The 105330-nt window shown below is 34.1% G+C and carries 91 protein-coding genes and 1 other RNA gene; 42 read left to right on the forward strand and 50 right to left on the reverse strand.

Going from position 1 to position 105330, the window contains the following annotated elements; translation table 11 throughout:
* The first annotated feature begins 131 nt into the window (after positions 1 to 131).
* Positions 132 to 647 (forward strand): peroxiredoxin family protein, encoded by a 516-nt coding sequence (locus M0D21_RS21040; RefSeq protein WP_248333188.1) that lies wholly within the window; start codon positions 132 to 134, stop codon positions 645 to 647.
* A gap of 6 nt (positions 648 to 653) precedes the next feature.
* Positions 654 to 1280 carry a PAQR family membrane homeostasis protein TrhA gene (trhA, locus tag M0D21_RS21045; protein ID WP_248333190.1) on the forward strand — a complete coding sequence of 209 codons (627 nt, stop codon included), beginning with the start codon at positions 654 to 656 and terminating at the stop codon, positions 1278 to 1280.
* Positions 1281 to 1288: 8 nt separating this feature from the next.
* Here trhA and M0D21_RS21050 read toward each other — a convergent pair whose 3' ends face one another.
* From M0D21_RS21050 to M0D21_RS21065, 4 genes are all read right to left on the reverse strand, one after another.
* Positions 1289 to 3502 (reverse strand): tetratricopeptide repeat-containing hybrid sensor histidine kinase/response regulator, encoded by a 2214-nt coding sequence (locus M0D21_RS21050; RefSeq protein ID WP_248333192.1) that lies wholly within the window; start codon positions 3500 to 3502, stop codon positions 1289 to 1291.
* Between the two features lie 224 nt (positions 3503 to 3726).
* Entirely contained in the window at positions 3727 to 4155 is a 429-nt protein-coding gene (locus M0D21_RS21055; protein WP_248333194.1) for a DUF4268 domain-containing protein, read from the reverse strand.
* A gap of 3 nt (positions 4156 to 4158) precedes the next feature.
* Positions 4159 to 4752 (reverse strand): ZIP family metal transporter, encoded by a 594-nt coding sequence (locus M0D21_RS21060; protein WP_317250816.1) that lies wholly within the window; start codon positions 4750 to 4752, stop codon positions 4159 to 4161.
* An 85-nt stretch (positions 4753 to 4837) separates the two neighbouring features.
* Positions 4838 to 5569: a class I SAM-dependent methyltransferase gene (locus tag M0D21_RS21065; RefSeq protein WP_248333197.1), complete on the reverse strand. Its 732-nt coding sequence runs from the start codon at positions 5567 to 5569 to the stop codon at positions 4838 to 4840.
* 125 nt (positions 5570 to 5694) lie between these two features.
* Here M0D21_RS21065 and M0D21_RS21070 point away from each other — a divergent pair, with 125 nt between their 5' ends.
* The 3 genes from M0D21_RS21070 (at position 5695) to M0D21_RS21080 (ending at position 11107) form a co-directional block, all read left to right on the forward strand.
* Positions 5695 to 6834, forward strand: coding sequence for a THUMP domain-containing class I SAM-dependent RNA methyltransferase (locus M0D21_RS21070; protein ID WP_248333358.1), 1140 nt, complete (start codon positions 5695 to 5697; stop codon positions 6832 to 6834).
* A 114-nt stretch (positions 6835 to 6948) separates the two neighbouring features.
* Entirely contained in the window at positions 6949 to 10221 is a 3273-nt protein-coding gene (locus tag M0D21_RS21075; RefSeq protein ID WP_248333199.1) for a VPS10 domain-containing protein, read from the forward strand.
* A 43-nt stretch (positions 10222 to 10264) separates the two neighbouring features.
* Positions 10265 to 11107, forward strand: a complete 843-nt coding sequence (locus tag M0D21_RS21080; RefSeq protein WP_248333201.1) for a dienelactone hydrolase family protein — start codon at positions 10265 to 10267, stop codon at positions 11105 to 11107.
* Between the two features lie 51 nt (positions 11108 to 11158).
* On the opposite strand, the gene M0D21_RS21085 is transcribed toward M0D21_RS21080, so the two are convergent.
* Genes M0D21_RS21085 through rlmD form a run of 3 tightly spaced genes read right to left on the reverse strand, consistent with a single transcriptional unit; the run spans position 11159 to position 13771 of the window.
* Positions 11159 to 11875: a DUF6048 family protein gene (locus M0D21_RS21085; protein ID WP_248333203.1), complete on the reverse strand. Its 717-nt coding sequence runs from the start codon at positions 11873 to 11875 to the stop codon at positions 11159 to 11161.
* The gene (locus tag M0D21_RS21090; RefSeq protein ID WP_248333205.1) at positions 11841 to 12356 is read right to left on the reverse strand and encodes a DUF6452 family protein; all 516 of its coding nucleotides are present in this window, start codon (positions 12354 to 12356) and stop codon (positions 11841 to 11843) included. The genes M0D21_RS21085 and M0D21_RS21090 overlap by 35 nt, the downstream gene beginning before the upstream one ends.
* A gap of 5 nt (positions 12357 to 12361) precedes the next feature.
* On the reverse strand, positions 12362 to 13771 hold the full coding sequence (gene rlmD / locus M0D21_RS21095; protein WP_248333207.1) for a 23S rRNA (uracil(1939)-C(5))-methyltransferase RlmD: 1410 nt from the start codon (positions 13769 to 13771) through the stop codon (positions 12362 to 12364).
* 115 nt (positions 13772 to 13886) lie between these two features.
* On the opposite strand from rlmD, the gene M0D21_RS21100 reads away from it, so the two are divergent.
* From M0D21_RS21100 to rocD, 3 genes are all read left to right on the forward strand, one after another.
* Entirely contained in the window at positions 13887 to 14447 is a 561-nt protein-coding gene (locus tag M0D21_RS21100) for an RNA polymerase sigma factor (RefSeq protein ID WP_248333208.1), read from the forward strand.
* Entirely contained in the window at positions 14437 to 14826 is a 390-nt protein-coding gene (locus tag M0D21_RS21105; RefSeq protein ID WP_248333210.1) for a DUF6768 family protein, read from the forward strand. Before M0D21_RS21100 ends, M0D21_RS21105 begins: the two co-directional genes overlap by 11 nt.
* 231 nt (positions 14827 to 15057) lie before the next feature.
* Complete coding sequence (gene rocD / locus M0D21_RS21110) at positions 15058 to 16338, forward strand: ornithine--oxo-acid transaminase (protein ID WP_248333212.1); 1281 nt, start codon at positions 15058 to 15060, stop codon at positions 16336 to 16338.
* Positions 16339 to 16348: 10 nt separating this feature from the next.
* On the opposite strand, the gene M0D21_RS21115 is transcribed toward rocD, so the two are convergent.
* A complete protein-coding gene (locus M0D21_RS21115; RefSeq protein ID WP_248333214.1) occupies positions 16349 to 17245 on the reverse strand; it encodes a Brp/Blh family beta-carotene 15,15'-dioxygenase in 897 nt (298 codons plus the stop codon).
* An 81-nt stretch (positions 17246 to 17326) separates the two neighbouring features.
* Between M0D21_RS21115 and M0D21_RS21120 the strand changes: the two genes are divergently transcribed.
* A complete protein-coding gene (locus M0D21_RS21120; protein ID WP_248333216.1) occupies positions 17327 to 18064 on the forward strand; it encodes a bacteriorhodopsin-like in 738 nt (245 codons plus the stop codon).
* 275 nt (positions 18065 to 18339) lie between these two features.
* Here the strand turns inward: M0D21_RS21120 and M0D21_RS21125 are convergent, their stop codons facing one another.
* From M0D21_RS21125 to M0D21_RS21140, 4 genes are all read right to left on the reverse strand, one after another.
* On the reverse strand, positions 18340 to 18732 hold the full coding sequence (locus M0D21_RS21125) for a DUF2752 domain-containing protein (protein ID WP_248333217.1): 393 nt from the start codon (positions 18730 to 18732) through the stop codon (positions 18340 to 18342).
* Positions 18732 to 19010 carry a CD225/dispanin family protein gene (locus M0D21_RS21130; RefSeq protein WP_248333219.1) on the reverse strand — a complete coding sequence of 93 codons (279 nt, stop codon included), beginning with the start codon at positions 19008 to 19010 and terminating at the stop codon, positions 18732 to 18734. The genes M0D21_RS21125 and M0D21_RS21130 overlap by 1 nt, the downstream gene beginning before the upstream one ends.
* A gap of 63 nt (positions 19011 to 19073) precedes the next feature.
* Positions 19074 to 19397 carry a CCC motif membrane protein gene (locus M0D21_RS21135; protein ID WP_248333221.1) on the reverse strand — a complete coding sequence of 108 codons (324 nt, stop codon included), beginning with the start codon at positions 19395 to 19397 and terminating at the stop codon, positions 19074 to 19076.
* Between the two features lie 10 nt (positions 19398 to 19407).
* Positions 19408 to 19725 (reverse strand): DUF2752 domain-containing protein, encoded by a 318-nt coding sequence (locus M0D21_RS21140; protein ID WP_317250820.1) that lies wholly within the window; start codon positions 19723 to 19725, stop codon positions 19408 to 19410.
* Positions 19726 to 19783: 58 nt separating this feature from the next.
* Between M0D21_RS21140 and M0D21_RS21145 the strand changes: the two genes are divergently transcribed.
* Both M0D21_RS21145 and M0D21_RS21150 read left to right on the forward strand, forming a co-directional pair.
* Positions 19784 to 19999: a hypothetical protein gene (locus M0D21_RS21145; RefSeq protein WP_248333223.1), complete on the forward strand. Its 216-nt coding sequence runs from the start codon at positions 19784 to 19786 to the stop codon at positions 19997 to 19999.
* Complete coding sequence (locus tag M0D21_RS21150; protein ID WP_248333226.1) at positions 19983 to 20552, forward strand: DNA mismatch repair protein MutS; 570 nt, start codon at positions 19983 to 19985, stop codon at positions 20550 to 20552. The genes M0D21_RS21145 and M0D21_RS21150 overlap by 17 nt, the downstream gene beginning before the upstream one ends.
* A gap of 3 nt (positions 20553 to 20555) precedes the next feature.
* Here M0D21_RS21150 and M0D21_RS21155 read toward each other — a convergent pair whose 3' ends face one another.
* Both M0D21_RS21155 and M0D21_RS21160 read right to left on the reverse strand, forming a co-directional pair.
* Positions 20556 to 21080: a hypothetical protein gene (locus M0D21_RS21155; RefSeq protein ID WP_248333228.1), complete on the reverse strand. Its 525-nt coding sequence runs from the start codon at positions 21078 to 21080 to the stop codon at positions 20556 to 20558.
* Positions 21081 to 21088: 8 nt separating this feature from the next.
* Positions 21089 to 22012 carry a hypothetical protein gene (locus M0D21_RS21160; protein ID WP_248333230.1) on the reverse strand — a complete coding sequence of 308 codons (924 nt, stop codon included), beginning with the start codon at positions 22010 to 22012 and terminating at the stop codon, positions 21089 to 21091.
* Positions 22013 to 22255: 243 nt separating this feature from the next.
* Here M0D21_RS21160 and M0D21_RS21165 point away from each other — a divergent pair, with 243 nt between their 5' ends.
* Positions 22256 to 23404 carry a cysteine desulfurase family protein gene (locus M0D21_RS21165; RefSeq protein WP_248333232.1) on the forward strand — a complete coding sequence of 383 codons (1149 nt, stop codon included), beginning with the start codon at positions 22256 to 22258 and terminating at the stop codon, positions 23402 to 23404.
* Here M0D21_RS21165 and M0D21_RS21170 read toward each other — a convergent pair.
* Genes M0D21_RS21170 through M0D21_RS21180 form a run of 3 tightly spaced genes read right to left on the reverse strand, consistent with a single transcriptional unit; the run spans position 23401 to position 28678 of the window.
* Positions 23401 to 25875, reverse strand: coding sequence for a TonB-dependent receptor (locus tag M0D21_RS21170; RefSeq protein WP_248333234.1), 2475 nt, complete (start codon positions 25873 to 25875; stop codon positions 23401 to 23403). The two genes, M0D21_RS21165 and M0D21_RS21170, sit on opposite strands and share 4 nt — an antisense overlap.
* An 11-nt stretch (positions 25876 to 25886) precedes the next feature.
* Positions 25887 to 27575: a M23 family metallopeptidase gene (locus tag M0D21_RS21175; protein ID WP_248333236.1), complete on the reverse strand. Its 1689-nt coding sequence runs from the start codon at positions 27573 to 27575 to the stop codon at positions 25887 to 25889.
* Between the two features lie 41 nt (positions 27576 to 27616).
* Positions 27617 to 28678, reverse strand: coding sequence for a beta-1,6-galactofuranosyltransferase (locus M0D21_RS21180; protein WP_248333238.1), 1062 nt, complete (start codon positions 28676 to 28678; stop codon positions 27617 to 27619).
* A 183-nt stretch (positions 28679 to 28861) separates the two neighbouring features.
* On the opposite strand from M0D21_RS21180, the gene glf reads away from it, so the two are divergent.
* From glf to rny, 5 genes are all read left to right on the forward strand, one after another.
* Positions 28862 to 29983 (forward strand): UDP-galactopyranose mutase, encoded by a 1122-nt coding sequence (gene glf / locus M0D21_RS21185; protein ID WP_317250837.1) that lies wholly within the window; start codon positions 28862 to 28864, stop codon positions 29981 to 29983.
* An 87-nt stretch (positions 29984 to 30070) separates the two neighbouring features.
* The gene (locus M0D21_RS21190) at positions 30071 to 30361 is read left to right on the forward strand and encodes a hypothetical protein (RefSeq protein WP_248333239.1); all 291 of its coding nucleotides are present in this window, start codon (positions 30071 to 30073) and stop codon (positions 30359 to 30361) included.
* A gap of 7 nt (positions 30362 to 30368) precedes the next feature.
* Complete coding sequence (locus M0D21_RS21195) at positions 30369 to 30659, forward strand: cell division protein ZapA (RefSeq protein ID WP_248333241.1); 291 nt, start codon at positions 30369 to 30371, stop codon at positions 30657 to 30659.
* Positions 30660 to 30712: 53 nt separating this feature from the next.
* A non-coding RNA gene (ssrS, locus tag M0D21_RS21200) (6S RNA) lies at positions 30713 to 30820 on the forward strand.
* Positions 30821 to 30875: 55 nt separating this feature from the next.
* On the forward strand, positions 30876 to 32441 hold the full coding sequence (gene rny / locus M0D21_RS21205) for a ribonuclease Y (protein WP_248333243.1): 1566 nt from the start codon (positions 30876 to 30878) through the stop codon (positions 32439 to 32441).
* Positions 32442 to 32507: 66 nt separating this feature from the next.
* Here the strand turns inward: rny and M0D21_RS21210 are convergent, their stop codons facing one another.
* The 5 genes from M0D21_RS21210 to M0D21_RS21230 all read right to left on the reverse strand — a co-directional run bounded on the left by M0D21_RS21210 (position 32508) and on the right by M0D21_RS21230 (position 36983).
* Complete coding sequence (locus tag M0D21_RS21210) at positions 32508 to 32885, reverse strand: hypothetical protein (protein ID WP_248333246.1); 378 nt, start codon at positions 32883 to 32885, stop codon at positions 32508 to 32510.
* Between the two features lie 96 nt (positions 32886 to 32981).
* Complete coding sequence (locus M0D21_RS21215; protein ID WP_248333248.1) at positions 32982 to 33359, reverse strand: hypothetical protein; 378 nt, start codon at positions 33357 to 33359, stop codon at positions 32982 to 32984.
* A 96-nt stretch (positions 33360 to 33455) separates the two neighbouring features.
* On the reverse strand, positions 33456 to 33830 hold the full coding sequence (locus tag M0D21_RS21220; protein ID WP_248333250.1) for a hypothetical protein: 375 nt from the start codon (positions 33828 to 33830) through the stop codon (positions 33456 to 33458).
* 41 nt (positions 33831 to 33871) lie between these two features.
* On the reverse strand, positions 33872 to 34264 hold the full coding sequence (locus tag M0D21_RS21225) for a hypothetical protein (RefSeq protein WP_248333252.1): 393 nt from the start codon (positions 34262 to 34264) through the stop codon (positions 33872 to 33874).
* Positions 34265 to 34424: 160 nt separating this feature from the next.
* Positions 34425 to 36983: an ATP-dependent Clp protease ATP-binding subunit gene (locus tag M0D21_RS21230; protein ID WP_248333254.1), complete on the reverse strand. Its 2559-nt coding sequence runs from the start codon at positions 36981 to 36983 to the stop codon at positions 34425 to 34427.
* A 350-nt stretch (positions 36984 to 37333) separates the two neighbouring features.
* Here M0D21_RS21230 and gyrA point away from each other — a divergent pair, with 350 nt between their 5' ends.
* Both gyrA and M0D21_RS21240 read left to right on the forward strand, forming a co-directional pair.
* Positions 37334 to 39877 (forward strand): DNA gyrase subunit A, encoded by a 2544-nt coding sequence (gene gyrA, locus M0D21_RS21235; protein ID WP_248333256.1) that lies wholly within the window; start codon positions 37334 to 37336, stop codon positions 39875 to 39877.
* A gap of 30 nt (positions 39878 to 39907) precedes the next feature.
* Positions 39908 to 41188, forward strand: a complete 1281-nt coding sequence (locus M0D21_RS21240; RefSeq protein WP_248333258.1) for a tetratricopeptide repeat protein — start codon at positions 39908 to 39910, stop codon at positions 41186 to 41188.
* Between the two features lie 208 nt (positions 41189 to 41396).
* On the opposite strand, the gene pheT is transcribed toward M0D21_RS21240, so the two are convergent.
* Entirely contained in the window at positions 41397 to 43826 is a 2430-nt protein-coding gene (gene pheT / locus M0D21_RS21245; RefSeq protein ID WP_248333260.1) for a phenylalanine--tRNA ligase subunit beta, read from the reverse strand.
* A 210-nt stretch (positions 43827 to 44036) separates the two neighbouring features.
* Here pheT and M0D21_RS21250 point away from each other — a divergent pair, with 210 nt between their 5' ends.
* From M0D21_RS21250 to M0D21_RS21285, 8 genes are all read left to right on the forward strand, one after another.
* Positions 44037 to 44336 carry a hypothetical protein gene (locus M0D21_RS21250; protein WP_248333262.1) on the forward strand — a complete coding sequence of 100 codons (300 nt, stop codon included), beginning with the start codon at positions 44037 to 44039 and terminating at the stop codon, positions 44334 to 44336.
* Positions 44337 to 44491: 155 nt separating this feature from the next.
* The gene (locus tag M0D21_RS21255) at positions 44492 to 45721 is read left to right on the forward strand and encodes a peroxiredoxin family protein (protein WP_248333264.1); all 1230 of its coding nucleotides are present in this window, start codon (positions 44492 to 44494) and stop codon (positions 45719 to 45721) included.
* A gap of 144 nt (positions 45722 to 45865) precedes the next feature.
* The gene (locus M0D21_RS21260) at positions 45866 to 46966 is read left to right on the forward strand and encodes a DUF2911 domain-containing protein (protein WP_248333265.1); all 1101 of its coding nucleotides are present in this window, start codon (positions 45866 to 45868) and stop codon (positions 46964 to 46966) included.
* A gap of 177 nt (positions 46967 to 47143) precedes the next feature.
* Complete coding sequence (gene pta, locus M0D21_RS21265; RefSeq protein ID WP_248333267.1) at positions 47144 to 49237, forward strand: phosphate acetyltransferase; 2094 nt, start codon at positions 47144 to 47146, stop codon at positions 49235 to 49237.
* Positions 49238 to 49255: 18 nt separating this feature from the next.
* Complete coding sequence (locus M0D21_RS21270) at positions 49256 to 50437, forward strand: acetate/propionate family kinase (RefSeq protein WP_248333269.1); 1182 nt, start codon at positions 49256 to 49258, stop codon at positions 50435 to 50437.
* 881 nt (positions 50438 to 51318) lie between these two features.
* The gene (locus M0D21_RS21275) at positions 51319 to 53901 is read left to right on the forward strand and encodes an endonuclease (protein WP_248333271.1); all 2583 of its coding nucleotides are present in this window, start codon (positions 51319 to 51321) and stop codon (positions 53899 to 53901) included.
* 693 nt (positions 53902 to 54594) lie between these two features.
* The gene (locus M0D21_RS21280; protein WP_248333273.1) at positions 54595 to 56064 is read left to right on the forward strand and encodes an SMODS domain-containing nucleotidyltransferase; all 1470 of its coding nucleotides are present in this window, start codon (positions 54595 to 54597) and stop codon (positions 56062 to 56064) included.
* A 110-nt stretch (positions 56065 to 56174) separates the two neighbouring features.
* A complete protein-coding gene (locus M0D21_RS21285; protein ID WP_248333275.1) occupies positions 56175 to 58136 on the forward strand; it encodes an AIM24 family protein in 1962 nt (653 codons plus the stop codon).
* Positions 58137 to 58151: 15 nt separating this feature from the next.
* Here the strand turns inward: M0D21_RS21285 and M0D21_RS21290 are convergent, their stop codons facing one another.
* The 7 genes from M0D21_RS21290 to recG all read right to left on the reverse strand — a co-directional run bounded on the left by M0D21_RS21290 (position 58152) and on the right by recG (position 65157).
* Positions 58152 to 58574, reverse strand: a complete 423-nt coding sequence (locus M0D21_RS21290; RefSeq protein WP_248333276.1) for an SRPBCC family protein — start codon at positions 58572 to 58574, stop codon at positions 58152 to 58154.
* A gap of 39 nt (positions 58575 to 58613) precedes the next feature.
* On the reverse strand, positions 58614 to 58937 hold the full coding sequence (locus tag M0D21_RS21295) for an ArsR/SmtB family transcription factor (protein WP_248333278.1): 324 nt from the start codon (positions 58935 to 58937) through the stop codon (positions 58614 to 58616).
* A 137-nt stretch (positions 58938 to 59074) separates the two neighbouring features.
* Positions 59075 to 59977 (reverse strand): AraC family transcriptional regulator, encoded by a 903-nt coding sequence (locus M0D21_RS21300; RefSeq protein WP_248333280.1) that lies wholly within the window; start codon positions 59975 to 59977, stop codon positions 59075 to 59077.
* Between the two features lie 119 nt (positions 59978 to 60096).
* A complete protein-coding gene (locus M0D21_RS21305; RefSeq protein WP_248333282.1) occupies positions 60097 to 61260 on the reverse strand; it encodes an NAD-dependent epimerase/dehydratase family protein in 1164 nt (387 codons plus the stop codon).
* 61 nt (positions 61261 to 61321) lie between these two features.
* The gene (locus M0D21_RS21310) at positions 61322 to 62389 is read right to left on the reverse strand and encodes a helix-turn-helix domain-containing protein (protein WP_248333284.1); all 1068 of its coding nucleotides are present in this window, start codon (positions 62387 to 62389) and stop codon (positions 61322 to 61324) included.
* Between the two features lie 155 nt (positions 62390 to 62544).
* On the reverse strand, positions 62545 to 63003 hold the full coding sequence (locus tag M0D21_RS21315; RefSeq protein WP_248333286.1) for a hypothetical protein: 459 nt from the start codon (positions 63001 to 63003) through the stop codon (positions 62545 to 62547).
* A 51-nt stretch (positions 63004 to 63054) separates the two neighbouring features.
* Positions 63055 to 65157, reverse strand: a complete 2103-nt coding sequence (gene recG, locus M0D21_RS21320; protein WP_248333289.1) for an ATP-dependent DNA helicase RecG — start codon at positions 65155 to 65157, stop codon at positions 63055 to 63057.
* Between the two features lie 99 nt (positions 65158 to 65256).
* Here recG and M0D21_RS21325 point away from each other — a divergent pair, with 99 nt between their 5' ends.
* The 3 genes from M0D21_RS21325 to M0D21_RS21335 are packed head-to-tail and all read left to right on the forward strand — an operon-like array spanning position 65257 to position 69177.
* On the forward strand, positions 65257 to 67344 hold the full coding sequence (locus tag M0D21_RS21325; RefSeq protein ID WP_248333291.1) for a M1 family metallopeptidase: 2088 nt from the start codon (positions 65257 to 65259) through the stop codon (positions 67342 to 67344).
* A gap of 13 nt (positions 67345 to 67357) precedes the next feature.
* Positions 67358 to 68251 carry a patatin-like phospholipase family protein gene (locus M0D21_RS21330; protein ID WP_248333293.1) on the forward strand — a complete coding sequence of 298 codons (894 nt, stop codon included), beginning with the start codon at positions 67358 to 67360 and terminating at the stop codon, positions 68249 to 68251.
* Positions 68252 to 68253: 2 nt separating this feature from the next.
* Positions 68254 to 69177 carry a patatin-like phospholipase family protein gene (locus M0D21_RS21335; protein WP_248333295.1) on the forward strand — a complete coding sequence of 308 codons (924 nt, stop codon included), beginning with the start codon at positions 68254 to 68256 and terminating at the stop codon, positions 69175 to 69177.
* A 62-nt stretch (positions 69178 to 69239) separates the two neighbouring features.
* Here the strand turns inward: M0D21_RS21335 and M0D21_RS21340 are convergent, their stop codons facing one another.
* From M0D21_RS21340 to M0D21_RS21375, 8 genes are all read right to left on the reverse strand, one after another.
* Positions 69240 to 70319, reverse strand: coding sequence for a family 16 glycoside hydrolase (locus M0D21_RS21340; RefSeq protein ID WP_248333296.1), 1080 nt, complete (start codon positions 70317 to 70319; stop codon positions 69240 to 69242).
* Positions 70320 to 70367: 48 nt separating this feature from the next.
* On the reverse strand, positions 70368 to 71243 hold the full coding sequence (locus tag M0D21_RS21345) for a helix-turn-helix domain-containing protein (protein WP_248333298.1): 876 nt from the start codon (positions 71241 to 71243) through the stop codon (positions 70368 to 70370).
* A gap of 41 nt (positions 71244 to 71284) precedes the next feature.
* Complete coding sequence (locus M0D21_RS21350) at positions 71285 to 71803, reverse strand: DUF7935 family protein (RefSeq protein WP_248333300.1); 519 nt, start codon at positions 71801 to 71803, stop codon at positions 71285 to 71287.
* 18 nt (positions 71804 to 71821) lie between these two features.
* On the reverse strand, positions 71822 to 73384 hold the full coding sequence (locus M0D21_RS21355; RefSeq protein ID WP_248333302.1) for an FMN-binding glutamate synthase family protein: 1563 nt from the start codon (positions 73382 to 73384) through the stop codon (positions 71822 to 71824).
* Positions 73385 to 73403: 19 nt separating this feature from the next.
* Positions 73404 to 74693: an amidohydrolase gene (locus tag M0D21_RS21360; RefSeq protein WP_248333304.1), complete on the reverse strand. Its 1290-nt coding sequence runs from the start codon at positions 74691 to 74693 to the stop codon at positions 73404 to 73406.
* 5 nt (positions 74694 to 74698) lie between these two features.
* Positions 74699 to 75229 (reverse strand): DsrE family protein, encoded by a 531-nt coding sequence (locus tag M0D21_RS21365; RefSeq protein WP_248333306.1) that lies wholly within the window; start codon positions 75227 to 75229, stop codon positions 74699 to 74701.
* Between the two features lie 136 nt (positions 75230 to 75365).
* Entirely contained in the window at positions 75366 to 77750 is a 2385-nt protein-coding gene (locus M0D21_RS21370; protein ID WP_248333308.1) for an Ig-like domain-containing protein, read from the reverse strand.
* A 215-nt stretch (positions 77751 to 77965) separates the two neighbouring features.
* Positions 77966 to 78253, reverse strand: coding sequence for a hypothetical protein (locus M0D21_RS21375; protein ID WP_248333310.1), 288 nt, complete (start codon positions 78251 to 78253; stop codon positions 77966 to 77968).
* A gap of 252 nt (positions 78254 to 78505) precedes the next feature.
* Between M0D21_RS21375 and M0D21_RS21380 the strand changes: the two genes are divergently transcribed.
* Positions 78506 to 80833: an ATP-dependent helicase gene (locus tag M0D21_RS21380; RefSeq protein WP_248333312.1), complete on the forward strand. Its 2328-nt coding sequence runs from the start codon at positions 78506 to 78508 to the stop codon at positions 80831 to 80833.
* 38 nt (positions 80834 to 80871) lie between these two features.
* Positions 80872 to 81492: an L-threonylcarbamoyladenylate synthase gene (locus M0D21_RS21385; RefSeq protein WP_248333313.1), complete on the forward strand. Its 621-nt coding sequence runs from the start codon at positions 80872 to 80874 to the stop codon at positions 81490 to 81492.
* Here M0D21_RS21385 and M0D21_RS21390 read toward each other — a convergent pair.
* Positions 81489 to 82361 carry an AraC family transcriptional regulator gene (locus M0D21_RS21390; RefSeq protein WP_248333315.1) on the reverse strand — a complete coding sequence of 291 codons (873 nt, stop codon included), beginning with the start codon at positions 82359 to 82361 and terminating at the stop codon, positions 81489 to 81491. The genes M0D21_RS21385 and M0D21_RS21390 overlap by 4 nt on opposite strands.
* A gap of 242 nt (positions 82362 to 82603) precedes the next feature.
* Here M0D21_RS21390 and M0D21_RS21395 point away from each other — a divergent pair, with 242 nt between their 5' ends.
* Positions 82604 to 83191 (forward strand): hypothetical protein, encoded by a 588-nt coding sequence (locus tag M0D21_RS21395; RefSeq protein ID WP_248333317.1) that lies wholly within the window; start codon positions 82604 to 82606, stop codon positions 83189 to 83191.
* 347 nt (positions 83192 to 83538) lie between these two features.
* Here the strand turns inward: M0D21_RS21395 and M0D21_RS21400 are convergent, their stop codons facing one another.
* The 4 genes from M0D21_RS21400 to M0D21_RS21415 all read right to left on the reverse strand — a co-directional run bounded on the left by M0D21_RS21400 (position 83539) and on the right by M0D21_RS21415 (position 87429).
* Positions 83539 to 84405 carry an OmpA/MotB family protein gene (locus tag M0D21_RS21400; RefSeq protein ID WP_248333319.1) on the reverse strand — a complete coding sequence of 289 codons (867 nt, stop codon included), beginning with the start codon at positions 84403 to 84405 and terminating at the stop codon, positions 83539 to 83541.
* Positions 84406 to 84503: 98 nt separating this feature from the next.
* Positions 84504 to 85496, reverse strand: a complete 993-nt coding sequence (locus M0D21_RS21405; RefSeq protein ID WP_248333321.1) for a glycosyltransferase family 2 protein — start codon at positions 85494 to 85496, stop codon at positions 84504 to 84506.
* A gap of 115 nt (positions 85497 to 85611) precedes the next feature.
* The gene (locus M0D21_RS21410) at positions 85612 to 86838 is read right to left on the reverse strand and encodes a M57 family metalloprotease (RefSeq protein WP_248333323.1); all 1227 of its coding nucleotides are present in this window, start codon (positions 86836 to 86838) and stop codon (positions 85612 to 85614) included.
* A gap of 144 nt (positions 86839 to 86982) precedes the next feature.
* Entirely contained in the window at positions 86983 to 87429 is a 447-nt protein-coding gene (locus tag M0D21_RS21415) for a type I restriction enzyme HsdR N-terminal domain-containing protein (RefSeq protein ID WP_248333325.1), read from the reverse strand.
* A gap of 26 nt (positions 87430 to 87455) precedes the next feature.
* Between M0D21_RS21415 and holA the strand changes: the two genes are divergently transcribed.
* Both holA and M0D21_RS21425 read left to right on the forward strand, forming a co-directional pair.
* Complete coding sequence (gene holA, locus M0D21_RS21420) at positions 87456 to 88460, forward strand: DNA polymerase III subunit delta (protein WP_248333326.1); 1005 nt, start codon at positions 87456 to 87458, stop codon at positions 88458 to 88460.
* A gap of 112 nt (positions 88461 to 88572) precedes the next feature.
* Entirely contained in the window at positions 88573 to 89871 is a 1299-nt protein-coding gene (locus M0D21_RS21425) for an MFS transporter (protein ID WP_248333328.1), read from the forward strand.
* A 43-nt stretch (positions 89872 to 89914) separates the two neighbouring features.
* Here M0D21_RS21425 and M0D21_RS21430 read toward each other — a convergent pair whose 3' ends face one another.
* Both M0D21_RS21430 and M0D21_RS21435 read right to left on the reverse strand, forming a co-directional pair.
* On the reverse strand, positions 89915 to 90643 hold the full coding sequence (locus M0D21_RS21430; RefSeq protein WP_248333331.1) for an SDR family oxidoreductase: 729 nt from the start codon (positions 90641 to 90643) through the stop codon (positions 89915 to 89917).
* A 76-nt stretch (positions 90644 to 90719) separates the two neighbouring features.
* A complete protein-coding gene (locus tag M0D21_RS21435; RefSeq protein WP_248333333.1) occupies positions 90720 to 91166 on the reverse strand; it encodes an Lrp/AsnC family transcriptional regulator in 447 nt (148 codons plus the stop codon).
* Positions 91167 to 91309: 143 nt separating this feature from the next.
* Here M0D21_RS21435 and M0D21_RS21440 point away from each other — a divergent pair, with 143 nt between their 5' ends.
* Entirely contained in the window at positions 91310 to 92593 is a 1284-nt protein-coding gene (locus M0D21_RS21440) for a cystathionine gamma-synthase family protein (protein WP_248333335.1), read from the forward strand.
* A gap of 656 nt (positions 92594 to 93249) precedes the next feature.
* Here the strand turns inward: M0D21_RS21440 and M0D21_RS21445 are convergent.
* From M0D21_RS21445 to prfB, 5 genes are all read right to left on the reverse strand, one after another.
* Entirely contained in the window at positions 93250 to 93675 is a 426-nt protein-coding gene (locus M0D21_RS21445; RefSeq protein ID WP_248333337.1) for a DUF2147 domain-containing protein, read from the reverse strand.
* A gap of 124 nt (positions 93676 to 93799) precedes the next feature.
* Positions 93800 to 95197: a class II fumarate hydratase gene (gene fumC / locus M0D21_RS21450; RefSeq protein ID WP_248333339.1), complete on the reverse strand. Its 1398-nt coding sequence runs from the start codon at positions 95195 to 95197 to the stop codon at positions 93800 to 93802.
* A gap of 409 nt (positions 95198 to 95606) precedes the next feature.
* Complete coding sequence (locus M0D21_RS21455) at positions 95607 to 98072, reverse strand: TonB-dependent receptor domain-containing protein (RefSeq protein ID WP_248333340.1); 2466 nt, start codon at positions 98070 to 98072, stop codon at positions 95607 to 95609.
* Positions 98073 to 98243: 171 nt separating this feature from the next.
* Entirely contained in the window at positions 98244 to 98585 is a 342-nt protein-coding gene (gene arsC, locus M0D21_RS21460; protein WP_248333341.1) for an arsenate reductase (glutaredoxin), read from the reverse strand.
* 4 nt (positions 98586 to 98589) lie between these two features.
* Positions 98590 to 99688 (reverse strand): peptide chain release factor 2 gene (prfB, locus tag M0D21_RS21465; protein ID WP_248333343.1). Its coding sequence is split into 2 segments (ribosomal slippage): positions 98590 to 99624 and positions 99626 to 99688, totalling 1098 coding nucleotides; the frame shifts between segments, so codons are not numbered across the junction.
* 112 nt (positions 99689 to 99800) lie between these two features.
* On the opposite strand from prfB, the gene M0D21_RS21470 reads away from it, so the two are divergent.
* From M0D21_RS21470 to M0D21_RS21495, 6 genes are all read left to right on the forward strand, one after another.
* Complete coding sequence (locus M0D21_RS21470; RefSeq protein ID WP_248333345.1) at positions 99801 to 102218, forward strand: zinc-dependent metalloprotease; 2418 nt, start codon at positions 99801 to 99803, stop codon at positions 102216 to 102218.
* A gap of 112 nt (positions 102219 to 102330) precedes the next feature.
* Positions 102331 to 103554 (forward strand): lanthionine synthetase C family protein, encoded by a 1224-nt coding sequence (locus M0D21_RS21475; protein WP_248333347.1) that lies wholly within the window; start codon positions 102331 to 102333, stop codon positions 103552 to 103554.
* 190 nt (positions 103555 to 103744) lie between these two features.
* Entirely contained in the window at positions 103745 to 103948 is a 204-nt protein-coding gene (locus M0D21_RS21480) for a hypothetical protein (RefSeq protein WP_248333349.1), read from the forward strand.
* A gap of 504 nt (positions 103949 to 104452) precedes the next feature.
* Positions 104453 to 104638 carry a class IIb bacteriocin, lactobin A/cerein 7B family gene (locus tag M0D21_RS21485; RefSeq protein WP_248333351.1) on the forward strand — a complete coding sequence of 62 codons (186 nt, stop codon included), beginning with the start codon at positions 104453 to 104455 and terminating at the stop codon, positions 104636 to 104638.
* 44 nt (positions 104639 to 104682) lie between these two features.
* Complete coding sequence (locus tag M0D21_RS21490) at positions 104683 to 104844, forward strand: hypothetical protein (protein WP_248333353.1); 162 nt, start codon at positions 104683 to 104685, stop codon at positions 104842 to 104844.
* A gap of 10 nt (positions 104845 to 104854) precedes the next feature.
* Entirely contained in the window at positions 104855 to 105028 is a 174-nt protein-coding gene (locus M0D21_RS21495) for a hypothetical protein (protein ID WP_248333355.1), read from the forward strand.
* The last annotated feature ends 302 nt before the right edge of the window (positions 105029 to 105330 follow it).

Here is a 105330-nt window from a genome sequence, read left to right on the forward strand (position 1 = left end):
CCGCCTTCTTTTGAAAACCCTTATCATTATGATGAGGGTTTTTTTATGCTATAGAAATGTGAAAATAACGATATAGTTATGTCATTATTGGTATCTTGCTTATCTTTTATAACAAGAAAGTGCCTTTATCTATGAATAAAGTATTCAACTACATAATTTATGCAGTGCTGGCTATGATTATAGTCACATATGTGTATATAAAATTTTCCGGAGCGGGTAGTGGAGAAGATGCGCCTGATTTTGAAACTACTTTAGTAGATGGAACACCATTTAAGCTATCTAGTCTAAAAGGAGAATATGTTTTGTTAGACTTCTGGGGATCGTGGTGTCCACCTTGTAGAAGAGAAAATCCTAAACTAGCTAAACTTCATCAAAAATATCAAGATAAGCTTACAATAGTTACAGTAGCTTTAGAGAAGGATTCGGTTTCTTGGAAAAAAGCTGCAGAAAAGGATGGTTTCATCTGGAAAAATCAAATAGTACATCAAAATAGATTTGTATTATTATCCCCCATAGCTAGAGCATATGGAGTGTCTGAAATACCAGCCAAATTTCTAATTTCACCAGAAGGAAAGCTCATAGGGAAATTACCTACGATAGAAGATGTAGATCGCTTACTTTCAGAATTGTCTTCAAAAACAAAATAGAAGGATATGAGTATGCAGTCTCCTATAGAAGAACGATGGAATTGGTTAACTCATGGGCTAGGTCTTATATTATCCGTTGTTGGTTTTTTTCTTCTTATTTTCTATAATACACATAAAACAGTATATAGTACTTTTTCGATCATATTATATTCTATTTCCTTATTAGTGCTATATTTTGCTTCTACAGCATATCACTACACCTCTAACGCCGAGTTGAAGAAAAAGTTTAGGATTATGGATCATATAGGGATCTATTTACTTATAGCCGGCACCTATGCTCCTGTAACGCTTGTTACCTTATTTGCGAGCAAAGGGAAACTGTTATTTTTTTTGGTTTGGGGTTTTGCACTATTCGGTTCAATAATGAAATTATTTTTTACCGGCAAATTTCAATTTTTGTCTGTTCTTCTTTACTTAATCATGGGATGGTTAATTATGTTGGATATAGATTATTTGACAAAAGTTGTGGGAGAAGAAGGAATGATGTATCTCATGTTGGGAGGAGCTGCCTATACATTTGGAATTGTCTTTTATGCTCTCAAAAAAGTTTCATTTAGTCATGTGATATGGCACCTTTTTGTTCTTGCAGGAAGTATTTTTCATTTCCTATTTATTTTCTATTTTATAATCTAGAAAATAGTTTATGAAGCTTTAGAAATATTGGTAACTAAATACGAATTGATTTTTTTGAAAAATTCTTCCTTTTTGAAAGGCTTACGCATATAATCACAGAAGCCGGAATCGGTATTTAGTATTTCTGTAATGGTATCTTTTGTATCAGATGCAGTTAATGCGATTATAGGGATATCTAGGTTAAATTCTCTTATTTTCTTTGTAGCTTCCATACCATTCATATTAGGCATGTTAAGATCCATCAATACAAGGTCGTAGTGATTTTGTTTTACCATTTCTACAGCGACAAGACCATCATCGGCAATATCAGAAATGAATCCTTTAGTTTTTAGAATGTTTTGTGTTACAATTTGATTGATTTTGTTATCCTCTACTATCAAAATGTTGTAGTCGGTATTATTTTCCAGAGAAACCACATTTTCTGGTATTTGTTGGGCTATTTCTTCATCTTTAGATTCATGAATTTTAAAAGGAATGCTAAAATAGAAAGTAGCACCCTCATTAGGAACACTTTTTACTTTTATATCCCCACCATGAAGATTTACTAGCTTTCTTACAATATTTAACCCTAACCCTGTTCCAGTAGTATGATCGGTAGAATTTGCCTGAGAGAATTTTTCAAAGATTAGTTCCTGTTTTTCCAATGGAATACCTCTTCCATCATCTCTAACTTCAAAAGTAATTTCAACAGTGTCATTATTTATTTTTGGATGTATAAAGTTTAGCCAAATATTTCCTTCTCTTGTAAATTTATTTGCGTTACTAATTAAATTAATAAAGATTTGTGATAATCTTACCGGATCTCCGATTAACATATTCGGAATGTTTGGATCAAGATTTAGATGTAGTGTGTTTCCATTTTTTTCAGCTTGATATTCAAAAGAGTTTTTGATATCATTTGCCAGGTTCTTAATGTTGTATACAGATTCATCTAGCTGTATTTCATAAGATTCCATTTTGGTAACTTGTAAAACATCATTGATGAGATTAAGGAGGTGATCGGCAGAAAACTTCATTAACTTAATGAAGTTATGATTTTCTTCATCTTTTATTCTTTCCATTAGAATTGATGATAAACCAATTACACCGTAAAGGGGGGTTCTTAGTTCATGACTAACCGTAGAAATAAATTTTGTTTTTACAGCAGCAAGACGATCAGACTTTTCTTTCGAGATTTTTAATTCCTTATTTTTCAAAGCTAGAGACTCTCCAAGCACTTTAGTTTTTTTGTGATTATACACAAAAAAGCAGAATAAGGTTAAGCATAGCAGGAGTAGAGTAAGTGTAAAAATAGATACGGTTTTAGACTGTTGAGCTTTTTGAGTTTCTATTGTTTTTTTAGCCTCACTTACCGTCAATTGTTTTTTATATCGGTCTGCTTCTAGTTTTTCATTTTCGAGGGCTGTTTGATGATGCTTGGTGTATTTTTTTAAGATTACATATGCTTTTTCTTTATTACCTAATTTGATAAGTAGATTTTCATATTTTTCATATATAACCATCGCTTGACGATACAACTCATTTTTCTCGGCTATAGAAGCAGCTAGTTCAAAGTTTTTTATGGCCTTACTGTAATGTCTTATATGCGCATAATACTCACCAATACTGGTATAGGTCATTACCAATTTAGGAGTGTATTCAGGATTTCTCTCAAAATAACTTAAACACTTTTTAAGGAGTTTGTTGGACTTGTGATAATGCTCGGTTTTTAAATATATGTTGGCTAGGTTAAGCTGAACAAGGTGTTTTGTGTATTCGTCTAATTCTGAAGAATTTTTATAGATGTTGTTTATTCTTTTAAGTGCTCTTCCTGGTTTATTAAATCCCTCTAAGTAAACCAGTGCCATATTGTTATTAATGTCTATTGCAAGATCGTTAAATCCGCTTAATTCTTTTGAAAACAACTCGGCAATCTTGAAATTCTCTAACGCTTCTTCGTAGTCTCTGGAGGAGAAGTATATTTTACCCAGTAAATTATAAGAACTAGCTTTTAGGTAATACTGCTGTTTGGTATTAAATTTTTCTGCTATATCTATGATTGTTTCGGTAATCATAATACCTCTAGCTCTTCCTACCGAATTTAGATGTTTTTCGGTACGAGACAAGGTATTTCTAAGTTCTGCAGCAGACATTTCTTCATATTGCTGGGCATGCGAATCTATGAAGAATAAGCAGGTACAGATAAAGCATATAAAATATCTAAATATTTTAAGGCTAATCATTATTTCGTTTTTGGGGCACGTAAATATATTCAAAAAAAGTTAAAATAAGGTTTAAATGCTTAAATAATATGCTAAAATGCGAAAAAAGGTGATTTTTTGTTATTTTATTGTAGGAATAAAGCTTCTTTTTTGAATTGAGAGCCGAAAAAAACACAGAAATTGTAAAACTTTCTGATGTAGTAAGTTACCTTTTTGATTGGTTTTAGGAAATTATGTTTTGAGAGTCAATCTTGTATGAAATCTTTATATTCTAAGAAGAAGGTTTCAAGTTGGATCATATTTACTGATAGAAATTTCATCACTTCATCCCAGTTTTTTTTATTATGTATGCTCACATCACTTAATTCAACATAAACTCTAGGGATAATCTTTCCATTTTCGAGTTGATATTCAGGATTATATATGATATCCTTGAGGTATTCTGAAGTAAGAATCTTTCTTAAACTTACAATTTTTTCATAGTAGTAAGTTCTAAAGACTTCATCATTTGGTTCAATATCAATAGATACTTGAGCTTTTTTTGTAGTGAATGTAAATTTAAGGGTTACATCTTTGATCTTAGTATTATATAACAACCACTTCTGCGGGTACAACTTTCCAAAACTGGTCCAAAATTCTTGTCGTATTTGTTTAGATTCTTCTCTGCTAAACATAGCTTATATTATAAAAGCAGTAAATGTTGCCAATAAGATTACCATTAGTTTGGTGATATTAAATTTATGGCCTTCATTACTTTCGAATAATATGGTAGTGGATACATGTAGAAAAATACCAATCACTAAGGCAGTAATCTCTCTATAGTATTTTTGAGTTAATGCTATATGTTCACTAATAAAGGTGCCTAAAGGAGTTAATAAAGCAAAAACAAATAAAGTCATTATTATGGCAAATGTCTTAATCTTTGTGTTTAATAAAAACGTAGTAAGTATCATGGCAATCGGTATTTTGTGTATTATGATACCTAAAAGAATACCTTCTGTATGATGAATAGGAAAACCTTCAAGAATGGCATGTATACCTAAACTTGTAAATAACAGTATGGGGATTTGATGAGTGTTTTTGTCTAAATGTATATGCCCGTGTTCTGCACCTTTAGAAAAATATTCAAGAACTTTTTGCAGTAAAATTCCGATCATGATCCATATACCGGTTCTTTTGGCAAATTCATTGTTTTCAAAAACTTCGGGTAAAAGATCAAAAATGGTAATGGCAAGTAAGAAAGCACCACTGAATGCCAATAATAGTTTCAAATTCTTCTGGTTAGAAGGTTTGAAAATGAATACGATCAAGCTTCCAATAAAAACTGCCGCTATAGATAAAATATAATTATACACCCTATTTAAATATTAATATGAGTCTAGGTGAAGTACTTTTCTCAAATTTATGAAGTCGATAATTTCCAAAGATATCTAATAAGTATACTCCTGCTTTATCGAAGTAACTTTTAAAATCCTCCAAAGTTAATGCTCTAACTCTTTCAGTAAATAAATGGTCTTCATCATTATGATTGAACCTGATTTCTTTAAAAATATACCCAGCTTCAACATATCTTTTGATCTGGAAAGTAATTTCGCCTACTTTTTTTGTTTCTTCTGCAATAAGATTTGTGGTAACATAATCTAGATTTAAAAAGTCTATTACTCCAAACCCCTGTTCATTTAGGTTTGACTTTATAGCTTTTATCGTAGAAAGATTATCCTCTTCCTTATCAAAATAGCCAAAGCTTGTAAACAAATTGAACACCGCAGAAAATTTATCGGGATACGGTTGGCACATATCATGCACTCTAAATCTTAACGTTTCGTTTTCAAACTGTGAGGCATATGCTATACTATTCTTAGATAAATCTACACCAGTAACATCGTAACCAAGTTTATTAAGATAAATACTATGTCTGCCTTTTCCGCAGGCAAGGTCGAGTATTTTCTCTCCTTTTTCCAGGCTCAAGTATTTACTGAGGTTGTCCATGAACTCTTTTGCCTCAGAGTGATCTCTATCCTTATATAGTATATGATAATACGGAGTGTCAAACCATGACTCGTACCACATTGTTGAATCTTTTAGCATAGGGCGCAAAATTAATGTATTTTTGCCGTTGAAATTTATAAATAAGCAGTAAAGTTTACTTCTTAGTCGAAGAAATTGCTAATTACTGAACATAGAATAAGAAAATAGTGAGTAATTCATTTAAAATGGTAGCCAAAACACTTTTCGGTTTTGAAGATATTTTGGCAAAGGAACTTAGAAATCTTGGTGCTCAAAAAGTTGAGATAGGTAATCGTATGGTGAGCTTTTATGGTGATACTGGATTTATGTATAAAGCTAACTTATGTTTACGTACTGCCATAAAAATTTTAAAACCCATTACTTCAAGAAGAATTAAAAACGAGAAAGATTTATATGATTTCGTTCAAAATATTCGCTGGGAGAATTACTTAGATGTAGACGATACTTTTGCAATTCATGCTACAGTGAACTCTACGGTATTTAATCATTCTAAATTTATTGCTTTAAAAACTAAAGATGCTATTGTAGACCGGTTTAGAAAACAAAAGGGTAGAAGGCCTAATGTTGACTTAACGTACCCAGATCTTTCTATAGATGTACATATACAAAGAGATTTGTGTACAATTTCTTTAGACAGTTCTGGAGGGTCACTACATCATCGAGGATATCGTACTGCTACCAATATAGCTCCAATTAATGAGGTTCTTGCTTCGGGATTACTGTTATTATCTGGTTGGGATGGACAATGTGACTTTTTAGATCCAATGTGTGGGAGTGGAACCATGGCTATAGAAGCAGCAATGATCGCATGCAATATTCCAGCAAATTTAAATAGAAAAGAGTTCGCCTTTGAAAAATGGCTCGATTGGGATTTGGATTTATTCGAAAAAATAGAGGAAGCATGCTTAAGTAAAACTAGAGATTTCCATCACAGTATTATAGGTATGGATAAAGCCCCTTCAGTGGTTAAAAAAGCTCTTAAAAATGTTGAAAATGCTAATCTTACAGATTTTGTAAATATAAAAGAAGGAGATTTTTTTACATCATCCAAAGAAATAGAAGGACCTCTTCATATAGCTTTTAATCCTCCTTATGATGAACGTTTAGAGGTTGATATTGAAAAGTTTTATGGTCAAATCGGAGATACTCTAAAACAAAATTATCCCGGTACTAATGCTTGGTTTATTACAGGGAATCTGACGGCACTTAAATATGTTGGACTTAGACCATCAAGAAAAATTAAGGTATTTAATGGTAAGCTGGAATCTAGATTAGTGAAATATGAAATGTATGCTGGGAGTAAAAAAGCGAAGTATCAACGCTAGTCAAATCTAAGGAATATAGAAGCTAAGTTATTCTGTAGAGTTTTATGTTTTTGTTAAGAGAAAATTATTGAAATAACAATAATTTTCTAGTGTTAACTAATCACCAAAATTCTTATGCAGAAAAAACTCACACAAGTCTTTGTATACTCTTTCTTATTGATATTCTCATTGGCCGCAATGGGACAAAGATCCAGAAGTGTTACTCCTCAAAATTCGTCGCTGACAGATTCGGTATTTACAGGTCTTAAATTTCGAAATATAGGCCCCGCATTTATGTCGGGTAGAATCGCAGATATAGCAATACACCCAAAAAATGAAAACGTATGGTATGTAGCTGTAGGTTCTGGCGGAGTATGGAAAACGGTTAATGCGGGTACAACATGGAATCCTATTTTTGACAAACAAACATCTTATTCTATTGGTTGTGTAACCATTGATCCAACAAATCATAATGTGATATGGGTAGGAACAGGAGAGAACGTTGGAGGCCGTCATGTAGGATATGGCGACGGAGTTTACAGAAGTAAAGATGGAGGTGCTACTTGGGAAAATATGGGATTGAAAAAATCTGAACATATTTCTAAAATTATAGTACACCCAGGTAATACTAATATAATTTGGGTCGCGGTACAAGGGCCATTATGGAAAAAAGGAGGAGAAAGAGGTCTGTATAAATCGGTAGATGGCGGGAAATCATGGAAAAAGACACTTGGTGATAATGCATGGGTTGGTGTTACAGATTTACACATAGATCCAAGAAATCCAGATCGGTTATATGCAGCAACTTGGCAAAGGCATCGTACCGTTGCAGCATATATGGGAGGTGGTCCCGGATCTGGAATTCACAGAAGTTCTGATGGTGGTGAAACTTGGGAACTTTTAGAAAAAGGGTTGCCTAAATCCTGGATGGGTAAGATCGGACTTGCGATCTCACCACAACAACCAGATATTCTTTATGCGGCAATTGAGCTTGATAGGAGAACAGGAGCAGTCTACCGCTCTTCAAATAGGGGAACCACTTGGGCCAAGCAATCTGATGCGGTTTCTGGGGCTACCGGCCCACACTATTATCAGGAGTTGTATGCATCTCCACATCATTTTGAGAGATTATATCTAGTTGATGTTCGGATGCAAATTTCTGATGATGGAGGAAAAACATTTAAACGAATGAAAGAAGAGCATAAGCACTCCGATAATCATGCTATTGCTTTTAAAAAGAATGATCCGAATTATTTATTAGTAGGGACTGATGGAGGTTTATACGAATCTTTTGACCTTACCAATAGCTGGAAATTTGTTGATAACCTACCGGTAACTCAGTTTTACAAATTAGCTGTCGATGATGCAAAGCCATTCTACAATATCTATGGCGGAACTCAGGATAATAGTACACAAGGAGGGCCTTCAAGAACAGACAATGTGCAAGGTATTCAAAATTCAGATTGGAAAATTGTTTTAAACTGGGATGGACATCAACCCGCTACAGAACCGGGGAATCCAGATATCATGTATGCCGAAAGGCAGGAAGGAAACCTATCTCGAATAGACCTTACTACCGGAGAAGTAATCGATATACAGCCTCAACCAGGTGAAAATGAAAATTTTGAAAGGTTCAATTGGGATGCACCTATTTTGGTAAGTGCTCACGATCCTAAAAGAATCTATTTTGCTTCGCAGCGCTTATGGAGATCAGATAATAGAGGAGATAAGTGGACCGCCATTTCTGGTGATTTAACCAAAAATCAGGAACGAATTGAATTACCTATTATGGGTAAAAAACAATCTTGGGATGCTCCTTGGGATTTTTTAGCAATGTCTAATTATAATACGATCACCTCTATTGCAGAATCTCCTAAAAAAGATGGAGTATTGTATATTGGAACTGATGATGGGATCATACAGGCTACCGAAGATGGTGGTAGTACTTGGAGACGAATTAATGTAGGATCATTACCAGGTGTTCCTTCTACTGCATTTGTTAATGATATACGAGCCGATCTTTTTGATTCTAATACCGTTTACGCTGCTTTAGATAACCATAAATATGGAGATTTTAACCCTTATCTAGTAAAAAGTACAGATAATGGACGTACCTGGAAATCTATAAAAGGGAATTTACCTGATAGAACATTGGTTTGGAGATTGGTTCAGGATCATATTAATGCCGACCTGATGTTTATAGCTACAGAGTTTGGTATCTATTTCACTATCAATGGAGGAAATAAATGGATAAAGTTAAAGGGAAATGTGCCTACAATTTCTTTTCGTGATTTAACGATTCAACGAAGAGAGAACGACTTGGTTGCTGCATCTTTTGGTCGAGGATTTTTTGTTCTTGATGATTATTCAGTATTGAGAAATATATCTGAATCTAAATTAAACGAAGAAGCTACATTGTTTTCAACTAGAGATGCATGGTGGTATGTTCCGCGACCAGATATTGATTTTGAAGATAAAAAAGGTAGTTTAGGAGCTTCGCATTATGTTGCACCTAATCCAGATTTTGGAGCTGTTTTTACCTATTATTTAAAAGAAGGGTTACAATCAGTTTCTGAAGCTCGTCAAAAACTGGAAAAAAAGAATAAGAACAATGATACTTCTTTCCCGGGTTGGGAAAAAGTGGATGCAGAACAAATAGCATCAAAGCCAGCAGTTGTAATTACAATCTCCGATAGTAAAGGAAACACTGTTCGTAGAGTTTATGGACCTGTTACTCCGGGCTTTCATAGAGTTGCCTGGGATTTGAAATACCCAGCTACAGATGCAGTGGTATTGAATAGCAGAGCTAACTCTTTTGGAGCTCCAGAAGGATTTATGGCTGCACCAGGAAAGTATACCGCTACGTTATCTAAAGTAGAAAATGGTGTGGTAACCTCATTATCTGAGCCCATGAGTTTTGAAGTAAAACAACTTAGAAATGGAGCTTTAAAAGGAGCTTCAATAGAAGATGTAACTGCGTTTTGGAGAGATTATGAAAATACGATTAAAGAGGTGTCAATACTAGATTTGAAACTCGCAAAAATGAATAAAAAAATTAATGCTATGCAAACCGCATTAAAAATGGCAAATACTCCTCCTGGAGATCTAGATGCTAGAATTTTTGCTTTAAAAAATAATTTATTGGGTATTCAAAAGAAATTTAGCGGAAGTCCGTCGAAAGGACAGGTAGGAGAGAAAAGTAGGCCTACAATTCAATCTAGAATGTTCGCTATTTTTAGAGGAGTACAACGCTCTACCTATGGACCAACAGCTACTCATGTGGAGACTATGAACATAATAAAAAATCAATTAAACACGATTTCTTCTCAGTTTAAAGGACTTACAGATGAAGTGAATTCTGTATTGAAAACTATGGAACAAGCTGGTGCTCCTTATGTAGAAGACTAAAAAAACAATATTAATTTAAACTAACTAAGTAATATAAATCACTATGAAATATCTTGTATTATTATTTTTTCCATTCTTAATTTTAAGTTGTAATCAAAATAAATCAGAGAATAAAACCACTGTAGAGGAGGAGCAAACCGAGGTTGCTGTCGAAAAGCCAGTAAAAGTTAAAGGGGAGCAAATTGATTATGTTTCCGATAGTTTAAAAATGAAAGGGTATATAGCTTATGATGAAAATTCTGAAGAAAAGAGACCAGGAGTTATTATTGTTCATGAATGGTGGGGGCATAACGATTATGTTCGTGAAAGAGCAAAAATGCTTGCTGAATTGGGTTATGTTGCTATGGCTGTTGATATGTATGGCGATGGTAAGTTAGCATCGCACCCAGATGATGCTGGTAAATTTGCTATGAGCGTTATGGGTAACATTGATAGTGCTACCAAACGATTTAATGCGGCATTAGAAATATTAAAATCTCAAAAATCTGTTGATCCAGATAAAATCGCTGCGATTGGTTATTGTTTTGGGGGTAGCGTTGCTTTAACTATGGCTAATGCGGGTCTCGATTTAGATGCTGTAGCAGCTTTTCATAGCGGGGTGCAGCTTCCGGTAATGCCAAGTGATAAGCTGAAAGCAAAAATATTGGTATGTAATGGTGCAGATGATCCATTTGTATCTGTAGAATCGGTAAATGCTTTTAAAGGAGCTCTAGATAGTTTGAAAGCTGATTATAAGTATATAGCATATGAGAATACGACACATTCTTTTACTAGTAAAGCTGCAGATTCTTTAGGGAAAAAGTTTAATTTACCTTTGGCATATAATAAAGACGCAGATGAAAAATCCTGGAATGCACTTCAAGAATTATTAAAAGAAGCTTTTTAGGCAGAATACTTAGAAATGATAAAAAAAGACCCATATTTCTTGGGTCTTTTTTTATCGTTTTCTTTTAGCAAAAGGAATAAGGTAACTTATAGAATATCCGTATCCAACACCAATACTGCTAAAGTCATTTGTTCTTCCAAATCCAGGAATGTATAGGTTGTCAAACCTCTCAGGAGTTTTTTCACTCACTAAACTTCTTAAAGACACGCTAGCACCCATATAAATATTACTGAAGAGTTCAACCTCAATACCAAATACAAGTTCTATCCAGCTGGCATTGAGTCCATCAGATTCAATACTTTCTGTTATTTCGGTTGGACCAAAATAATTGGTACCAGTAAAAATAGCATAATCATTTAGGGTTTGATCAAAGGTAGAAAAGCCATATCGTAGCCCAACATAAATACTATTTTGCATTCCATACCAGTTATCATATACATTATAATCGAGACCGGCTCTTAAATAGCTTCCTGATCCTTCAACACTAATGTTTTCTTCATCTCGTAAAAGAGATTCATTTCCAACTTCACCGGCGATATAGAAATTTTTATAAATTCTATAATCTGCAACAATTTCGAAGCCCTCATAATTATCGTCTACTGCTGTTCTAATAATACGGCTTAGATCTACACCAGCTCTCAATCCATACTTTTCGGCAGGAGGTAAGGTATCTCTAGCAGATATTTTTTTTGGTTCTTCCTCTTGTGCAAAAGTGAGTCCCGATATTAAAATACTAATGAAAAATAAATACGTGTGCAGTTGTTTCATCGGTTACGTTCTCTCTTTGTATAGTTATGTTTCTGATCCAACTACCGTCGGTACCTGCTTCTGGAGGTGAAACGGTAAGTCCTTCAAAGTTTATTTTAAATCCACAAGCGCTACTTACAAATTCTTCTACAGTAGTATATTGAAAACTTACAGTATCAGTATTTGCAGCTGTATCATCATTGCTGGTATCAGAATCTATGGTAAATTGATAATCTGTAATAGGTTCGTTGGTTCTTAATGGAATAGCGATAGAGTCTGTTACAGTACCAAAATCAAAAGGCGAATCTACGCCTACAGCTTGTACCTGTAATTCTGTAGGATTTTTAATTTCGGTTCCATTTTCAAAGTCTATAAATTTTACAATTAAAAATGGAGTGGTAGGGGTTCCATCAGCACAGATATCATCTCTTTCGCATCCCATAATTATAGGAAGTGCCAACAGACAAGCGCAAATAAGCCCAGCATATTTGTGTAATTTCATATGATCTATCTCTTTTCTAATAATACAACGTTCTCCACGTGATAGGTTTGTGGGAACATATCTACAGGTTGTACTTTACTAACTTTATATTCCTTATCTAATAACGCCAAATCTCTAGCTTGTGTTGCACTATTACAACTTACATATACGATTTTAGGAGCCGAAATATATAAAAGTTGTTCCACTACATCTTTATGCATTCCATCTCTTGGAGGGTCTGTAATAACAACATCGGGTTGACCATGTAAAGAAATGAAATCTTTGGTAAACACTTTTTTCATGTCCCCAACATAGAATTCCGTATTGTCAATTTCATTACGTTTTGCATTTTCCTTGGCATCTTTAATAGCTTCTGGAACAGCTTCTACACCAATCACTTTTTTGGCTTTTTTGGCTACAAATTGGGCAATTGTACCTGTACCCGTATAAAGATCATATACCAATTCGTTTCCGGTTAGCCCAGCAAAGTCTCTGGTTACCTTATAAAGTTCATATGCTTGTTTAGAATTGGTTTGATAAAAAGACTTTGCGTTGATTTTAAAACGCAATCCTTCCATCTCTTCTTCAATGTGATCCTTTCCTTTATAACAAATGACATCTTGATCATAAATAGTGTCATTTCCTTTAGAATTGATTACATATTGTAAAGAAGTAATCTCAGGAAACTCTTCGTTTATATAATCTAATAACAAGGTTCTTTTTTCGGTGTCTTCTTCAAAAAATTGAATTAATACCATGATCTCGCCCGTAGATGCAATTCGTATCATCAAAGTACGTAATAACCCATGTTGATTTCTTGGGTTATAATAAGAAATACCATTTTGCGTAGCAAATGCATTGATTTTATTCCTAATGGAGTTGCTAGGGTCTTCCTGTAAATGACATTTTTTAATATCTAATATCTTATCCCACATTCCTGGCATATGAAAACCTAAAGCATTTCGATTTTCAATCTCTGTTTCACTTTGTATCTCTTCTAGAGTAAGCCATCTACTATCACTGAAAGAAAATTCCATTTTGTTTCTGTAGAAAAACTGATGCTCAGATCCTAGGATTGGGCTCACTTCAGGAAGATCAATCTTGCCTAAGCGAGTAAGATTATTATATACCTCTTGTTGTTTGTAAGCTAGTTGATGCTCATAAGACATGAATTGCCATTTACACCCACCGCAGGTTCCAAAATGATCACATTTTGGCGCAACTCGTTTATCAGATTTTTTGTGAAAATAAGTCGCAGAACCTTCATAATATGCTTTTCTCTTCTTGGTGGTTTGTATATCTACTACATCACCAGGAACTGCATTGTTCAGAAATATAACTTTTCCGTCAGGAGCTTTGGCAATACTCTTTCCTTTTGCACCTGCATCAATTACTTCGATCTGTTCAAAGATTTGTCTTCTGTTTTTTCTTGCCATAGCGCAAAAATAAGAATAGAAAGCATATAGTTGTGAATAATTCAATATATCTTAATAAAAGAAATAAAAAAATGAACCTCTTTTTCAATTTCACGTCTATAGTATAAAGATGAGTATGAATTCGCCCAATAAAATATTTGATTCTTTATTGGTATTGCAATATCAAACGGGTAACAAAAAGGCTCTTGCGATTTTGGTGAAAAGATGGCATACTAAGTTTTGTAAACAAGCCTATTGGTATACTCAAGATATTGAAGCTTCTAAGGATATAGCACAAGATAGTTGGGGTAAAATTTGTATTCGAATCCATCAGTTAAATGAGCCAAACAATTTTGGTAGCTGGGCACTAACTATTGTTACTCGCCTTGCTTTGGATTGGCTACGAGTTCAAAAGAAAGAATTTGATCATTTAAAGCAATACAAGAATGACCAATCGATACTTGTTTTTAATGAAAAGACGGATGATTCAGAAAGTATTAAGGTTGAAATGGCAGAAGCCATTGGGAAGCTTCCGAAGAAACAAAGAATCGTACTTCATCTTTTTTATGTCGAAGACTATTCGGTAAAAGAAATTGGAGGTATTCTGCAAATTTCTGTAGGTACCGTAAAATCTCGTTTGTTTACCGCCCGAGAAAAATTAAAATCAATATTAAAAAACAGAAATCATGGAAAATAAAATGGAAGACATTGATGCATTAATCAAAGAAACTTTATCAAAAGAAGAAGCTAAGTTTTATGATGAACTAGGTGAGCAAAACCTTCTGGAAATGGTAGGAGGGCTTTTTAAAACCAAAAACAGATGGATTATCATTATGATGAATATCGTAAGTTTTATCGCTTTTATTATGTTGGTTTATTGTATAGTGAAGTTTTTGAATGCTAATACCACCGATGAGCTTATTATTTGGTCAGTAGCTGGTTTTACAAGTATGAGTTTTATGATCATGATAAAACTATATGCCTGGATGCAAATGGACAAGAATACATTACTAAGAGAAATGAAACGCTTGGAGTTACAGATTTCATCTTTGGCAGCAAAGAATGATAGCGTATAAAGTTAAAAATGTGATAAAGGTTGAAGAGCAGTGGTAAGGGGTGTTCTCAATTATTTTGAACCATTCAAAATTGCATGGATTGTATATTTTCAGAATCAATAATTAGGTAAAGATTTAGTATTTTGCAGCTCTTTTAGGGATGATTTCTCTCCCACGCTGAATTTTCGAGTCTTTTCGGAAGGATAAAGGTACAGAAGGAATGGTTATTTTATCAATTTAAATTATTTAAAAATGGCTGTTTTGGAAAAATTAACGTCACAACAAGCAATCGATTTAGAGAACAAGTATGGTGCTCATAATTATCATCCTTTACCGGTAGTTTTGAGTAAAGGTGAAGGAGTATATGTTTGGGATGTAGAAGGAAAGAAGTATTACGATTTTTTAAGTGCATATTCTGCGGTAAACCAAGGGCATTGCAATCCGAAGATTGTAGGAGCTATGGTAAATCAGGCACAAACCTTAACTCTTACTTCTAGAGCGTTTTATAACGATAAATTAGGAGAGTACGAAAAGTTTGCTACTGAGTATTTCGGTTTTGATAAGCTTTTACCTATGAATACGGGAGCCGAAGCTGTAGAAACCGCTTTAAAGGTATGTCGTAAATGGGCTTATGAGAAAAAGGGAATTTCTGAAAATGATGCGCAAATTATTGTTTGTGAGAATAACTTTCACGGAAGAACAACAACAATCATATCATTTTCTAATGATCCGGTAGCTAGAAAAAACTTCGGGCCCTATACTCAAGGGTTCATCAAAATTGAATATGATAACCTTGAAGCGTTGCAACATGCTCTTGAGAATAACAAAAATGTTGCTGGGTTCATGGTAGAACCTATACAAGGTGAAGCGGGAGTTTATGTCCCTTCTGAGGATTATTTGTCTAAGGCCAAGGCGTTGTGTGAAAAACATAATGTGCTTTTTATTGCAGACGAAGTACAAACAGGTATCGCTAGAACAGGTAGATTATTAGCTACTTGTGGTAACTGTTCTTGTACAGACAAAAACTGTTCTGGCACTCCAGATGTAAAACCAGATATCTTAATTCTAGGGAAAGCATTAAGTGGAGGAGCATATCCGGTTTCTGCAGTATTGGCAAATGATGATATTATGAATGTAATAACTCCTGGGAGTCACGGTAGTACATTTGGAGGTAACCCTGTTGCTGCTGCAGTGGCTATTGCTGCTTTAGAAGTAGTAAGAGATGAAAAATTGGCAGAAAATGCTTATGAGTTGGGAGAATTGTTTCGTTCTGAAATGAATAAATATATAGCTAATTCAAAAATCGTAAATCTGGTTAGAGGGAAAGGATTGTTAAATGCTATTGTAATTAATGATTCTGAAGAAAGTGAAACAGCTTGGAACATTTGCGTGGCTTTAAAAGAGAATGGATTATTAGCAAAGCCAACCCACGGGAATATAATTCGTTTTGCTCCGCCATTAGTAATGACAAAAGAGCAATTGATGGAGTGTGTAGAGATTATTACTAAAACTCTTAAGGAGTTTGAAAAGTAATCGATGCATTTTATTTCTTGAGTTTGGTCATCACCCAAACATGAGGAAATGTTATAGTTGCTAAAGAGGCAAAGAAAATAGCCGTAAATAATTTAGCTTGATTATAAAAGATTACATATATAATTAGTATTCCTATTATCGATACTAACCAATATAAAAAAGAGGATTTCAGATATTTATAGAAATCCTCTTTTTTTGTGGCTCCATATAAAAAAAATACTTGATCAACCAGAGAAGGAATGCTGTGCCAAAAAATGAAATAAATAGCAAATGCCCATAAAAGGGATGCAGTATGAAAAACAATGAAAAAAACCAACAAATAAAAGAGCTCTTGAACGAAACTTACCGATATCTTTTTATTGAGATATAACTTCACTCCAAGCATCAGTAATAAAGGCGAGAGAATGATTAGCATAACTTTGTAAACTTCATCACCTACCATGATAGTAGTTATAGTTTCTACGATTTGTGAAACTTCAACAGCGTTGGTGTAAAAGAGTATCGATAGTACAAATAGGCCATACGTTAAAAGGAACAGTTTTGTGAGTATGTCTGATTCTTGAATTTTGTGTATCCAGTGCTGTTCTGCAAAATGATAAGCACTAAACACAATAAAAGTTATTAAAATTATACTTGGGAATACATAAAAGGATATAGTTACAAAAATCATTATTACTAAGTAGGATAATAAGAAGGATAAGAAATTGTAATTATTCTTAAGAGCTTTACTCTTTTGCGCAATTTTAATATCATTTGCACCATGAAGAATGCCTAAAGAAAGAATACAGAAATAGGCTAAATAATTTTCTATTTGGTTTTCAAAATAGACAGAAAGCCAAAGTGAAAAAAAGGTAGCTATTAACATTGTATTTGTCAAATTCGTAATAATTGATTGTCTATTTTTCATTTTGTTTAATAAAATTGTCTTAAAGTTAAACATTATTTGTTTAACCTTTCTTAAATTTGATTAAACAAAATATTAAATGTTATGAAAAATATGTTATTAACTATCCTGACCCCTGAAATCGCTACAAATGATTATGTAGGATTTACGTTTTTTGTTGGATGCATGGCAATGATGGCTGCGTCTGTATTCTTCTTCTTTAGTATGAACAGTTACGATAGAAAGTGGAAGACCTCTATTTTGGTTTCCGGATTAATTACGTTCATAGCTGCTGTACATTACTGGTATATGAGAGACTATTGGTATGCAAATGGCAGTTCCCCGACATTTTTTCGCTACGTAGATTGGATACTAACCGTTCCATTGATGTGTGTGGAGTTTTACTTGATTTTAAAAGTAGCTGGAGCCAAAAAGTCTTTGATGTGGAGATTGATTGTATTGTCTGTTATAATGCTAGTAACTGGATACTTCGGAGAGGCGGTTTATAGAGATCAAGCGTGGCTCTGGGGGCTAATCTCGGGTGCAGCATATTTCGTTATTGTTTATGATATTTGGTTAGGTAAAGCAAAAAAACTAGCAGAAAGTGCGGGTGGAGCTGTTCTTTCAGCACATAAAACATTATGCTGGTTTGTACTTGTAGGATGGGCTATTTATCCTATCGGCTACATGGCGGGAACCCCGGGTTGGTATGATGGAATTTTTGGAGGATTGGCAATGGACGTTATATACAACATCGGAGATGCTATTAACAAAATAGGCTTCGGATTAGTGGTTTATAATCTAGCTGTTAATGCCTCATCTTCTCAAACTGCAGAAGCATAATTTAAAATTATTTACATAAGAGAAGGAGATCTTTTATAGGTCTCCTTTTTTATTTAGATGGTTTCAGTATTTAGTATTTCGAAGTACTTTCTCATATAATATTTTCTCTTTCTCTTGCTGTTTTGTAGTAAAATCAAAGATATCAAACAGACTGCACTCAATAATAAAATCAATATGATTGCGATTTCATTTTCTTTTGTCAATTGGTCAATAATGGCTTCTTTTTGATTGTTAACTCATGGTGATAACATATAATTATATTTCAAATAGTTGTCTTACGGAGCTAAATGACAAAACGGCTCAACAGGTATATTTCTTAAAACCCAAAACAGAACGATAATAATTCCAAAAATGATAGGAGTTTTAGGATGGTATAAATAATTATAATACTGTTTTGCAGTGAATCTATTTATACCCTCTACAATAATATTGTAGAAAATGGTAAATAAACCAAGTACGTATAAGGCATTATAATTTAACGTTTGAAGAATATTAAAGTGTAGTAATTGATGTAGCGCCCTTTGGCTACCACATCCCGGGCAATACAACCCGGTTACACTATGAAAGGGACATGCTGGGAACAGCCCTTCAATAGCAGGGTTGTTAAAATAATATAGGTATACTATTATGCATAATAGTATACCTATACCTATATATTTGATTTTCATTAATAACCGCCTCCGCTTAACATTGCCATTCCGCCCATTGCAAATATGAAAATAAGGTAAAGAACAACGAAAATTATTCCTGCAATAAAACCTATTCTTGTCCATTTCTTGGCATCTGCAGATGCTTTGTTGGCTTCATCGTAGTTTCCTTGATCAAAAGCAGAGTTTACCTTCGAGGCATTTATAATACCAACGATTCCTAAGGGTAAACAACAAAAGATTGTAACTAAGATAGATTCTACTAGGTAGTTTTTGGGTCTCTGTTGATTAGTTTCCATAAATAAAGATTTAGTTAAAAATAATTTTCTGACAATCCAGTAGTCATATATAAAAGGAATATACTATCCTCCGTAGTTTCTTAAAATTTCTTCTTGCATATTCATAATACCTTCCGAACCTAAAGTAGCAAATAAGAAAATTGTATATATCAAGTATATGATACTTAATATTAATCCAATTATAGCCAATATTTTTCCTGTTTTTACATTTTGATATCCAGTATATAGTTCAGGATTTTCAGTATAAATAGCAGTTGCTTTTTTTGCCATAACGATGGCTGCAATAGCAAAAATAATACCTAGAATACCATAACAACAGCATCCTAAAATAGATAGAATACCAAAGACTAAAATCAGGGTTGAATTAGGTAAAGTTTGTTTTTCCATAAATAAAGGTTTAATTAAAAATTGTGTTCATTTTCACCACATAGCTTATGATCATAGTAGCTATAGTGGTTATGATTAGGCCAGTTTTAACAAAACTGTCGTATTTAAACTTAACAAAAATGTTAGTCCCAAGAAATAAAACTAAAAATATAAGAGGATATATAGCTGGATACATATAAAAGGCAGCTACAAATTCACCTTTGAATAAAAGAGCGATAGATCTTTGCATACCACAACCCAAACAATCTACACCAAAAAGCTTTTTATTTAGGCATGGGAGCATGTATTTTTCCAAGGGTATAGGTTTTTTGTTCACTGCAATATACATAATTAAGTTATTTATAGTATCATGTCGGTAAAAATCTATTATTTGATACTTTTGCGATATGAATTATGATAGAATTAAAAAGATAATTAGCATACTTTTCATAGTAGGAGGTGGGTTGGCATTGATCACAGAGATTGCTGCCGCCCAAAAGAATTATTACATACAAAGTATTGGGTTGATATTGTTGATGTTTGGTTTGTTTTTGGTTAACTCTAAATTGCCTTCAAAATTTAACGAAAACCCTGCTGAAAACCAGTATGATGAGGAAGAATAAAGGAGTGTTTGAAATAGGAGATATTGTATCGGTAATTGATGATCCAATTACTGGAAGTATAGTAGCTATTGATGATGGTGAAGTGGTTTTGGAAACCGAAGACGGTTTTGAGATGACTTTTTTGGTTTCTGAAGTGGTAAGGGTACAATCGGGAGAAATGATTCTTCCTTCTTATGAAGAGGTGCACAAAAATTTACAACATAAAGAGGTGTATAAAAAGAAACCTAAGCGTCCAGTTTCTAAGCCCAAAGAAAGAAACGCTCCACCTATGGAAGTAGATTTACATATTCATAAACTGATCAAATCTACCAAAGGAATGACAAATCATGATATGGTAACTCTGCAATTGGATACCGCCAAAAGGCAATTAGACTTTGCAATATCAAAACGAATACCCAAAGTTGTCTTTATTCATGGAGTAGGACAAGGAGTATTAAAAGAAGAATTAAAATACCTTTTTGGAAGATATGATAATGTAAGAATCTCTGATGCAGATTATAAAAAGTATGGGTTAGGCGCTATGGAATTATATATTATTCAGAACCCAAAGTAGATACTACTTAGCAACTGTGAGTTCATCTGCTCCTAGTTCAATTAATTCTTTACGTACAGCGATACCATTTCCTTCTAATGTAATATTCGTCAATGTTATGGTGCGGGTATAAGTAATATCGGTAGTGGTTTCACTCAGAACTGCATAGGTAATGGTTGCTGTTCCATTGGTGCTTATTAGTTCTTGGGTTACTAATATGTTCCCGGGTGGCACACTGGAGCAAAAATAGCTATTCCCATCTATAGTAGAATCAAACTGTCTGTAGATTAAAGTGTTTGTAGAACTATTTAGGGTGACAGTAAATGTTAATTCTTCGGGAACAGTATTTAATTCAAAAGTTGTATTCGTAAAATTTAGTGATAAAGCTTGGTTGATTTCAGAATCAACCTTATAAAATACAAAATCATCTCCGGTAGAACAATTCTCCAAGGTACCTGAAAAACTAAAATTGTCTTCAATAATATCACCTTCACTGCAGCTCAAAGCACAAAGAGACATGGTTATAATAAGAAAAAGAGTTTTTTTCATTTGTTATTTTATAATTCTGTAGTTATAGAAACGGTAATATCTCTGAAACCGAAAGAGAACGAATTGTCTTCAAAATTGGCGTTGTCACCATCAAACATGAGTTGATTCACAGTAACTGTAGTTCTGAAGGTAGTTTGCACAGTATTGTTTTTGCTGGGAGCAACAATAACCTCTGCATTATCAGCATCAGGATCCAAATATAAAGGTGTTATTCTGTTGTTTTCATCTAAAAAATCATCCAATGGGTTTCCATTGGCGTCGCTATCCTCATTTCGGGTTAATTTATCATCATTATCATCGTCATCATCTAAGTAGTCAGGGATTTGATCGCCATCAGAGTCTCTTGGATCATCATTGTCGGGAATATTGTTGGGTAACTCTACACTAGTTAATATATTATCATTGTCATCATCCTGATCTTTATAGTTTGGAATTCCATCTCCATCGGTATCATCATCTTCCAAATTCCCATTACCATTGATATCTTCATCCTCTGCAGGAACACCATCATTATCATCCTCCTGGATGATTTCATTAAAAATTTCTGCGATACCAGACGCTCCTACCAATTCTTCATTAACCAATATATCTGCAGGTGGTATGTTTGAACAATAATAATCTGCAGTGATTGTAGCGCTAAACTGTCTGTAAATTAAACTATTCGTTGTATTATCGAGATTGATAGTAATTGGAGTGGGAGTTACGGTAGTTTCAGAATAAGTATCACTTATGAAATTATAGGAAATAGCTTCATTAATGCTCTCATTTATTTTAAAGAAAACGAATTCATTTTCTTTTGATCCTGTGCAAAGTTGTAAATCTACATCATCAAATTCAAAGCTTGTGATAATAATGTCACCGTCGTCACAAGATGCGATGAGTGTTAAAAAAAGAAAATAAATTAAATTTCTAATTGATGTATGTTTCGACATGTTCTTGTTTAAAGTATCAATTTCTAGTACTAAAGACGATAAAAAAAGATAAATGTTCTAATCAATTTGACTTTATTTCATGGCAAAAATAAAGTAATTGAAAGATTATATGACGACTTGCTAAAAATAATTTTATTTAAACTAGTTTTGTGGAGCTGAAAATTGGGGATTTCATAAAAAAACAAACCAGTTTTTAGAAATTCTACCTGTTAAACAGATTAGACAACTAATTATTTGAGTTTTATGCAAAAGGTTTATTTTGACAGTGCAGCTACTACAAAGCTGAGACCCGAAGTAATTACCAAAATGGTATCGGTAATGGAAGATGACTTCGGAAACCCGTCTTCTACACATGGTTTTGGGCGTTCTGCAAAAAATCATATAGAACAAGCACGAAAGAATATAGCTAAATATCTGGGTGTGAAAGCATCAGAAATTATTTTTACTTCTGGGGGAACTGAAGCTGATAACCTGGCAATAAACAGTGCAGTTAGAGATTTAAATATTAAACATATTATAACTTCTAAAATTGAACATCATGCAGTTTTACACACTGTTCAGGAAATAGGTGTGCATCATGATGTAAGAATAAGTTATGTAAATATTCAGAAGGACGGAAGCGTAGATTATGAACATTTAGAATCTTTATTAAAGACTTACCCAGGCGAAACTTTGGTTAGTTTAATGCATGTTAACAATGAAGTGGGTACTATTTTGGATATTGCCAAAGTTGGTAATTTATGTAAAGAGCATAATGCTCTTTTTCATAGTGATATGGTTCAATCTATGGGTCATTTAGAGGTTGATCTTAAGGAGCTTCATATTGATTTTACAGCAGTAAGCGCTCATAAATTTCATGGACCTAAAGGTATAGGCTTTGCCTATATTAGAAAAAATTCTGGTTTGAGACCTTTGATTTTTGGTGGAGAGCAGGAGAGAGGGTATCGAGCGGGCACAGAAAGTGTACACAATATTGTGGGTATGGATGAAGCATTAAGGTTGGCATATGAGCATTTAGAAGAGGAGAAAGAATATGTAGTTAGCCTAAAGCAATACTTTGTTGATCAATTTAAAGCGCATATTGAAGGTGTGAAATTTAATGCCAATTGTAGTGATTTAAATCACAGTACCTATACCTTGATCAATGTTTGTATTCCAATGTCTCCCGAGAAAGCGGGTATTTTGTTGTTTCACTTGGATATTAATGGGATTGCATGTTCTAGAGGTAGTGCTTGTCAAAGTGGAAGTAGCAAAGGTTCTCATGTACTTACAGAAATACTATGTGAAGATGATCTACAAAACCCTTCAGTTCGTTTTTCTTTCTCTAAATATAATACCAGAGAAGAAGTAGATTATGTAATCGGCGTGTTAAAGAATTTTATAGAAAACTAGAATTTCATCCCCATTCTTACGTTAAAAACTCTTGGAGTAAGTAAGTTAGGAACGGCAAACTGTCTTTGGCTAGCCACATCACGCACAAAAGTGTTAGTGATAGAGTTTTCGTTATCAAAAAGGTTATAAATTTCGACCCCAACACTTAATTCTCTGAAGGAGTTAAAGAAATTGCCTTTTCTCAACCTTTTGTTAGCATCTACAATGATGTAAGATACTCCTAAATCTGCTCTTCTATAGTCGGGTAATCTAGATTGAAAATCATATGGATCGGCATAACTTGGAGAACCACCAGGAACACCTGTTTGATATACTAAATTAAGATACCCCTTTAAACTTGGTATAGAAGGAACATAATCTTGAAGAAGTACCCCTACTTTTAGTCTTTGATCTGTTGGTCTTGAAATATACCCTCTATCATCAATATTTTCTTCTGTCTTTAAGAAACCTAAACTTACCCAACTTTCGGTTCCCGGAACAAATTCCCCATTTAGTCGCATATCTGCACCTATTGCATATGCTTCGGCATTATTACGTGCTCGGTATCGTATTCTTACATTTTCTATAGTGTAAGGGTTAACATCTGTCAGTTTCTTATAGTAGACTTCTGAGGTTAATTTAAAGGGTCTGTTCCATAATTTAAAACTATAATCATTACCAAGTACTACATGTATAGATTGTTGAGCTTTCACTTCAGGGCGAACCACGCCTAAAGAGTCTCTAAGCTCTCTGTAAAACGGGGGTTGATGATACCAACCACCAGAGGCTCTGAAAACCATATCTACCTTCTCCCAATCAGGTTTTATCGCTATTTGAGCTCTTGGACTAAAAACAATTTGGGAATCGGTACTATTAACAGTATCTCCATAAATATTCCAGTTATGAGCCCTAACACCTACATTTGTCCAAACTTCGTGTTCTTTTATGGTAGAGCGAATACTGTATTGCATATATCCTGAAAGACGATCTATTTTAGTGTCGTTTATTGCTCTAACACTGCTAAATGGTACTATTGGACTCGAAAAAGGGGTGTAAGGTTGATCGTTAATGATATCTAATATGGGTGGTCTAATAGAAAACCCGGCTGAATCAATAATTTCAAATTCCTGAAGACGATCTTTTATATCTTCATGAGTGAATTTAACTCCCCAATCCAACTTGTGTTGGTTGGAAGTGTAGGTTCCTCTATGTTCTGCATTAAAGATTAGTGCATCCAGATCATTACGGGCATGTGTTAGTTGAGAGCCAATACCTTCGGCAAATTCGATATCACCCAAATCTTCGCTACCAATATCAGTATTTACAGTACCGAGGGCATAAGAAGCGAGTATGTCAAAATGTTCTTGTTCCTGAGTTTGATACGCAGATCCAATAAACCTAAGTGTTAGATTATCATTAGGTTTGTATGTTCCCTTTAGTGCTCCAAAATACGTATCGTATTGATCTTCTTCCTGTCCTTGATATCTAACCCTAAGTGCTTGCACAGTTTGTAAAGTTCCAAAGTTTATTTGTTCTTCTATGGGCTCGTAATCGTATTTGTTTACTGCTAAATTCCCTAAGAAATCTAATGCGAATTTGTCTGAGAAGTTATACGACAAATAGGTCTGTACATCGGCAAACAAAGGCTGAAAATTAACTTCAGCATTCTTCGAGTTTACTAATAGTCGGTTATCGCGATAACGCACTCCTACGAGAGCTGATAATTTTTTGTTTTTAGAAATGCCACCTGCAGAGACACTACCGCCTAATAAACTTAAATTGGCAGAAGCGCCTAATCGGGTAGGCCTTTTATAGGTGATATCCAGAACAGAAGAAAGCTTATCTCCATATTTAGCTTGAAATCCTCCAGCAGAAAAATCTACATTTCTTACAAGGTCTGAATTCACAAAACTTAACCCTTCTTGTTGTCCAGATCGTATTAAGAAAGGTCTATAGATTTCAATTTCATTTACATACACTAGGTTTTCATCAAAGTTTCCACCTCGTACAGCATATTGTGTGCTTAATTCATTATTTGAACTTACTCCAGGTAGACTTTTTAATAGACCTTCTACACCCGCATTGGCAGAAGGTGTATTACGAATGGTTTCAGGGTCTAAGGTGGTTATTCCCTCTACCGTTTTGCGTTCCCTTCCTGAAATTACTACCGTACTAATTTGTTCTACATTATTTTTCAAGATAGGATTCAGTTCATATTCTTGATTTTCATCTAGTTTAATAGTGAACTGTAGGCTTTTTAATGCAATGTGGCTAACATTTATTTGTATTTCCTGGTTCGCAGGTATGTTTAGCACATACACTCCATTTTGGTCAGATTGAGTTCCGGTGTTGTTGTATGTAATATTGGCTCCTTGCACTGGAATGTTATTCTCATCAAGTACAACTCCAGTTAGAGTAGCTTCTTGGGCCAAAACGGTATGACCAATTGCGAATAAAAGAAAGAAATGAATGAAGAAAAGATGATTTTTCAAGAAAAAAGGTTTTAAGGTTTTCTATAGAAAGTGGTTTCAAATGTTGCTCGATTTCCTACATTGTCTAACACAACAAGTTTAAAATTATTTTCTGAATCTGTAATAATATTATCACTAAAGTCATACACTAGCATTCCGGTTTTATAATCATACTCCATCAAAATAAATTTACCGTTAATCGTTGCTCTATAGCTTTTTACTCCAGATTCAGAGTCATTAATTTTTACTTTTAAATGCGTTGCGCTAGATATCCATTTTTTACTTGAAACGTTTACAGGTACTATTGTAGGCTTTTGAAGGTCTGAAAATAATGAATATTTTCCGAAAGTTCGGGTTCTTGTAGAAAGTCGAGTTCCTTTTCTTCTTGTTCTAGAATGCGAAGGTTTACCTTTCTTATTTACACGGCCAATATACAGCTTTTTAATATCCTCATCCTTATAGTGAGATACATCAAAGGCTAGTGTCATGTTCTTATGTAAAGGTGTTTCTGCATCATGTATAACAGCGGTCTCTCGATTTACATCGATATTCAAATACGTATCTTCGTAGAGGCTTCCCTTTGGAATAAGAAGATCGAAAATCCCAGAATTGTAAGTGAAATTTTCGTTGGCTTTGACAAAATCGGGTGTGTTTACATCTTTCTTTTTAATGATAGAATCTAGTCGTTTCCCTTCAATAGGAATACTAATTGTTGTAGTGTTATTTTTGAAATCTTTGATTTGTATTTTGTAGGAGTATGATAAACTATCTTGAATGGTTATAAACCCATTGTTTTCCTTCTTTTTAAATACTGTTAGCGGGTTGTTACGTTTAACAAATAGTTGAGTTATTCGACTTCTGTTTTTTTGAAAATAACCATAATCAATTAGCCTGTTTACATATCGTGTTTCCGAAAAAGAAAAACGATTCATTTTCAGTTTTAGATTTTCATTGCCATTGATCAAAGTAGAAATTTCATACACCCCATTTCTATTATTAGCGAGATCTTGCTTATCTATTGTAGATACACCAAAACCTATTTTTCCTAAAGCTTTCAGGTTTTCAGCTGTATAGTTCCCATCTTCTGTAGGAGTTAATTTAACCCGGTAAGGTATCTGGCTTCCATTTACATGACCATCTTTACTTTCGGTATATGCCCATAAACTATTTATGATTGGGTTTTTGGTATCTTCTACTTGAATTCCAAAAATCATAGGGTTCATTGGTCTAGACTTTGGATCTCGTATTTCAAAGTGTAGGTGAGGGCCAGAGCTTCCGCCCGTATTACCACTTAAGGCAATAATATCTCCTTTTTTTACAGTAAGTGATTCAGACTTTGGAAACAGTTCTATTTCATAAGATTCCTTGGCGTATTGTCGTTCTTTAACAAATGCTTCAATTTTTGGGGAGAATTTTTTTAAGTGAGCATATACCGTGGTATATCCGTTAGGGTGAACTACATAGAGTGCTTTACCATAACCTCCATGTGATACTTTTATTCTGCTAACCCTTCCCGAAGCTGCGGCATATACATTTAATCCCTCTTCACCATTGGTTTTCATGTCTAATCCGGAATGAAAATGATTCGATCTTAATTCTCCAAAAGTTCCTGATATCGCCATAGGAATATCAAGGGGATGCATAAAATAATCTGTTGGAACATTTTCCTGGCCAAAACAAAGACCAATACTAAATATGATTGCAATGAGAGTAACGCGCATAGGTGACGATAAACGTATATTTATGATTGTTTTGTATAAAACTACTTATTTTTTCTTTCAATATGTTGAAATGAGCTATTCAATGCATCTTCAAGATATCCTCCAGAGATAATTTTGGTTCTTACTTTTTCGACATTGGCTTTCATCGTTTGGTATTCTGCCTGAGTGATGTTATGTAACAAATCACTAAGGTTACTTAAATTGGAGACAACAAATCCTAGACCATTTTCAAGAATAAATTTACTTATGGCCGCTTTGTCCCATACGATTACTGGCAAACCACACAAAATATATAAAGAAGTTTTATGCGGATTGTTAAATTTTAAATATTGTCCATATTGCCCACTACATTCTTCTGTAGAAATGCCGTCCCAAACCAACCCAAAAGATCCTTTGATGTGATATGCAACTTGATCTGCAGGAAATACTCCTTGATATAGTAGGATCGATTCTTCTTTAGGTACCTGTAGTTTTTGTTCGTCAAAACCTACACCATAGAGTTTCATTCTGAAATCCTTTTTTACAAGAGTGTCTAAATCATATATGTAGGAGTTTTTTCCTCCACCAAACCCTCCGGCGTATACGACCTCAAATGGTTGTTCACTATTGTCATTTTCATTTTGTTTTGGTAATCCATCATTTAGCAAATAATCAAAGATTCCAAGAACAATAACTGGTATTTTGACATTCTGATCTAAAAACCATTTTTTCATAGCGTCATTATGTACAATGATGGCATCTGAGCGTATGATTTTATTCAGCTCTTTGGTAGGACTACTACTTTTTCCTTTAAGAAATCTAACATCATGTACTATAGTGATGATTTTACATCTTTTTAAACGAGCTACAAATAATACATAGCTCCTAAACTTATTTAAAGGGTATTGTGTGCACAAAGTACCTTTATACGGTAATCGTATTAAGGCATAAGTAATTCCGAAGAAATTTTTAATTGCCCCAAGTGCCGAATTAGGAATTGAAGATTGTTTAAATCCCAGGTTTTTAAACCCTTTTTTATGAAGAATAGCTTCACAATCGGTCTTTGCCTTACCGGCTGCATTAAAAAGAGATTTGTAGTTTCTGGAAATGTAATAGCCCATCATATTTTTAATAAATTTCAGGAAGGAAAGATACATACATTTTATTTTTTTATGCTACTAAATATTGAGATAATTAAGAAGGTAGTTTTCTTGGTATTATTAGTTCAGGATAAACCAATATAATGTTATAGATTTGACCTTTCAATATTAACCTTCGTTATAGAGGAAAGTAAAAATCAAGACGTGATAGAAAAAAAATATGATTTTTTAATAGTAGGTGCAGGGCTATTTGGAAGTGTTTTTGCGCATGAGATGACCAAACGTAATAAAAGGTGCTTGGTAATTGATAAAAGAGATCATTTAGGAGGAAACGTATATTGTGAGGAGAAAGACGGTATAAATGTACATAAATATGGGGCTCATATTTTTCATACCAATGACAAAAAGATTTGGGATTATGTAAATCAGTTTGCAACTTTTAATAATTACATAAATTCCCCTATATCCTTATCAAAAGGTAAGATGTACAATTTACCCTTCAATATGAATACGTTTTATCAATTGTGGGGAACTAAAACTCCCGAAGAGGCAAAGGCAAAAATTGATGAACAAATTGCAAAATATGGAACTAAGTCACCTCAAAACTTAGAAGAACAGGCCTTATCGCTGGTAGGTAAAGATATTTATGAAACCTTTATAAAAGAATATACCGAAAAGCAGTGGGGAAAAAAGGCTACTGAACTTCCTGCTTTTATCATCAAGAGGCTACCAGTAAGGTATACTTTTAACAACAATTATTTTAACGATGTGTATCAAGGAATCCCAATAGGTGGATATAATGTAATTATTGACGGATTACTGAAGGATATTGATACAAAAACGAGCATAGATTTTTTTGAAAATAGAACGGAGCTAGAGGCTTTGGCCGAAAAAGTGGTATATACCGGTAAGATAGATGAGTTTTTTAATTACAAATTTGGACAGTTAGAGTACAGATCGCTAAGATTCGAAAACGAGACACTAGATATAGATAATTATCAAGGGAATGCTGTAGTTAATTATAATGATGCCGAATATGAGTTTACCCGTATCATAGAGCATAAGCATTTCGAATTTGGAAAACAGTCTAAAACAATTATTACAAGAGAGTATCCTGAAAACTGGGATACAGGAAAAGAAGCATATTACCCAATTAATAATGATGAAAACCAAGAGATATTTAAAAAGTATAAAGAAGAATCATTGAAGCTAAAACATGTTATTTTTGGAGGACGTTTGGCAGAATATAGGTATTATGACATGCATCAAATTATTGCTTCAGCGTTAAAAAAAGTAGACGAAATTTCTAAGGTTGAGGGCCTTGATTAACCCTATATGAAATTAGTTTAAAAACTATTGGGTTTTTTCAATTGGTATGTTAACTTTGTGTAACGAAGTATTGTGTAAAATATATTAATGAGTGATTTAATTGAAATTGTTGATTCTCTTGAGAATAGGATAAGCAAGTTGCTTCATAAGTATGAATTAATGAAACAACAGAATGCAAATCTTAAGGATAGGATACAAGAATTAGAGACTAGTTCTCAGCTTCAATCAGATCAATTAAAGCATTGGGAAGAGAAATTTAGTGCTCTTAAAAATGCGAACGCAATGCTAGGCAGTGATGAATATAAAAGGGAGACCAAGCTCAAAATAAACGCCTTAATTAGAGAGATAGATATGTGTATAGCGCAACTCTCTGAATAGTAATAATATGGCAGAAAAGCTTAAGATTAAACTATCGATTGCAGATCGGGTATACCCGTTAACCATTAATCCAGAACAGGAAGAAGGTTTACGTAAAGCTGCAAAAAAGATAGATGCTATGATAAAGCAGTTTGAGCAGAGCTATGCGGTTAGGGATAAGCAAGATGTATTAGCTATGTGTGCTTTGCAGTTTGCCGCTCAGGTCGAACAAAAAGTTATAGATAAAAATGATGATATGGATACTGTAGCAAGCAGACTAAGTGCGCTTAGTCAATTATTGCACGATCACATGTCATAACGTTCATTAAAAATAAATAAGGTTACTGCCTGCACTAGTTGTTATTTTGATAAACTCAACAAGAATTAATTAAAAAGGGTGAGTTTAAGTTGTAAAAGCGCGCCGCCTTTGAGCGGATTCTTGAGCAATTTGTTAGCCCTAAACCTGTTTTTACAGAGTTTATACAAAACCTTTACTAGTGCAGGCTTTTTTTATATATAAATACTAACATGGATTATGGATAACACTATATTATTGATTATTGCTTCAGTTGTGGGGTTAGTAGTGGGGTTTATTATAGCAAAAGTGCTCGAGCGTAATAAAGCATCAGAAATTATTAAAAATGCGAAGAAAACATCTTCAAGTATAATAAGAGAGGCTAAAAAGGAGGGAGAGACCATCAAAAAAGATAAAATCCTTCAGGCTAAAGAAAAATTTATTGAGTTAAAATCTGAACACGAAAAAGTAATACTATCTCGTGATAAGAAAATGGCAGAGGCAGAGAAAAGAACCAGGGATAAGGAGTCTCAGGTTTCTAGTGAATTGTCTAAGAATAAAAAACTCAATACAGAATTAGAAGAAAAGATAAAAAATTATGATAAGCGTAATGATTATCTGGAGAAAAAACAATCTGAACTTAAGAAACTTCATAAAAGTCAGGTACAGCAATTAGAGGTTATTTCTGGTCTTTCAGCAGAAGAAGCTAAGGAGCAATTGGTAGAGTCTTTAAAAGAGCAGGCTAAAACCGATTCTATGGCCTTAATTCAAGACACAATAGAAGAGGCAAAGCTTACAGCACAGCAGGAGGCTAAGAAAATAGTGATTAATACTATTCAAAGAATAGGAACAGAAGAGGCAATAGAAAACTGTGTGTCTGTTTTTAATATTGAGAGCGACGATGTAAAAGGAAGAATTATTGGTCGTGAAGGAAGAAACATTAGGGCAATCGAAGCTGCTACAGGTGTAGAGATTATTGTTGATGATACACCTGAAGCTATTATCCTATCTTGTTTTGATTCGGTGAGAAGAGAGGTAGCTAGGTTATCTCTTCATAAGCTGGTAACCGATGGAAGAATTCACCCAGCTCGTATAGAAGAAATCGTAAAAAAGACAAGAAAGCAGATCGATGAGGAGATTATTGAAGTGGGAAAAAGAACGGTTATAGATCTCGGTATTCACGGGTTGCATCCAGAATTGATCAAGACTGTAGGTCGTATGAAATATAGGTCTTCTTATGGGCAAAACTTGTTGCAACACTCACGTGAGGTGGCTAAGTTATGTGGAGTTATGGCAGCTGAACTAGGTTTAAATCCAAAACTGGCAAAGAGAGCAGGATTATTGCATGATATTGGTAAAGTGCCTGATGCAGAGACAGAGGTTCCTCACGCAATTTTAGGAATGCAGTGGGCAGAGAAATATGGAGAAAAACCAGAGGTATGCAATGCAATTGGTGCGCACCACGATGAGGTGGAAATGACTTCGATGATATCTCCTATTGTTCAGGTTTGTGATGCGGTAAGTGGAGCAAGACCTGGAGCAAGAAGACAAGTGCTGGACTCTTATATACAAAGGTTAAAAGATCTTGAAGAAATAGCATTTGCTTTTGATGGAGTAAAAAAGGCATATGCAATTCAGGCAGGTAGAGAATTGAGGGTTATTGTAGAGAGTGAAAAAGTGAATGATGAAAGAGCAGCAAGTCTCTCATTTGAAATTTCTCAAAAAGTACAGACCGATATGACTTATCCTGGACAAGTAAAAGTTACCGTTATTAGAGAAACACGAGCTGTAAATATAGCGAAGTAGATAGTATTCAATTTTAAAAGAAAAAGTGGGGTGTATATTTATGCTCCACTTTTCTTTTTTAACTCATTAATCTTTGTGGGTGTTTAGGATTTCTTCTTTCCATTTTAAAGCTTTCTCTATGGTATCGAATATCTCAAAGTCTTTCTTGAAAAAGAACTTTTCCATTTTAACCTGCTCTATTTGCATTGGGTCACTGGAAACAACTGCAATACCAAGTAAGTTAGGGATTTTGGAAGATTCTGCATGAATAGCAGGGTTTATGGAAAAAGAATGTACTCTATGGGAAACATAAACAAAGGGTTTGTTTTTGTAGTGAATATCCATGAGCTTAAAAAATACTTTTAGCATTTCTGGTTTGGTAGTTATGCCTTCATGTATTCTGGAAACAACATAATCATCATAAACATCAAGATCGCAAAATTCTAAAGCATAAGATGTAATCATTTGTGCCATAGTTGGTTTCAAGTAGTAAAATCACTTTAATATACAAATAATTACTGGTAAGATCGGTACTTGCTATTGCTTTTTTGAAGAACTACCCTAAGAAACATGTTTTTTAATGATCTTATCTTTCCATTGTAGGGCCTTTTTTAATGTCCTGAATTGTTTGATTTTTTTGTTGGTGAATACCTTTTCTATTTTGACTTGGCTTATTTGTTTTGAATCTTTTGAAACTATTGCAAAACCTAATAAATTTTCAATTTTATTACTCTCCAGATATATCATAGGATCTACCGTGTACGAATTTACTCTTACTGTGATGTATATATATAGTTTGTTTTCGAAATGTTTTTTGGTTACAAAATTTAATTCGGATATATTTTCGGGAGAAACGGTTACACCATTATTGATATATACAATAACGTGATCATTGTATACTTCGGCTCTACAATACCCAAAATCGTAAGAAGTAATCATTAATTTTTCCTGTTTTCCTTTGTATAAGTTAAGAAAAAAACAAGAATTATTCAATTATTCTGAATAGATTGAAATAAGGAATGGTTTCTTAGCGGTTTATTTTAAATGCTTTTTTATAACTTCATCTTTCCATTTTAGGGCCTCGTCCATGGTTTCGAAATAACAAAATTCTTTTTCAAAAAATTGCCTTTCATATTTTACATGAACTTTTTGTGATTCATGTTTTGAGACCACTGCAAAACCTTTTAGTGATTCAATTTGAGCGGTTCTGATATATACCGTTGGATCGACAGAATACGAATTAATTCGATGGGTAATATATACAAAAGGAGTATCTTGATAATGTTTTTCAGCTATTTCAACTAGAATAGCGTTATTTTCTTTAGAAACAACAATGCCTTCATTCATTACTGCAACGACATAATGATCGTGAAATTCGAGTTGACAGAAGGTGAGGTTGTATTTTTTCATTGTGTTCTTCGATGGTTTACGTTAGAAAAAAGCAATTAGTTTTAATTCAAAGGGTTTTTAGATAGATAGTTTTGGATAATACTATCCTTCCATTCAATTGCAAGTTTTCTAGACTCAAATAACCTAAAGTCTTTTTCGAACATAGATTGTTCTAACCTAGCTTGGAGCTTTTGCAAAGGTTCATTAGAAATGACTGCAAAACCTATAAGATTTGGAATTTTAGACATTTCTAGATGTATTTTAGGGTTTACAGAATAGGAATTTACTCTGTTAGAAATGTAGACGAAAGGTTTGTTTTTATAATACTGTTCAGATGCCATAAGAAGAAGGTCGTTATACTTGGGTATAACTGTAATTCCTTCTTTCATTATTGTAAGGATATAGTCGTTATATATTTCAGCTCTGCAGAAACTGAAATTAAAAGATGTAATCATTCAATAGTTTGTTAGCATAACAAATTTAACTTTTAAAATTTAATTAAAAAACTACACCTTAACAAAAGTTTAAGATAAGAACTGCAGAACAAAAAAAGACTGTCTTTCGTGAGAAAGACAGTCTTTTTATTTGATTTTTTATTATTAGGTATGCACTTTTTTAAGAGCCTGCAGACTCTTCGGCTTTCTTAATATTTATAGTTAATTCTCCAGCATCTTCATCCATATCCATAAATATACTATCTCCTTCTTGCAATTGTGCATTAATAATTTCCTCGGCTAGAGCATCTTCAATATATTTTTGGATAGCTCTTTTCAACGGTCTTGCACCATATTGCTTATCAAAACCTTTTTCGGTGATATAATCTTTAGCTTTTTCACTAAGGGTAAGATCATAACCTAGACCTTTGATTCTACCATAAAGTTTATCAAGCTCAATATCGATAATCTTATGAATATCTTCTCGTTCAAGAGCGTTGAATACAATTACATCGTCTACTCTGTTCAAAAATTCAGGAGCAAATGCCTTTTTAAGTGCGTTTTCAATAACACCTTTGGCATAATCTTCGGCTTGAGATTTCTTGGCAGTCGTACCAAAACCAACTCCTTGTCCGAAATCCTTCAATTTACGAGCTCCAATATTAGAGGTCATGATGATAATGGTATTTCGGAAATCAATTTTGCGTCCAAGACTATCTGTTAAGTATCCGTCATCTAAAACCTGAAGCATCATATTGAATACATCTGGATGCGCTTTTTCAATTTCATCTAACAGGATTACAGAATAAGGTTTTCTTCTTACTTTTTCGGTAAGTTGTCCTCCTTCTTCATATCCAACATATCCTGGAGGTGCTCCTATTAACCTTGAAACAGCAAATTTTTCCATGTATTCACTCATATCGATACGAATAAGAGTGTCTTCACTATCAAAAAGTTCTTTGGCTAAGACTTTAGCAAGTTGGGTTTTACCAACCCCTGTCTGACCAAGGAAAATGAAAGAGCCAATAGGTTTGTTAGGGTCTTTAAGCCCAGCACGGTTACGTTGTATAGCTTTAACAACTTTGCTTACTGCTTCATCTTGACCAATTACCTTACCTTTAATAAGTTCAGGTAATTCTGCAAGTTTGTTACTTTCGGTTTGAGCAATACGATTTACAGGTATTCCTGTCATCATTGAAACTACATCTGCTACATTTTCCTCATCAACTGTTTCTTTATGTAGTTTTGATTCTTTTTCCCATTGTTCTTGCGCAACACTAAGCTCTTTTTCAAGATTCTTTTCGTCATCTCTTAGTTTTGCAGCTTCTTCATACTTTTGTTTCTTAACAACACTATTTTTAAGTTCTCTAACTTCTTCAAGCTTTTTTTCTAAATCAAGAATCTTTTTAGGAACATCAATATTGGTAATATGAACTCTGGAACCAGCCTCGTCCAAAGCATCAATAGCTTTGTCTGGTAAGAAACGATCTGTCATGTATCGGTTTGTAAGTTTTACACAAGCTTCAATGGCTTCAGGTGTGTAGCTTACATTATGATGCTCTTCGTATTTTTCCTTAATATTATTAAGGATTTCGATAGTTTCCTCAATATTTGTAGGTTCTACAATGACTTTTTGGAAACGTCTTTCTAAAGCACCATCTTTTTCTATATATTGTCTGTATTCATCAAGTGTAGTAGCTCCTATACATTGAATTTCACCTCTGGCCAATGCTGGCTTAAACATATTAGAAGCGTCTAAACTACCGGTAGCACCTCCAGCACCTACGATCGTGTGAATTTCATCTATGAAGAGAATAATATCGTCATTCTTTTCTAATTCATTCATGACCGCCTTCATGCGCTCCTCAAACTGTCCTCTATACTTCGTTCCGGCTACCAAACTAGCAAGATCTAGAGTAACAACTCTTTTGTCAAAAAGTATACGTGATACTTTACGCTTTACGATTCTTAGGGCTAAGCCTTCAGCAATAGCAGATTTACCAACTCCAGGTTCTCCTATAAGAAGCGGGTTGTTTTTCTTTCTTCGGCTAAGTATCTGTGATACTCTTTCTATTTCTTTTGATCTACCTACAACAGGGTCAAGTTTACCTTCTTCTGCCATAGCTGTAAGATCACGTCCAAAATTATCTAAAACAGGAGTTTTAGATTTTTTACCAGCTTTGCTACCACCAGAAGGTGAGTTGAAAGGGTTTTCTTTTGAACTGTCTCCAGACAAATCGTCATCATCTTCAGAGAAAGATTCGGCTTTTGGATTGTCTAGGTATTCGTCTTCGTTAGCAATCATATATTTAAATTGGTCTTTAACGTTATCATAATCTACTTTTAAACGATTTAAAAGTTTCGTGGTTGGATCATTTTCATTTCTTAAGATACACAGCAAAAGGTGCGCTGTATTAATCGAAGAACTTTGAAACAGTTTAGCTTCAAGAAATGTAGTCTTTAAAGCTCTCTCTGCTTGTCGGGTTAGGTGAAGGTTCTTTTTTTCGTTTGAAGCAACTGCAACATTAGGATTGGCGGGGCTTAGAATTTCAACCTTTCTTCGCAAATTGGTTAAATCTATATCTAAGGCATCAAGGATACTGATTGCTTTTCCACTTCCGTCGCGCAATAACCCTAACATAAGATGCTCCGTGCCAATAAAGTCATGCCCTAATCGAAGGGCTTCCTCTTTACTATAAGCAATTACATCTTTAACTCTAGGTGAAAAATTATCATCCATAAATAATCTCTTTCTTTTTCTTAATAACTAAAATAGTAATTTTTAGAATTACTAGGGCAAAAACTATTCCTTTTAATCGATCATTAACAAAAAAAACGTTGTAGGTTAATTTGTCATGTCTAGTATTACACTAAGAATTTAGGAATTTTCTTTCCATTTTTTACATTTCCCGAGTAAATAGACAAAAAAAGCTGAAATAATCAAAACCTTCCTTTGCAGACTTATTAACTATTGGGTGTACTATAGTTGTTAATAAATTACGTATATTACATGGGGAAATACGTGTTAAAAACGTCTTAATTTACTTAAATTAGCGCGTTTATTAATTCAATTTTAGAAAAAAGTTTTTTATGACAGAAGGAGAAAAGCTGATACCTATCAATATTGAAGATGAGATGAAATCGGCCTACATCGATTATTCGATGTCAGTTATTGTATCTCGTGCACTTCCAGATGTTAGGGATGGTCTTAAACCTGTGCATAGACGTGTATTATATGGTATGTATGAATTGGGGGTTAAAGCAAGTAGCGCCCATAAAAAATCTGCCAGAATTGTAGGGGAAGTTCTGGGTAAATATCACCCGCATGGAGATACATCAGTATATGATACCATGGTGAGGATGGCTCAGGAATGGAGTTTACGATACATGTTGGTAGATGGTCAAGGTAACTTTGGTTCTGTAGACGGTGATAGTCCGGCAGCAATGCGTTATACAGAGGCAAGAATGCGTAAGATATCTGAAGATATGCTTGCAGATATTGAAAAAGATACCGTTGATCATACTTTTAATTTTGATGATACTTTACAGGAGCCTACTGTGCTTCCTACTCGAGTACCGGGTCTTTTGATTAACGGTGCTTCAGGTATTGCAGTTGGTATGGCTACCAATATGCCTCCTCATAACTTGAGCGAAGTAGTAGATGGTACCATTGCATATATAGATAATAATGATATCGAGATAGATGAGTTAATTACTCATATCAAAGCTCCAGATTTTCCAACAGGAGGTATCATCTACGGGTATGACGGCGTAAGAGAAGCTTTCAAAACTGGTAGAGGAAGAATCGTAATGCGAGGAAAGGCTACCTTCGAAGAAGTGAATGGTAGAGAATGTATCATTGTTACTGAAATACCATATCAGGTAAATAAAGCTGATATGATTAAGAAAACTGCAGATCTCGTTAATGATAAAAAGATCGATGGTATTTCTTCTATTCGAGATGAGTCGGATAGAAAAGGAATGCGTATCGTATATATCTTGAAGAGAGATGCGATTCCTAACATTGTATTAAACCTTTTATATAAATATACAGCTTTACAGTCATCTTTTAGTGTGAACAACATTGCTTTGGTAAATGGAAGACCACAGTTGTTGAATGTAAAAGAGATGATTCATCATTTTGTAGAACATCGACATGAAGTTGTTGTTCGCAGAACAAAATTTGAACTTCGAAAAGCAGAGGAGAGAGCACACATTCTGGAAGGATTAATCATAGCTTCAGATAATATTGACGAAGTAATTGCGTTAATTCGAGCATCAGCCAATGCCGATGAAGCTAGAGAAAAGCTGATAGAACGTTTTAAGCTTACCGAAATTCAAGCCAAAGCAATTGTAGAAATGAGATTGCGTCAGCTTACAGGTCTGGAACAAGACAAGTTGCGAGCTGAGTATGATGAATTGATGAAGACTATTGAGGATTTAAAGGATATTCTTGATAAAAAAGAACGTCGAATGGATATCATCAAAGAAGAACTTATCGAAGTAAAAGATAAGTACGGAGATGAGCGTCGTTCACAGATTGAATATGCAGGTGGAGATTTAAGTATAGAAGATATGATTCCTGATGAAAAAGTGGTGATCACTATTTCTCATGCGGGATACATAAAGCGTACATCTCTTACAGAGTATAAGAAGCAAAATAGAGGAGGAGTTGGTCAAAAAGGAAGTACTACCAGAAGTGAAGATTTCTTAGAGCACTTATTTGTTGGGACCAATCACCAGTATATGTTATTCTTCACTCAAAAAGGAAAATGTTTCTGGATGAGAGTCTATGAAATTCCTGAAGGAAGTAAGACCTCGAAAGGAAGAGCAATACAAAACCTGATAAATATCAGTACCGATGATAAAGTAAAAGCATTTATTTGTACCAAAGATCTTAAGGATGAAGAGTACATCAATTCGCACTATGTCATAATGGCAACGAAAAAAGGTCAGGTCAAAAAGACATCTTTAGAGCAATATTCTCGTCCGAGAACAAATGGTATCAATGCGATTACTATTAAGGAAGATGATGAACTGCTTGAAGCTAAGTTAACAGATGGTAAAAGTCAAGTGATGTTGGCAGTTAAATCTGGAAAGGCTATTCGATTCGAAGAAGAAAAAACCAGACCGATGGGTAGAGGTGCTTCTGGGGTAAGAGGTATTCGTCTTGCTGATGATAAGGATGAAGTAATCGGAATGGTAGCCGTTAATGATATGGAGAGTAACATTCTCGTGGTTTCTGAAAACGGTTATGGAAAGCGTTCTAAATTAGAAGATTATAGAATTACCAATAGAGGAGGTAAAGGAGTTAAAACAATCTCAGTTACCGATAAAACAGGTAATTTAGTAGCGATAAAGAACGTTACAGATTTAGATGATCTAATGATTATAAATAAATCGGGTATCGCAATTAGACTATCTGTAGAAGATTTACGCGTTATGGGACGAGCTACACAAGGTGTTCGTTTAATTAATTTGAAAGGTAAAGATTCTATCGCTGCGGTGGCCAAAGTAATGCATGATGAAGATGATATTGATCAGGTAGATGATGTAGAAGATACTGCAGAATCTGCTACGGATACTGATGTTGCTTCGGATGGCACGAATATTGATAAGAAAACTGAAGAATAATTTAAAATCCCAATTAAAAAAAATCAAGTAATGAAGACTAAAATTATCGTAGTATTATTTCTAACATTTAGTACTATTGGATTTTCTCAAAAACAAGGATTAAAAGCAGCAGCTAAAGCGCTTAAATCTGGAAATTTGGAAATAGCTGCTGATGCATTAAAAGCAGTTGAAGCACAGTTAGGGGCAGCAGACGAAAAAATGAAAGCGCAATATCATTTTTTAAATGGTCAGGTATTAGCAGGATCTGCTGGTAAATCTTTGGAGAAAATAGAGGCTGCAGCTGCTGCATATTCAAAAGCAGTAGAAATCGAAAAAGCAGCTGGTAATTCAAAATATACTGCAGATGCTACTCTTAAGTTACAAACTTTACGTCAGTCTTTAATTGAAGATGCAATTAAGGCACAAAATGCTAAAGATTACAAAGGAGCTTCAGAAAAACTTTACCTAGGGTATAAAACTAATCCGCAGGATACTACCTATTTATACTATGCTGCTGGAAATGCAGTAAATGGTAAAGATTATGATACTGCTTTAAAGTACTATAATGAATTAAAAGATTTAGGGTTTAGTGGTATAGCTACAGAGTATGTTGCTACTAATAAGGAAACTGGAGAAGTTGAGCCTTTCGATTCTAAACAAACTAGAGATCTTACGGTAAAAGCTGGAAATTATATCAAGCCAGAAGTTCGTAAAACTCCTTCTAAAAAAGGTGAGATAGCTAAGAATGTTGCACTAATTTACTTAACTCAGGGTAAAGATGAAGAAGCGCTTAAAGCTATCGAAGATGCAAAAGCTAATAATCCAAGTGATACTGCATTACTACAAGCAGAAGCAGATGTATACTATAAGTTAGGTAATATTGCAAAGTATAAGGAGATTATGGAACAAATTGTTGCAAATGACCCTGAAAATGCAGATTTATTATACAACCTTGGTGTAAGTGCAGGTCGTTTAGGTGATAATGAGCAAGCGAAGACTTACTACAAGAAAGCATTAGAATTAAGACCAGACTATGGTTCTGCTCAAATCAACATGGCGGCATTAATCCTTGATGATGCTCAAAAAGTTGTAACACAAATGAATGAGCTTGGTACTTCAAGTGCAGATTATAAGAAGTATGAAGTATTAAAGAAGCAGAAAGAAGATATGTATAGAGAGACTGTGCCTTATCTTGAAGGAGCATTAAAGTCTAAACCAGACAATGTAGATGCTGTTCGTACGCTTATGGAAATCTATTACCAATTGGATGATCCTAAGGCTGAAGATATGAAGAGCAAGCTTAAAGCATTAGAGGGTGGTTCTAATCCTTAAGAAATTAGAATAGTATAATAAAAAACCAGGCCTTTAGCCTGGTTTTTTTTATTATTGTGTTTTGCTAAGCAAAAATAAAAGAGGGAGGACGTTAATAGTAATCAAAGCTAGAAGGTTATTTGATCTTACAAAAATCACATATACTTCAAAAATAAAAAAGCCTACGTAAATAACGTAGGCTTTTAAAAATTGATGTTTTGTATCGAAGTTACCTTAGCTCAGCTCCTAATTTATTTTCAAAATTATGTTGAAGCTTTTTCATGATCTTATCAATTTGTTTATCAGTAAGTGTTTTGTTTTCATCTTGCAATGTAAAACTTACTGCATAAGACTTCTTTCCTTTGGGAAGATTGTTTCCTTGATATACGTCAAATAAGTTAACATCTTTCAATAATTGCTTTTCTGTTTGTTTAGCAATTGTATGTATTTCTTCAAATTTGATAGTTTCATCCAATAAAAGTGCAAAATCCCTTCTTACCTCTGGGAATTTAGGAATTTCAGTAAACTTAATCTTATTATGCTTAGCATATTGTAATACATTATCCCAATTGAAATCTGCATATAAGACTTCTTGAGTAATAGAGAAATGTTTCAATATAGATTTCTTTACGATACCAAATTCAACCAACTTTGTTTTGCCAAGACTAAAAGAAAGTCCTTCAGACAGTAAATCGCTTTTTATTGGCGAACTTTTTAATTTAGATAAACCTAAACGCTCTAAAACTAAAGTGATTATACCTTTTATATAGAAGAAATCGCTTGTCTCTTGGGTACCACTTATCCAACTTTCTGGAGTTCTGTTTCCAGAAACAATAATACTAAGATGTTTGTTTTCTATACGGTCATCAGTATATTGGTGATATGTTTTGCCAAACTCAAATAATTTAAGGTCAGATCTTTTCCTGTTTATATTATAGGATACAGCTTCAAGACCTGAAAATAACATAGATCGTCTTAAAACCGCCAGATCGTTACTTAGCGGATTCAACATTTTTACATTATTTTCTTCATTGAACTGTTCACTTAACGAGTTATAATCGGGAGAGGTAAGCGAATTGGCCATCATTTCATTAAATCCTTGACCTACCAACTGATTAGAGATAGTGTTTTGTACATTATAGTCAGAGAATTTATCAATGTTAGCAATAGATGCATTTAACTTTTGAGTAAAATTGATATTGTTATATCCATATACCCTTAGAATTTCTTCTATCACGTCTGCTTCTCTTTGCACATCATTGCGATACGATGGTATAGTTAACCCAATTCCGGTTTCGGTAACACTATTTACCTTTATATCTAGTGAAGAGAGAATACTTTTGATGGTATCCTGAGGAAGCTCTTCACCTATAAGCTTGGCTGCATTTTCGAAAGATAAAAATACTTGAAAATCCTCTATTTTCTTTGGGTATAGATCTGTGATCTCACTAGAGATATTACCTCCTGCTAATTCCTGTATCAAAAGCGCTGCTCTCTTCAAAGCATATTCAGTAATATTTGGATCTATACCTCTTTCGAATCTAAATGAGGCATCGGTATTAAGACCGTGTCTTTTAGCAGTTTTTCTAACACTTACAGGGTTAAAATAAGCACTTTCTAAGAAAATAGAAGTAGTAGTTTCGGTTACTCCAGAGTTAATACCTCCAAAAACACCTGCTATACAAAGAGGTTTAACAGCATCACAGATCATTAAATCTTCTTCATGTAATTCTCGCTCAACCTCGTCTAGTGTAGTGAACTTGGTGTCTTTATCTAAAGTTTTAACTTCTATTTTATCTCCTTCTATATAATGTGAATCAAAAGCATGTAAAGGCTGTCCTAGCTCATGTAAAACGTAATTGGTAACATCTACCACATTGTTTTTTGGTGTAATTCCAATGGCTTTTAATCTATGCTGTAACCAGGAAGGCGATTCTTTTATTTTAACGTCCGATATAGTAACCCCACAATATCTTGGAGCAAGATCAGCATCTTTAACTTCAATATCTATTTTATGTAGTCTATTTTCAACTCTGAAATTACTTACCGAAGGAGTAATTAACTCCATGTTGATATCCTTTTGTTGCAGCCCCGCTTTTAAATCTCTTGCAGTACCCCAATGACTCATGGCATCTGCGCGATTAGGAGTCAACCCTATTTCAAAAACACTATCGTTTTCAACGTCAAAAATTTCAGAAGCTTTAGTTCCAACAGCGATATCTGCATCAAGAACCATAATTCCATCATGACTGCTTCCAAGACCTAATTCGTCTTCTGCACAAATCATTCCGTGACTTTCTTCACCTCGTATCTTACCTTTTTTGATTACCCATTCCTTGTCATTACCATCATATAATTTGGTTCCTATAGTTGCTACGGGAACCTTTTGTCCTGCTGCGACATTTGGTGCTCCACACACTATCTGAACAGGCTCGCCAGCTCCTAAATCTACTCTGGTTACTTTTAATTTATCGGCATTTGGGTGTTTTTCACAGCTCAACACTTGTCCAACTACGACACCTTCTAATCCCCCTTTTACACTTTGATAGGTTTCAATTCCTTCTACTTCTAGTCCAAGATCTGTAAGCAATTCTCCTGTTTTTTCTGCTTCCCAATCAAGGTTAATGAATTGTTTTAACCAGTTGTATGAAATTTTCATTGATGCTCATTCTAAATTTAGTCGGTAAAGATAATATATTGAGCAGAGCAAACAAACAAGAATGTTAGGTTATAAATTATCTAATTGTGGTTTTTCTAGTAGTAGATATCTAATAAATTTTTGGTATCTTATTTGATGTGTATGTTGTTACATGTTGAATATCAAAAGTAAATGCTTATTTTTGGTAAAGAAAGCCCTAAATACTAAATTATGAGAGGAATAAAACTAAGTATGTTGCTATTTGCTTTGATGCTTTTTGTTGGTCAAAATGCTGTTGCTCAAAAAAAAGTGGATAGAAATAAAAAGGAAGTAACTACAACCAAGGTTAGAAAAAAGACAGGAAAAGAAGAAGGGTCAGGAATGAAAGAAGCCGTTGCTAAGAAAAAAAGAACGTCTAGTAAAGAAGCTAAAAGAGATCGGGCAAGGCGTATAAGGGCAATTGCAGAGAAGAATAGAAGGCGCACAAAACCTTCAGAATCAAATAAGAATAGAAAAAATGGAGATAACTAGTAAATAGTTATTCTGTAATATTTAAAAAATGTCTGGGAGAAATATCTTTTTCTAGACATTTTTTATTTGAATTCTTTAAAAAAAGGACCTTTATTTACACCAAGATAATTTATAGTTATATCATTAGATACTAAGAAATATAGAATTATAAGAACATGAAAACACAAACAATAATAGGGGCTTTACTTACTGTATTTTTGGTGAGTTGTAAGAAAGAAATTAAAAAACAACCTGTAGATTTTTTAGAAGGGCCATGGAGAGCCTCCCTTACTGTTCAAGATAATGAAAAACTTCCGTTTTTATTTGAAGTAATGGAAGATGAAACTTTAAAAATATTTAATGCAGAAGAAGTAATAGATGTCGATGAAGTAAGGATAAATGGTGATTCTATTAAAATAAACTTCCCTGTATTTGAGGGTTATATCGCTGCAAAGTTTGTTGATTCTGTAACTATTTCTGGAAATTTTATCAAAGAAAGCTTAGATAGAATAGTTCCTTTTGAAGCTAAGTATGGTGCCCAGGATAGGTTTGCTATTACCAATAAAACAACGTATGATCTTACTGGAAACTGGGAAACGGTTTTTAGTGAGAATAATGAAGAAGATCGATATATTGCTAAAGGTATTTTCAAGCAAAATGGAAACGTTGTTTCAGGAACATTTAGGACCACTACTGGTGATTATCGTTATTTGGAAGGCGTTTTAAACAATGACGAACTTCAACTTTCTACTTTTGATGGCGCACATGCTTTTCTATTTACTGCAAAGGTAACAGATAGCACTATTCAAGGTAATTTCTATTCTGGTAATCATTGGAAAGAACCTTTTATAGCAAAAAGAAACGAAAATTATGAATTACCATCTGAAGAATCTTTAACCTTTTTAAAAGAAGGGTATGATAAGTTTGCATTTAATTTTTCAGATACTAACGGGAATAAGGTTTCGCTAGAAGATGAACGTTTCAAAAATAAAGTGGTGATTGCACAAATTATGGGAACCTGGTGCCCCAACTGTATGGATGAGACCAAATATTATGTAGAGTATTATAACCAAAATAAAGATAAAGATGTAGCATTTGTTGCTTTAGCTTTTGAGTATGCGAAAACAGAAGAAAAGGCTTTTAAAGCTATTGATCGATTAACGCAGAAACTTAATGTGACTTACCCTGTACTTTTGGCACAATACGGGACTTCTGATAAAAAGAAAGCCCAGGAAAAATTACCAATGCTTAATCATGTATTATCCTATCCAACTACCATTTTCATCGATAAAAAGGGACAGGTTCGTAAAATACATACAGGTTTTAATGGACCGGCAACAGGTCAAAAGTATTTAGATTTTAAAAGAGATTTTGAGAGTTTTATTGATCAGCTATTAAAGGAGTAGTGATCTTTAACAATCAATTATGACTTTCGTTTTGAGTTTAACACAACGGTAACATAGCATTTGCTAATTACCTTTTAAATTGGCTAAATGCAAATACTTAATCAGTTTTGCTATAGTGAAATAATTAATCAAAAAATGTCAGTCATGAAACAATTCAAACTGTTTACCTCTTGCATAGTCGGTGCAATGTTAATGTTTTCAATTCAATCAAACGCACAGTTAAAAGTTCCGGAAGGAAGTCAAAGAGCTCAAGTAACTCAACGAGTAGGAATTACCGATATAACCATAGATTATGGTAGACCTAGTGTAAAAGAAAGAGAAGTTTGGGGGAAATTAGTTCCTTATGGGTATAATAACCTAGGTTTTGGTACTTCTACGGCAGCTCCATGGCGTGCCGGAGCTAATAACAACACTACCATAGAGTTTTCCCACAACGTTAAGGTAGAAGGAAAAGATTTAGCAGCGGGACTATATGGACTTCACATAGCTGTTAAAGAAGATGGTGGGGCCACTGTTATTTTTTCTAAGGATTATAATGCCTGGGGTAGTTATTTTTATGATGAAAAGAAAGATGCCTTACGTGTAGATGTAAAAACAAAAGAAGTTCCACATACAGAGACGTTAACCTTTTTATTTCCAGAATATAAGGCAAATAGTACTGTAGCTGCCTTACGATGGGAAAAGAAGGAAATTCCATTTACTATAGAAGTAGATGTTGAAAGTATTGTACTAGCAGGAATAGAAAGCGATTTACAGAATTCACCTGGATTTACACAATCCAATTGGGATAATGCTGCAAATTATGCTTTTAATGCAGGTAAATTAGATGAGGCTTTGAAATGGATTGATGCATCAATAAGTGGTAATTTTTTCAGCAAGGAGACCTTTAGCAATTTATCTTTGAAGTCCAGAATTTTAGCAAAGCAAGGGAAAACCAGTGAAGCAATGACTTTTGTTGATAAGGCTGCACAACTTGGAAATCCAACAGAGGTATTTCAGTTGGGAACAGGATTGATTGGTCAAGGACAAAAAGATAAGGCTTTAGCTGTACTTAAAGAGAATGTGAAAAAATCTAATGGTGCATGGCCTTCTAATTACGGATTGGCTAGAGCATACGCTGCAAATGGAGATTATAAAAATGCCATAAAAGCTATGAATACCTCAATGGCAAAAGCTCCAGATAGATTTAAAAACCGATTAACAGGTGAGTTAGAAAAACTAGAGAAAGGGGAGGATATCAACTAGGACTTAAAATTTAAAACGATTTATAAAAGGTTTAGAGTTTTTCTAAACCTTTTTTTATGCATATCAAAATAGTTTTGTTAATATTATGATGGGAGAATATTAATACGTTTTAATAAAGGTATATACTATGTTAAATACGCACTATAGCATATCTTTGTACCAACCAAATTTATTTACATGAGTAAAGCCGTTTATATTGCTACTATTGAACCTAATAGTGGTAAATCTATTGTTGTTTTAGGAATGATGAGAATGCTCTTGGGAAAAGTAGCAAGAGTTGGGTATTTTAGGCCTATTATCGACGATCCAAAAGAAGGAGAGGTAGATAATCATATTAATACTGTAATCTCTCATTTTGAATTAGATATTAATTTCAAAAATGCGTATGCCTTTACACGCAGTGAAGTACTTCAAAAATACAATCAAGGAAAATCAGGGGAGATTATTGATGGAATCATCAGGAAATATAAAAATCTAGAGGAACGATTTGATTTTATTCTGGTAGAAGGGACAGATTTCTCTGATGAAGGTAGTATTATTGAATTTGATATTAATGTAATCATAGCTAAGAATCTGGGAATACCAGCGGTTATAGTAGCTAGTGGGATAGATAAAAAAAATGAAGAAATTGTAGGGGGTCTCAAATTAGCCTATGATACATTTAATAGTAAAGATGTAGAAGTTATGGCACTGGTGGCAAATAAAGTCACTCCTGGTTGCGAGGATGGATTACGTACTCTTTTTGATAATGATTTTAAGAATGGAGTAGATCGCATTGTGATTCCAAAAATTAATTCTCTTATCAATCCAACCATTAAGGAAATTGTAAACGAACTTGAAGGTACCGTGTTGTTTGGTAAGGAATATTTGAATAATCAAGCCGGGAGTTTTGGCGTGGGTGCAATGCAATTACGAAATTATCTCACACATCTTAAGGATAATAGTCTGGTAATCACTCCGGGGGATAGAGCAGATATTATTCTAGGGGTATTGCAAGCCAATATTTCAGATAACTATCCGAAAATAGCAGGTATTATTCTTACCGGAGGAATTATTCCTGAAAAATCAATCCTTGATTTAATCGAAGGAGTTTCAATTTCTTTTCCAATAATATCTGTACCTAATGGTACATTTTCGATCACCAATAGGATAGGTTCTATCAGATCTAGAATATATCTTGATAATCTTCAGAAAATAAATACTTCTATTAGCACATTCGAAAAGTATGTAAACGAAGATCGATTAGCAGAGAAGTTAATTACCTTTAAGTCTGAAGGTTTAACACCGCGAATGTTCCAGTATAATCTATTGCGAAGAGCACTTAAACATAAAAAACATATTGTACTTCCTGAAGGATCAGATGAACGTATTTTAAGGGCGACTTCAAGATTATTAGCCTCAGATGTAGTAGATATCACTCTAATAGGAAATGAAAAGAAAATTCGAAACAAAGCAATTAAGCTAGATATTCCTATAGATTTTGATAAGATTCAGGTCATATCCCCTACAGAATCTCCTAATTATGATGATTATGTACAAACGTTCTATGAACTTAGAAAGCATAAGAATGTTAATCTAGATATGGCAAAGGATATGATGGCAGATGTTTCATATTTTGGAACCATGATGATTTATAAAGGACATGCAGATGGCATGGTTTCAGGAGCAGTGCATACCACGCAACACACTATACGACCAGCATTACAATTCATAAAAACTAAGCCTGGTGTAAAAGTAGTTTCATCTGTGTTTTTTATGTGCTTGGAAGATAGAGTGTCTGTATTTGGTGATTGTGCGATTAATCCCAATCCTGATGCAGAACAACTTGCAGAGATTGCAATTTCATCATCAGAATCTGCGGCTGCTTTCGGTATAGAACCAAAAGTTGCTATGTTGTCATATTCGTCTGGTACTTCAGGAAAAGGGGAGGATGTAGAAATTGTAAGAAAGGCAACCGCTATAGTAAAGGAAAAGAACCCAGAACTAAAAATAGAAGGCCCAATACAGTACGACGCAGCAGTTGATATGAGAGTTGGTCAAAGTAAATTACCAGATTCTGAGGTAGCTGGACAAGCTAGTGTGCTCATATTCCCTGATTTAAATACTGGAAACAATACCTATAAAGCAGTACAGAGAGAAACGGGTGCTTTAGCCATAGGTCCAATGCTACAAGGGTTGAACAAACCTGTAAATGATTTAAGTCGTGGCTGTACTGTAGATGACGTATATAATACAGTAATTATTACGGCAATTCAGGCTCAGGGATTATAAAAAAATAATAGTAAGCGTATGAAAGTACTGGTTTTAAATTCTGGAAGTTCATCAATAAAATTTCAATTGTTTCAAATGCCAGAAGAGGAAGTAATTTGCTCTGGCCTTGTAGAACGTATTGGTCTTGATGATGCTAAAATAACCTATAAAACTAAGAAAGATAAAATAGAAAAGGTTGATCATATAAATAACCATAAAGATGGTTTGCAGATAGTGGCTCAATATCTGTTAGATAGTAGTGTTGGTGTGCTACAATCTGCTGCAGAAATCGATATGGTGGGGCATAGAGTAGTGCATGGCGGTAGTACTTTTGCTGATACTGTAGAGATCGATCAAGAGGTAAAGGATAAGATCAAAAAATTGTCTGCACTTGCACCCTTGCATAATCCAGCCAATTTGGAAGGTATTTTGGTAGCTGAAGATATTTTTCCGAAAGCAAAACAAATTGCTGTGTTCGATACTGCATTTCATCAAACTATTCCCGTTGAAGCACATAAATACGCGATACCCAATAAATTTTTGGATGAGTATAATATAAGACTCTATGGTTTTCATGGTACAAGCCATAAATATGTTTCAGAGAAAGCAATAGGTTTTTTAGGAAAGGAAACTTCCAAAATTATTACTATTCACCTAGGTAATGGTTGTAGTATGACTGCAATTGAAAATGGAAAAAGTATAGATCATACTTTGGGATTTGCTCCCATGAATGGGTTAATTATGGGAACTAGATCTGGCGATATAGACCCGGCAGTAATATTTCATATGGTTAATTCTTTGGGGTATAATTTAGATGAAGTTAATGCCCTATTGCAAAAAGAGAGTGGCATGTTGGGTTTAACTGGGTATAGTGATCTAAGGGATATTGAAGCAGAAGCAGAAAAAGGGAATTCAGATTGCAGGTTAGCTTTAAAAATGAGTGCTTACAGAATTAAAAAGTTTATTGGAGCATATGCTGCTGCAATGAATGGTTTAGATGCAATTGTCTTTACTGCTGGTATAGGTGAGAATTCTGAGAAAATGAGAGCGCAGGTGTGCGAAGACATGAATTTTTTGGGAATACAACTGGATGCAGAAAAAAATGAAATACGATCAAAAGATATAAGGGATATTAGTGACAGTTCTTCTAGAACCAGGGTTTTGGTCATTCCAACAAATGAAGAATTAGAAATAGCAAAGCAATCATTTCTTTTGGCCTAATTAATGTATAATTAAGAAGGGAGACAATTTGTCTCCCTTTTTTGTTTTTAATAAAAGATGCATCCTGCAAAAGAGCAGCGTCCGGGCTCACAAAAACTTCCACCAGCCCAAACCACTCTGCACTGATTGGCACTGCAACAGCCACTAAATACAGCTCCTTTAATTTTCAGTTGCTGTTTTCTACTTAATTTTTGTACACCTTTTAGTTCTAAGATTTTTTTCATTGTTGTTAATTGTTTAAGAGTTAGTATTTCAAAATAAAATGTTCAAATTAAATTCACTTTCGTAACTATAATTTCAATTAGGTATTTAAGCAGGTTTATTCTGGGTTTGGGAGAAGTGTAACTTTTTCTCAAAAAAAGGCAAACTTGAAAAGTTTGCCTTTTGAGAGGTTTTAGAAAAGGAATCGTTTTTTAATTCAAAAAAGTGATTATTAGTTCTTTCGATGTGTCTTTGTCAAAGATATTCTAAATAATACGCATCTTTTTCAATAGTTTGTTGTTCTCGATTAAGTTTGAATTCCTTTTTTTGGTCTAAAAATCCTTTCTGTGCAGTACACTTAAGTTAGTATTTAAATTTAATACAAATTATTGAGAAACAGATACTTAAAAGCCGTATAATATATATGGTAAGATGACACAAAACATATGTTAAAAACATTACTTCGTGAAATAAAATTCTGATGATGATTGTAAGAATTAACTTATTAACATATCTTTATTAGGTTAAACAATTGATAATCAATTACTTATTTTGTTTTTTTAATGTAAAATACAGGTTTTCAACATACTAGGTAATGATTTCATAACATTTCACATAGTAAAATCTTATAAATTAATTTTAGTTTCGGCTTCGGAAAAACAAACTAACTCATCACACAAATGAAAAAAGCTTTACAAGGTTTACTATTGGCTATATCTGCTACCATTTATAGTCAGGTTCCGTCCTATTACAATGATGTCAATTTAAACTTGTCTGGTCAAGCATTACAAAGCGAATTGGCAACCAAGGTAACTAATACACATACTACATTTTTGTCATATACCCCAGGAGTTTGGGATGCCTTACAACAAACAGATTTAGATCCTAATAATTCTTCCAGAGTGGTTTTGATCTATGGTTACAGCGATACCGATGGTAATTCAACTACAGATCGAACACGTGGCGTAAATAATAATGGAGGAGGTTCTACAGATTGGAACAGAGAACATGTCTACCCAAGGTCTTTGGGAAACCCTAATTTAGGTAGCGAAGGCCCTGGTTCTGATGCACATCACTTACGTCCCGCAGATGTGCAGAGAAATTCTTCTAGAGGAAACAGAAAGTTTGCAGATGGATCAGGAAACTCTGGTACTACTTCTCAAGGTCATTGGTACCCAGGAGACGAATGGAAAGGAGATGTGGCCAGAATGATGATGTATATGTATATAAGATATGGTAATCGATGTTTACCTACAAATGTCGGTGTTGGTACTACTGTTTCTAGCGACCCAGATATGATACAATTGTTCTTAGAATGGAATGCAGAAGATCCGGTATCTCAGTTGGAGTTGCAAAGAAATCCGTTACTCGAAAATATACAAGGAAACCGAAATCCATTTATCGATAATCCAGCATTTGCAACACAAATATGGGGAGGTCCTCAGGCAGAGGATAGATTTGGCAATACAGGAGGTGGCGATACTACCGTACCTAGTATACCAACAAATTTAACAGCAAGTAATATAACTACAACTGCAGTAACACTTGCTTGGAGTGCATCTACAGATAATGTAGGAGTAACAGGATACGATATCTATCAGAATAATACATTGTTAACTACAGTAAACTCTACGGGATATGCAGTATCTGGTCTAACTCCAAATACCAGCTATTCTTATTATGTTAGAGCAAAAGATGCAGCTGGTAATATTTCTAACGCAAGTGTGATCATTAACATTACTACACAGAATGACAATACCGGAGGAGGCGCTGCAACCGAGCTTTTTATTTCAGAATATATCGAAGGTTCTTCAAATAACAAAGCTATAGAAATTGCAAACTTTACCGGTACGGCAATGAACCTAAGTGGTTATGAAATTAGAAGACAAACCAATGGTTCTGGTTCATGGTCTGCAGGAGTAAACTTAACAGGAACGGTGAGTAATAATGATGTATATGTTATAGCAAACAATTCTGCAAATACTACTATAAAAAATGTTGCAGACCTTACTACTAGTGCTTCTCCAATGACTTTTAATGGTAATGATCCAGTAGGTTTATTTAAGAATGGAACGCTAATAGATATTATAGGTACATTTAATGGAGGGTCTTCAAACTTCGCTAAAGATGTAACTTTAAGAAGAAAACCTAGTGTAGGTTCGCCATCTGCAAATTATGATACAGCAGAGTGGGATTCGTTTCCACAAAATACTTTTGACGATTTGGGAAACCATAGTTTTAATGGGGGAGGAGGTTCTGGACCTGATACTGAAGCTCCAACAGTTCCTACCAATCTTACTGTTTCTAATCTAACTCAAACTTCGTTGAATTTGACTTGGAATGCTTCAAGTGATAATGTAGAGGTAGTTGGGTACAGTGTTTTTCAAAATGGAGTTTTAATGGGAACCACATCGAGTACAGGATTTTCGGTATCAGGATTATCAGCGGCCACCGCGTACAGCTTTGAAGTAACAGCAAATGATGCTGCAAATAATACTTCAAGTGCAGCAACAATAACAGCAACAACCTTGAGTAATACAATATCCTATTGTGCAACAAAAGGTAATAATACCAATTATGAGTTTATTGATTATGTTGAAATAGGAGGCATATCAAATGCTACAGCGGCCAATGGAGGTTATGGCGATTTCACAAGTCAAACCGGAACTCTTTCTTATGGTTCGAATACCGTCATTTTAAGTATTGGTTTTGTGAGCGCCAATTATACCGAAAATTGGGCAGTATGGATAGATTTCAATAAAAATGGAACTTTTGAATCTGCAGAACAGGTAGTAACTGGTGCTACATCTAACCCGGGGAATCTGTCTTACTCATTTACCGTGCCTTCTTCTGCATTAAGTGGGAATACCAGAATGCGCGTTTCTATGAAATGGAACGGAGCACCTACATCTTGTGAGACTTTCGGATATGGCGAAGTAGAGGATTATACTGTGAATATTGGAGGATCGGCTTCTAGAGCTTTGAATGGTATTCAAAAAGTGAAGATAGATGGAGAATTAGGTGTTGAAGATAAAGTATTTAGTGCTCAAATAGCACCAAACCCTGCAAAAGAGTATTTGAGTATTCGACTTGGAGATAATAGAAAAGCGACTTATACTATTACAGATATTAGAGGGCGTTTAATAAAAAAGGGAAGTGTAACTAATAATAGAATCGAACTGGAAGGACTACAAGGTGGATTATATATGTTTAGGATAAGTGATGGTTCTCGAGAAATCGTAAAGAAAGTTGTAATTAATTAGTAGTTTGTAATAATGTTAAAAAAGGTCTACACCGTTTTGGTGTGGACTTTTTTTGTTTCACACCATATTAAAAATTAAACATTTTTTATCTGGATCGGTGTTTGGTTGACGTTTTTTGATGTAAATTATAGATAAAGTACACGCTTTCCTACAAATAATATGCAGAATAATACTTGTATTTTACGATGAAATACACTTTTATTGTGTTAATAAAGCTTAAAAAACTGTTTTTTGCTATTGTTTGTAACTTTTTTCTTATTCATTTTTGTAGGTTTTTTGCGAGTTATCGGAGTTTTTATAAAAAGCACGCATTTTTATTGTGCTTTTACCATAGACTATTTATTGGTTTAGTTTGTAAATTTAAAATAAGAAAAATGAAGTGCCCCAATAAATTGATAAATTAAAAGAAGTTACCTATGAACTAAAATTACCTTTGATGATGAAACCTCTTTCTATTTCACACAACTTTTGAATAGGCTTTTGTCATTCTTAATCGGCTTACAATAAACATATATCTACGTATGTGATTTTAGACCGAATTACCTTTTGATATATTAAAGTCATTAGTGGCAACATTATTCTTGTATAAATAGAGTTTATATGGAGTTACATTGAAGAATAAATTCTTTTATGTTAAATCCAAGATACCACATGTGTAGCTCTATACCTTTTGTAAAACTTGAATAACAAAGAATGAGTATATCTGCTAACTTTAATATCTTTTGTGACAAATTAAAGATCTCTTCCAGGAAGAAAGCTATAATAGAGCTAAGATATTGCTCTATTTGCAAAAAATTAAATAATGATTTCTGGGACATAAATACCGATCATGGAGGTGTTTATGTGGGTAGCTATGGAAGAGAAACGGCAAACGATGGCATTAATGAAATTAATATGATTTTTGAAATGCCATCGCATTTGCTTACAGAATATTCTAAAATGCCCGAGAACGGACAACTTTTATTCCTTGAGGATGTTCGCATGGCTATTTCCAAAGTATATCCTAATACTATTATACAAAACAGTGACTTCGGAATAAAAGTTTGTTTTTTTGATGGAATGTGCTTCAATATTGCTCCTGTTTTTTATAAAGATGATGTGCATCTTTATGCAAATACCGAAAAGGGCGGTAGTTGGAAAAACAGAGATTTTGGAAAAGGTATCAGAAATTTTGGCACAACAGATTCTGCTGTAAACGCTAATTTAAAAAGATTGTGCCAGATGATGAAAACCTGGAAAGAGCATTGTAACGTGTCGATTACCGATGTTTTAATAGATACTTTGGCCCATCAATTTTTAGTTTCATGGGAGTTTAAAGATAAATCGTACTCTTACTACAGTGAAATGTGTAAAGATTTCTTTAAATATTTAACCAATGATGAACTTTATGAAAAGGAATGGAAAGCCATAGGAGGGTTTTTGTTGATTCCAAATACCATAAAATTTAAATACAAAGCTATAATCGCCTATCATAAAGCCGAAGGTGCTATAAATTTTGCAGATGAAGAAGAATATTGGTTGGCAGCGCAAAAATGGAGAGAAATATTTGGTCAAGAATTTCCAGACGATATCGTAGAAGCTAACCAAATTAATGATTTAAAAGATAATGTTCATGCAGTATATGATATCCATAAAAAATGTGTTGGAATGCTAACACTTAGGCATTATATCCCAATTATTATACAGGTTTTATCTGGACTTAGTATACCTATAGGTCTTTTAATTTTTGAGTACACGAATAGTTTTTACTTCGGATTTTTGTTGTTTATTGGTGCGACAACAATGTTTATCACTTCATTAATTTTTAGACAAACAAATCAAATACGAACGATAATTAAACATAGAGTTTCTATGAAATTAGCGTATAGCGTTATGAAACAACTTACAGAGCTCCGCAAAGATTTGTATAGTAATGATATAGATATTGTTTTGGTTAGAGAGAGGAAGAAATCTATCACCTCTAAATTGGATAAGATGTATAAAGGAACCTCGGAGAGCATTAGTAGGAGCTATTTGAACGCAATATTAAAACTACGCAAGTTTTCAACTTTATGTAAAACCCCTGCGGTAGCTTCTCATAGCAATATTCGAATTCCGGAGTGGGAAAACCATAAGTTTAATGAAGAAGACCATATACAACATTTGGTGAATTATAAGAATTAGGTATACTCTTCATCTTCAGTTTTGCAATAGTGGCTTGATTTTAGGTTTCTAACTTACAATTGAGTTGAATTACTTATCTTGTAATGAAATAACCAACACTTCATTGGGGGATGACAAGCTTTACACAATTCAAACAATCCTTTATTAAAGAAGGATCGAATAGTCTTTTTTTATTTATTGTTTTAATAGGATTACTTCCCGCCATAGAAGATTTATCTCTTTTTGCAGCTTTTGGCTTTAGTATAACACAGTTTCATATTCATGAAGAGTTTAAGTTACTATATGCAATACCGTTGTATATATTGCCAATAGCATTGATTTTGGTATTAGGAGGTAAGAACTACTATAGAATCTTTGGGCTTTTGCCTACTTTTTTTGCAGGCTATGTTCATTTAATTGGTAGTTCAGAACAGATATCTTTAGAAGAATATCAAACAGCAATAGGTATTGTGCACTTCGTATGCTACAAAATTGCATTTTTGTTTTTTGTTTTCAAGGGGAAGTTACGCTCACTGCCATTTGCCCTAATACTTCTAGTAATATGGTTGGTGTTAGATATCCAACACTTGATTTTATTTTTGACCTATACGATCTTGATACGCTTTCTATATTTAGCATTTCATCAGAATTTGGAAATATTCAAAAAAACAGGAATAAGGAGTGTAGGTAAGCTTACTTTAAAGTCATTTTTGTATTGGTCCCCTTTGTTATTATTTATAGTTCCAGGAGCTATTTTAAATAGTAAAATGAATAAAGCTTCGATCGATGCTATTTATGATAATACCTTCATGACTTCAACGTATGAGAGTAGAAAATATAAGCGGGATCAATTTGAAAAAGATCTTGAATTTTCTCTGGATGCTGAGGTAATATGTATTCATGAGGCTATAGTTGATAACAATAAAGAGATAAACTCGATTATAGCAAACAAAACAGAACATCTTGAAAAAGATGTAAGTGCAGTTTATAGTAAGGTTTTTAAACCTACACTACCAGAGATGGCTCCATTTTTTAACGAGGAGGATTGTGGTTTTTGGGGTAAGCTTAATTTTCCTTGCCAAGCAAAAAATAGTGCAAAAAGAGCTGCAAGTGATTCGTATTCAGATTTGAGATCCGAATTGTTGGGAGATTTAACTCACCAAGTACGTAATTCAGCAAATGGAACACGTGAAGAAGTACAGGAGTCTACTACCGCAATAAATTCTATGCTAAACGCCCAGATTGATGATGTTAGAAAACGGTTAAAACGTACCGTTCAATCCTCATTCGATGCTATTATTTTTATTAATCTATTATTAGATATAGCTTTCGGTTTTTTAATTCTTAAAAGTTTTCTGTATGTATTTTCCAGAGTCGCATTTTCTTCGGATAATGAAAATTATGTTACACTTTTAGAGTCTGAAGTAACAATGGCAAATGGTAAGTTAAAAAAGTATGGAAACCAGTATATGATAGATCCTGCTAAAACCAATGAAAACTATTATTTATCGCGTTCTTTTGAGCCAAGCGGGAGGGCACCAAAATTTGCAATCCCGCAGTGGAGATCTGCCATGTTTGCACGATTTTTTACACGCAATTTTGCTATGAATAAAGTAGTAATGAAATCAAGGCCTGAAGAAGTTCATTTTAAAGCAATGGGAAGTCATGAATTTGTAGAATGGGATATTAAAGAAGGAGAGGAGGTAATATTTCATTTTAAAAACTTTGTGGGTATGAGTGAAGGAATTAAAATCTCTGCAGTAGTAAGTTTACGATTAACATCATTACTATTTGGTCGTCTGATTTTTACCACCGCCAAAGGTCCGGGAAAATTAATCCTTTTAACCAAAGGAGAGCCCATTACTACCGATCATGCCATCGCAAACTCAAGTGTGGCAACTAGCAGAATAATGGCATGGCAAAAGAATACACGTTTTAATGTTGAGTCAGAGCTTAATCTGGTAGATGTATTTATGAGCGGAATTTACTTAAAGAAGAAAGAAGGGGATTTAATTCTTATAGATGCAGATGTAAAAGGCCCTTCTAAAAACGGAATTGTGAGATTCATTAAAAATTTCATTTTACCTATTTAGCAATAACTATTGGCTTTAGTTTTTGAGATAGTCTGCGAGAAATTTAGTAAGTAACATTGTCCATCCTCCTTTAAAACTATCTTTACGAAAGTCTTGATGATCCTTAGGGAATGAGTCTAAGCCACTATGAGTAAGGGTGACTATGGTTTTGTTTGCTTTATTTTTTAGTTCGAAAGTAACTAAAGAATACCCATCTAAATGTTTATACTGCCAACTATATTGAATCTTTTTAAGAGGTATTACTTCTGTAATCTTGCATAAATGAACATAAGTCTCTCCTGAGTGCCCTTGACCTGTAAACGAAAACTCGAACCCGACTTCAGCTTTGAACTCAGAAAGGTCAAAGTACCAATTTTTCATTTCTTCTTTGTTGGTGAGTGCTTTCCATACCTTTTCTATTGGTGCATCAAAAACTTCTTCAATGATAATAGGTCCCATATGTATTGTTTTTAAAGATGGTAAATTAAGATTTAATAACTATTTAGATTCATCAGGATCTTCAACAACTTTTTTAAGAGCTTGTATTTTATGATTCCAGAATACACGTAAACTACGTGTCCATTCATTTACTTCGTCCAGTTTTTCGAGTTTAACCTCACATATTCTTTGTCTGCCTTTTCTTTCTATCGTAATCAAATTGCATTCTTGCAGTATTTTAATATGAAGAGAAACGGCTTGACGGCTCATATCAAAATTCTCAGCGATGGTATTAAGATTTAATCTTTGTTGCGCGAGTAAACCTATAATTTCCCTACGGGTAGGGTCTGCAATAGCTTGAAATACATCTCTTCTTGTTTCCATAAATAATATATGCAAGTATCTGCTTGCTAATATATGTGCAAGTATTTACTTGCGCAAATTTTTAACAGAATATGTATATGAAAAAGTAGTCACTTAGATCAAGTAACTACTTTTTTTGAACAAGTTATCTGTGGGATTTATTCAATTGGGATGCAAAAATCTACAATACACTTTTTCTCTGGATGCGTGTTAAAATCGTTATAATATATTTCAAAAGGATTTTTATCGTCCTTTTTATAGCCCTGTTCATTCATCCAAACAAATAAGCTGCTCCATGATTTTTCAAAATCTTCTGGTGTAATTTCAAAATGGGCAACGATATGTCTTCCGGCAGCTATGCTAGTTAACCCAATTTCGCCTTCGGTGGTTATGGGAGCATCGAGAAGTACACAGGCACTCATTCGTATTTTATCTAGAGATGTAATTTTAAAGCTATCATGGTATATTGTACCCATTTTAAAATCAGGCTGTTCATACAATCCTTTTTGCCTTGACCATTGTACTAGTTTGTAAAACGTACTTCCTAGATCTTTGACTCCAATATGGGTGATATATGCTACATCTTGTTCAGGCATGTTTTTGATTTCTATTTTTGCATTCATCTGTATCCAGTTTTTAAGGTTATTGATGTTGCAAATGTATTCTTCAAACACCTGAGTTATTTGTCCATTCTTGCTATTGAGTTTACAGATCTTGCTATATCTACTTGGACTTATATTTCTAAATTCAGAAGGACTTATTCCATAAAATTTTTTAAAAGCACGCGTAAACGAAGAATTACTGTTGAAACCATATTTCGTGTAAATCTCCGAAATTGGAGTTTCTTTTTTTCTGAATAGTAGTGCTGCTGTTTTTTCAAGGCGCTTTCGGTTTATATATACCTGCAAAGGCTCGTTGGTAATAGTTTTGAAAATTCTATGAAAGTGAAAAGGAGAATAATGAGCAACTTTAGCGATGGTATCTAGAGATAGTTCTGAATCTAGATTGTCTTCTATATACAAAAGGGCATTATTAATCCTACTAGCGTGTTCTTGAATCAATTTTTATAATCTTTTAGTATCCTTAGATGCAAATTAATAAATCTATTCTTGTAACTAATTTCTTTTATAAGGTTAGCACTACGAAGTCTCTAAATATAGATAAAGTCGTTGAATGTTAGTTATTCATGATTCTTTTTATTTGTATGTAGCATCCATTTTTTTATAATTTCCTTTTCCTTATCACTAGAATAATACTTGATTTGTTGTCCATTGATATTCTCCCCAAAAACGATATCATCGTTGGGGTATCGGTGTTTATACCCTTCTAATTGATCAGAGATTACTTCTACCATAGGTCTATTAACTAGTCCTGCAGAAATGGCTTTTTGCACGTTGAAATAATACGATCCTTTAGGGGTTTCTCGCCAAAAAGGCATTATTTTATAGGGAATGATATCATTCTTAATCAGAAAGTCGCCATCAATCCAGTGCATTTTTTTGGGAGTTTGGGTAGCATGAATTAGACTGGAGACATAATCTTTGAATGGGGTTGGAGTATTCGCAACATTAAAAGATCCATAGATTTTTGATTTGGAACAGTGTACCACAAAATTTGCTAGACTTATGGCATCGGTGAATTGCATATGGTGGTTTTGTACATTGGGGAGTATTATTTCACCACCTCTAAAAAATCTAATAGGCCAAAAGGGTTCAGAATCTGGATTCCCTGGTCTGCCTACTCTATAACTTCTTATACCATGACTTCGGTATATGGTGAAATCTTTACAGTGTTCTCTAATGGCTTCTTCTGCCAGAGTTTTTCTTATCGCATAGCGGAAATGTTCTTCTACAGTTTCGGGAAATTTTGGAAGAGGATTTAAAGGCTCATCTTCTTGTATGTATTTTTTATCCCATTTGTCATATACAGATATCGTAGAGATGTAGTGATAATGTCCAAACTGTCCTTTAAATTCTTGCAGGAAATCTGCTACCGCTTTGGGGGATTTTTGCCAGGTATCCACCACAATATCCCAGTATGTTTCTTTATGTTTTTTGGCTATAGTTCTAAGCCCTTGTTTATTTTCTTTTTCCCGATCTGCAATGATGACAGGTAAATTTTTAAAAAGGTGTACATTGGTTTTCCCTCGATTAAGTAGTGTAACGTCATATCCAGAAGCTATAAAAGCCTCAACGATTGTTGGTCCTAAAAAACCTCTACCACCGAGTATCAAAACTTTTTTTTGCTTTGAAAAGAATGAGGTTGTGCCAAAGGTTGGTAACGGAGTAACTAAGGGAAGAAGGGAAGCGGTTCCCAACGTTTTTATAAAATCTCTTTTATTCATGTTTGTCATTTATTTGTACAACAAACATCATGACTAAAAACGATAAAAAAGACCTTCTTAATTAATCTGCACTTATTTCTTTTCTGAATTGCCCGGGAGTTTTACCAGTATGTTTTTTGAAATGATAGAAAAAGGCAGATTTAGAATTGAATCCACTTTCGTATCCTAAACCTTCTAAGGTAATGTTAAGCTCATTTTGCTTTTTAATTCTTTGAATAGCATATTCAACTCTTTTTGAGTTTACCAAGTCATAGAAAGTAGTATTCATTTCAGAATTTATGATTTGTGAGAGATGGTGTTTGGGGATTTGTATGCTTTTAGATAATACAGGTAACGAAAAGTCTGCATCCAAATAGTCATCATTTTGCTGAAAAAAATGATTTATTCTCTCTTTGAATTCGGTGATTTCCTCCTGTTGTAGAGGGCTGTTTTTGTATTTTTTCTCTTCTGTAGAAGGGATAGGATAAAGTTCAGGTTTATAGACCATACCATACCGTAAACCATAAAACCCTAGTACAGTTACCAGAAGTACATAACGCAGTACATCCATAAGCTCAAAATAAGAAACACCTACAATAAGTTCAGTAGATAATCTAAAGAGGCCTAAGAGTATACTGATTAAGAATAATAGAGCTATAGTTTTAATCCATAGGAATTCAAGAATAGTAGTATCGGCAGTTTTGGTTTTAAAAAAACGGATTTTTTTCTGAAACCAAAAGAATATATATAAAGGATAAAGAATTAGTGAAATCAATTTTGGGATTAGTATTGCAATTTCCCAGGTTGTGTTATGTATATCATGAACATACACCCATGCTATTGTAAAGAGTAAGAAGGGAATAAAATGCCATATGTCTTTTTTGGTTATTGTTGAGCCAATTATACTTTTGGTGTAGATCAAGAAAAACGGTCCATGCAAAAAACTTATGGTCATTATTAATATATCAATAAATGTAATAGGAGTGATTGTATGAATAATTCCTAAAGATAGATGAGTTGAAAATGTTAGAAACCAGCTTATTAAAATCCAGTCAGAACGTTGTTTTTGTTTTTTGTTACTAACTAGTAGAGCAAATAAAGTACTTTGTATAGCGCCAATTCCCGAAACAATTATGAGTACATTCGACATGTTAATGATTCACTTTGGCTGATTTATTCGTTTTAATACTGTACCCAGAGTTCGGTGTTTTGTACAAAGGAAACTCTGCTACAGCCGAATATATGAAATTGATTTAATTTATATGTTTTTAATCTTGAGAAGATTTACATTTCAGAGATTTTGGGTTATTGGTTAGATATGGCAAATAGTAAATGCGTTCCAGATTCTCCAGAGGAGTCTAGTTTTACAGCAATTGTGCTATTAGGAGATTGAAAGACATGCGTGGTTGAGGTAGTTCCTTTGGTTTCAGATTTTACCAGAGCATAATCTGCAATAAATTTAGATATCAACTTTAATACATAATTTTGATCGTTGGTCATATAGGTGACCTGGCCAGATGTCTTGTTTACTCGAACTCCATAAAAATGAGGTTCGCTCTGTTTCCATTGGTAAAAGGTATATTTCTGATTAGGTTCATCGACCTTGGAAAAGTTATGATCATTCAAAAATTTTTTAAAACTATCTTGATTACCAGCAGAAATATAATCAGAAAGTTTCATCCAATCCTTTTCATTAAGCTTTTGACCAAAAGTAGGAGTAGAAATCAGAAAAATAAATAAACTTAAAATGGGTAAAAATTTCATACAATCAGGTTTATAGTTATAAACGTGATACAAATGAATTTATGATAGTTTTTAACTTATATAATTCCAGATATTCTTGTGTTTTGCCATCTGTTGGTATGTATAAAGTAGTACTTTGTTCTTTTCGAGAGATAAAGAAGAATCTTCATTTAGTGTTTTCATGGCATAATACCTTGCCGTTTTAAGAATATCATTATCTCGTACAATATCTGCTATCTTAAGATTAAGCACCCCACTTTGTTGGGTTCCCATAATATCTCCGGGGCCACGTAGTTTTAAATCGACTTCAGCGATATCGAAACCATCATTAGTACGAACCATAGTCTCCAATCTGGTTTTACTATCTGCAGATAGTTTGTGACTAGTCATTAAGATGCAATAACTTTGTTCTGCACCTCGTCCAACACGACCGCGTAGCTGGTGTAACTGTGAAAGCCCGAAACGTTCTGCACTTTCTATGATCATTACACTGGCATTTGGAACATTAACCCCGACTTCAATCACCGTAGTAGCAACCATAATTTGTGTTTCGCCTTTTACAAAGCGTTCCATTTCATAATCTTTATCTGCGGGTTTCATTTGCCCATGCACTATAGAAATCTGGTATTCTGGAGCAGGGAAGGAGCGTGCAATACTCTCGTAGCCATCCATAAGGTCTTTATAGTCCATAGCTTCAGATTCTTGAATAAGCGGATAAACAATATAAATCTGACGTCCTTTCTGAATTTCATCAGCAATAAATTTAAACACTTTTAATCTGTTACTATCATAGCGGTGTACCGTTTTAATTGCTTTTCTGCCGGGAGGAAGCTCGTCAATTACAGAAATATCAAGATCGCCATATAAGCTCATCGCGAGAGTTCTGGGGATGGGTGTCGCGGTCATTACTAAAATATGTGGTGGGTAGTCATTTTTGTGCCATAGTTTGGACCGTTGCGCTACTCCAAAACGATGCTGCTCATCGATGATGGCTAAACCAAGATTCTTAAATTTCACCTTATCTTCAAGAACCGCATGGGTGCCAATTAGAATATGAAGTGTTCCATCTTCTAAAGTCTCATGTATCTCTCTGCGTTCCTTGGCGGTAGAACTCCCCATTAAAAGTTTCACGTTAATATTCATGTCTTTGGTTAGTTCTTTAATGCCCAGATAATGTTGATTTGCTAAAATTGCGGTAGGGGCCATTAAACAAGCTTGAAAACCATTGTCTATTGCCAATAACATTGCCATAAGACCCACTATGGTCTTACCAGAACCTACATCACCCTGAAGTAATCGATTCATTTGAGCACTACTTCCTATATCATTTCGAATTTCCTTAATCACTCTTTTTTGAGCGTTGGTAAGTGCAAATGGTAAATGATCCTTATAAAAAGTATTAAAATATTCACCTACTTCAGTAAAAGGATATCCTTTTATCTTTTGTTTACGAATTAGCTTTTTTGTGATAAGCTGTAACTGAATATAGAAAAGCTCTTCAAATTTTAAGCGATACTGCGATTTGGCCAACAGTTCTTGGCTTTTTGGGAAATGAATATTGAATACCGCCTCGTTTTTTGGGATCAACTTCAGCTCGTCGAGTATTTCTTTGGAAAGCGTATCGTAAAAACGAACCTTGGTTTCAATAAACAACTGCTGCATCATTTTCATCAGTATGCGGTTGGTGATTCCTTTGTTAGAGAGTTTTTCAGTAGAAGGATAAACAGGTTGCATAACCGTTCTTAGGTTTTTTTGATGCTCTGTTAATAGTTCCATTTCTGGGTGTGGCATACTAAAACCATTGTAATATTTGGTCTTTCCAAAAATGACATATGGAGTATTCAACTTTAGGTTTTCTCGTATCCATTTATGCCCTCTAAACCAAACCAATTCCATTTCTCCGGTATCATCCATAAACTTGGCAACCAGTCGTTTTCCTTTTTTTTGCTCTACCGTTTTAATGTGAACAATTTTACCTACAATTTGTACCTCTGCAGAGGTTCTTTGTAGCTCATTGATTTTATAATATTTGGTTTTATCTATATATCGGTTGGGGAAAAGGTTAACCAGATCTTGATAGGTATGAATCCCAAGTTCCGATCGTAATAAATCTGCTCGAGAAGGGCCTACGCCCTTGAGATAATCGATAGGTGTTTGTAACAGGTTTGGATTCATTAGAACGAATATACTATTTATAGATAATTCTTCAATGCAAATATTGTCACATTACCAAGCTAAATTCGTTATTTTGGCAGAACATTTGATGATATTTTTATGATGCGTATTACTTTATATCTTATTTTATTTTTTACATACTACTACGGATTTACCCAACAGATCGATCATGCAGACTTTTTGGTAGGGAAGGTCGATATTGAGGTAGATGCAGATTCTAAAAGTGTAAAAGGGAATGTAAATTACACTTTTAAGATAAAGCAAAAGACAGGATCTATAAAGATTGATGCGCAAAATATGACAATTGCTAAAACCCTTTTAGACGGCGAGGAAATCAACTTCACCTATGATAACAAAGAAATTTTGGTACAGTCAAACTTTGAGGCGAATACAAATCATGATATCACAGTTTTCTTTAAAGCCACTCCTAAAAAGGCATTGTACTTTGTAGAAGATTATCAGGGAAATCCTCAAATATGGACTCAAGGCCAAGGAAAATATACATCCAATTGGCTACCGAGTTTTGATGACATGAACGAAAAGGTAGAATTCGATCTTTCTATTAGCTATACTACAGGAGCAGAGGTAATTGCCAATGGTAAACTTGTTGAAACAAAAATGGTTAATGATACCATTCAACAATGGAAATATGATATGACCAAACCTATGAGTAGTTATTTGCTAGCTTTTGCTATTGGTAATTATGAGAAGGTAGTAGAAACATCAGATAGTGGTATTGCGCTAGAAATGTACTTTTATCCTAGTGCAAAGGATAAGTTTGAAGCTACCTACAAGCATAGTAAACGTATGTTTGATTTTCTTGAGGAGGAAATAGGATACGCATACCCTTGGCAAAATTATAAACAAATACCAGTAAAAGATTTCCTATATGCAGGAATGGAAAATACAGGAACGACTATTTTTTCTGATGCATTCATAGTAGATGAAACGGCTTATATAGATCGTAATTATATTAATGTAAATGCACACGAACTCGCTCATCAATGGTTTGGAGACTTAGTAACCGAAACAGAAGGGACACACCATTGGTTGCAAGAAGGTTTTGCTACGTATTATGCATTATTAGCAGAGAAAGAGATTTTTGGAGAAGATTATTTCTTGTATAAATTATATGAAAGCGCAGAACAACTCACAGCCCTGTCGAAAACTGAGACCGCAACCTCACTTTTAGATCCAAAAGCTAGTTCATTAACCTTTTACCAAAGAGGAGCCTGGGCATTATATGCTTTGAGAGATGTTATAGGAGATACCAGCTTTAAGATTACTATTAATAATTATTTAGAGAAATATAAGTTTAAAAATGCAACAACCGATAATTTTTTGGCAGTGGCAGAAGAGGTTAGTGGTAAAGATCTTGATGAATATGCCACATTATGGTTGAAAAATGTACAATTCCCCTCTCAAAAAGCACTAGATATACTCACCAAGTCTGAATTTATAAAACGATATTTAAGTTTGGCTCAGGAGCGTACTCAACCTATGGCTGGTAAATGGGGTACACTGGCAAAAGCACTTGATTTTCCGGTAAATGATTATTTGGGACAGGAAGTAGTATATCAATTAGCAGGGAATACTTCTCCTGAAGCTATCACTCTTTATGAACGTGCGTTTGAAACTAACAATATATTTGTAAGACAGGCAATTGCGAGTACTTTAAGTACTATACCTAAAGACCTGCAAAAGCCCTATGAATCTTTACTCAAAGATGCATCTTATGCTACGCTAGAACCTGCACTGTATCATTTGTGGGCCAATTTTCCAGAAAAAAGAAAGGAGTATTTAGATGCTACAAGTGAAATTATAGGTTTCAATGATAAGAACGTTAGAATGCTTTGGTTGGTATTAGCCCTTAGTACTTCAGATTATCAAACAAACAATCATCAAAAATTTTATAATGAGTTATCTCGATATACCTCTTCAGCCTTTCATTTTAGCACCAGGCAAAATGCCTTCACTTATCTGGAAAGTTTACAAGCTTTTTCCGACTCAATCCTCGTGAACCTTGTAGATGGCGCAACCCATCATAACTGGAGATTTCGAAATTCCTGTCGGAAAATTTTAGATAATTTGTTGAAGCAGGAAAAATATAAAAAGAAATATGTAGCTTTAATGAATGGTTTACCTAAGAATCAGAAAGATTTTTTAGAGAAAAAGTTAACCCCATAATCTTAATAAATATATGCGAGCATTAGTAATTTCGGGGGGAGGCAGTAAGGGTGCCTTTGCCGGAGGAGTTGCGCAACATCTTATTCAGGACCTAAATAGAAAATATGATCTGTTTATTGGTACTTCTACAGGTAGTTTGTTGGTTTCGCATTTAGCCATGTCAAAAATTGAAGAGATAAAGAAGTTTTATACCTCTGTAAATCAATCTTCGATTTTTAAAAGTTGTCCTTTTATTATTAAAAAGAAAAGGGGATATAATAGTATAAGCATAAATCACCTTAATGTACTTCGCAATCTGCTGAAAGGGAAAAAATCTTTTGGGGACAGCAGAAATTTGAGAGAGTTAATCGAGACCGCCATTTCTAAAGATGATTTTAAACGTTTGCAATCTCAAAGCCATGATGTCGTTGTTACGGTTACGAATCTTTCGGCAAACAAAGTAGAGTATAAGTCGATAAAGGATTGCGAATATGAAGACTTTTTAGATTGGATATGGATTTCCTGTAACTACCCACCTTTTATGAGTTTGGTAAGAAAGAATTTTTGTGATTATGTCGATGGTGGACTAGGGTCTATGGTTCCTATAGAAGAAGCTATTAAGAGAGGAGCAAAAGAGCTGGATGTCATCGTTTTAGAAACCGAGGTGAATTACATAAATCGTATGCCGACAAAGAATCCTTTTTCGCTAATTACCAATATGGTTAATTTTATGATGGATCAGATCGAATATCAAAATATAAGAATAGGTAAATTTAGCGCAAGAGAAAAAGATGTAGCTCTGGATTTATATTATACCCCAACCGTTCTAACAACAAATTCTCTGGTTTTCGACAAAAAGAAGATGACAGAATGGTGGACAAAAGGGTATGAATTTGCCAGAGATAAAAATCATTATAACAAACTATAAATATGCGAGCATTAGTAATATCTGGAGGAGGGAGTAAAGGAGCCTATGCGGGTGGAGTTGCTCAATACTTAATGCAAGAACAAGGTAAAAAGTATGATTTGTTTTTGGGAACTTCTACAGGTAGTTTATTAATTCCTCATTTGGCATTGGGGAATGTTGATAAGGTATATGATATGTATACCAATGTAAATCAACGAACTATTTTTAACGTAAACCCATTTAGAGTTCGTAAAAAGGGAAATAGAGAATTCGTCTCTATCAATTTTTTATCATCTATGTGGCAATTTATCAAGTTAAAAAGAACATTTGGAGAAAGTAAAAATTTAAGACGCGCTATAAGGCGTAATTTTACTAAGCAAGATTTTGAGTTGGCACAAGAAAAGGTGAAAGATGTAGTGGTAACTGTTTCTAATCTTACCAAAAGCAAGACAGAATACAAGTCTATCAATGATTTTAGCTATGAAGATTTTTGTGATTGGATATGGATCTCCTGTAATTATGTGCCTTTTATGAGTCTTGTTACTAAAGATGGTTGTGAATATGCGGATGGTGGTTTTGGGTGTATGGTTCCTATTCGAGAAGCCATACGCAGGGGAGCTACCGAGGTAGATGCGATCATACTAGAATCTGAAAATATGGAGCATAATAAAGTATTGGGTAAAAATCCTTTTTCTTTAATGGTAAATCTATTTGGCTATATGTTGGATCAGGTCGAAGGACATGATACAGTATTGGGTAAATTGGCAGCCATAAATAAAGATGTTCCTTTAAATTTGTATTACACGCCTTCAAAGCTTACTGAAAATTCTTTGGTGTTCAATAAAAAGCTAATGAGTAATTGGTGGCGACAAGGCTATGAATATGCTGCCGAAAAAGCAAAACTAGCCGAAGAAAATAAGCTTAAGGACATTGATATGGCAGGGTAGAAGAATTTACATCTGATGTAAAACACTACGTTTAATTAAGAAATATACCATTGTATTTTTGACTATTCAATCTTCCCAATCAATCCCCAGCCATTAGCTTTGTCTATTACTACGCAATGGAGTGTGTTTTTCCCCTTTTTTAGTGGTAAATATAGCGTATTAGTATTTATATCGATATGACCAGTATATTGCACTCCTTTTTGCCTAAAAGCATTATTTCCTCTAAATATGGGTGTACCGTTAAGGTAAACAATGATTTTGTCACTATAATCAAACGAAAACAACTTGTTACTGGCTGTATCGGAATGAATATTGGTAGCTGCCACAATGTAATTCTCTTTGTTTTGCTCAAAATTTCCAGATGAAGTTTTTTTAACGAATTTAGAGATAGGCAATAAACCAGAGACTTCTGTTGGAACTACGGTATACTCTTCTTTTGAAAAAGAAGCATAACTTAAGGCATCGACATCATATGAAAATGCCTGGGTAATATTCCATTTTCTTATGATTCCTGAGTCTGCTACCTGTAAAACACTTGGCGTGTTAACTTTTATGGAAGGATCTTTTTGAGTTATTCTGAAATTGGAAAATCGAGCACCAAATAGTGCCCAAACTCCAATAGCGCCTTCGATATTATCTGTTTTAAGCTGATCAACCGTCATTATTTTTTCATTATTTAAAGATATCACAGCAATTTGATCTAGAACATCTATTCGCAATGTATTCCATTCCTTATTTCTAAAAGGAACGTTGGCTTGGTATTCTCTATATAACTGCCAGTTCGATTCATTATTAAAAATAGGAGTGTACTGTACAGCATCTGCTTGGTTCGATTTATGAAGACGTATATACACTTCTTCCATGGTATTTTCCTTTTTTCTAAAGGCAATACCTCCAAAACTTCTTTTAGCATTTGCATAGATATCTACCTCGATAGAACCATTTGTAAATTGAAGATTTTTGAGAGTAGCTCTTCCTTTTTTCAATACCAAGGTGTTTCTACCTTCAAATTTTTCAAAACTAGCACCTTCAGGAAGGTTCCAGTTGGAAGAAATCATATCAATTTTAGTTACAGTATTTTGTGTAAATATTAAGTTTATAGCACATAAACTTAAAGACAGAAATAAAAGATTTGCTTTCATTTTTTTTATGTAAATGTCTAATATATTTTAAATCGGAGTACTATCGCTTTAGGGTAAAAACCTATCATTTTGGTAGGTTGCTCTATATGTTACTGGACTGGTGTTTGTAAAATTTCTAAAAAAACGGGTAAGATTGTTAGGCTCGCTAAAGTTGAGAGCAAAAGCTATTTCGGCAATAGTTTTATCAGAATATCTAAGTTCCATTTTTATTTCTTGTAGTAAGCGTTGATGTATAACTTCTTTAGATGTTTTTCCAAAGTGTTTTTTGGCTAAGGTGTTAAGCTGGTGTCTATTGACTTGGAGTATATCTGCATATTGCTGAACTGAATGAACCTTTCTGATATTCAATTCAAGTAATTCTTTAAATTTATAAATCATTGAATTGGATTGGGTGTCATCAGAAAGATGATATTCTTGCGCATAGAGTCGATTCAATTTAGATAGTGAAAAGTATAATAGCGAACGAATGATATGTGGACTATCATTTTGATACGCTTTTATCTCTTTAATGATTTCTTGTAATACCAATTGTACAATACCATAGTCCTCTTTTTTGATTTTTAAGTATTGTGGATGTTGAGCGTTGTAAAAATATTGTAAACGATAAATAAACAGTTTATCATTAAAAAAGTCTGATAAAAAATCATTTTGAAAAACCAGATGAAAGCCTTTTACACCTTCTAAAGGTATATTACAACTTTTTTTCTGAAAAGGGGAGATGAAGAAAATACTGTAAGGAGTAACGGGCAAAGTATATCCGTTCAGTTCTAGTTTTCCAGTGGCATTTTCAAACAGAAAAATTTCGAAAAAATCAATGGTGTGAGGATTAGGATCGAAAAAAACATTAGGGTTATCTTCGAACTTGTGCAAGTCCATCAACAATTCAAATCCGTACTTCCTTTTTTCAAAAATAAACTTACGCAACCGAATTCGTATTTTATGATTTCCTGTTTGTTTACATATATTTAGAATAAGTCTCCTATCTCTTCCTTGATTTTTGATAAGGCAACATCACTGGGAGCTCCTTTTTCAACTAACTCGGTAAGGATGACTTCTCTCATTTTATCTGAAGAATCTACTTCTTTGTTTAATGTCGTTTTCCTAATCATCGCTATAGTAGCGTTTTTTGCGGCTTTAATCGTATTCCAGCATTCGTCAGATACATAAATTTGCTGACTCAGATTATGTTCAAACTCTTGATCTATAGTGTGTATCAATAGAGACTCATAACTTTCTTTATCTTCTCCCACAGGAGCCATTCTTGTTAACAGTTTTCCTGGAGATATTCTTTCTAAGAATAAAGCCATTCGCTCATAAGCCTGTAAACGCAACGGGAATGCTTGTTTTTGATTCTCTCTATGTAACAAAAATCTACGTCGTCTTTCTTCGTTTTGAGTATGAACTTTAAAAAAGAATATAGCCAATATTGTTATTAGAGTAGCGGGAATTAAAGATATAACTAAGGGGATAATTTCAAGATCCATGGTAATTGGTAATTATAATTATGATGTATATGAACCGCCAATATACGTACATTGTTTCAAATCTTCAGCACAAGTATATTCAACGGGAGTCTTACTATATTTAAAGGATTCTTCAAGAGTTTTGGTTAATTCTCCATCATCTACATTAAGGTCAACATCTTGCATTGTAAATTGACAAGGATGCTCGTACCCAGCAGCATGTGTAATTTCTATAAATTCTTTTCTAAATGTTTTAAAATATTGAGCAAGGCGTTCAGATTTTAAAGGAATATCAATTCCTTTTTGCAACCATTTACTTTGTGTAGCTATACCGGTAGGGCATTTGTTGGTATGACATATTTGAGCCTGTATACATCCTATGCTCATCATAGCTTCACGGGCTACATTAATACAATCAACACCCATTGCAAAGGCCATAGCAGCTTTTGCTGGGAAACCTAATTTTCCGCTACCTATAAAAACGATACGATCGGTAAGATTATGTTTTTGAAAGATTTTGTAAATAGCAGTAAACCCATATACCCATGGTAGGGACACATGATCAGCAAAACTCGGAGGTGCAGCTCCGGTTCCACCTTCTCCACCATCTATAGCTATAAAATCGGGACCTCTATTACTCTTTGCCATAAGTTCAGCTAAAAGCTCCCATTGTTCTGTTTTACCAATGGCTGCTTTAATTCCAACAGGAAGCCCTGTTTCGTTTGCTATGTCTTCAATAAATTGTAATAATCCAGGAACATCAGAAAAAGCCGTATGTGAGGAAGGCGATAATACATCTTTTCCTACTTCTACACCTCTTATCTTTGCAATTTCTGGGGTGATCTTAGCACCAGGTAATACACCTCCCTTTCCAGGCTTAGCACCTTGAGAAAGTTTAATTTCTATAGCTCGAATAAAAGGGTTTTTATCGACGAGTTCTTTTATTTTTTCCATAGAAAAATTACCATCTTTATCACGAACTCCAAAGTAACCCGTTCCGAAGTGAAAAATAACATCACCGCCATTACTATGATATGGAGAAAGTCCTCCTTCACCCGTATTATGATAAGCGTTTGCCTTTTGTACACCTAAGTTTAATGATTCTACTGCTCTTGCAGATAAAGAACCAAAGCTCATGGCCGATACGTTTATAATAGAGCCAGGTCTAAAAGGTTTTTTTCTCTGGTTATGAAGTCCCATTACTTTGGCGCAAGGCAAAAAACTCTTATCCTTAACATTTGGATGCTCCTTATCCAATTTAAAAGGAATCAGGCAGTTTTTTACAAAAATATGTTGGTGTTGATATATATCACGGTCTGTACCAAAACCTTCATAATTATTTTCATTTTTAGAAGAGGCATATACCCATCCTCTTTCAATTCTATTAAACGGAAGTTCTTCTCGGTTATTTGCTACAAAATATTGTCTTATTTCTGGACCAATACTCTCCAGCATATATCGCAAATGACCAACAATAGGGAAGTTATGACTTATGGTATGTCGTTTATTAAAAAAGACATCACGTATCGCGATTAAAGCTAAAACAATAATAATCCACATCCACCAGGATATGGCACCTAAAAAGCTTACTATATTTTCCATTTAAAAAGTACTACTAATTTTATTGGGCATTTAAATAATCTATTGTGAGTTGTGACATTACTTTAACTCCTAGTACCAAACCACTTTCATCTATATAAAAATCAGGAGTATGGTGAGCAGGAGCATTTGTTGTACCAGGAGTTTTTCCTCCTAAAAAGAAATAAAAGCCGGGTACTTTCTCTTGAAAATATGAAAAATCTTCTCCTCCTGTTGTTGCTTTTGATAGTAAAACATTTTCCTTACCTGCCACACCTTGAATGGTGGGTAGCATTTGCTTAACCAAATTAGGGTCATTATAGGTAATCGAAGTATTATTTTGAAACTCAATAGTAGCATCACCTCCATAAGCTTTGGCTATCGATGGTACCATTTCGGTCATACGTCTTATAATTAGTTCTCTCATAGAAGGATCTAAGGTGCGTACCGTACCGATCATTTCTGCGTTTTCGGGAATAATATTAAAACGAACACCACTGGTAATTTTACCAACGGTAATTACCGCCGCCTCATTTACCAAAGGCGATTCTCTACTAATAATGGTTTGCAGACCATCAATAATTTTTGCTGAGATGAGAACAGGATCTACACCGCTCCATGGAGCCGAACCATGTGTTTGTTTTCCTTTTACATTGATAACAAAACGTTCTACTGCTGCCATTGTTCCTCCCGGTTTATATCTTATTTTTCCTACTGGAGTACCTGAGTTAATATGTAATCCAAAAATAGCGTCTACATCAGGATTTTTCAGAACACCTTCTTTGATCATTAGTTTTGCGCCTCCTTCTTCTCCAGGTGGGGGACCTTCTTCTGCCGGTTGAAAAATAAACTTAACTGTTCCCGAAACCTTGTTTTTGTTTTTGGCAAGAATTTCTGCAACACCCATTAAAATAGCAGTATGCGTATCATGCCCGCAAGCATGACTAACACCCACTTCGGTATCTAAAAATGTAGTTTTTACTATCGATTTAAATGGTACATCAGCTCTTTCTGTAACGGGTAATGCGTCAATATCGGCTCTCAAAGCAACTGTTTTTCCGGCTTTTTTGCCTTTAAGAATAGCGACCACGCCAGTTTTTGCTACTTTTTCAGTAACTTCTAGCCCTAGATTATTTAAATGTTTTGCGATCTTTTCTGCAGTCTTAAACTCTCGGTTCGAGAGTTCAGGGTTTTGGTGAAAATCTCTCCTCCATTCAATGACCTTAGATTCAATTTCTTCGGCCATTGTGTTGATATCTGGATCAATTTGTTGTGCCTGTATAGAACAAATTGCCAATAAGAGTAATAAGAGCGTTTGTGTTTTTGAGTTCATCAGTTTTAGAAATTAATAAGTCTGTAGTTATTATTTTGTAGTTGTACCAATGCTGTCATTGCCGATAAAGCAAATTGTATCTCTGGTAGTACATCATTTTTTGTAATACCTCTGTGTGCTGCTGTTTGTCCGCATAAAACAACTTGCACCCCGTTTTGAGAAAGTTTCGAAATTAATTTAGCATTGGGGTTATCTATTCCGTAGATGGATTTGTAGTTGGCATTGGTTAAAACATCATTTGCGGCATTGCCATGAATTACTAAAGCAACTTTCAGTTTTTCACGTGCTACACCTGCATCAACGTGCATGTTAAGGTATCTAGCAGCTGTGTTGATAAGTGGGTTTACTTTGGTAGAGTCCTTAAATGTTCTTCCTACATCAAAAACTACCTTTAATTCTTTGTTGAGATCGGTTTTAAAATCCGGATTGTTTACCTCATAGGTATTCCCATATTCTGTGATGATTTTCCCTTTTTTTTGAGAAAAAATAAACAAAGGGAATAACACAATTGTAAAGATCAGTATATTGTTTTTCAAACTTGAAGTTTTGGTTTTTAAAGATATTCAAAAATCTATTAAAGGAAAGTTAAAAAAATACTTACATTTTTTTACCAAAACTAAAGCTCACCTACAATGTTGTAAATGAGCTTTTTTATACGGCTTTAGTGTAGTTTTATTGTTTTACAAACTTACCTATTGATTTATTGTTAATCAAAATGATATATAAACCTTGAGATAGTTCAGAAACGTTTAATTCTGAAGTTGGATTAGACTGAAATACGGTTTGCCCAAGGATATCAACAATTTTTAGATCATAGTCATTTATAGTAATTCCATCTATATTAAGTAGTTGTTCTCCTTTTACAGGGTTAGGGTAGTAGGTAAAAGATCTACTCTCTAAACTTAAATTAAGTTGAGATCTATCTACGGTAAAGATCTCAGAAATTGAGCTACAACCAGCTTCATTAAAGACTTCTACAGTATATTCTCCAATAGCTTGAGGTAAGTACTCAGCTTGTACACCATCTTCTAGAGTTTCACCGTCGAGATACCATTGGTATTCGGCAAATTCTGAAGAAACCGAAAGTCGTTGAGCAGTGTTCACAATGATATCCTGTTGTTCTGGGATTGGAACAACGACTATCTTTACTTCGGTTCTTGTACTTGTGATACAGTCTTCTATAAAACCAGATATAAAATAAGATTTCGAAGCGTCGAGTTCGGGTGTTTCAAAAGTAGTTCCGGTTGCAATTGCTTGACCGCCTTCAGCTTGTTCGTACCATCTAAACTCACTATTACCAGATATTGTTAAAGTAGCAATATTACCAGGACAAATATTTTGATCGTTTCCTGTAGGTTGATCAGGTATATTGATCGTTATAAAGTCGGTTTTTATATTGGTGTTTTCACCAGTATTATTTACTGCTGTAAGTGACACTGTAAAAGTTCCTCCAGATTCATAATTATGTGTTGGGTTTTGCTCTGTAGAAGTAGTTCCATCACCAAAATCCCAGGCATACGAATTTACTCTATTAATCGAAGTACTCGTAAAGTCTACCTGAGAGCAACCATTTTTTATAGCTTCAAAATTTGCAACGGGTGGTTGGTTGTTATCCCCTGGTTTATAGTTTCCTGCAATAAAATAGTTTCCTAATGAAGCATAATCTGAATACCCCGTGATAGGATTTCCTTCACCAACTCCATCGATTTCAATAAAATAGGTCCCATCGGGAAGATTTACGTTAATAGATGCGCTGAGTCCAGAAGGATCCGAAATAGCAACTTCTTCTCCCAAAGGGTCAAGAATTCTAGCTTGTATATTAAGGTTGGGATAATCTGGATCGGGAGAAAAATCAAAAGAGACATCTCCAGCTTCAATAACAAAGGAAAACACATCTTTGTCATCTCTAGTACCAATGAATCCAAAGTTTTCATCTGAGCTTACTTCTCCATCATCACTTACTCTTATTTCGGTAGCATTATTGATGATATCACCATGATCATCATTTCTAAAACCAACACCGTTTCTGCTATCTGCCATAATAGCAATATCATCTTGGGTTTGATTAGCATTTTCAAACTCTCCCTGACTCCATTGACCAATAGCCCTATTTACACTCCATCCCATTATGGGGCTCCATGTACCATGACCAGCATAGTACTCTGTACTTCCTTGACTATCGTGAGATAAACCTAAGGTATGTCCAACTTCATGAGAACCTGTTTCTCCCGCTGCTCTTACAGACCTAATATTATAAACCCAGCAAGGGTCATCAAAAGAATTTGAAGCAAATGATCTTAAATATGCTACTCCTCCAGATCCAGGTTGGGCATCAGTAGTAGGAGTGAAGATACACATCATTCTTCGATTTCTTGGAGTAGCATCAAAAAGATCACGACGGGTTGTAACATTTAGGTTAAACGGTCGAAAATCTTCTGCCATAAGTTTCCATATTCTAGTAATATCTTGATCAGAAAAATTAACTGGTTGAGCATCAATAGTGGCTCCACCTGCCCATCGTGTTCCGGTTACTACTTCTCCATCAAAATCAAGGTAAATTACACCAGCTGCACCAGGCAAACTTTCTAATTGTAAATTCATTTTATTTTGAATTTTACTGGTATTGTTTTTGCTGGAAGGTAATTGCTCATAGTCTACACATAATACATCATTAATAGATACCTCCTCAATATATACTTTGCCTGTGGTCTCTGTAAAAATTTTATAAGCAGTCTTGGTGTTTTGTAACCAAATATCTCCAGAGACTTTTCCTTGTTCTGAAACTAAAGAAAAGGTAGATGCTTTTTCATCATTAACATTACCTACCAGTACCAATGAGGATTCCTGTTCTTCCTTTATATTGAGTTGTAGGTGTAAAAAGCTGTTTTTTGATAACTCGATAGTGGTGGGCTGACCACTTTTTTGAACTAACAAGTTATTAATTAAGTCTTGCTGATTTTCTGATATGAGTATTTTTGTATCAGACTGTCCATAAGAAATAGCTCCGTTAATTAGTATGGATGCAAATAGAATATACTTCAGAAATTTCTGAATCATAGCAGGTAGATTAGTAGTGAAATGTTAGGGTTTAGTTAGAAACAAAACTAAATAATAAAGAATTTAGTATGTGAATAATTCAATATATTCTAGAATCTGTCGTGATTTAACAAGTAAAGACGTATTCTGGTTGAGAATACGTCTTTGTTACTCATAGAACGAGTTAAGATTAAATAATAATATCTTCTGCCATAGAAAATAATCTTTTATTTATACTATGATATACTTATAATTCTTTCTAAAGGTATTATAGTAGCTTGTTTTAAAATCACTTCTTTATCGGTGATTCCCCAAATAGTGGTCTCTACTCTTTTGAATCCAGCATCGTCGACAAAAACAATTTTTACTTTTTGATGTTCCAAATTACCTAAGGAGAGTGCTCTTTGTAGTTCTAAAAACCGATCTATTTGATCTTTTCTTTTGTCTAGAACGTCTTTTTTAGGAAACTTTAAAAATTTGATTTGCTCTTTTTCGATAAACTGTACATTCATGTTTGGGGCCATAAGGGGTAATTTTTAGGTTATTTCGTATTTAGGTTTGTGGCAATTGCTTTCAATATAATACTTTTTAACTTAAAAATATGCTTTTTATCTATGTTTTTTATTAAATAATTATCAACATGTAGGAAAAATACTTGTTGATATTCTGTGTTTTTATGTAAAAGTTATTTACTATAGGTTGTTTACAAAAAACTGCAATAGCACTTCCATTTACGTTTAGGTTTGCTTAAATTTCGCATTTAAAAAATTGTTACGTTGGAAGAATATTTAGCAGAATTGAATGATGCCCAACGGGCTCCGGTACTACAAGTAGATGGACCAATGATCGTAATAGCCGGTGCAGGTTCTGGAAAAACAAGAGTACTTACTTATCGTATAGCATATTTAATGCATAAAGGGGTAGACCCTTTTAATATTTTGTCATTGACATTTACCAATAAAGCTGCACGTGAAATGAAAAAGCGTATCGCAGATATTGTTGGAGCAAGTGAGGCGAAAAACCTTTGGATGGGAACTTTTCACTCTATTTTTGCTAAGATTTTAAGATTTGAGGCAGATAAATTAGGGTACCCTTCAAATTTTACTATTTACGATACTCAGGATTGCCAGCGTTTAATAGCTTCTATTATTAAAGAAATGGGGCTAGATAAAGATATTTATAAGTATAAGCAGGTATATTCACGAATATCATCCTACAAGAATAGTTTAATTACGGTTAAAGCCTATTTTCAAAATCCAGAGTTGGTTGAAGCAGACGCAATGGCAAAAAGACCGAGAATGGGTGAGATTTATCAAGAATATGTAGAGCGATGTTTTAAGGCTGGAGCCATGGATTTTGATGATCTTTTATTAAAAACCAACGAGCTGCTAAACCGTTACCCCGATGTTCTTGCAAAATATCAAAATAGGTTTAGATATATATTGGTAGATGAGTACCAGGATACCAATCACTCTCAATATCTTATCGTACGAGCGCTATCAGATAAATTTCAAAATATTTGTGTGGTGGGAGACGATGCACAAAGTATCTATGCATTTCGAGGAGCAAATATTAACAATATTCTTAACTTCCAGAGAGATTATGATAATGTGCAACAGTATAGATTGGAGCAAAATTATAGGTCGACCAGAAATATTGTTGAGGCCGCGAATTCGGTAATCGATAAGAACAAAACCAAGCTTGATAAAGTGGTTTGGACCGCCAATGATTTTGGTCCGAAGATAAAAGTAAATCGATTGTTGACAGATGGAGATGAAGGAAGGTATGTAGCCAGTTCGATATTTGAAAACCAAATGCAACATCAATTGCCAAATGGAGATTTTGCCGTTCTATATAGAACCAATGCACAATCTAGAGCAATTGAAGATGCACTACGTAAACGAGATATAAAATATCGAATTTACGGGGGGCTTTCTTTTTATCAAAGAAAAGAAATAAAAGACGTCTTAGCATATTTAAGATTGGTAATCAACCCCAAAGATGAAGAGGCTTTAAAAAGAGTGATTAACTATCCAACTAGAGGAATTGGTGGAACTACAGTAGATAAACTAGTGGTAGCTGCAAATCATTATGATCGTTCTATTTTTGAGGTCATTGAAAATCTGGATAGGATTAATCTGAAAATTAATAGCGGAACCAAGACTAGGTTAGAAAACTTTATGAATATGATCAAAAGTTTTCAAATTACCAATGAGACCTCTGATGCTTTTGTTTTGGCTGAGATGGTAGCAAAGAAAACTGGTTTATTACAAGAATTGAAAAAAGACGGTACACCAGAAGGAATTGCCAGAATAGAGAATATTGAAGAATTGTTAAATGGTATTCGTGATTTTGTAGAAGGACAAAAAGAATTAGCAGATGCTACCGGATCCCTAGCTGAATTTCTGGAAGATGTTGCTCTAGCTACCGATCTCGATCAGGATAAGGGAGATGATGATAGAGTAGCTCTTATGACAATCCACCTCGCTAAAGGACTTGAGTTTCCGCATGTATATATAGTAGGAATGGAGGAGGATCTTTTCCCTTCTGGAATGAGTATGAATACCCGAAGCGAACTGGAGGAGGAGCGAAGATTATTTTATGTTGCTTTAACCAGAGCCGAAAAACAAGCATATCTTACGTATACCCAATCACGTTATCGTTGGGGTAAATTGGTCGATGCAGAGCCAAGCCGATTTATCGAAGAAATAGACGATAAGTATCTTGATTATCTTGCTCCCGTAGAAAACTACAGATATAAACCTCTTATCGATTCTGATATTTTTGGAGAAGTTGACAAGAGTAAACTAAGACTTAAAAAGCCGGTTTCAGGAACACCACCTCTTGCTCATAAACCTAGTGAAGAACAGTTAAGAAAATTAAGAAAGCTTAGACCGGTTTCTAATACTACTTCAGATACACCAAAGACAAACCTTTTTGATGGAGAGCTGGTTGCAGGAACAGCAGTAGAACACATGCGTTTTGGAAAAGGTAAAATTCTGAAGATAGAAGGCATAGGACAAGATAAAAAAGCTGAAATTCATTTTGAAAAAGGAGGGATCAAAAAACTATTACTGCGTTTTGCAAAGCTTAAAGTTTTATAATGCGTAAATTGTAATGCTTTTTCACATAAATCCCCTGTATGGCCGAGTATATCAAGTTATATAATGAAAATCCAAATCCCAGAGAGGTAAAAAGAGTGGTAGACTGTTTACGAGATGGGGGTATAATTATTTACCCTACAGATACAGTTTATGGGTTGGGTTGTGATATTACCAATAACCGAGCACTAGAAAAAATCGCTAAGATAAGAGGAGTTAAACTAGCGAAAGCTAATTTCTCTTTTATATGTAAAGATCTAAGTAATCTTTCTGATTATGTAAGACAAATCGATAATCGTACGTTTAAATTACTTAAAAGAACACTACCAGGACCTTATACGTTTGTTTTGCCTGGGAGTAATAATTTACCTACCGTATTTAAAAAGAAAAAAACCGTTGGAATTCGGGTTCCAAATAATAACATTTGTATCGCAATTGTAGAGGAGCTAGGAAACCCCATTGTATCAACATCTATTCATGATGAAGATGAAGTAATCGAGTATACTACAGATCCAGAACTTATTCTTGAGAAATGGGATAATTTGGTTGATATGGTAGTCGATGGGGGGTATGGTGATAACATACCTTCAACAGTTATCGATCTCACTGGTGATGAACCCGAATTAATTAGAGAAGGTAAGGGGGCAGTTGATATTATTTAAGATACTATAAAATTGAGCTCGTTCCTATAAACACTAGGAGTTTTTCCGGTAAATTGTTTAAAAAGTTTACTAAAGTGTGAGAAATTACTAAATCCGCTCTCGTAACAAACATCTGCAATACTCATTTGTTGTTCGTGCAATAGCTTAGCAGCATGTACTAGTCTGTATTCATTTACAAATTGTATAAAGGTTTTACTGGTTACTTTTTTGAAATATCTACAAAATCCGGGAACACTCATACTCACAATATCAGCAATTTCCTCTAAAGGGATAGGTCTTTTAAACTCTTTTTGCACAAAATTGAAAATAAGATTTATTCTGTTGTTATCCTGTAATTCGGTTTCTATCATAAAACCTTCAGCATTTAGAATAGTATAATCATCGGTTTTTTCCATTTCTTTCAGTATTTGTAAAATACCAAGCAGTTTTTCAAAAGGCTCTAGTTGTTTTAGGGATTCTATTTGTGCACCAATACTACGTTTGGTATCACCATGAAACGTTATACCTTTCTGAGCCTGATGTAACAATTTACCAATAGAAATCATTTCAGGAATTTGAAAAAAGGAATCTCCTAAGAAATTTGGTAACATTTGTATGATAGTTTCACTACTGTTTCCTGTCATACCATCGGTGAAACCACAATGTGGTAAATTGGACCCTATAAGCATTAGGGCACCATTTCTATAGTAAGACATATGACTGCCAATTTGCATTTTTCCTGTTCCTCCATTTACGTAGACGATCTCTATTTCAGGATGATAGTGCCAAATAGGAGCCTTGTTTTTATTCTCTTCTGAAAATGTTTCATAATATAATGAGCTACCAAATTCTGGAACTATCTTTTCTAGTGATGGTTTATTTACTTTCATAGAGTTTTTCTTTTCTATTAGTAATGCTTACGTCGCAACTGTTTTTCTTTACGAATATGATATGTTTCCTGTTAAGTAATTGTAAATTTAACACAAATAATATGTTAAATTAGCTTACGTATGGTTTTTCAGTACTTTGCAGGGTTAATATAGCACATATATATGCAAATATTGTTGTGTTTTGATGAAAGATGGTGCTATACATTTGTACCGAGAAATATTAACAACAAAAACAGAAAGTTATGAAAAGAGTAATTAACGTTAGCTTAGCTTTATTCGCAATCTTGTTAAGTACTGCAGTAAAAGCTTCAGATGTTTTATCAGTAAAAATCGAGAACTCTTCTACGATCAACGTATCGTTAGCAAATATTAGTAAAGGACAGAAACTTTATCTAAAAGATTATTCAGGAACTGTATTATTTAATGTAACCTTAGAAGCGATGCCATCGTATAGAAAGTATTTTAACCTAAGTACGGTAGAGCATGGTGTATATTTTGTAGAAACGGAAACAGAATTTGATGTAAAAGTAACTCCAGTAATTAAAAATGATAAAGGAGTTGCATTAATAGATAATTCTTCGGTAACTATTTTTAAACCAAAAGTTCTTGTGGAGAATTTAATCGCAAGAACCATGGTTACAAAAACTGAAAACTCTCCGGTAAAAATATCAATTTATGATAAAGACGGTAATATGTTAAATGAAGAAGTGTTAGAAAGCGAAGACCAAGTAGTACAAAGAGCCTATAACTTTACGGGAGTACCAGCGGGAGATTATTATATTTACTTTAATGTAAATGACAGAACTTTCATGAAACAAATTAGTATTTAATTGTTTTTAATTAGTTTTATAACCACAATAAAGGCGATACGTAAGTGTCGCTTTTTTAGTTGTATATAATAGTGCACTCTTTTTTGAACGTGAAACCACTATTAATAAGGTTTTACAGAAAGTTCTTATTTAATTGTAACAAGTTGTAGTTGAACTTTATTTGCTGAATATTGTATTAAAAGAAAGGACGGTTAGATCGCTTTAATTGGAAAGAATGGGATTATAAAGAAGAAATATTTACAGTAATAAGAAGAAAGAATATGAGGTTAGACTTAGTCCAAATCAAGCTATAAAAAAGGCTATCCATTTGGATAGCCTTTTCTTATTGTTTTAAGGAACGTAAGTTCTTAGTTTCCTCCTTGAGTAGCTTTTTTCATTCCGTCCTCGATCATATTATAGAATTGATCAAGTTTTGGAAGTACTACGATTCTTGTTCGTCTGTTTTTAGCTTTATTTGCTGCTGTATCATTACCAGCAACAGGAACATAATAACTTCTTCCTGCAGCAGTCATACGCTTAGGATCTACTTTAAAGTCATTTTGTAATACTCTAACAACAGATGTTGCTCTTTTTACACTTAAGTCCCAGTTATCTAATAAAACTTTGTTTTTAATAGGCACATTATCAGTGTGACCTTCAACTAAGAATTCAATATCTGGTTTGTCATTAACTACTTTGGCAACTTTACCAAGTACCTCTCGAGCACGACTAGAAACATTGTAGCTACCGCTCTTGAATAATAATTTATCAGAAATCGAAACATAAACCACTCCTTTTTCAACATTTACTTCAATGTCTTCATCAGCAAGGTTACCAAGAGCTCCTTTAAGACTTGTTACGAGGGCAAGAGTAACAGAATCCTTTTTGGTAAGGGCATCTCTCATGGTTTTGATTTGTAAATCTTTTTCTTTGATGCTTTCTAAAGATTTTTCAAGATTCTCAGCTTCTTTAGTAGAAAGCGTAGCAAGGTTACCTACATTGTTTAATAATGCAGAATTCTGGTTCTTAAGGTTAGACACCTGATCTTGTAATACTTTTAATTGAGATGAAGAACTTGCTTTTTCTTCTAAACAACTATTTAATTTAACGGTTGCAGTATTTAATAAATCTTCGGTTTCTTTTTGTTTTGATTCAAGTTCTGCGTATTTCTTTTGAGAAACACAAGAAGAGAATAGTATGGCCATAGAAGCGCCAATAATCATTACTTTTTTCATTAGAAAATCTGTTTTTAGTCTTGTTCTGGTTATATAACTCAAAATTATTAAAATTGTGACGTAATGCTAAGTTGTTAACAATAATTTATTATATGACCTTATAATTGATTAAAATGTTTACGTTTTAAAATAAAATACTGCCATACAACGGAAAAAATTGAATAATATTTCCCCGTTTTAGAAAGTTTTTTGCGTTTTTTAATAAAAGTGTTAAAATTTCGGTAGAAGCTGAAATGCGCCTTGATGACAGCAATAAAGTGCGGAAATTTCCCTTCAAACAGGTATTTGGCTCCAGCTAACCCATCTAAAATCAACCTGATAAGTATAACAAACCACAGGTGCGATTTTCTTACATTTTTGATCAAAAGATACAAGTTGTTCCTAAAATTGAGATATGTTTTTTTAGGGTTCATGGTGTCCAAAGTAGCACCACCTAAATGATATACAGTAGAATCGCTTAGGTACATAATGGTATACCCATGATTTTGTATTCTCCAGCACAAATCAATCTCCTCTTGGTGAGCAAAAAAATCTTCATCTAGTTTACCCACTTTTTCAAATACGTCTTTGCGAATAAACAAACAAGCACCGGTAGCCCAAAAAATAGGAGTACTATAATTGTATTGTCCTTTATCCTCTTCTATAGTATCAAATATTCTCCCTCGACAATAAGGATATCCTAATTTATCTATAAATCCGCCAGCAGCTCCAGCATATTCAAAATGAGTTTTCTTTTTGTAATCCAGTATTTTTGGTTGGGCAGCAGCAGTTTTTTCAGAGTCACTAAATTCTTTAATAATGGGCGAAAGCCAATTCGGGGTTACTTCGACATCGCTATTGAGTAAACAATAAATATCGGCATCAATTTGAGAAAGAGCATCATTGTATCCTTTGGCATATCCACCATTTTCATTGTTTTGAACAATTTTTATGTTAGGGAATTCTTTTTCTACATATGCTATTGAATCATCGGTAGAAGCATTATCTGCCACATATACAGTAGCTTCTTTCGAGTTCTGAACTACAGAAGGTAAAAACTCTTCTAATAGAGCTCTTCCGTTCCAATTTAATATGACTACAGCTATTTTCACAACTGCAAATTAATGAGTTTATTCTGAAAATAGCTGCAATCAAATTAAAATAATTCTTTAACCTAAAAACTGGCAAAACTAATAGATTTTTAGATTTATATTTTAAGAGTATTAGTTATCGGAGAACATAACCCGCTACACCTTCATAGGTGTATCCAGCAGCATTGTTTCCTTCGTTTCGATTGGTAGTATAAAAGTGATTTACAGCACTACTATTGTAATAACGATATAAAGGGATTCGCCCACTTCCTCCAGAACGGAAAACATATCCAGCCACACCTTCATATCTATATCCGGCGGGTGTGCTTCGGCTTTGTTGATAAAAATGATTTACCCTGCTGCTGTTATAAAACCTGTACAGGGGTACAGTTCCAGGAACTTGTTGACTATAAATTTTACACTGTACACCTTCGTATCTATATCCTGATGGAGTACTTCTGCTAGTACTGTAATAGTGATTTACCGCACTGCTATTGTAATATCTATAAAAAGAAACAGGGCTTGTTGGAGGAGGAGTTTTTGCATATAACCTTTGCAAAGCAGTTCTGTCACTCGCTATAAACGGTCTATTAACTTCTCTTCCTATACAAGCAAGCATCCAAGAGTTCGCTACTGCATGTGTGGTAGGAGTACCAGGGATATGAATTGCACCTACACCTGCAGGACCTTCATTACCACCACTACCACAACTAAAGGCTCTGTTGGCATAATCTGTATGTCTGAACCCGATACAATGACCAATTTCATGAGCAATAACCGATACGGTGTTTCCCAACCTGTTAGTTCCTCCATAAAAAGAAGTACTCATTTGAATTGTATTGTGAGGTCTTCCGCTTCTTGGAAATCCCGCCCGAGCATATGTTCCTGCTCCAAGGTTTGCCGCTATTATACGAATATCGTTACTTGTCGCATTGGTTGTTCTTTGAAAAGTCAAACGAAGATTAAGAGCATTATATCTTCGTAAGGCTTCATCTGTAGAATTTCTTACAAAAGTTCCTAATGCAGGATCTACATACACCCTTATGGTTCTTGTGCCCGAAACCAGATTATTTGTTCGATAATGCTTTTCATTTTCGGCAAATACATCATTTGAGTTGGCTAATTCTTCTATTTCTTCTACTGTTAGAAAAATATCATATTCTACCACATATCCATTTTCTACTTTTGTTAAGCCTTCTTGAGTATAGAAGCCTGCTTGTTTTAGCTTTTGAATGATGTCTTTGGGAATACTTTCTTGACTATTATTGATTTCTGTGATGGGTTCTTCATCTTTTTCGCAAGAAGTAAACATCAAGAAAACAATAGATATAATCACTAAAGTGAATGTTTTGAATGAATTCATAATTTTAGGTTTTAAGATTAGTTTCGCCAGTTAATAAACGTTGAATACGCAATCCAAAAGTAAAGTTGAATTCATTAAAATAACCGAAGTATTTCCCTAAATTGAATAATTTGGTGTACTGATTTTTGCGATTTCTACCTTTGTTTATTTCTGGTATCGTGGTATATCTCTGAGAAAAGTATATTGCTGAAGAGTATAACTCATTTGACAATAATAATGTTGCATGCCATTGGTGATCATTAAATATTCTGCATCCAAAGACAAATTATACCTCGCAATCTGATCAAAAGTATCTTGAGTGATTTTTACATCAGCAGATTTACATTCAACAATAAGTTTAATACTACCATCTGGGTTAAAAATGATGATGTCATATCTTTTGTTTAGATCATTAACCTTAATTAATTTTTCAACATTTATTAAGCTCTCAGGATATTTTTTGGTTTCAATAAGGTAGTGTATAGTATGTTGCCTTACCCATTCTTCGGGAGTAAGAATGAAAAACTTTTTACGAATTCGACCAAAAATAGAAACTTTATTTTCGCTACTTTTGAGTCGAAACTTATATGCAGGGAAATTTAGTTTTTGCATATGACAAATTTGATGATTTTTTCTGAATGGATGAAGTAAAACAGATTGTTACTGATATTAAAAACGGTAATATTAAACCAATTTATTTTTTGATGGGGGAAGAACCCTATTATATAGATCGCATTTCAGAGTATATCGACAAAAATGTCCTGGCTGAAGAAGAAAAAGGCTTTAACCAAATGGTTTTATATGGTCGTGATGTTACTATAGAAGATATAGTTGCTAACGCAAAGCGATTTCCAATGATGGCAGAACGCCAAGTTGTAATTGTAAAAGAAGCGCAAGATCTTTCAAGAACCATAGAGAAACTAACCGATTATGTAGAAAATCCACAACCTTCTACAGTATTGGTAATTTGCTACAAATACAAAAAAATAGATAAACGTAAAAAACTGTATAAGGCTGTTCAAAAAAGCGGGATTATCTATGAGAGCAAAAAGCTCTATGAAAATCAGGTAGCCGATTGGATAAGAAGAGTGTTATCGGGATCAAAATACGGAATCGAACCCAAAGCAGCACAAATGTTAGTAGAGTTTTTGGGCACCGATCTTAACAAGATTAATAATGAACTTGAAAAGCTAAAGCTCATTATTCCGCGAGGTCAACAAATTTCAGCAGATCAAATAGAAGAGAATATTGGTATAAGTAAAGAGTTTAACAACTTTGAACTACGCAAAGCTATAGGTTCACGAAATGAAGTAAAAGCTTATCGTATCATCAATTACTTTGCTCAAAACCCAAAAGATAATCCTTTGGTGGTTACAATATCTTTACTATACAGCTTTTTCTCTCAGGTTTTACAGTATCATGGGCTGTCAGATAAATCGCAACGAAACGTTGCAGGTGCTTTAAAAATTAATCCTTACTTCGTAAAAGACTACACAGAAGCTGCTCGTAATTACCCTATGAAAAAAGTAAGTCAGATTATTGCTTTGCTTAGAGAAGCCGATATAAAAGGAAAAGGAGTAGGAGCTGCGAATTTGCCTCAGGGAGATATCTTAAAGGAACTTCTGGTAAAAATTATGAGCTAAATATTCATCTTATATTGGCAATTGTTTAACATGTATTTGAAAGAAACGGTCTTATTTTTAAGGTATGCGTTTTTTCGGTTTTCTCAATCAAAGTATTTTTCCAATTTTACTAGTGAATTTTATAGGTATACTGGGTTATAGCATTGTAATTCCTATTCTTATTTTTATTGTCATTGATTTAGGAGGAAATGGTTTTATTTATGGTATACTGGGAGCAATGTACCCTTTCTTTCAATTGATAGGAGCTCCTGTATTGGGGAAACTGTCTGATCGTGTTGGAAGAAAAAAAGTCTTAATTATCAGTCAAGCGGGAACTTTTGTAGCGTGGTCATTATTTCTATTAGCCTTTATTTTACCCAAAATTAATTTGTGGGAAGCGACATCGGGGTTTACGGGCAATTACATAATTACATTACCTTTAATTTTAATTTTTGTAGCTAGAATATTTGACGGGTTTACTGGGGGTAATGTTTCTGTTGCCAATGCTTATTTATCAGATATATCAACAGATAATAATAGAGATAAAAATTTTGGAATGATGGGAGCTTCAACAAGTCTCGGATTTGTTCTTGGACCAGCTGTAGCAGGAGTATTAGCCTCAACATTTTTGGAGGAAGCACTTCCTATTATTCTAGCAGCACTAATATCGTTAATAGCTATTTTTGTTATTCTTTTTAGACTTCCAGAAAGTAATCCATGTGTAGTAGATACAGGAAATTTGAGTTTTAGATCCTTTAGACGTTTTTTTCAGGTAGAACATAAAGAATGTCATACCGGTCAATCAAATGAAAGTAGTAATGGTTTTCGAGATGTACTCAAAATAGATGGCATTCCTTTATTATATGCTGTTTATTTTCTAACCTTTTTAGCATTTAGTCTTTTTTATGCAGGATTACCTATTTATGCATCTACACTTTTAGAGTGGAGCTCAATAGAGTTAGGGATTTTTTTGGCATATTCTAGTGCTATTATGATTTTGGTACAGGGCCCGTTGTTATCATATTTGTCAGGAAAAGTTTCTAGCGTGAGTTGCATCATAACAGGTACCGTGTTATTATCATTAAGTTTTTATTTACTCTCTTTTTCTAGTATTGTAATCATGTATATCGCAATCACATTTTTATCTCTAGGAAATGGCTTAATGTGGCCAAGTTTTTTGTCGGTATTATCGAAAACCGGTACACAAAATTTACAAGGAGCAATACAAGGCTATGGAAATAGTATGGGGAGTTTTGCAAGTATTTTTGGCTTGGTTCTGGGAGGTGTTCTATTTGAGAGTATTCAGACCAGTATGTTTATTATAGGATCGGTAATATTCTTTCTTATTTTTCTTCTTATGGTTGCAAACCATTTTAAGACCAATACAGTAAAATCAAAAACCCATCAACAGAGTATAGAATTTACTAAGTAAAAACTTCTGTTAATGGGGTTGACTTTTTAAGTTGAATAGGGATTTAAACCTTTGGATTGGTTGCAAAAACAGTAGCTTCGGTTATAAACCCTCTGTCATCCATTTCTAGGAGACTAGATATGGTATGCGCTATTTCCTGTCCTCTAAGTTTCGTGTTTTGTTCTGCTTCTGTATATTGTTTTTCTGAAGTGTTAGTATCGACTCTGTTATCTGCAAAACTGGTCATTACTTCACTTGGGTTTACCTGCATTACTCTTATGTTATGAGGGCGCAATTCATTTCTCCAACTTTCGGTCATTCCTCTAAGAGCAAATTTGGTAGCAACATATGGTGACGCCGTAGGAGATCCTTTTAAAGAGGATGTAGAACCAATATTAATTATATTTCCATACTCTTGAGCTACAAAGTGCTTAGCAGATTCTTTGGCACATAAAGCAGCTCCCAGTATATTGGTTTTAAATTGGTCGGTAAATTTGTCTGCCTCAATATCAATAAGTTTAGATATATATCCGTAACCAGCATTGTTTACCAATACATTAAGACCATTCATTTTACTTTTAGCTTCACTTACCATATGGGCAACTTCATTTTCAAGAGTTACATCGGCTTTTATATAATCTATACCAAGTTCTTGAGCGGTTTGTTTTAAGGTGGTCTCATTTCTTCCAGAGATAATAACCTGAGCTCCTTTTTCTTTAAGTAATTTGGCGGTAGCCTTACCAATTCCAGAGTTTCCTCCGGTTATAAGTACTTTTGCGTTTGTAATGTTCATAGTAGTTGCTTCATTTAATTCCTTATCAAAGGTATTATATGAGTTCTAAATGTTTTGTTAAGTGGAATGCTATTTTTTATGGGATTGGCATAAATGAAAAATCTTTAACCTCGGTCATCACAAAGGAGCTCTGAACTTTAGAAATATTTTCTAATGATGCCAGTTTATTGGAAAGAAAATCCTGATAACTCTCCATATCTTCAGCATATATTTTTATTAAGTAATCAAACATTCCCGCCACATGATAACATTCTACGACTTCGGAAAACTGTTGAATATCCTTTTCAAACTTTTTTATAAAGTCCTTTTGGTGTTGATTTAGCGTAATGTTACAAAAAGCCATGAGTTGTAATCCAACTTTTTTTCGATCTAAGATTGCTTTATAAGATTTAATATACCCTTCACGTTCTAAACGTTTTACTCGTTCAAAAATAGGGGTAGTGGTTAGGTTTAATCGTTCTGAAATTTCCTTGATCGTTATTTTACCATTTTTTTGAAGTAAAAGCAATATAGATTTATCCAAAGAGTCCATAATATTTTTCTAGTAAAGTCTTTTCTGTTTAACTAAAATAGAAAATAATTCTTCTCAATAACTCAAATTTTATTTTTTATTCTTAATAAAGTGTAAAAAATGGTTTTTATTTCTTTTTGAATTACTTTTAAACCATGGAAAAACACGACTTTAACCCCGAGAGCTTAATGATGACATATGGTTATAAACCTGAGTTATCTGAAGGAGCTATAAAATGCCCAATATTTCAAACATCGACCTTTGTCTTTAAAACAGCCGAAGAGGGAAAAGCTTTTTTTGAGCTTGCCTATGGTTTACGTGAAAAATCACCAAAAGAAGAATTAGGATTAATATATAGTAGAATTAATAATCCGAATCTTGAAATACTGGAGAATAGATTATGTCTTTGGGATAAAGCTGATGATTGTGCTGTTTTTGAAAGTGGAATGTCGGCTATTAGTACAGTTTTATTAGAGTTTTTAAAACCTGGCGATCTACTGGTGTATAGTAATCCTTTATATGGAGGAACAGATCACTTTATCCAACATTTTTTAGATAAAATAGGAGTTCATACTATTGGAGTTATGCCAAACCAAAGTATCAAAGAAGTAACTCAAATGATTGAAGATTCTGGTAAAGCAGATAAGCTAGCCATGATTTATTTGGAAACTCCTGCAAATCCAACCAATGATATTGTTGATATTGATGGATTTGGTAACATTGCAAAAACCTACAGTACCGAAGATAAAAAGGTATTGGTTGCTGTAGATAATACTTATATGGGGCCACTATGGCAACACCCACTGCAGTGTGGTGCAGATTTGGTACTATATTCTGCAACAAAATACATAGGAGGACATAGTGATTTAATAGCAGGAGCAGTTCTTGGAAATGCAGAATTAATGATTCGGGTTAAAACGTTAAGAACATTTCTTGGAAATATGGTAAGTCCGCATACAGCCTGGTTAATGTTAAGAAGTTTAGAAACTTTAAAAGTGAGAATGGATCAACAAACGCAGAATGCTCAGATAGTTGCTGAATATTTGAAAGATCACCCTAAAGTGAATAAGGTTCATTATTTAGGATTACTAAAAGAGGGCACAGAAGCATTTGCGATTTATAAAAAACAATGTTCGGCTCCTGGGGCTATGGTTTCTTTTGATATCGTTGGAGGAGAAAAAGAAGCTTTTACATTTTTAAATAACCTAAAACTTATGAAACTAGCAGTTAGTCTGGGTAGTACAGAAAGTTTGGCTGAGCATCCTAAAACGATGACGCATGCTGGTGTAGATGAGCTTCAGAGAAAAGAAATGAAGATAACAGATCAATTGGTTAGATTGTCGATAGGAGTGGAGAGTGCCAAAGATTTGATTTGGGATTTAGATCAAGCTCTTGAAAAGGTAGAAGTTCCTGCTCAGGCAATTGTAGAAAAATCCTAAAACACGAATTTATGATAGTATTAAAAAAGCACGGTAATTACCGTGCTTTTTTGATTTACCCAATGTTTATAGGGGTTTTGAAGTTTTTTTACTTAATGCTAGGGGAAATTCCCCCTCCCAAATTTCGGGGTTTTTACCCATTGTTTGGTGTTGTTTTCAAACATACTTTTGTATCAGAAATTTAAAGCAACAATCACAATAATTAAAAATACACATAGAAATCATGAATTTATTCGGCATTAACTTCAACTTTATTCTAGAATTTGTAAAAGAATTACCAAAAGCTTCAAGTCACGCAATACATAGGTAGTATAAATATACGTGGTATCACGTATTTCATATAAGGCGAGTAAGCAATACTTTTACATCATCAAAATTTAGATAGTATATAACAACATTACATTGAATATTATGACACTCTTTAAAATCAATTTTAAGTTTATTCAAGAATTTTTGCAAGAATTACCAAAAGCTTGCAGCCACGCTATTCACAGATAGGAAATTGTAAAGACTTTGTTGGGGGACAAAATTTTGCAATTGGGGGAACTGAAATAGTAAGGAAAATAGGAAAACCGCATCTCCATGAGATGCGGTTTTTTGATATATCGTATTTGTGATGGTATGATTTTAGAATAAATTTTGCAATTAAAAACTTATTAATTCACTCTTTTTGCTTTAAATGTTTTGAATAGAAAGCTCTTGTATGCACGTATATAACAAAGGTCTTTATTTTCGCTATCTATCCAGACTTTAACTGTGTATATCTTTCCACTATCGGCATTATAAATTGTGCCTCCCGATAGAATTCCGTCTTTATAGGTGAGTTTTTCGAGAATATCGATACCCAGTAATGGGCGACTTCGTAGTTCTTTGTTGGGGTTTTTGTTATCCAAACCGTTGAAGTTTGATAACGGATTGGTAGCACGTTTGAATATTTTACCATAAAAAATATCTTGGACACGATAGATTTCTATAACCGAACCTCCTTGGATTTCCCATTTCCCAATATAGGTTTCTGGAGTAATTTCTGATGAAATCAGAAGAAAAGGTAATGTAAAAAGAACAATAAATTTTGCGAACATAACTTTACAATGATATTAAAATAATCTTTAATAAACCAAAGTAAAAGTATATCGAAGTGAAATTTACACAATAAAAAAAGCCCCGAATCCAATGAATACGGGGCTTTGGTAATAGTTTTAAAATTTATTTTAGCGAGCCAACCATATCTTCTGGTTTTACCCACTCATTAAATTCTTCTTCGGTAACGTATCCTAAAGCTATAGCTTCTTGCTTTAAAGTGGTTCCGTTTTGATGTGCAGTGTTTGCAATTTCAGCAGCTTTGTAGTATCCAATTTTGGTATTTAAAGCGGTAACTAACATTAAAGAATTATTCAATAACTCTGTAATTCTAGCTTGATTAGGCTCAATACCTTGGGCGCAATGTTCATCGAATGATACACATGCATCACCTAATAATTGGGCACTTTGTAAAAGATTAGCAGCCATAACCGGTTTGAAAACATTTAATTCAAAATGACCTTGCATACCTCCAACATTAATGGCTACGTCATTACCCAATACCTGAGCACATACCATTGTTAATGCCTCACATTGAGTAGGGTTTACTTTTCCTGGCATGATTGAGCTTCCTGGTTCATTTGCAGGAATGATTAGCTCACCAATACCACTTCTTGGCCCAGAAGCCAACATTCTAATATCATTTCCTATTTTATTTAAAGAAACCGCAAGTTGTTTTAAAGCACCATGGGTTTCTACAAAGGCATCGTGTGCAGCTAAAGCTTCAAATTTATTTTCGGCAGTGATAAATGGAAGTGCAGTAAACTGAGCAATAAATTCTGAAACTCTTTTTGCATAACCTTTTGGTGTATTAAGACCTGTACCTACAGCAGTTCCTCCTAGAGCTAATTCGGCAAGGTGAGGTAATGTGTTTTCTAAAGCTTTAAGGCCATGATCTAGTTGAGAAACATATCCCGATAATTCTTGACCTATGGTTAAAGGAGTCGCATCCATAAAATGCGTACGTCCAATTTTTACCACATCCTTAAACTCTTCAGATTTTTTCTTTAAAGTATCTCTTAGTTTGGTGATTCCAGGAATAGTGATTTCAACAATCTTTTTATATGCTGCTATATGCATTCCGGTAGGGAAGGTGTCATTTGATGATTGAGATTTATTTACATCATCATTGGGTTGTAATGTTTTATCTCCCTCGCCAATAGTTTTACCAGCAATTTGATGCGCTCTATTGGCAATGACTTCATTTACATTCATATTACTTTGCGTACCCGATCCGGTTTGCCAAATAACTAAAGGGAATTGATCATCATGTTTTCCTTCGAGGATTTCATCACATACCTGTGCAATGAGATCTCTTTTCTCTATAGGTAAAGCTCCAAGTTCACAATTGGTATATGCAGCGGCTTTCTTTAAATAAGCAAAGCCATATACAATTTCAAGTGGCATAGAGCCTGGAGCTCCAATTTTGAAATTGTTTCGTGATCTTTCGGTTTGTGCCCCCCATAATTTATCTGAAGGAACTTTTACCTCACCCATTGTATCTTTTTCTATTCTATATTCCATAGGTATGATGATTTGTTTTTTTTAAGAGTGCAAATTTAATCAATTACCACGCTTTTTTGAATAAAGATTCAGTTTTTTCTGGGCAAATGATGATGATTATAGAAATGAAAATAATTTATGTTTCTATTATGACATCTAAATAAGAGTTATTATCTTTGGCGAAAATAGAAAATTAGAATATTGTTATGTTTGAATTTGATCAGTATCTTGGCTTTTTAGCATTCTTAACTATCCTAACGATTGGATTTTGGTTAATGATCTTTTTGTTAACCTTCGTAATTCCTTACTGGATTATTGGTGCAAATATTGAAAACTTTAAGTTAAGAAGAGAAGCAAAGCGCAAAGCTAATCAATAAGCATATACAATTAACGTATATAAAAAAGGGAACCATAATGGTTCCCTTTTCTTTTATCCTTCAAACTCATCATCTCCTCCGCCAAAATTTCTTTGTGATCTTTGTCTCTTCTTTTTCTGGTTAAATCTGTAGGTAAAAGCAAGATTAAAACTTCGTTCTCTCCATTGAAACTCACTATCTGATATAAAAGTAGAAGTAGTCGAGGTACTTATTCGTTTTCTAGAATTAAATACATCGCTTACATTAAAGGTTAATGATGCTTTTTCTTTGAAAAGGTCTTTGCTAAAAGCAAGATTCATGCTAAAAATACCATCTGTTTTGGTTTGTGCATTTTCACCCGGACCTCTATAAAAGATGCTCGTTTGCCAGTCTATCTTTGCAGGAAGTGTCACTTTATTATTCATTCTGGCAAACCAGCTAAAATTGTCTGCATCTAAGTTTTCGCCATTGTTTTCACCTCTAACGCTATTTTGGAAAGCATTGAAATTACCATTTATTCTCCATTTTCTACTCGGACTATAGGTAAGTGTGAATTCAAATCCATAGCGATCAGAATTTGTTAGGTTTATCGGGGTTCTTCGTATTACCGGAACTTCGGTTCCAGGGTTGGTGTCGTCTGCACCAATAATAACCGTATCACCGGTGTCTTCAGAAATAAACGTAAATACCTGTGTAGAATGTGTATAGTAAATTGAAGTGTTTAGAGTGAGTTTCCCCATTCTGTTTAGATATCCAAAATCAAAAGCATTTGCATAACTGGGATCTAAATCTGGATTACCCTGAAATAAATTTGTAGCACTAGATCGTGAAGGGAAAGGGTTAATAAATCTAGATCTTGGCCTTCTAATTCTACGATTATACCCAAGAGTAAGACTTTGCTTTTCGGTGATTTTATACCCTAAATTAACAGTAGGGAAGAGGTCGGTATAATTTTTTCTACTAAAATTACCGCTGGTTTGTTGATCTATAATGATTCTTGTTGCTTCCATTCTTAGTCCAAGAAGAAACGATAGTTTTCCAAATTCACTACCAAGTTGCGAATACGCAGCATTTACCTGTTCACTATAGATTAAATTATTCGATAAATCTGTATCGGTAGTAATTACACTATTATCCTCGATTTGCACCAAGTAGTCAGTATCCAACTCATTAAAATTCCCGCGATAACCTAACTCAAATTGGCTCTTTTTACCAATAGGAAGTACATAATCTGCTTGTAACAAAATACGGTCCTGATCCTCAAGAGTATTTACCAGTTCTATTGCAGTAATATTCTCTTGTGTGATCCTAGAGCGCTCTTCTTCACTGCTATTTTCAACCTGAAAATCTAGAGTTAATTTATGCCCTTCATCATTAAAATCCTTTACATAGTTTAAGGAATATTGTTTGGTAATGTCATCTTCTACCTCTGGATCAAAACGAATGTTTTCACTTAAAATAGCACCATTACTATCAGGTTCTGTAATAATATTGGTGGTGTTACTCTTATTATCCTGTGATCTATATAGAAACGAGGTAGTTATCGACGAAGTTTCATTGATATACCATTCTGCTCCTATGTTGGTGTTAAATCCTTTTCTTTCTCTATCGAAATCGCGTTTTTCATTCAAAAAGGTGTCTGGATTATCAATACCGCTGTCATCTATATTGAAAAAACGATTTTCTGTTAGTGAATTACCAGGAACTTCTCGGTAATTATATCCTGAAGTGGTAAAGAAATTAAAATCACCAGTTCTATAATTTATGTTACCAGATACTCCTGCGGTAGTGGGGTATCCTCCGTTTACGGTGATAGCACCATTAAGTCCTTGTAATTTACTTCGTCTTAAAATAATATTTAGAATACCAGCTGTTCCCTCTGCATCATATCGTGCCGAAGGAGAAGTAATTACTTCTACACGTTCAATCGACTCTGCAGGTAATTGGCGAAGTGCATCTGTACTATTTAATCCTACCAACCCAGAAGGTTTTCCATTGATAAGAATCCTAACGTTATCATTTCCTCGTAATGCAACCGTACCTTCTACATCTACAGAAACTGAAGGTACATTGTCTAAAACATCACTTACCGTTCCTCCTCGAACTGTAAGGTCTTTACCCACATTATATATTTTTTTATCAAGTTTAATATCTACCGTGGTCTTTTCTGCAATGACAACAACATCATCTAAGGATTCGGTATCTAAAGCAAGTGTAATGGTGCCAAGATCGGTATTTTTGAAAAGCTTTCTTTTTGGAAGTGTTTGAGTTTTGAATGATATGTATTCAATTTTTATATCATAAACACCTTTGTTGATTTCAATATCAAATTTTCCTTGAGCATCGGTAATACCACCAGTAACGACTTTTTTCAGTTTTAGACTGTAAAATGAAATAGTAGCGTATTCGAGAGGGTCATTGGTGTCTTGATCCAGAACCGAACCGGTTAAACGAATTGGGGTGTTTGAAAATTCTCCTCTTTGTTGAGCAAATAGACTACTAGTGATTAACACTAGTAATACACATAATTTTTTTTTCATGAATTGATGTTAAAAAAGTGATTCAAAAGTATCAAAGGGCACGTGCAATGGGGTTAACGATCTGTTAATTGACTATACTTTATGATATGTTCAGCCCATTATCAAGATGCCCAATTCTTATTGGACTTTTGAAAAAAGAGAAGGTTTAAACCCAACTTCGTTAAAGTTAGGTTAAAGAATTTTTGTCACATTTTCAGGTGGTCTTCCTAGTACCGCTTTACCGTTTTTAATAACTATTGGGCGTTCAATAAGTTTTGGGTTTTGATGCATAATTGAGATAAGTTCAGCATCAGAATGTTCTTTACCCTTATAATTATCTTTCCAGATTTGTTCGTTTTTGCGGACCAATTCCAACGGAGAAATATCTAGAAGTTTAATAATACCTGCTAACTCTTTCTCTGTAGGAGGCGTTTCCAAATAATTTACGATTTGAATTTCTTCATTTTTATCTTCGAGAATGGCAAGAGTTTCTCTCGATTTTCTACATCTATTATTGTGGTATATAGTTGTCATAATTTTATTCTTCTATTTGTTGTCCCATCATCATTAGGTATGCCTTTAAAAAAGCATCTATATTTCCATCCATTACCGCATCTACATTTCCTGTTTCTTCTGCAGTTCTTACATCTTTCACCAATTTATAGGGGTGCATTACATAGTTTCTTATTTGCGATCCCCATTCAATTTTCATTTTAGAAGCTTCAATTTCATCACGTTGTGCCTGTTGCTTTTTCAATTCAAGCTCAAATAACTGTGATTTAAGCATCTGTAAGGCTTTTTCTCGATTGTCGTGTTGTGATCTCGAATCTGAGCATGAAATCTGAATACCTGTAGGGAAGTGAGTAAGTTGTACTTTCGTTTCTACCTTATTTACATTTTGTCCACCTGCACCACTTGACCTAGAAGTTATAATTTCATAGTCTGCTGGACTGATATCAATTTCTATACTGTCATCGGCCAAAGGATAGACATAGATAGACGCAAAAGAAGTATGACGCTTTGCATTACTATCAAAAGGAGAAATTCTAACAAGTCTATGTACTCCGTTTTCACCTTTTAACCATCCGAATGCATATTCTCCATCAATTTCTAAGGTTACCGTTTTTATTCCGGCAACATCGCCTTCCTGATAGTTTAGCTCTTTTACTTTAAAACCACGTTTCTCTGCCCACATCAGGTACATACGCATAAGCATGCTTGCCCAATCACAGCTTTCAGTACCTCCAGCACCAGCCGTAATCTGTAAGACAGCACTCATACTATCACCTTCATCACTAAGCATATTTTTAAACTCGAGCTCCTCGATAAGCTCCAATGCTTCGTTGTGTTTTTGGTCTACTTCTGTTTCCGAAGCATCTCCTTCTTTGAAGAATTCATAAAGTACTTCGAGATCATCTACCAGAGTCTCGCTTTTTTCGTAGTCTGAAACCCATTTCTTTTGCGCATTAAGTGAACGCATTAATTTTTCGGCTTCTTGAGCATTGTTCCAAAAATCGGGAGCAAATGTTTTTTCTTCTTCGTTGGCTATTTCAATAAGTTTGGCATCAACGTCAAAGATACCTCCTTAACGCAACCAGGCGCTTTCTTAGATCTTGTAAAGTATCTGTGTTAATCATTGCGATTCTAAATTTTTTGACAAAAATAGGATTTAACAATTCAGTAAGAAATAATTTTTACATTATTTTATAGTTTTAAAATCTTTCAAACTTCTTACACAAACTATCGTCAATGAAACAATTACTTTTAGGGTTATGTATTGTAATTTACAGCACCACTTCGGCACAATTTTTAGAGAAACATAAAAATTTAAAACCGTATCAAGGATATTTTAATTTTCATTATAATGAAGACAAAGATGAAATTTACCTAGAAGTAGAGAACCTTGACAAAGAGTTTCTTTATGTGCATTCTCTTACCACTGGTTTAGGATCTAATGACATCGGTCTAGACCGGGGTCAGATAGGAGATGGAGTAGTAGTGAAGTTTATTAAAAAAGGAAATAAATTGCTGTTGGTACAACCTAATCAACGATATAGAGCTATTACCAATAATGTTCTGGAAAAAAGAAGTGTGCAACAAGCATTTGCCAAATCGGTATTATTTGGTTTTGAAATAAAAGAATCAAATGATAAAAGATACATCATAGATATTACACCCTTTTTGTTACAGGATACGCATGGTGTGGCTTCTCGTTTAAAAAGACAAAAAGAAGGTAAATACAGTGTAGACCTGTCAAAAAGTGCATTAAGTTTAGAGCGAACCAAAGGTTTTCCTAAAAATGTTGAGTTTGAGGCATTGCTAACTTACAAGGGATCAGCAACTGGGCAAAATATAAGATCGGTAGCGCCTAATTCTCAATTTCTTACGGTAACTCAGCATCATTCTTTTGTAGAGTTACCAGATAATACATATCAAAAAAGAGAATTTGATCCTCGAAGCGGGGCTTTGTTTATTAGTTATTTGGATTACTCGACTCCAATTCAGGAACCCATTGTAAAGAGATATATAAGAAGACATAGGCTAGAGAAAAAGAACCCTGATCAAACGCTAAGCGAAGCGAAAGAACCAATAATATATTATTTAGATCCAGGTACTCCAGAACCCGTAAGGTCAGCATTACTAGATGGTGCCAGATGGTGGAACCAGGCCTACGAGGCTATAGGATTTAAAGATGCTTTTCAGGTAAAAATGCTACCCGAAGATGCGGATCCCATGGATTTAAGATATAATGTAATTCAATGGGTGCATCGTTCTACAAGGGGTTGGAGCTACGGGGCTAGTGTTATCGATCCCAGAACAGGAGAAATTCTTAAAGGTCATGTTAGTTTAGGAAGCTTACGAATTCGTCAGGACTTTTTGATTGCTCAAGCATTATTAAATCAGCCTTTTAAAGATAATGATGATAATTACAAACCAATGCTAGAAATGGCACTGGCAAGAATTAGACAACTTTCTGCTCACGAAGTAGGACATACTATCGGTTTTGCTCATAATTTTGCAGCAAGTACTAGTGGCAGAGCTTCTGTGATGGATTACCCGCATCCTACAATTACTCTCAAAGATGGAAAGGTAAATTTGTCAAATGCTTATGATACAAAAATCGGGGATTGGGATAAGGTAACCGTCGCCTATAGTTATTCGCAATTTGGAAGTGGAGAGAATGAAAAAGAGGCACTCAATAAAATTTTGGATAAAGCATACACTTCTGGACTTCGTTTTATTTCAGATAGTGATGCAAGACCGTTAGGAGGTGCGCATGAATTGGCGCATCTTTGGGATAATGGAAAAGATGCTTCTGAAGAATTGCAGAATGTTATGAATGTGAGAAGAGTAGCCATAGAAAATTTTTCGGTTGATAATATTAGAACAGGAGAACCTTATTCTGTTTTAGAGGATGTTTTTGTGCCTTTGTATTTTTTTCATCGTTATCAAACTGAAGCTACTAGTAAGTTAATAGGAGGTCTTAATTACAATTATGCTACTAAAGGTGATAAGCAAACAGTTGTTGAAGTTATAGCTCCTAAAAAACAACGAAATGCACTTCAAAAAGTGCTGCAGACATTATCTCCTGAGAACCTTGTAATTCCAAAGGAGAAATTATCATTATTTCCTCCTAGAGCTTTTGGATATGGAAGAACCCGAGAATCTTTCAAAGGAAAAACTGGGGTAGGGTTTGATGCTTTAGGAGCCGCTTCGACTGCTAGTGATATGAGTTTAACCTTGTTGTTACATCCAGAAAGGGCATCTAGACTAGTACAACAAAAGAGTTTAGATAATAAACAATTAGGGTTGAACGAATTGTTGGATACCTTAATAGAAACTACGTTTAAGAATAATTCTTCAAATAATTACTATAATGAAATTAGGCACGCTATAAATACAAATGTGTTGAAACACCTTATGAATCTTAGTAAAAGTAAAAAAACACATACACAAGTGAATGCTATTGCCTATGATCAACTCCTTAAGTTATCATCGTTTTTAGGAAATAGTAAAGAACAGGGGGTGACTAAAATATATAACACGTTCTATATAAAACAAATAAATGATTTCTTAAAGCGACCTGAACTTTTTGAAGTGTTGCCCTCTCCTAAAATACCAGATGGTTCTCCAATAGGAAGTTTCAAGTGTAGTTCGAGTTTTTAGTATAGTTGATTCCGGAATTTCGAGTAATAAGATTTGATGTTAATAGTAATTGCACACTATATTTATCCCAAAACTAGATCGGGCATTTGGCTAGATCAATACTTTATTTTATATGAGTTTAGAAGTTCGACTTAACCAAAAGTTAGAGGAAATACATTCTATTTTAGAGGAAAAATACCTTGAAAATAAACAAATAGGAGTACTTTCTGGTATTTCAGGGATTTCATTATTTCAGTTTTATTATTCAAAGTTTAAAGATAATGATGAGTATGCCGATAAAGCTGCAGAGACCATAACTAAGGCGCTTGAGTCTATAAACGAAGGATATGTATATCCTACATTTTGTGATGGCATTGCTGGTGCTGCTTGGGTAGTTGAGATATTGAAAGAAGAAGAGTTTATAGAACTTGATGATGATTTTCTTTCCTCAGGGATAGATGAATATTTAGTGCGAATGATGAAATCTGATATTGAAGAAGGTAATTTTGACTTTCTTCATGGAGCATTAGGATACGGATATTATTTCTACAAGCGCTATTTAAAAACTACATCCAACGATTTAAAAATTGGTTACAAAAAACACCTTGATTATTTAATAAATTGTTTAAAAGAAACTGCTAAATCACATTCGAATGGAATTTGGTGGGAATCGGTATTAAAGAGGGAAGAAGGGTTAAAAGGTTGCAATTTAAGTTTATCTCATGGTATGTCAAGTACGATTAATTTTTTGGCTAGATTGGCAGAACATGATGATTTTAAGGAAGATATCATAGGTCTTATACGACAAGCTTCCTACTATTTAACCAGTTGCAAAAACACTGATTCTTCTCTTACAGCTTCATTTCCAAATTGGGTACTTAATGAACAACCAGAAAATGGTGGTTCTAGATTAGCATGGTGTTATGGTGATTTGGGTATTGGAATGTCTCTTTTGAGGGCTGCGGAAGTTTTAGAGGATAAAGAATTATATCAAAATGCATTAGAAGTTTTGCTACGTTCCACAAAAAGAACAGATATTAAAGAAGCTGGTGTTGTTGATGCAGGGCTTTGTCATGGTTCATACGGAATTTTACAAATTTATAATCATCTTTTTAAGAAGACCAAACATAAAGATTTTAAAGATGCAGCAGATTTTTGGATTAAAGAAGCTATATCGATGGATTTTCATAAGGATGGATATGCGGGATATATGCTTTGGAGAGGTGGAGGTGAAGATAAGGTGACTTGGAAACCAGAAATTAATTTACTTGAAGGGATTGCGGGAATAGGACTCTCTATTTTATCATATTTAGACCCTTTTGAGACCAAATGGGATGAATGTCTAATGATTGGGTAGTTGTTAATTCTTCTTTATCTGTATTTACTATCATAAGTAAAAAAACTCTTCTAATTAAAATAAAACGGGATTCCAGAAAATCGATCGTTTTTCTGGAATACGCTAGATTACAGTTTTATTAGTGCCTAGTATCATACTAAGTTTGTTAGTGTTAAAGCGCTTGAATTTTGTTTAATTAAAATTTAAAATCATGAAAAACAAAAAAAAACTTAGTCTAAAAAAAATGAAAGTTACGCAACTTAATAATGTACGAGGAGGTAATGTTTATACACAAACTAGGCCGGGAATTACAGAATTAACGGACTCCTTAAGATTTGATTGTTTCCCTAGTGGTCTTACTTATAAGTTTTGTGATGATAAAACAGTTCCGGTTACAAATCCCACTATCTGTTAATAATTGATAATTCCAATATTGTTATATACTTCAAAAACGCCTAAATAGAGTTTAGGCGTTTTTTTATTCTTATAATTTTAAATAGATCGATTTTCTAGAATCTTAAATTTAGCCATTTTGAAAATGTAAAATTACCTCACTCATAGATCCAGTAAGCAAGCTAGAATAATTATCAAATTCGGCATGTCTAAATGGTGTGCTGAGTTGGCAAGAAATAGAATTGTAGATCACTTTTTTTGATCTGCTAATATACTATTGTCAGAGTTTAATTACTTTGAGATTTACTAGCGTCTGAAATTTTTCAGGCGTTTTTTAATATATACTTTTTGAAAATGTCATGTTCTCATTTTTAGATGGTTAAATCTAAACCGTATTCCAGAAAAACGATCGTTTTTCTGGAATACGCAATGTTAAGTGTTGTCTTTAAGCTGCTTCAAGTTCTATGTTTGTTGATAACAAAGCGCTTTATTTAAAATAATGTTTAACAATTTAAAAATTACAAAAATGAGAGATTTAAAATTTAAAGAAATCGAAGTTGTTTCTGGAGGCCCTGTGGTATTTGCAATTCCTGCAGCAGTAAAAGCCGTTGCTGCTGTCGGTGCTTTAGTTGGAGGTGCTATAACTGGTGGGCATGCCGTTGGTAAAGTCATTGGAGAAACAGCACAAAGAATGCATGAGGCCAAAAATTAATAGGTTGATAATTAAAAAATAAATAATTCTTTAAAACATTTAAAATGAGAGATTTAAAAATAAATGAAGTACAAGAAGTAAGTGGAGGTCCTGCACCATTAATTGGATACATAGCAGCAATTGTTCTAGCAGATGTAGCTTTGATTTCAGTTACTGCGGGTATGCTTGCTGGAGCCCAAGATCAGGCAAAAAAGTCTAAAAAATAAATTTTAAAAAATGAGAGACTTAACAAATAGTGAATTATCACATGTAAATGGAGGTACAGAAGTAAGTGGTCAAGCTTTAGTAGCTACTGCAGTAGCTGTTGCAGCAACGGCTGCAACTGGTGTAGGAGCAGTTGGTATAGCGGTGATCTTAATAAATGCCGCTATTGAAATATATGATAATTGATCTAATAAGAAGAGGAGGTGGTTTTTTAAATCACCTCTTTTTTTAAGAAAACAATAAATACTTTAAAATAAAATACAACCGAGTATACTCTAAAAGATATGCCATGAAAAATAAAAAGAGAACTATTTTGTGTTTAAATAAAAATGCGATTTCAAAACTAGGATTAAAGAAGGTTCAAGGAGGAGTGCATACATCTTGTACACCTTTATGTAATGAACAGAAAAAAAATTACTTTCTAAACCTATAGTTCTGGTACGATGAGTTCAAATTTATTTCGTAGGGAAGCTATAGCGAATAATACA

This window comes from Aquimarina acroporae (assembly GCF_023195925.1).
Lineage (GTDB): Bacteria > Bacteroidota > Bacteroidia > Flavobacteriales > Flavobacteriaceae > Aquimarina > Aquimarina acroporae.

Coding starts and splice junctions, on each gene's coding strand:
- M0D21_RS21040 (WP_248333188.1), top strand. CDS start 132: ATGAATAAAGTATTCAACTACATAATTTATGCAGTGCTGGCTATGATT.
- trhA (WP_248333190.1), top strand. CDS start 654: ATGAGTATGCAGTCTCCTATAGAAGAACGATGGAATTGGTTAACTCAT.
- M0D21_RS21050 (WP_248333192.1), bottom strand. CDS start 3,502: ATGATTAGCCTTAAAATATTTAGATATTTTATATGCTTTATCTGTACC.
- M0D21_RS21055 (WP_248333194.1), bottom strand. CDS start 4,155: ATGTTTAGCAGAGAAGAATCTAAACAAATACGACAAGAATTTTGGACC.
- M0D21_RS21065 (WP_248333197.1), bottom strand. CDS start 5,569: ATGCTAAAAGATTCAACAATGTGGTACGAGTCATGGTTTGACACTCCG.
- M0D21_RS21070 (WP_248333358.1), top strand. CDS start 5,695: ATGGTAGCCAAAACACTTTTCGGTTTTGAAGATATTTTGGCAAAGGAA.
- M0D21_RS21075 (WP_248333199.1), top strand. CDS start 6,949: ATGCAGAAAAAACTCACACAAGTCTTTGTATACTCTTTCTTATTGATA.
- M0D21_RS21080 (WP_248333201.1), top strand. CDS start 10,265: ATGAAATATCTTGTATTATTATTTTTTCCATTCTTAATTTTAAGTTGT.
- M0D21_RS21085 (WP_248333203.1), bottom strand. CDS start 11,875: ATGAAACAACTGCACACGTATTTATTTTTCATTAGTATTTTAATATCG.
- M0D21_RS21090 (WP_248333205.1), bottom strand. CDS start 12,356: ATGAAATTACACAAATATGCTGGGCTTATTTGCGCTTGTCTGTTGGCA.
- rlmD (WP_248333207.1), bottom strand. CDS start 13,771: ATGGCAAGAAAAAACAGAAGACAAATCTTTGAACAGATCGAAGTAATT.
- M0D21_RS21100 (WP_248333208.1), top strand. CDS start 13,887: ATGAATTCGCCCAATAAAATATTTGATTCTTTATTGGTATTGCAATAT.
- M0D21_RS21105 (WP_248333210.1), top strand. CDS start 14,437: ATGGAAAATAAAATGGAAGACATTGATGCATTAATCAAAGAAACTTTA.
- rocD (WP_248333212.1), top strand. CDS start 15,058: ATGGCTGTTTTGGAAAAATTAACGTCACAACAAGCAATCGATTTAGAG.
- M0D21_RS21115 (WP_248333214.1), bottom strand. CDS start 17,245: ATGAAAAATAGACAATCAATTATTACGAATTTGACAAATACAATGTTA.
- M0D21_RS21120 (WP_248333216.1), top strand. CDS start 17,327: ATGAAAAATATGTTATTAACTATCCTGACCCCTGAAATCGCTACAAAT.
- M0D21_RS21125 (WP_248333217.1), bottom strand. CDS start 18,732: ATGAAAATCAAATATATAGGTATAGGTATACTATTATGCATAATAGTA.
- M0D21_RS21130 (WP_248333219.1), bottom strand. CDS start 19,010: ATGGAAACTAATCAACAGAGACCCAAAAACTACCTAGTAGAATCTATC.
- M0D21_RS21135 (WP_248333221.1), bottom strand. CDS start 19,397: ATGGAAAAACAAACTTTACCTAATTCAACCCTGATTTTAGTCTTTGGT.
- M0D21_RS21140 (WP_317250820.1), bottom strand. CDS start 19,725: ATGTATATTGCAGTGAACAAAAAACCTATACCCTTGGAAAAATACATG.
- M0D21_RS21145 (WP_248333223.1), top strand. CDS start 19,784: ATGAATTATGATAGAATTAAAAAGATAATTAGCATACTTTTCATAGTA.
- M0D21_RS21150 (WP_248333226.1), top strand. CDS start 19,983: ATGATGAGGAAGAATAAAGGAGTGTTTGAAATAGGAGATATTGTATCG.
- M0D21_RS21155 (WP_248333228.1), bottom strand. CDS start 21,080: ATGAAAAAAACTCTTTTTCTTATTATAACCATGTCTCTTTGTGCTTTG.
- M0D21_RS21160 (WP_248333230.1), bottom strand. CDS start 22,012: ATGTCGAAACATACATCAATTAGAAATTTAATTTATTTTCTTTTTTTA.
- M0D21_RS21165 (WP_248333232.1), top strand. CDS start 22,256: ATGCAAAAGGTTTATTTTGACAGTGCAGCTACTACAAAGCTGAGACCC.
- M0D21_RS21175 (WP_248333236.1), bottom strand. CDS start 27,575: ATGCGCGTTACTCTCATTGCAATCATATTTAGTATTGGTCTTTGTTTT.
- M0D21_RS21180 (WP_248333238.1), bottom strand. CDS start 28,678: ATGATGGGCTATTACATTTCCAGAAACTACAAATCTCTTTTTAATGCA.
- M0D21_RS21190 (WP_248333239.1), top strand. CDS start 30,071: ATGAGTGATTTAATTGAAATTGTTGATTCTCTTGAGAATAGGATAAGC.
- M0D21_RS21195 (WP_248333241.1), top strand. CDS start 30,369: ATGGCAGAAAAGCTTAAGATTAAACTATCGATTGCAGATCGGGTATAC.
- rny (WP_248333243.1), top strand. CDS start 30,876: ATGGATAACACTATATTATTGATTATTGCTTCAGTTGTGGGGTTAGTA.
- M0D21_RS21210 (WP_248333246.1), bottom strand. CDS start 32,885: ATGATTACATCTTATGCTTTAGAATTTTGCGATCTTGATGTTTATGAT.
- M0D21_RS21215 (WP_248333248.1), bottom strand. CDS start 33,359: ATGATTACTTCTTACGATTTTGGGTATTGTAGAGCCGAAGTATACAAT.
- M0D21_RS21220 (WP_248333250.1), bottom strand. CDS start 33,830: ATGAAAAAATACAACCTCACCTTCTGTCAACTCGAATTTCACGATCAT.
- M0D21_RS21225 (WP_248333252.1), bottom strand. CDS start 34,264: ATGATTACATCTTTTAATTTCAGTTTCTGCAGAGCTGAAATATATAAC.
- M0D21_RS21230 (WP_248333254.1), bottom strand. CDS start 36,983: ATGGATGATAATTTTTCACCTAGAGTTAAAGATGTAATTGCTTATAGT.
- gyrA (WP_248333256.1), top strand. CDS start 37,334: ATGACAGAAGGAGAAAAGCTGATACCTATCAATATTGAAGATGAGATG.
- M0D21_RS21240 (WP_248333258.1), top strand. CDS start 39,908: ATGAAGACTAAAATTATCGTAGTATTATTTCTAACATTTAGTACTATT.
- pheT (WP_248333260.1), bottom strand. CDS start 43,826: ATGAAAATTTCATACAACTGGTTAAAACAATTCATTAACCTTGATTGG.
- M0D21_RS21250 (WP_248333262.1), top strand. CDS start 44,037: ATGAGAGGAATAAAACTAAGTATGTTGCTATTTGCTTTGATGCTTTTT.
- M0D21_RS21255 (WP_248333264.1), top strand. CDS start 44,492: ATGAAAACACAAACAATAATAGGGGCTTTACTTACTGTATTTTTGGTG.
- M0D21_RS21260 (WP_248333265.1), top strand. CDS start 45,866: ATGAAACAATTCAAACTGTTTACCTCTTGCATAGTCGGTGCAATGTTA.
- pta (WP_248333267.1), top strand. CDS start 47,144: ATGAGTAAAGCCGTTTATATTGCTACTATTGAACCTAATAGTGGTAAA.
- M0D21_RS21270 (WP_248333269.1), top strand. CDS start 49,256: ATGAAAGTACTGGTTTTAAATTCTGGAAGTTCATCAATAAAATTTCAA.
- M0D21_RS21275 (WP_248333271.1), top strand. CDS start 51,319: ATGAAAAAAGCTTTACAAGGTTTACTATTGGCTATATCTGCTACCATT.
- M0D21_RS21280 (WP_248333273.1), top strand. CDS start 54,595: ATGAGTATATCTGCTAACTTTAATATCTTTTGTGACAAATTAAAGATC.
- M0D21_RS21285 (WP_248333275.1), top strand. CDS start 56,175: ATGACAAGCTTTACACAATTCAAACAATCCTTTATTAAAGAAGGATCG.
- M0D21_RS21290 (WP_248333276.1), bottom strand. CDS start 58,574: ATGGGACCTATTATCATTGAAGAAGTTTTTGATGCACCAATAGAAAAG.
- M0D21_RS21295 (WP_248333278.1), bottom strand. CDS start 58,937: ATGGAAACAAGAAGAGATGTATTTCAAGCTATTGCAGACCCTACCCGT.
- M0D21_RS21305 (WP_248333282.1), bottom strand. CDS start 61,260: ATGAATAAAAGAGATTTTATAAAAACGTTGGGAACCGCTTCCCTTCTT.
- M0D21_RS21310 (WP_248333284.1), bottom strand. CDS start 62,389: ATGTCGAATGTACTCATAATTGTTTCGGGAATTGGCGCTATACAAAGT.
- M0D21_RS21315 (WP_248333286.1), bottom strand. CDS start 63,003: ATGAAATTTTTACCCATTTTAAGTTTATTTATTTTTCTGATTTCTACT.
- recG (WP_248333289.1), bottom strand. CDS start 65,157: ATGAATCCAAACCTGTTACAAACACCTATCGATTATCTCAAGGGCGTA.
- M0D21_RS21325 (WP_248333291.1), top strand. CDS start 65,257: ATGATGCGTATTACTTTATATCTTATTTTATTTTTTACATACTACTAC.
- M0D21_RS21330 (WP_248333293.1), top strand. CDS start 67,358: ATGCGAGCATTAGTAATTTCGGGGGGAGGCAGTAAGGGTGCCTTTGCC.
- M0D21_RS21335 (WP_248333295.1), top strand. CDS start 68,254: ATGCGAGCATTAGTAATATCTGGAGGAGGGAGTAAAGGAGCCTATGCG.
- M0D21_RS21340 (WP_248333296.1), bottom strand. CDS start 70,319: ATGAAAGCAAATCTTTTATTTCTGTCTTTAAGTTTATGTGCTATAAAC.
- M0D21_RS21350 (WP_248333300.1), bottom strand. CDS start 71,803: ATGGATCTTGAAATTATCCCCTTAGTTATATCTTTAATTCCCGCTACT.
- M0D21_RS21355 (WP_248333302.1), bottom strand. CDS start 73,384: ATGGAAAATATAGTAAGCTTTTTAGGTGCCATATCCTGGTGGATGTGG.
- M0D21_RS21360 (WP_248333304.1), bottom strand. CDS start 74,693: ATGAACTCAAAAACACAAACGCTCTTATTACTCTTATTGGCAATTTGT.
- M0D21_RS21370 (WP_248333308.1), bottom strand. CDS start 77,750: ATGATTCAGAAATTTCTGAAGTATATTCTATTTGCATCCATACTAATT.
- M0D21_RS21375 (WP_248333310.1), bottom strand. CDS start 78,253: ATGGCCCCAAACATGAATGTACAGTTTATCGAAAAAGAGCAAATCAAA.
- M0D21_RS21385 (WP_248333313.1), top strand. CDS start 80,872: ATGGCCGAGTATATCAAGTTATATAATGAAAATCCAAATCCCAGAGAG.
- M0D21_RS21390 (WP_248333315.1), bottom strand. CDS start 82,361: ATGAAAGTAAATAAACCATCACTAGAAAAGATAGTTCCAGAATTTGGT.
- M0D21_RS21395 (WP_248333317.1), top strand. CDS start 82,604: ATGAAAAGAGTAATTAACGTTAGCTTAGCTTTATTCGCAATCTTGTTA.
- M0D21_RS21400 (WP_248333319.1), bottom strand. CDS start 84,405: ATGAAAAAAGTAATGATTATTGGCGCTTCTATGGCCATACTATTCTCT.
- M0D21_RS21410 (WP_248333323.1), bottom strand. CDS start 86,838: ATGAATTCATTCAAAACATTCACTTTAGTGATTATATCTATTGTTTTC.
- M0D21_RS21415 (WP_248333325.1), bottom strand. CDS start 87,429: ATGCAAAAACTAAATTTCCCTGCATATAAGTTTCGACTCAAAAGTAGC.
- holA (WP_248333326.1), top strand. CDS start 87,456: ATGGATGAAGTAAAACAGATTGTTACTGATATTAAAAACGGTAATATT.
- M0D21_RS21430 (WP_248333331.1), bottom strand. CDS start 90,643: ATGAACATTACAAACGCAAAAGTACTTATAACCGGAGGAAACTCTGGA.
- M0D21_RS21440 (WP_248333335.1), top strand. CDS start 91,310: ATGGAAAAACACGACTTTAACCCCGAGAGCTTAATGATGACATATGGT.
- M0D21_RS21445 (WP_248333337.1), bottom strand. CDS start 93,675: ATGTTCGCAAAATTTATTGTTCTTTTTACATTACCTTTTCTTCTGATT.
- fumC (WP_248333339.1), bottom strand. CDS start 95,197: ATGGAATATAGAATAGAAAAAGATACAATGGGTGAGGTAAAAGTTCCT.
- M0D21_RS21455 (WP_248333340.1), bottom strand. CDS start 98,072: ATGAAAAAAAAATTATGTGTATTACTAGTGTTAATCACTAGTAGTCTA.
- arsC (WP_248333341.1), bottom strand. CDS start 98,585: ATGACAACTATATACCACAATAATAGATGTAGAAAATCGAGAGAAACT.
- M0D21_RS21470 (WP_248333345.1), top strand. CDS start 99,801: ATGAAACAATTACTTTTAGGGTTATGTATTGTAATTTACAGCACCACT.
- M0D21_RS21475 (WP_248333347.1), top strand. CDS start 102,331: ATGAGTTTAGAAGTTCGACTTAACCAAAAGTTAGAGGAAATACATTCT.
- M0D21_RS21480 (WP_248333349.1), top strand. CDS start 103,745: ATGAAAAACAAAAAAAAACTTAGTCTAAAAAAAATGAAAGTTACGCAA.
- M0D21_RS21485 (WP_248333351.1), top strand. CDS start 104,453: ATGAGAGATTTAAAATTTAAAGAAATCGAAGTTGTTTCTGGAGGCCCT.
- M0D21_RS21490 (WP_248333353.1), top strand. CDS start 104,683: ATGAGAGATTTAAAAATAAATGAAGTACAAGAAGTAAGTGGAGGTCCT.
- M0D21_RS21495 (WP_248333355.1), top strand. CDS start 104,855: ATGAGAGACTTAACAAATAGTGAATTATCACATGTAAATGGAGGTACA.